Source organism: Pseudomonas sp. RHF3.3-3 (genome assembly GCF_048069595.1).
GTDB classification, from domain to species: Bacteria; Pseudomonadota; Gammaproteobacteria; order Pseudomonadales; family Pseudomonadaceae; genus Aquipseudomonas; species Aquipseudomonas fuscovaginae_B.
In genome coordinates this window covers 1,140,315-1,254,832 of sequence record NZ_CP182250.1, presented here as the reverse complement: position 1 = coordinate 1,254,832, position 114,518 = coordinate 1,140,315, and the positions used below count along the sequence as shown (strand labels likewise).

General features: G+C 59.8%; 106 protein-coding genes, 5 tRNA genes and 1 pseudogene (2 of these 112 cut by a window edge). 25 read left to right on the top strand and 87 right to left on the bottom strand.

What is annotated here, in order from left to right; all coding sequences use genetic code 11:
• From ACMGT0_RS05685 to ACMGT0_RS05665, 5 genes are all read left to right on the top strand, one after another.
• Nucleotides 1-145, top strand: partial view of an ABC transporter permease gene (locus ACMGT0_RS05685; RefSeq protein ID WP_192842710.1) — the end only. The gene continues 545 nt to the left of window position 1, outside the view; the window shows 145 of its 690 coding nt (coding positions 546-690); its start codon lies off the left edge, out of view; its stop codon occupies nucleotides 143-145.
• 14 nt (nucleotides 146-159) lie between these two features.
• Entirely contained in the window at nucleotides 160-1,053 is an 894-nt protein-coding gene (locus tag ACMGT0_RS05680; RefSeq protein ID WP_054064151.1) for a glycine betaine ABC transporter substrate-binding protein, read from the top strand.
• Nucleotides 1,054-1,062: 9 nt separating this feature from the next.
• On the top strand, nucleotides 1,063-1,716 hold the full coding sequence (locus ACMGT0_RS05675) for an ABC transporter permease (RefSeq protein ID WP_054058525.1): 654 nt from the start codon (nucleotides 1,063-1,065) through the stop codon (nucleotides 1,714-1,716).
• Nucleotides 1,713-2,870 (top strand): betaine/proline/choline family ABC transporter ATP-binding protein, encoded by a 1,158-nt coding sequence (locus ACMGT0_RS05670; protein ID WP_054064150.1) that lies wholly within the window; start codon nucleotides 1,713-1,715, stop codon nucleotides 2,868-2,870. Before ACMGT0_RS05675 ends, ACMGT0_RS05670 begins: the two co-directional genes overlap by 4 nt.
• Nucleotides 2,871-3,347: 477 nt before the next feature.
• On the top strand, nucleotides 3,348-4,511 hold the full coding sequence (locus ACMGT0_RS05665) for a type III PLP-dependent enzyme (protein WP_054058523.1): 1,164 nt from the start codon (nucleotides 3,348-3,350) through the stop codon (nucleotides 4,509-4,511).
• A gap of 191 nt (nucleotides 4,512-4,702) precedes the next feature.
• Here ACMGT0_RS05665 and ACMGT0_RS05660 read toward each other — a convergent pair whose 3' ends face one another.
• Together ACMGT0_RS05660 and ACMGT0_RS05655 are read right to left on the bottom strand one after the other, a co-directional pair.
• Nucleotides 4,703-5,491, bottom strand: a complete 789-nt coding sequence (locus tag ACMGT0_RS05660) for a tetratricopeptide repeat protein (protein ID WP_054058522.1) — start codon at nucleotides 5,489-5,491, stop codon at nucleotides 4,703-4,705.
• 3 nt (nucleotides 5,492-5,494) lie between these two features.
• Nucleotides 5,495-6,175 carry a Fe2+-dependent dioxygenase gene (locus ACMGT0_RS05655; protein ID WP_054058521.1) on the bottom strand — a complete coding sequence of 227 codons (681 nt, stop codon included), beginning with the start codon at nucleotides 6,173-6,175 and terminating at the stop codon, nucleotides 5,495-5,497.
• Between the two features lie 218 nt (nucleotides 6,176-6,393).
• Here ACMGT0_RS05655 and ACMGT0_RS05650 point away from each other — a divergent pair, with 218 nt between their 5' ends.
• The 3 genes from ACMGT0_RS05650 to ACMGT0_RS05640 all read left to right on the top strand — a co-directional run bounded on the left by ACMGT0_RS05650 (nucleotide 6,394) and on the right by ACMGT0_RS05640 (nucleotide 12,347).
• Nucleotides 6,394-8,673 carry a TonB-dependent receptor gene (locus tag ACMGT0_RS05650; protein WP_054058520.1) on the top strand — a complete coding sequence of 760 codons (2,280 nt, stop codon included), beginning with the start codon at nucleotides 6,394-6,396 and terminating at the stop codon, nucleotides 8,671-8,673.
• Nucleotides 8,674-8,853: 180 nt separating this feature from the next.
• Nucleotides 8,854-11,379 (top strand): PepSY domain-containing protein, encoded by a 2,526-nt coding sequence (locus ACMGT0_RS05645; protein WP_416771811.1) that lies wholly within the window; start codon nucleotides 8,854-8,856, stop codon nucleotides 11,377-11,379.
• A 224-nt stretch (nucleotides 11,380-11,603) separates the two neighbouring features.
• Complete coding sequence (locus tag ACMGT0_RS05640; protein ID WP_081009904.1) at nucleotides 11,604-12,347, top strand: hypothetical protein; 744 nt, start codon at nucleotides 11,604-11,606, stop codon at nucleotides 12,345-12,347.
• Nucleotides 12,348-12,408: 61 nt separating this feature from the next.
• Here the strand turns inward: ACMGT0_RS05640 and ACMGT0_RS05635 are convergent, their stop codons facing one another.
• From ACMGT0_RS05635 to ACMGT0_RS05615, 5 genes are all read right to left on the bottom strand, one after another.
• On the bottom strand, nucleotides 12,409-13,950 hold the full coding sequence (locus tag ACMGT0_RS05635; RefSeq protein ID WP_416771809.1) for an alkaline phosphatase D family protein: 1,542 nt from the start codon (nucleotides 13,948-13,950) through the stop codon (nucleotides 12,409-12,411).
• Between the two features lie 121 nt (nucleotides 13,951-14,071).
• A complete protein-coding gene (locus tag ACMGT0_RS05630; protein WP_273824750.1) occupies nucleotides 14,072-15,814 on the bottom strand; it encodes a PTS fructose-like transporter subunit IIB in 1,743 nt (580 codons plus the stop codon).
• 11 nt (nucleotides 15,815-15,825) lie between these two features.
• Nucleotides 15,826-16,767, bottom strand: a complete 942-nt coding sequence (pfkB, locus tag ACMGT0_RS05625) for a 1-phosphofructokinase (protein WP_416771806.1) — start codon at nucleotides 16,765-16,767, stop codon at nucleotides 15,826-15,828.
• Entirely contained in the window at nucleotides 16,767-19,631 is a 2,865-nt protein-coding gene (ptsP, locus tag ACMGT0_RS05620; protein ID WP_416771804.1) for a phosphoenolpyruvate--protein phosphotransferase, read from the bottom strand. Before ptsP ends, pfkB begins: the two co-directional genes overlap by 1 nt.
• A 705-nt stretch (nucleotides 19,632-20,336) precedes the next feature.
• Nucleotides 20,337-20,678: a hypothetical protein gene (locus ACMGT0_RS05615; protein ID WP_416771802.1), complete on the bottom strand. Its 342-nt coding sequence runs from the start codon at nucleotides 20,676-20,678 to the stop codon at nucleotides 20,337-20,339.
• 493 nt (nucleotides 20,679-21,171) lie between these two features.
• Here ACMGT0_RS05615 and cra point away from each other — a divergent pair, with 493 nt between their 5' ends.
• The gene (gene cra, locus ACMGT0_RS05610) at nucleotides 21,172-22,179 is read left to right on the top strand and encodes a catabolite repressor/activator (RefSeq protein WP_416771800.1); all 1,008 of its coding nucleotides are present in this window, start codon (nucleotides 21,172-21,174) and stop codon (nucleotides 22,177-22,179) included.
• The gene (locus ACMGT0_RS05605; RefSeq protein WP_054064121.1) at nucleotides 22,170-22,961 is read left to right on the top strand and encodes a TatD family hydrolase; all 792 of its coding nucleotides are present in this window, start codon (nucleotides 22,170-22,172) and stop codon (nucleotides 22,959-22,961) included. Before cra ends, ACMGT0_RS05605 begins: the two co-directional genes overlap by 10 nt.
• Here ACMGT0_RS05605 and ACMGT0_RS05600 read toward each other — a convergent pair.
• The 6 genes and pseudogenes from ACMGT0_RS05600 to ACMGT0_RS05575 all read right to left on the bottom strand — a co-directional run bounded on the left by ACMGT0_RS05600 (nucleotide 22,936) and on the right by ACMGT0_RS05575 (nucleotide 29,370).
• A complete protein-coding gene (locus ACMGT0_RS05600) occupies nucleotides 22,936-23,319 on the bottom strand; it encodes a hypothetical protein (protein ID WP_054058032.1) in 384 nt (127 codons plus the stop codon). The genes ACMGT0_RS05605 and ACMGT0_RS05600 overlap by 26 nt on opposite strands.
• Nucleotides 23,320-23,469: 150 nt before the next feature.
• On the bottom strand, nucleotides 23,470-24,174 hold the full coding sequence (locus tag ACMGT0_RS05595; protein WP_416773421.1) for a methyl-accepting chemotaxis protein: 705 nt from the start codon (nucleotides 24,172-24,174) through the stop codon (nucleotides 23,470-23,472).
• A 153-nt stretch (nucleotides 24,175-24,327) separates the two neighbouring features.
• Nucleotides 24,328-24,531 (bottom strand): annotated as a pseudogene (locus ACMGT0_RS05590) (HAMP domain-containing protein); the annotation flags it as partial.
• Between the two features lie 1,131 nt (nucleotides 24,532-25,662).
• A complete protein-coding gene (ampE, locus tag ACMGT0_RS05585; RefSeq protein ID WP_416771797.1) occupies nucleotides 25,663-26,505 on the bottom strand; it encodes a regulatory signaling modulator protein AmpE in 843 nt (280 codons plus the stop codon).
• Nucleotides 26,502-27,065, bottom strand: a complete 564-nt coding sequence (gene ampD, locus ACMGT0_RS05580) for a 1,6-anhydro-N-acetylmuramyl-L-alanine amidase AmpD (RefSeq protein WP_054058029.1) — start codon at nucleotides 27,063-27,065, stop codon at nucleotides 26,502-26,504. The genes ampE and ampD overlap by 4 nt, the downstream gene beginning before the upstream one ends.
• 82 nt (nucleotides 27,066-27,147) lie before the next feature.
• Nucleotides 27,148-29,370, bottom strand: coding sequence for a DUF1631 domain-containing protein (locus ACMGT0_RS05575; RefSeq protein WP_273824761.1), 2,223 nt, complete (start codon nucleotides 29,368-29,370; stop codon nucleotides 27,148-27,150).
• Nucleotides 29,371-29,739: 369 nt separating this feature from the next.
• Between ACMGT0_RS05575 and nadC the strand changes: the two genes are divergently transcribed.
• A complete protein-coding gene (gene nadC, locus ACMGT0_RS05570; RefSeq protein WP_054058027.1) occupies nucleotides 29,740-30,588 on the top strand; it encodes a carboxylating nicotinate-nucleotide diphosphorylase in 849 nt (282 codons plus the stop codon).
• A gap of 104 nt (nucleotides 30,589-30,692) precedes the next feature.
• Here the strand turns inward: nadC and ACMGT0_RS05565 are convergent, their stop codons facing one another.
• The 4 genes from ACMGT0_RS05565 to ACMGT0_RS05550 form a co-directional block, all read right to left on the bottom strand.
• Complete coding sequence (locus ACMGT0_RS05565; RefSeq protein WP_416771794.1) at nucleotides 30,693-31,190, bottom strand: methylated-DNA--[protein]-cysteine S-methyltransferase; 498 nt, start codon at nucleotides 31,188-31,190, stop codon at nucleotides 30,693-30,695.
• Nucleotides 31,187-32,683, bottom strand: a complete 1,497-nt coding sequence (locus ACMGT0_RS05560) for an AlkA N-terminal domain-containing protein (RefSeq protein WP_416771793.1) — start codon at nucleotides 32,681-32,683, stop codon at nucleotides 31,187-31,189. Before ACMGT0_RS05560 ends, ACMGT0_RS05565 begins: the two co-directional genes overlap by 4 nt.
• 331 nt (nucleotides 32,684-33,014) lie before the next feature.
• Nucleotides 33,015-33,206, bottom strand: coding sequence for a hypothetical protein (locus tag ACMGT0_RS05555; protein ID WP_416771791.1), 192 nt, complete (start codon nucleotides 33,204-33,206; stop codon nucleotides 33,015-33,017).
• 12 nt (nucleotides 33,207-33,218) lie between these two features.
• A complete protein-coding gene (locus ACMGT0_RS05550; RefSeq protein ID WP_416771789.1) occupies nucleotides 33,219-34,502 on the bottom strand; it encodes a hypothetical protein in 1,284 nt (427 codons plus the stop codon).
• A 715-nt stretch (nucleotides 34,503-35,217) separates the two neighbouring features.
• Here ACMGT0_RS05550 and ACMGT0_RS05545 point away from each other — a divergent pair.
• Nucleotides 35,218-36,363 (top strand): PIN domain-containing protein, encoded by a 1,146-nt coding sequence (locus ACMGT0_RS05545; protein ID WP_416771788.1) that lies wholly within the window; start codon nucleotides 35,218-35,220, stop codon nucleotides 36,361-36,363.
• 1,020 nt (nucleotides 36,364-37,383) lie between these two features.
• On the opposite strand, the gene ACMGT0_RS05540 is transcribed toward ACMGT0_RS05545, so the two are convergent.
• The 22 genes from ACMGT0_RS05540 to ACMGT0_RS05435 all read right to left on the bottom strand — a co-directional run bounded on the left by ACMGT0_RS05540 (nucleotide 37,384) and on the right by ACMGT0_RS05435 (nucleotide 54,670).
• The gene (locus ACMGT0_RS05540; RefSeq protein WP_416771786.1) at nucleotides 37,384-38,265 is read right to left on the bottom strand and encodes a hypothetical protein; all 882 of its coding nucleotides are present in this window, start codon (nucleotides 38,263-38,265) and stop codon (nucleotides 37,384-37,386) included.
• 903 nt (nucleotides 38,266-39,168) lie between these two features.
• The gene (locus tag ACMGT0_RS05535) at nucleotides 39,169-39,522 is read right to left on the bottom strand and encodes a hypothetical protein (protein ID WP_416771784.1); all 354 of its coding nucleotides are present in this window, start codon (nucleotides 39,520-39,522) and stop codon (nucleotides 39,169-39,171) included.
• Nucleotides 39,523-40,040: 518 nt separating this feature from the next.
• Nucleotides 40,041-40,643, bottom strand: coding sequence for a tail assembly protein (locus tag ACMGT0_RS05530; RefSeq protein ID WP_416771782.1), 603 nt, complete (start codon nucleotides 40,641-40,643; stop codon nucleotides 40,041-40,043).
• Nucleotides 40,644-40,714: 71 nt separating this feature from the next.
• Nucleotides 40,715-41,659 (bottom strand): hypothetical protein, encoded by a 945-nt coding sequence (locus tag ACMGT0_RS05525; protein ID WP_416771780.1) that lies wholly within the window; start codon nucleotides 41,657-41,659, stop codon nucleotides 40,715-40,717.
• 3 nt (nucleotides 41,660-41,662) lie between these two features.
• The gene (locus ACMGT0_RS05520) at nucleotides 41,663-42,262 is read right to left on the bottom strand and encodes a hypothetical protein (RefSeq protein ID WP_416771778.1); all 600 of its coding nucleotides are present in this window, start codon (nucleotides 42,260-42,262) and stop codon (nucleotides 41,663-41,665) included.
• A complete protein-coding gene (locus ACMGT0_RS05515) occupies nucleotides 42,259-42,561 on the bottom strand; it encodes a hypothetical protein (protein WP_416771777.1) in 303 nt (100 codons plus the stop codon). The genes ACMGT0_RS05520 and ACMGT0_RS05515 overlap by 4 nt, the downstream gene beginning before the upstream one ends.
• A 336-nt stretch (nucleotides 42,562-42,897) precedes the next feature.
• Nucleotides 42,898-44,697, bottom strand: a complete 1,800-nt coding sequence (locus tag ACMGT0_RS05510; protein WP_416771775.1) for a DUF927 domain-containing protein — start codon at nucleotides 44,695-44,697, stop codon at nucleotides 42,898-42,900.
• Nucleotides 44,684-45,574: a toprim domain-containing protein gene (locus tag ACMGT0_RS05505; RefSeq protein WP_416771773.1), complete on the bottom strand. Its 891-nt coding sequence runs from the start codon at nucleotides 45,572-45,574 to the stop codon at nucleotides 44,684-44,686. The genes ACMGT0_RS05510 and ACMGT0_RS05505 overlap by 14 nt, the downstream gene beginning before the upstream one ends.
• Nucleotides 45,571-45,798, bottom strand: a complete 228-nt coding sequence (locus tag ACMGT0_RS05500) for a hypothetical protein (RefSeq protein ID WP_416771771.1) — start codon at nucleotides 45,796-45,798, stop codon at nucleotides 45,571-45,573. The genes ACMGT0_RS05505 and ACMGT0_RS05500 overlap by 4 nt, the downstream gene beginning before the upstream one ends.
• Nucleotides 45,791-46,078, bottom strand: a complete 288-nt coding sequence (locus tag ACMGT0_RS05495) for a hypothetical protein (RefSeq protein ID WP_416771769.1) — start codon at nucleotides 46,076-46,078, stop codon at nucleotides 45,791-45,793. The genes ACMGT0_RS05500 and ACMGT0_RS05495 overlap by 8 nt, the downstream gene beginning before the upstream one ends.
• 3 nt (nucleotides 46,079-46,081) lie before the next feature.
• Nucleotides 46,082-46,426 (bottom strand): hypothetical protein, encoded by a 345-nt coding sequence (locus ACMGT0_RS05490; RefSeq protein ID WP_416771768.1) that lies wholly within the window; start codon nucleotides 46,424-46,426, stop codon nucleotides 46,082-46,084.
• Nucleotides 46,423-46,638, bottom strand: coding sequence for a hypothetical protein (locus tag ACMGT0_RS05485; protein ID WP_097156194.1), 216 nt, complete (start codon nucleotides 46,636-46,638; stop codon nucleotides 46,423-46,425). Before ACMGT0_RS05485 ends, ACMGT0_RS05490 begins: the two co-directional genes overlap by 4 nt.
• A complete protein-coding gene (locus ACMGT0_RS05480; protein WP_416771766.1) occupies nucleotides 46,635-46,928 on the bottom strand; it encodes a hypothetical protein in 294 nt (97 codons plus the stop codon). The genes ACMGT0_RS05485 and ACMGT0_RS05480 overlap by 4 nt, the downstream gene beginning before the upstream one ends.
• Before the next feature lie 145 nt (nucleotides 46,929-47,073).
• Nucleotides 47,074-47,301: a hypothetical protein gene (locus ACMGT0_RS05475; RefSeq protein ID WP_416771764.1), complete on the bottom strand. Its 228-nt coding sequence runs from the start codon at nucleotides 47,299-47,301 to the stop codon at nucleotides 47,074-47,076.
• A gap of 317 nt (nucleotides 47,302-47,618) precedes the next feature.
• On the bottom strand, nucleotides 47,619-47,921 hold the full coding sequence (locus tag ACMGT0_RS05470) for a helix-turn-helix domain-containing protein (protein ID WP_058603147.1): 303 nt from the start codon (nucleotides 47,919-47,921) through the stop codon (nucleotides 47,619-47,621).
• Nucleotides 47,921-48,181: a helix-turn-helix transcriptional regulator gene (locus ACMGT0_RS05465; protein ID WP_058603148.1), complete on the bottom strand. Its 261-nt coding sequence runs from the start codon at nucleotides 48,179-48,181 to the stop codon at nucleotides 47,921-47,923. Before ACMGT0_RS05465 ends, ACMGT0_RS05470 begins: the two co-directional genes overlap by 1 nt.
• A 92-nt stretch (nucleotides 48,182-48,273) precedes the next feature.
• Nucleotides 48,274-49,281, bottom strand: a complete 1,008-nt coding sequence (locus ACMGT0_RS05460) for a hypothetical protein (protein ID WP_416771762.1) — start codon at nucleotides 49,279-49,281, stop codon at nucleotides 48,274-48,276.
• 170 nt (nucleotides 49,282-49,451) lie between these two features.
• The gene (locus ACMGT0_RS05455; protein WP_404691491.1) at nucleotides 49,452-50,765 is read right to left on the bottom strand and encodes a tyrosine-type recombinase/integrase; all 1,314 of its coding nucleotides are present in this window, start codon (nucleotides 50,763-50,765) and stop codon (nucleotides 49,452-49,454) included.
• Between the two features lie 161 nt (nucleotides 50,766-50,926).
• A tRNA-Thr gene (locus ACMGT0_RS05450) sits at nucleotides 50,927-51,002 on the bottom strand.
• 39 nt (nucleotides 51,003-51,041) lie between these two features.
• Nucleotides 51,042-52,409: an O-antigen ligase family protein gene (locus ACMGT0_RS05445; protein ID WP_416773419.1), complete on the bottom strand. Its 1,368-nt coding sequence runs from the start codon at nucleotides 52,407-52,409 to the stop codon at nucleotides 51,042-51,044.
• A 95-nt stretch (nucleotides 52,410-52,504) separates the two neighbouring features.
• Entirely contained in the window at nucleotides 52,505-54,148 is a 1,644-nt protein-coding gene (locus tag ACMGT0_RS05440; RefSeq protein ID WP_416771759.1) for a hypothetical protein, read from the bottom strand.
• A gap of 123 nt (nucleotides 54,149-54,271) precedes the next feature.
• A complete protein-coding gene (locus ACMGT0_RS05435) occupies nucleotides 54,272-54,670 on the bottom strand; it encodes a pilin (protein WP_416771757.1) in 399 nt (132 codons plus the stop codon).
• A gap of 224 nt (nucleotides 54,671-54,894) precedes the next feature.
• Between ACMGT0_RS05435 and pilB the strand changes: the two genes are divergently transcribed.
• From pilB to yacG, 5 genes are read left to right on the top strand one after another with little or no spacing between them, the layout of a single operon-like run.
• Nucleotides 54,895-56,595: a type IV-A pilus assembly ATPase PilB gene (gene pilB, locus ACMGT0_RS05430; protein WP_054058987.1), complete on the top strand. Its 1,701-nt coding sequence runs from the start codon at nucleotides 54,895-54,897 to the stop codon at nucleotides 56,593-56,595.
• Nucleotides 56,596-56,598: 3 nt separating this feature from the next.
• Entirely contained in the window at nucleotides 56,599-57,816 is a 1,218-nt protein-coding gene (locus tag ACMGT0_RS05425) for a type II secretion system F family protein (RefSeq protein ID WP_416771755.1), read from the top strand.
• Between the two features lie 3 nt (nucleotides 57,817-57,819).
• A complete protein-coding gene (locus ACMGT0_RS05420; RefSeq protein ID WP_416771753.1) occupies nucleotides 57,820-58,692 on the top strand; it encodes a prepilin peptidase in 873 nt (290 codons plus the stop codon).
• On the top strand, nucleotides 58,689-59,312 hold the full coding sequence (gene coaE / locus ACMGT0_RS05415) for a dephospho-CoA kinase (RefSeq protein ID WP_054058990.1): 624 nt from the start codon (nucleotides 58,689-58,691) through the stop codon (nucleotides 59,310-59,312). Before ACMGT0_RS05420 ends, coaE begins: the two co-directional genes overlap by 4 nt.
• Entirely contained in the window at nucleotides 59,309-59,512 is a 204-nt protein-coding gene (gene yacG / locus ACMGT0_RS05410; protein ID WP_017905425.1) for a DNA gyrase inhibitor YacG, read from the top strand. Before coaE ends, yacG begins: the two co-directional genes overlap by 4 nt.
• A gap of 11 nt (nucleotides 59,513-59,523) precedes the next feature.
• Here yacG and ACMGT0_RS05405 read toward each other — a convergent pair whose 3' ends face one another.
• Together ACMGT0_RS05405 and ACMGT0_RS05400 are read right to left on the bottom strand one after the other, a co-directional pair.
• Nucleotides 59,524-59,739: a hypothetical protein gene (locus ACMGT0_RS05405; protein WP_416771750.1), complete on the bottom strand. Its 216-nt coding sequence runs from the start codon at nucleotides 59,737-59,739 to the stop codon at nucleotides 59,524-59,526.
• A gap of 67 nt (nucleotides 59,740-59,806) precedes the next feature.
• Nucleotides 59,807-60,505 (bottom strand): energy-coupling factor ABC transporter permease, encoded by a 699-nt coding sequence (locus ACMGT0_RS05400; protein WP_054058992.1) that lies wholly within the window; start codon nucleotides 60,503-60,505, stop codon nucleotides 59,807-59,809.
• 134 nt (nucleotides 60,506-60,639) lie between these two features.
• Between ACMGT0_RS05400 and ACMGT0_RS05395 the strand changes: the two genes are divergently transcribed.
• From ACMGT0_RS05395 to ACMGT0_RS05385, 3 genes are all read left to right on the top strand, one after another.
• Nucleotides 60,640-61,269 carry a DUF1780 domain-containing protein gene (locus tag ACMGT0_RS05395; RefSeq protein ID WP_054058993.1) on the top strand — a complete coding sequence of 210 codons (630 nt, stop codon included), beginning with the start codon at nucleotides 60,640-60,642 and terminating at the stop codon, nucleotides 61,267-61,269.
• Nucleotides 61,270-61,427: 158 nt separating this feature from the next.
• Nucleotides 61,428-61,601, top strand: coding sequence for a DUF3094 family protein (locus ACMGT0_RS05390; protein ID WP_054058994.1), 174 nt, complete (start codon nucleotides 61,428-61,430; stop codon nucleotides 61,599-61,601).
• A 63-nt stretch (nucleotides 61,602-61,664) separates the two neighbouring features.
• Nucleotides 61,665-62,972 carry an NAD(P)/FAD-dependent oxidoreductase gene (locus ACMGT0_RS05385; RefSeq protein WP_054058995.1) on the top strand — a complete coding sequence of 436 codons (1,308 nt, stop codon included), beginning with the start codon at nucleotides 61,665-61,667 and terminating at the stop codon, nucleotides 62,970-62,972.
• A 73-nt stretch (nucleotides 62,973-63,045) separates the two neighbouring features.
• On the opposite strand, the gene ACMGT0_RS05380 is transcribed toward ACMGT0_RS05385, so the two are convergent.
• The 33 genes from ACMGT0_RS05380 to rluD form a co-directional block, all read right to left on the bottom strand.
• Nucleotides 63,046-64,008, bottom strand: a complete 963-nt coding sequence (locus tag ACMGT0_RS05380) for a UDP-glucose 4-epimerase family protein (protein WP_054058996.1) — start codon at nucleotides 64,006-64,008, stop codon at nucleotides 63,046-63,048.
• A gap of 7 nt (nucleotides 64,009-64,015) precedes the next feature.
• On the bottom strand, nucleotides 64,016-65,143 hold the full coding sequence (gene wecB / locus ACMGT0_RS05375) for a non-hydrolyzing UDP-N-acetylglucosamine 2-epimerase (RefSeq protein WP_054058997.1): 1,128 nt from the start codon (nucleotides 65,141-65,143) through the stop codon (nucleotides 64,016-64,018).
• The gene (locus tag ACMGT0_RS05370; protein ID WP_054058998.1) at nucleotides 65,136-66,146 is read right to left on the bottom strand and encodes a polysaccharide biosynthesis protein; all 1,011 of its coding nucleotides are present in this window, start codon (nucleotides 66,144-66,146) and stop codon (nucleotides 65,136-65,138) included. Before ACMGT0_RS05370 ends, wecB begins: the two co-directional genes overlap by 8 nt.
• Nucleotides 66,147-66,164: 18 nt before the next feature.
• Nucleotides 66,165-67,022: a dTDP-4-dehydrorhamnose reductase family protein gene (locus ACMGT0_RS05365; RefSeq protein WP_054058999.1), complete on the bottom strand. Its 858-nt coding sequence runs from the start codon at nucleotides 67,020-67,022 to the stop codon at nucleotides 66,165-66,167.
• Between the two features lie 84 nt (nucleotides 67,023-67,106).
• Nucleotides 67,107-67,814, bottom strand: coding sequence for a cytidylyltransferase domain-containing protein (locus ACMGT0_RS05360; protein WP_054059000.1), 708 nt, complete (start codon nucleotides 67,812-67,814; stop codon nucleotides 67,107-67,109).
• Nucleotides 67,807-68,862, bottom strand: coding sequence for a nucleotidyltransferase family protein (locus ACMGT0_RS05355; protein ID WP_054059001.1), 1,056 nt, complete (start codon nucleotides 68,860-68,862; stop codon nucleotides 67,807-67,809). Before ACMGT0_RS05355 ends, ACMGT0_RS05360 begins: the two co-directional genes overlap by 8 nt.
• Before the next feature lie 9 nt (nucleotides 68,863-68,871).
• Complete coding sequence (locus ACMGT0_RS05350; RefSeq protein ID WP_416771745.1) at nucleotides 68,872-69,531, bottom strand: acetyltransferase; 660 nt, start codon at nucleotides 69,529-69,531, stop codon at nucleotides 68,872-68,874.
• The gene (neuB, locus tag ACMGT0_RS05345) at nucleotides 69,528-70,616 is read right to left on the bottom strand and encodes an N-acetylneuraminate synthase (protein ID WP_054059003.1); all 1,089 of its coding nucleotides are present in this window, start codon (nucleotides 70,614-70,616) and stop codon (nucleotides 69,528-69,530) included. The genes ACMGT0_RS05350 and neuB overlap by 4 nt, the downstream gene beginning before the upstream one ends.
• Nucleotides 70,617-70,619: 3 nt before the next feature.
• A complete protein-coding gene (gene neuC, locus ACMGT0_RS05340; RefSeq protein ID WP_416771743.1) occupies nucleotides 70,620-71,774 on the bottom strand; it encodes a UDP-N-acetylglucosamine 2-epimerase in 1,155 nt (384 codons plus the stop codon).
• 2 nt (nucleotides 71,775-71,776) lie between these two features.
• Nucleotides 71,777-72,922, bottom strand: coding sequence for a LegC family aminotransferase (locus ACMGT0_RS05335; protein WP_054059005.1), 1,146 nt, complete (start codon nucleotides 72,920-72,922; stop codon nucleotides 71,777-71,779).
• Nucleotides 72,923-72,930: 8 nt separating this feature from the next.
• The gene (locus ACMGT0_RS05330) at nucleotides 72,931-73,908 is read right to left on the bottom strand and encodes an NAD-dependent 4,6-dehydratase LegB (protein ID WP_416771740.1); all 978 of its coding nucleotides are present in this window, start codon (nucleotides 73,906-73,908) and stop codon (nucleotides 72,931-72,933) included.
• Nucleotides 73,909-73,933: 25 nt separating this feature from the next.
• Nucleotides 73,934-75,151 (bottom strand): N-acetyl sugar amidotransferase, encoded by a 1,218-nt coding sequence (locus ACMGT0_RS05325; RefSeq protein WP_054059007.1) that lies wholly within the window; start codon nucleotides 75,149-75,151, stop codon nucleotides 73,934-73,936.
• A gap of 7 nt (nucleotides 75,152-75,158) precedes the next feature.
• Nucleotides 75,159-75,767 (bottom strand): imidazole glycerol phosphate synthase subunit HisH, encoded by a 609-nt coding sequence (gene hisH / locus ACMGT0_RS05320; RefSeq protein WP_054059008.1) that lies wholly within the window; start codon nucleotides 75,765-75,767, stop codon nucleotides 75,159-75,161.
• Nucleotides 75,764-76,513: an imidazole glycerol phosphate synthase subunit HisF gene (gene hisF / locus ACMGT0_RS05315; protein WP_054059009.1), complete on the bottom strand. Its 750-nt coding sequence runs from the start codon at nucleotides 76,511-76,513 to the stop codon at nucleotides 75,764-75,766. Before hisF ends, hisH (ACMGT0_RS05320) begins: the two co-directional genes overlap by 4 nt.
• 621 nt (nucleotides 76,514-77,134) lie before the next feature.
• A complete protein-coding gene (locus ACMGT0_RS05310; protein WP_054059010.1) occupies nucleotides 77,135-78,355 on the bottom strand; it encodes a glycosyltransferase family 4 protein in 1,221 nt (406 codons plus the stop codon).
• 21 nt (nucleotides 78,356-78,376) lie between these two features.
• Complete coding sequence (locus ACMGT0_RS05305; protein ID WP_081005991.1) at nucleotides 78,377-79,501, bottom strand: glycosyltransferase; 1,125 nt, start codon at nucleotides 79,499-79,501, stop codon at nucleotides 78,377-78,379.
• A 24-nt stretch (nucleotides 79,502-79,525) separates the two neighbouring features.
• Nucleotides 79,526-80,629: a glycosyltransferase gene (locus ACMGT0_RS05300; RefSeq protein ID WP_081005992.1), complete on the bottom strand. Its 1,104-nt coding sequence runs from the start codon at nucleotides 80,627-80,629 to the stop codon at nucleotides 79,526-79,528.
• 46 nt (nucleotides 80,630-80,675) lie between these two features.
• Complete coding sequence (locus ACMGT0_RS05295) at nucleotides 80,676-81,791, bottom strand: N-acetyl sugar amidotransferase (protein WP_054059012.1); 1,116 nt, start codon at nucleotides 81,789-81,791, stop codon at nucleotides 80,676-80,678.
• A 3-nt stretch (nucleotides 81,792-81,794) separates the two neighbouring features.
• Entirely contained in the window at nucleotides 81,795-82,553 is a 759-nt protein-coding gene (locus ACMGT0_RS05290; protein ID WP_054059013.1) for an AglZ/HisF2 family acetamidino modification protein, read from the bottom strand.
• A 1-nt stretch (nucleotide 82,554) separates the two neighbouring features.
• The gene (hisH, locus tag ACMGT0_RS05285; protein WP_239687999.1) at nucleotides 82,555-83,175 is read right to left on the bottom strand and encodes an imidazole glycerol phosphate synthase subunit HisH; all 621 of its coding nucleotides are present in this window, start codon (nucleotides 83,173-83,175) and stop codon (nucleotides 82,555-82,557) included.
• Between the two features lie 280 nt (nucleotides 83,176-83,455).
• Complete coding sequence (locus tag ACMGT0_RS05280; protein WP_416771737.1) at nucleotides 83,456-84,862, bottom strand: hypothetical protein; 1,407 nt, start codon at nucleotides 84,860-84,862, stop codon at nucleotides 83,456-83,458.
• Between the two features lie 140 nt (nucleotides 84,863-85,002).
• Entirely contained in the window at nucleotides 85,003-86,274 is a 1,272-nt protein-coding gene (locus ACMGT0_RS05275) for a lipopolysaccharide biosynthesis protein (protein WP_416771736.1), read from the bottom strand.
• Complete coding sequence (locus ACMGT0_RS05270) at nucleotides 86,271-87,380, bottom strand: DegT/DnrJ/EryC1/StrS family aminotransferase (RefSeq protein WP_416771734.1); 1,110 nt, start codon at nucleotides 87,378-87,380, stop codon at nucleotides 86,271-86,273. Before ACMGT0_RS05270 ends, ACMGT0_RS05275 begins: the two co-directional genes overlap by 4 nt.
• A 183-nt stretch (nucleotides 87,381-87,563) precedes the next feature.
• The gene (locus tag ACMGT0_RS05265; protein ID WP_054059018.1) at nucleotides 87,564-88,139 is read right to left on the bottom strand and encodes an acyltransferase; all 576 of its coding nucleotides are present in this window, start codon (nucleotides 88,137-88,139) and stop codon (nucleotides 87,564-87,566) included.
• A 7-nt stretch (nucleotides 88,140-88,146) separates the two neighbouring features.
• Complete coding sequence (gene wbpB, locus ACMGT0_RS05260; protein ID WP_416771731.1) at nucleotides 88,147-89,097, bottom strand: UDP-N-acetyl-2-amino-2-deoxy-D-glucuronate oxidase; 951 nt, start codon at nucleotides 89,095-89,097, stop codon at nucleotides 88,147-88,149.
• 17 nt (nucleotides 89,098-89,114) lie between these two features.
• Complete coding sequence (gene wbpA / locus ACMGT0_RS05255) at nucleotides 89,115-90,428, bottom strand: UDP-N-acetyl-D-glucosamine 6-dehydrogenase (protein ID WP_054059020.1); 1,314 nt, start codon at nucleotides 90,426-90,428, stop codon at nucleotides 89,115-89,117.
• Nucleotides 90,429-90,847: 419 nt separating this feature from the next.
• Nucleotides 90,848-90,924 (bottom strand) — tRNA-Pro (locus tag ACMGT0_RS05250).
• A gap of 93 nt (nucleotides 90,925-91,017) precedes the next feature.
• Nucleotides 91,018-91,093 (bottom strand) — tRNA-Lys (locus tag ACMGT0_RS05245).
• 5 nt (nucleotides 91,094-91,098) lie between these two features.
• A tRNA-Pro gene (locus ACMGT0_RS05240) sits at nucleotides 91,099-91,175 on the bottom strand.
• A gap of 9 nt (nucleotides 91,176-91,184) precedes the next feature.
• Nucleotides 91,185-91,260: transfer RNA gene (locus ACMGT0_RS05235), tRNA-Asn, on the bottom strand.
• 311 nt (nucleotides 91,261-91,571) lie between these two features.
• Nucleotides 91,572-94,136 (bottom strand): ATP-dependent chaperone ClpB, encoded by a 2,565-nt coding sequence (gene clpB, locus ACMGT0_RS05230; RefSeq protein WP_054059021.1) that lies wholly within the window; start codon nucleotides 94,134-94,136, stop codon nucleotides 91,572-91,574.
• 130 nt (nucleotides 94,137-94,266) lie between these two features.
• A complete protein-coding gene (gene pgeF, locus ACMGT0_RS05225; RefSeq protein WP_054063786.1) occupies nucleotides 94,267-94,992 on the bottom strand; it encodes a peptidoglycan editing factor PgeF in 726 nt (241 codons plus the stop codon).
• Nucleotides 94,989-95,951, bottom strand: coding sequence for a 23S rRNA pseudouridine(1911/1915/1917) synthase RluD (gene rluD, locus ACMGT0_RS05220; RefSeq protein ID WP_026145391.1), 963 nt, complete (start codon nucleotides 95,949-95,951; stop codon nucleotides 94,989-94,991). The genes pgeF and rluD overlap by 4 nt, the downstream gene beginning before the upstream one ends.
• Nucleotides 95,952-96,101: 150 nt before the next feature.
• On the opposite strand from rluD, the gene ACMGT0_RS05215 reads away from it, so the two are divergent.
• The 4 genes from ACMGT0_RS05215 (at nucleotide 96,102) to ACMGT0_RS05200 (ending at nucleotide 100,412) form a co-directional block, all read left to right on the top strand.
• Nucleotides 96,102-97,118 (top strand): outer membrane protein assembly factor BamD, encoded by a 1,017-nt coding sequence (locus ACMGT0_RS05215; protein WP_054059023.1) that lies wholly within the window; start codon nucleotides 96,102-96,104, stop codon nucleotides 97,116-97,118.
• A 135-nt stretch (nucleotides 97,119-97,253) separates the two neighbouring features.
• Nucleotides 97,254-97,487, top strand: coding sequence for a PP0621 family protein (locus tag ACMGT0_RS05210; RefSeq protein ID WP_081005993.1), 234 nt, complete (start codon nucleotides 97,254-97,256; stop codon nucleotides 97,485-97,487).
• Nucleotides 97,477-99,066: a sensor histidine kinase gene (locus ACMGT0_RS05205; protein ID WP_054063784.1), complete on the top strand. Its 1,590-nt coding sequence runs from the start codon at nucleotides 97,477-97,479 to the stop codon at nucleotides 99,064-99,066. The genes ACMGT0_RS05210 and ACMGT0_RS05205 overlap by 11 nt, the downstream gene beginning before the upstream one ends.
• 2 nt (nucleotides 99,067-99,068) lie before the next feature.
• Complete coding sequence (locus tag ACMGT0_RS05200) at nucleotides 99,069-100,412, top strand: sigma-54-dependent transcriptional regulator (protein WP_416771728.1); 1,344 nt, start codon at nucleotides 99,069-99,071, stop codon at nucleotides 100,410-100,412.
• 37 nt (nucleotides 100,413-100,449) lie between these two features.
• Here ACMGT0_RS05200 and thiO read toward each other — a convergent pair whose 3' ends face one another.
• From thiO to ACMGT0_RS05165, 7 genes are read right to left on the bottom strand one after another with little or no spacing between them, the layout of a single operon-like run.
• Nucleotides 100,450-101,553: a glycine oxidase ThiO gene (gene thiO, locus ACMGT0_RS05195; RefSeq protein ID WP_416771726.1), complete on the bottom strand. Its 1,104-nt coding sequence runs from the start codon at nucleotides 101,551-101,553 to the stop codon at nucleotides 100,450-100,452.
• Nucleotides 101,554-101,604: 51 nt separating this feature from the next.
• Nucleotides 101,605-102,003, bottom strand: coding sequence for a type IV pilin protein (locus ACMGT0_RS05190; protein WP_273824792.1), 399 nt, complete (start codon nucleotides 102,001-102,003; stop codon nucleotides 101,605-101,607).
• 12 nt (nucleotides 102,004-102,015) lie between these two features.
• Nucleotides 102,016-105,147 carry a pilus assembly protein gene (locus tag ACMGT0_RS05185; protein ID WP_054063782.1) on the bottom strand — a complete coding sequence of 1,044 codons (3,132 nt, stop codon included), beginning with the start codon at nucleotides 105,145-105,147 and terminating at the stop codon, nucleotides 102,016-102,018.
• Nucleotides 105,134-105,628, bottom strand: coding sequence for a pilus assembly PilX family protein (locus ACMGT0_RS05180; RefSeq protein WP_241494411.1), 495 nt, complete (start codon nucleotides 105,626-105,628; stop codon nucleotides 105,134-105,136). Before ACMGT0_RS05180 ends, ACMGT0_RS05185 begins: the two co-directional genes overlap by 14 nt.
• Before the next feature lie 8 nt (nucleotides 105,629-105,636).
• Nucleotides 105,637-106,356, bottom strand: a complete 720-nt coding sequence (locus ACMGT0_RS05175; RefSeq protein WP_416771723.1) for a PilW family protein — start codon at nucleotides 106,354-106,356, stop codon at nucleotides 105,637-105,639.
• Nucleotides 106,353-106,823: a type IV pilus modification protein PilV gene (gene pilV / locus ACMGT0_RS05170; RefSeq protein WP_054063780.1), complete on the bottom strand. Its 471-nt coding sequence runs from the start codon at nucleotides 106,821-106,823 to the stop codon at nucleotides 106,353-106,355. Before pilV ends, ACMGT0_RS05175 begins: the two co-directional genes overlap by 4 nt.
• Nucleotides 106,823-107,290, bottom strand: coding sequence for a GspH/FimT family pseudopilin (locus tag ACMGT0_RS05165; RefSeq protein WP_273824795.1), 468 nt, complete (start codon nucleotides 107,288-107,290; stop codon nucleotides 106,823-106,825). The genes pilV and ACMGT0_RS05165 overlap by 1 nt, the downstream gene beginning before the upstream one ends.
• A 130-nt stretch (nucleotides 107,291-107,420) precedes the next feature.
• Here ACMGT0_RS05165 and ACMGT0_RS05160 point away from each other — a divergent pair, with 130 nt between their 5' ends.
• The gene (locus tag ACMGT0_RS05160) at nucleotides 107,421-107,960 is read left to right on the top strand and encodes a GspH/FimT family pseudopilin (RefSeq protein ID WP_416771721.1); all 540 of its coding nucleotides are present in this window, start codon (nucleotides 107,421-107,423) and stop codon (nucleotides 107,958-107,960) included.
• Here ACMGT0_RS05160 and ispH read toward each other — a convergent pair.
• From ispH to murJ, 6 genes are all read right to left on the bottom strand, one after another.
• The gene (gene ispH, locus ACMGT0_RS05155) at nucleotides 107,937-108,884 is read right to left on the bottom strand and encodes a 4-hydroxy-3-methylbut-2-enyl diphosphate reductase (protein WP_054059034.1); all 948 of its coding nucleotides are present in this window, start codon (nucleotides 108,882-108,884) and stop codon (nucleotides 107,937-107,939) included. The genes ACMGT0_RS05160 and ispH overlap by 24 nt on opposite strands.
• Nucleotides 108,885-108,975: 91 nt before the next feature.
• A complete protein-coding gene (gene fkpB, locus ACMGT0_RS05150; protein WP_192842728.1) occupies nucleotides 108,976-109,416 on the bottom strand; it encodes an FKBP-type peptidyl-prolyl cis-trans isomerase in 441 nt (146 codons plus the stop codon).
• 7 nt (nucleotides 109,417-109,423) lie between these two features.
• Nucleotides 109,424-109,939, bottom strand: a complete 516-nt coding sequence (gene lspA / locus ACMGT0_RS05145; RefSeq protein ID WP_054059036.1) for a signal peptidase II — start codon at nucleotides 109,937-109,939, stop codon at nucleotides 109,424-109,426.
• Nucleotides 109,932-112,763: an isoleucine--tRNA ligase gene (gene ileS / locus ACMGT0_RS05140; protein ID WP_416771718.1), complete on the bottom strand. Its 2,832-nt coding sequence runs from the start codon at nucleotides 112,761-112,763 to the stop codon at nucleotides 109,932-109,934. The genes lspA and ileS overlap by 8 nt, the downstream gene beginning before the upstream one ends.
• On the bottom strand, nucleotides 112,760-113,710 hold the full coding sequence (ribF, locus tag ACMGT0_RS05135; protein WP_054059038.1) for a bifunctional riboflavin kinase/FAD synthetase: 951 nt from the start codon (nucleotides 113,708-113,710) through the stop codon (nucleotides 112,760-112,762). The genes ileS and ribF overlap by 4 nt, the downstream gene beginning before the upstream one ends.
• An 87-nt stretch (nucleotides 113,711-113,797) precedes the next feature.
• Nucleotides 113,798-114,518, bottom strand: the final stretch of a protein-coding gene (gene murJ / locus ACMGT0_RS05130; protein ID WP_416771716.1) for a murein biosynthesis integral membrane protein MurJ. 818 nt of this gene lie beyond the right edge of the window; the window shows 721 of its 1,539 coding nt (coding positions 819-1,539); the start codon falls outside the window, past its right edge; its stop codon occupies nucleotides 113,798-113,800.

Genomic DNA, 114,518 nt, shown 5'->3' with positions numbered 1-114,518 from the left:
CCTGATCTTCCCCGGCATCGCCCTGAACAACCAGCCGCAACTGATCCTCGGTGCCGCCTGCACCGCCCTGCTGGCGCTGCTGCTCGACGCCCTGGTGACCCTGGCCAGCCGCCTCTGGCTGGAGCGCGGGCTGCGCCCGGCCTGAGCAAAGGAAACGACATGAAAAGACTCTGCATTCTCCTCGCCTGCGCCCTGCTGTTCGCGGGCACGGCCCAGGCCGCCGACAAACCGCTGATCCGTATCGGCGCCCGGGTGTTCACCGAGCAGACCCTGCTCGCCGAGATCACCTCGCAATACCTGCGCAGCAAGGGCTACGACACACAGGTCACCGGCGGCCTGGGCAGCAACCTGGCCCGCAGCGCCCACGAAAGCGGGCAACTGGATCTGCTCTGGGAATACACCGGCGTATCGCTGGTGGCCTACAACCATGTGACGGAAAAGCTCGACAGCGAACAGTCCTACGCCCGGGTCAAGGAACTCGACGCGAAAAAGGGCCTGGTCTGGCTCACTCCGTCGAAGTTCAGCAACACCTACGCCCTGGCCCTGCCGCAGAAAGTGGCGCAGCAGTATCCGCAGATCAACAGCATCAGCCAGTTGACCGAGGTGCTGCGCAATGAGGCCGACGCGCATCACCTGGTGGCTCTGGACACCGAGTTCGCCAACCGCTCCGACGGCCTGGCCGGCATGGTCAAGCTGTACGGCATGAACCTCGACCGCCGCACCATCCGCCAGATGGACGCCGGGCTGGTCTATACCGCCCTGCGCAACAGCCAGGTGTTCGCCGGCCTGGTCTACACCACCGACGGCCGGCTGAACGCCTTCAAGCTCAAGCTGCTGGAAGACGACAGGCATTATTTCCCGGACTACACCGCCGCACCGGTGGTACGCCAGGCCGTCCTCGACGCCAACCCGCAGTTGGCCGCCGACCTCAAGCCGCTGGCCGAGCTGTTCGACGACGAAACCATGCGCCAGCTCAACGCCCGGGTCGACGTCGGCCATGAGAGCCCCTCCGCCGTGGCCGCCGACTTCCTGCGCCAACACCCCATCCACTGAGGAGAAGACATGGACTTTCTCAACGCCTTTTCCCATCTGGACTGGTCACAGGTGCTGCACCTGACCGGGCAGCACATCACCCTGGTCGGCATCGCGGTGAGCCTGGCCATCGTCTTCGGCGTGCCGCTGGGCGTGCTGATGACCCGCTTCCCGACCCTGGCCGGCCCCCTGCAGGCCAGCGCCACGGTGCTGCTGACCATTCCGTCGATCGCGCTGTTCGGCCTGCTGCTGCCGTTCTATTCGAAATTCGGCCAGGGCCTCGGCCCACTGCCGGCGATCACCGCGGTGTTCCTCTATTCCCTGTTGCCGATCATGCGCAACACCTACCTGGCGCTGACCGGCGTCGAACCGGGTATCCGCGAGGCGGCCCGCGGCATCGGCATGACCTTCGGCCAGCGCCTGCGCATGGTCGAGCTGCCGATCGCCGTGCCGGTGATCCTCGCCGGCGTGCGCACCGCCGTGGTCATGAACATCGGCGTCATGACCATCGCCGCCACCATCGGCGCCGGCGGCCTCGGCGTACTCATCCTGGCGGCCATCAGCCGCAGCGACATGTCGATGCTGCTGGTCGGCGCGGTGCTGGTCAGCGTCCTGGCCATCGTCGCCGACCTGCTGCTGCAGCGCCTGCAACGCACATTGACTCCAAAAGGACTCCTGAAATGATCGAACTTCAAGACCTGAGCAAGACCTTTCAAAGCAATGGCAAGGCGGTCAAGGCCGTCGACTCCGTCAGCCTGACCGTCAACGAAGGCGAGATCTGCGTGTTTCTCGGCCCGTCCGGTTGCGGCAAGAGCACCACGCTGAAAATGATCAACCGGCTGATCGTGCCGACCTCGGGCAAGGTACTGATCAACGGCGAGGACACCACCGCCCTGGACGAAGTGACCTTGCGCCGCAACATCGGCTACGTGATCCAGCAGATCGGTCTGTTCCCGAACATGACCATCGAGGAAAACATCACCGTGGTCCCGCGCCTGCTCGGCTGGGACAAGCACAAATGCCACGAGCGGGCCCGCGAGCTGATGAACATGATCAAGCTCGAACCCAAGCAGTACCTGCATCGTTATCCACGGGAACTGTCCGGCGGCCAGCAGCAGCGCATCGGCGTGATCCGCGCGCTGGCGGCGGAGGCACCGCTGCTGCTGATGGACGAGCCGTTCGGCGCGGTCGACCCGATCAACCGGGAAATGATCCAGAACGAGTTCTTCGAAATGCAGCGGGCGCTGAACAAGACCGTGATCATGGTCAGCCACGACATCGACGAAGCCCTCAAGCTCGGCGACAAGATCGCCATCTTCCGTGGCGGCAAGCTGATTCAGATCGACCACCCCGACACCCTGCTGGCGCACCCGGCGGATGATTTCGTCAGCCACTTCGTTGGCCAGGACAGCACCCTCAAGCGCCTGCTGCTGGTCAAGGCCGAAGATGCCGCGGACAACGCGCCGTCGGTCAGCCCGCAAACGCCGGTGGCCGAGGCCCTGGACCTGATGGACGAGCATGACCGTCGCTACGTGGTGGTCACCGACGCCGACAACAAGGCCCTGGGCTACGTGCGCCGCCGCGACCTGCACCGCCAGAGTGGCGACTGCGGCCAGTTCCTGCGCGAGTTCAACGCCACCGCCGCCTACGACGAACACCTGCGTATCCTGCTGTCGCGCATGTACGAGTTCAACCGGGCGTGGCTGCCGGTACTGGATGCCGAGCGGGTATTCCTCGGCGAAGTGACCCAGGAATCGATCGCCGCCTACCTGAGTTCCGGGCGTTCGCGCGGGGCCAAGACCAGCATCGTCTCGCCGGCGGAACTGGTCGAGGCCTGAGCACGCCCCCTGCTTCACCGCCGCCCCCTGTAGGAGCCGGGCTTGCCCGCGAAGCCTTTGGCGATCTTGAGGGCCCATTCGCGGGCAAGCCCGGCTCCTACCTGACCTGCGTGGTGATACAGGCGGGGCTAGACGTAAACCATCGGTCACTGAAGGGGAACATCAGACTGTCATCCGGGTCGGTTAAATAGATGGCTGATCCGGGTCACGCGACGAACGCATGCAAAAACGCGACATTTTTAGTTGATCTAAAGCCCCTCAAGTCCTAAAGTTCGCGCCGAACGTCCATGCTGGAAACGATCCATCCGGCTCAAGTACTGACGACGAGACAGCGAGGCCAAGGGAAGCGGTTGATCCCATGGCCTTTTTGCTTTCGGCGGCAATGCCTTGGGAAGTAGGCGAACCAAAGTGGGGATACGGAGGACGTTCATTTGCACCCATTGATAACTCACGTTTGCCACTAGGAGTCCCCCACGTATGTCGATCCAGGTCGAAGACTATTTCGCGCGCGATACTTTCAAGAAAATGAAGGCATTCGCCGACAAGCAGGAAACCCCGTTCGTGGTCATCGATACCCAGATGATCGCCCAGGCCTATGATGACCTGCGGGCCGGTTTCGAATTCGCCAAGGTCTACTACGCGGTCAAGGCCAACCCGGCGGTCGAGATCATCGACCTCCTGAACCAGAAGGGTTCGAGCTTCGACATCGCCTCGATCTACGAACTGGACAAAGTGATGGGTCAGGGCGTCAGCGCCGACCGCATCAGCTACGGCAACACCATCAAAAAATCCAGGGACATCCGCTACTTCTACGAGAAGGGCGTGCGCCTGTACGCCACCGACTCGGAAGCCGACCTGCGCAACATCGCCAAGGCCGCTCCGGGCTCGAAAGTCTACGTGCGGATCCTCACCGAAGGCTCGACCACGGCCGACTGGCCGCTGTCGCGCAAGTTCGGCTGCCAGACCGACATGGCCATGGACCTGCTGATCCTCGCCCGCGACCTGGGCCTGGTGCCTTACGGCGTGTCCTTCCACGTCGGTTCGCAACAGCGCGACATCAGCGTGTGGGATGCGGCGATCGCCAAGGTCAAGGTGATCTTCGAACGCCTGAAGGAAGAAGACGGCATCGAACTCAAGCTGATCAACATGGGTGGCGGCTTCCCGGCCAACTACATCACCCGTACCAACAGCCTGGAAACCTATGCCGAGGAAATCATCCGTTTCCTCAAGGAAGACTTCGGTGACGACCTGCCGGAAATCATCCTGGAGCCGGGCCGTTCGCTGATCGCCAACGCCGGTATCCTGGTCAGTGAAGTGGTGCTGGTGGCGCGCAAGTCGCGTACTGCCGTGGAGCGTTGGGTCTACACCGACGTGGGCAAGTTCTCCGGCCTGATCGAAACCACCGACGAGTCGATCAAGTTCCCGATCTGGACCGAGAAGAACGGTGAAGTGGAAGAAGTGGTGATCGCCGGTCCGACCTGCGACAGCGCCGACATCATGTACGAGAACTACAAGTACGGCCTGCCCCTGAACCTGGCTGCCGGCGACCGCCTGTACTGGCTGTCCACCGGTGCCTACACCACCAGCTACAGCGCCGTCGAATTCAACGGTTTCCCACCGCTGAAATCGTTCTACGTGTAACTGCTCGCCCCTGCGAGACCCAAAGGCCCGTGCTCGTCACGGGCTTTTTTGTTTGTGGGCCTCCATGGCCATGTGCAAGGACCGACTGGCCTCTTCGCGGGCAAGCCCGCTCCTACAAGTTACACAACCTGTGGGAGCGGGCTTGCCCGCGAAGAGGCCCTCAAGCCTTGCTCGCAAACAGGGAAACAGTGCTATCCCTCAAAGGCCTGCAAGGCAGCGCGGTCGCTTTCATCACCCAGCTCAGCCGCCCTTTGGTGATAGGCCAGGGCCATCGCCCGAATCGTCGGATCACGGGCCGCCAGCAGCGCCTGGCGACTGACCCGGAGAAACTTCAGATTGCCCCCCTCCAATGCCCGCTCCAGCCACTGCCGGGCCGCCTCGACCTGGCCCTGATCGGCGAGCACCGCCCCATGGCTGAACTGCCCGCGAAAATCGCCCGCCTCGGCCGAACGCCGATACCACCCATGGGCCGCCGCCGGGTCGGCCGGACAGAACCGTCCATCCTCCAGATAACGCCCAAGCAGATTCATCGACTTGGCATGCCCCCTCTCGGCGGCACGCCGGTAACACGCCAGCGCCTGGACCTGATCCTCGGCCACCCCACGCCCGGTCGCCAGCAGGTTGGCATAGTTGTACAGGCCCCAATCCAGACCGGCCTGGGCAGCCATCCGATAATGCCGTGCCGCCTGCCGGGCGTCGGCCTCGCAACCCCAGCCATGCTCATGACAACGTCCAAGCATGTTGCGCGCCATCGCGTGACCGGCGTTGGCGGCGATGCCGAACCAGCGCACGGCCAGCGCCGGGTCCTGCTCGATGCCCTGCCCCTGCAGGAGAATCTGCCCCAGCAGCGCCTGGGCCTCGACGATCCCCTCGCCGGCCGCCAGCAGAATGGCCTGCGCGGCGCGGGCCGGATTCTCCTCCAGCATGGCCTTCAACGACTCGCCATCGAGCACTTCTTCGCGGCGCAACTGAAAGCCCATCGCCTACACCTCGACCCAGCGACGCAGCAGGTTGTGATAGGTACCGGTCAGCTGGATCAGGGCCGGGTGATCGGGCACGTCACGGGTCAGGCTCTGGATCGCATTGTCCATGTCAAACAGCAGGGTGCGCTGGCTGTCCTCGCGGACCAGGCTCTGGGTCCAGAAGAACGCCGCATACCGTGCCCCACGCGTTACCGCGTTGACCTTGTGCAGGCTGGTGCCCGGGTAGAGCACCAGGTCACCGGCCGGTAACTTGACCTGCCGCGTGCCGTAGGTGTCCTGGATCTCCAGCTCGCCACCGTCGTACTCGTCCGGGTCACTGAAGAACAGCGTGGACGACAGGTCGGTACGCACCCGCTCCGGATTGCCCCTGGGCTGGCGTACCGCGTTGTCGATATGAAAGTCGAAACTGCCGCCCGCCGTGTAGCAGTTCAGTAGTGGCGGGAACACCTTGTGCGGCAGCGCCGCGGACATGAACTGCGGGTTTTTCCACAGCCGTTCCAGCATCGCCGCACCGATCTCCTTGGCCAGCGGATGCCCTTCGGACAGTTGCAGGTTGTGCTTGGCCTTGGCCGACTGATACCCCGCGGTGACCTTGCCATCGGCCCAATCGGCCTGTTCCAGCGCCTCGCGAATGCGCAGCACCTCTTCGCGGGAGAACACGCCAGGGATGTGCAACAGCATGAGGGAGATACCTTAAAGAGAAATTATCGCAATGGTATTTGATTCTTATTGAACCTGTAAAACGCCGTTCGGCAACGCCGACGAACGAGAGCGTAAAAACCGTAAGGAAAATTTGTAAAGAATGTAAATTATCTGCGAATAGCAATTTATCGCAATTGATACAAATACTTGTTTACCCTATATTCCGCCGCCTCAAAACCCTGGGGAGGGCACTTCCGATGTCACGCCAACAACGACAAATACCGAACGGTTCACCACGTCTGCTCGCCTCGGCGATCGGCATGGCCATCACCGCCACCTCGGCTGCGCACCTGGCCCAGGCGGCCGAGGAAACCGACAGCAAGGCTCAGCGCAACGTGCTCTCGCTCGGTGCCACCAACGTGACAGGCGAAGCCCAGGAGTCAACCTCCTATCAGGTCGAAAAAGCTTCTTCGCAGAAGTACACCGCGCCCCTGGTCGACACCCCGCGCTCGGTCACCGTGGTGCCGCAGCAGGTGTTGAAGGACACCGCCGCCACCTCGCTGCAGGATGCCCTGCGCACCGTCCCGGGCATCACCTTCGGCGCCGGCGAAGGCGGCAACCCGCAGGGCGATCGGCCGTTCATCCGTGGCTTCGATGCCCAGGGTGATACCTACGTCGATGGCGTGCGCGACACCGGCGCACAATCGCGGGAAATCTTCGATATCGAATCGATCGAGGTGAGCAAGGGCCCCAACTCCTCCTTCGGTGGCCGCGGCTCCGCCGGCGGCAGCCTGAACCTGGTCAGCAAGCAGCCCAAGCAGGCCGATTTCACCAACGGCGGCTTCACCTACGGCTCCGATCAGACCCGCCGCTACGTCCTCGACGTCAACCGTCAGTTCCTCGACAGCGCCGCGTTCCGCCTGAACCTGATGAGCCACGAGCAGAACGTCGCCGGCCGCGACTCGATCAACTACGACCGCTGGGGCGTCGCCCCCTCGCTGAGCTTCGGCCTGGGCACCGACACCCGCGTGAACCTCAGCTACTACCACATGCAGAGCGACGACCTGCCGGACTCGGGCATTCCCTACGGCTACGGTTCGGCGACCGCCACCGCCCACGTCCACGACAAACCGAACGACGGCGGCGACAGCAGCAACTTCTACGGCCTGAAGGACCGCGACTTCCGCAAGACCCGCACCGACATCAGCACTTTCGCCTTCGAGCACGACCTGAACGATGCGATGACCCTCAAGAACACCCTGCGTCACGGCAACACCGGCCAGGACTACATCCTGACCCAGCCGGACGACAGCAAATTCAACGTGAACCGCTACGGCACCGTCTGGCGCCGCGCCAACACCATGGTGTCGAACACCGAGACCACCACCAACCAGACCGACCTGTTCGGCAACTTCCAACTGCTGGGCATGAAGCACAGCTACTCCACCGGTGTCGAATTCAGCCGCGAGGAAAGCCAGGTCAGCAGCTACAACGTGGCAGGCAACACCGCCAAGGTCTGCAACCCGGGCACGACACCGAGCTGTACTTCGCTGAGCAACCCGAATCCGAACGATGCCTGGACCGGCGCCATCACCCGCAACTACGCGGGCACCGACACCACCGGCGACACCCGCGCGGCCTACGCCTTCGACACCATCGAGCTGGACCCGAAATGGCAGCTCAACGTCGGCCTGCGCTATGACTCGTTCAAGACCGAGGCCAAAAACACCACGACCGGCAAGACCAGTAACGACAGCCATTTCTGGAACTGGCAGAGCGGCCTGGTGTGGAAACCGGTGGAAAACGGCAGCATCTATGTGTCCTACGCCACCTCGGCCACGCCACCAGGCGCAATGCTCGGCCAGGGCAGCGACGGCAACCCGCTGACCGCCGGCAACAACCTTGTGCTCAAAAGCGACCTGGAACCGGAAACCACCACCAACTACGAGCTGGGCACCAAGTGGGACGTGTTCCACGACCGCCTGTCCCTGACCGCGGCGATCTTCCGCACCGAGAAGGAAAACACCCGGATCCTGGTCGCCCAGAACATCTACCAGAACGCCGGCGAATCCCGGGTTGACGGCGTGGAGCTGTCGGCCAGCGGCAAGATCACCGACAAGTGGCAGGTGTTCGCCGGCTACAGCTACCTCAAGAGCGAACTGGTCGACGCCGGCCTGACCGGTCGCAACGGTGCGGTCACCGCCGGTGCCGCCCAGGCCAGCGGCAACCAGATGCCGAACACGCCGAAGAACAGCTTCAGCCTGTGGACCACCTACGAGGTCATGCCCAAGCTGACCCTCGGCGGCGGCGCCTTCTATGTCGACCAGGTCTACGGCGATGCCGGCAACACCGTCTACGTGCCGTCCTACACCCGTTACGACGCCATGGCCGCGTACAAGCTGACCCGGAACATCGACCTGCAACTCAACGTGCAGAACCTGACCAACGAGACCTATTACGACAAGGCCTTCTCGACCCACTTCGCCAACCAGGCGCCCGGTCGTACCGCCCTGTTGACCACCAGCTTCCACTTCTAGGTGGATGCGTAGCCGCAAGCCCCGCTCATGCCCGTGAGCGGGGCTTTCGTGCGTCAGGTCCGTTGTAGCGCTGTGTAGCGCAATATTTGTAAAAAGCTAACCAATATGAATTTGTCGCATTCGCACACACGGCATAATGCGCGCCGTGAAGAATCGGTTTGATTGAGCAAGGCGGTCATCGTGTTGAAAAAAACACTGTTCCAACTGCATTGGCTGTTCGGCATCACCGCCGGGCTGGTGCTGGCCTTCATGGGCATCACCGGTGCCGTGGTGTCCTTCCAGGACGAACTGCTGCGCCTGCTCAACCCCTCGGTGCTGCAGGTCGAGGTCCCCGATCATGAGGCCCTGCCCCCTGCCGAGCTGGTACGCAAGCTCGAGGCCACCGAGGGCAAGCGTGTTGCGATGCTGTGGGTCGAGCCCCATGGTGACGAGGCCGCCCGGGTGTTCTTCACCGCCCCGCCGGGGGAACGTCGCGGGCAACTGCGCTACTTCGACCCCTATACCGGCGACTACCTGGGCGACGCCGTCGGCCAGGACTTCTTCAACCTGATGCTGCAACTGCACCGGTTCCTCGCCATGGGCGATACCGGCCGCCAGATCACCGGGGCCTGCACCCTGATGCTGGTGTTCTTCTGCCTGTCCGGCCTGTACCTGCGCTGGCCGCGCCAGGCCCTCGACTGGCGCGCCTGGCTGACCCTCGACTGGGCGAAAAAGGGCCGTGCCTTCAATTGGGACCTGCACTCGGTGGCCGGCACCTGGTGCCTGGTGTTCTACCTGCTGTCGGCACTGACCGGCCTGTACTGGTCCTACGAGTGGTACGCCAACGGCCTGAACAAACTGATGTCCGACTCCCCGGCCCAGCAGCGCCGGGGCGGCCGTGGCCCGGCACCGGCAGGCCCGGCGCCCAGCGCCGACTACGACGCGATCTGGGCCAGCATCCGCCAGGCTGCCGGCCCCGGCCTCAGCGCCTACAACATCCGCATGCCACCGGTGGCCGGCCAGCCGGCCACCGTGTACTACATGCTGCAGGACTCGCCCCACGATCGCGCCCTCAACCAGATCAACCTGGATCCGGCCACCGGTACCATCCGCGAGCACTTCCGCTACGCCGACAAAAGCCTCAAGGCGCAACTGCTGACCAGCATCTACGCGCTGCATGTCGGCAGCTATTTCGGTGTCACCGGACGGATCCTGCTGACGGTATCCAGCCTGACCATGCCCCTGTTCTTCGTCACCGGCTGGCTGCTGTACCTGGATCGACGACGCAAGAAACAGGCGGTGAAAAAGGCCCGCGAAGGACTCGGCCAGAACGGCGACAACGCCTGCGACTGGCTGGTGGGTTTCGCCAGCCAGAGCGGTTTCGCCGAACAGTTGGCCTGGCAGACCGCCGGCCAGTTGCAGGGGGCCGGCCTGTCGGTACGGGTCCAGCCTCTGGCCGAAGTCGGCGAACGGCAACTGTGCGAGTCACGCCATGCCTTGTTCGTCGTCAGCACCTTTGGCGACGGCGAAGCGCCGGACAGCGCCCGCGGCTTCGAGCGCAAGGTGCTCGGCCAGGCCCTGGCCCTCGATGACCTGAACTATGCGGTCCTGGCACTCGGGGACCGCCAGTACCCGAACTTCTGCGGCTTCGCCCGGCGCCTGCACCGCTGGCTCGACGCCCGTGGCGGCCAGACGCTGTTCGCTCCGGTGGAAGTCGACAGCGGCGACCCGTACGCGCTGCGCTACTGGCAACAACAGCTCAGCCAGGTCACCGGTGCTGCGCCCGTGGCGGCCTGGCAGGCGCCGCGCTTCGACAACTGGACCCTCAGCCGGCGCGAACTGCTCAACCCGGGCAGCAGCGGCTCCGGGGTCTACCTGCTCAGCCTGACCGCGCCCACACCAAGCACCTGGCAAGCCGGTGACCTGGTGGAAGTCCTGCCACGCCAGAGCAGCGCCGCGGTCGCGCATTTCCTCGGCGGCCTGGGCCTCGATGCCGCCAGCCCGGTGCAGCTCGACGGCCTCTCGGAAACCCTCGCCCAGGCCCTGGCCAGCCGCCAGCTCCCGGACCATCGCGGGCACCTAGTCGGCCTGCATGCCCAGGCGCTGGTCGATGCGCTGGTGCCACTGGCGCAACGCGAGTATTCGATTGCCTCCATCGCCAGCGACGGCGAACTGCAACTGCTGGTACGCCAGGAGCGGCACGCCGATGGCAGCCTTGGCCTGGGTTCCGGCTGGCTGACCGAACATGCGGCCCTGGGCGCCGCCATCAGCCTGCGGCTGCGGCGCAACAGCGGCTTCCATCTGCCGGAGGCACCGTGCCCGCTGATCCTGCTGGGCAATGGCACCGGCCTGGCCGGACTGCGCAGCCTGCTCAAGGCACGCATCGCCGACGGTGAACAACGCAACTGGCTGCTGTTCGGCGAACGCAACCAGGCCCATGATTTCTACTGCCGGGAGGAGTTGCAGGGTTGGCTGGCCCGGGGGGATCTCGCTCGCCTGGACCTGGCGTTCTCCCGCGACCAGCAGGCCAAGGTCTACGTGCAGGATCGCCTGCGGGAGGCTGCGGACGAACTGCGCCGCTGGCTCGCCGAAGGCGCGGCGATCTACATCTGCGGCAGCCTGCAGGGAATGGCCTCCGGCGTCGACCAGACCCTGGTGGAGCTGCTCGGTGCCGAACAGGTCGAACGGCTGATCGAGCAGGGGCGCTATCGCCGGGATGTCTACTAAACGCTCGCCCTTCCTATCCGTGCCGTCAGAGACTCTGACGGCAGGCACTTCGATAACTGATGTGAGACCGACGGGACTCCGGTCGTAGCCGACGTCCCAACCTCCGAACAATGGACAGGATAGTTTCCCGCTTGAGCCTTTTTGATAAGCCCGACCTGATTGACATCCCTTAAATACACTTCCCTGTCGTGCGTTCGGCACGACAAAGATAAAGGTTAAGTAGGATGCTCGGTATAACAGCAACGGTTCGTTCGTCTGTGAACGATACCGGCAAGTTGGTAAAAGGTGGGGCCTGCAGAGTGGGAGATGGGGTGCAATCTGTATCCAACAAATCTGGCTCAATGCAACTTGGAACACTCACTCGCTCTGCTCCCGCCCCAAACGAAAGACCCTCGGAGGTATACTCATACCTGCTGTTACCGAGGCCCGACATCAACAAAATGGTCGATAGGGCGGTCGCCAATCTCAAAGATCAAATAGATCCGACAGACCCCAAAAATCGCGAGGAGTTGGTTGCGGGGTGCTTTACGCTGATCCATGACAACTGTGAAAAACTGGTCGACAAGCAAAAGATGCCATCCGACCAGGCGCTCAGTTTCAAGCAGCAACTAGGCCGTTTGGCCTGGAAAGTCGGCTTGCCGGGAGAAGCGAACAAGCAAGGTGTCTTTGTGCCCAGAGGGGCAGGCAGCGGCGCCAACCCCCTGTTAAACCCCTTGAAAGATTTAATACTCAGGGAGCACGCACATATCTTTAAGCATCCAGTCTTGCGCGAAAAGATTTTTGCGATGGCCGAGAAAAAGATAATTGCGTTTGTATCAGACCATATGAACCCCGAAGAGTCTAAGCGACTCGATTGTTTTCAACACGAGAGAGCCCTCCTTGAAAAGCAGTGGCGGAATGATCCCCCCCAACCCTTTGCCACGGTCAAGTCAGCTGAACTGCACCATATCCGCACTTTCCTCCAATAGAGGCACGCCAACCCAGCACTGTAAACCCGTGTTGATTTTTGTGCCCCCCGTGCAGCCGGCTTCAGACCGGCTGCAGCTTCTGCTCGAACACCGCCACCCCATCCAGATCCCGCAGCACCACACTCATCTCGCCGCTCTGGCCGTCGATATTCACCTCGCCGAAAAACTGGAAACCGGCGAACGGTGAACTGTTCTGCACCGCTGGCGCCTTCTGGAACACCACCCGTGGGCCGAAGGTCTTGTCCAGCACGTTGGGCCCGAAGCTGCCGGCGTTCAGCGGCCCGGCGACGAACTCCCAGAACGGCTCGAAATCCTGGAACGCGGCACGGTCCGGGTGGTAGTGGTGCGCGGCGCAATAGTGCACATCCGCGGTCAACCAGACCGTGTTGTGGACCTTTTGCGCACGCAGGTAGCCGAGCAGTTCGGCGACCTCCAGTTCACGCCCCTGGGCCGGGCCCGGGTCACCGTTGGCAATCGCCTCCCAGCGCGGCACCCCGGGGCTGACCTCGCCATCCGGCACGCCCAGGCCGATGGGCATGTCGGCGGCGATGACCTTCCACTGCGCCCGGGATCCCTTGAGTTCACGCTTGAGCCATTCCAGTTGTTCACGACCGAGAAAGGCCTTTTCCCCTCCGAGGTTGTCATCGTTCGGTCCACGGTAGCTGCGCATGTCGAGCACGAACACATCGAGCATCGGTCCATAGCCGAGCTTGCGGTAGATCCGCCCACCGCCGTCGGCCAGTTGCCGGCGCAGCGGCGCGTATTCCAGCCAGGCCTGGCGCGCGGGCCCGACCAGGCTGTGGATAGCCTTGTTCCTGTAGCGCTCGTCCAGTTGCTTGCTCGGCGACCAGTTGTTGGTCACCTCATGGTCGTCCCATTGCCAGATCTGCGGCACCTCGGCGTTGAACCGCCGCAGGTTGTCGTCCATCAGGTTATAGCGGTAGTTGCCGCGAAACTCGTCGAGGGTTTCGGCGACCTTGCTCTTGGCCTCGGTGGTGATGTTGCGCCAGATGCGTCCGCTTTCCGTGGTGATCTGCGCCGGGATCGGACCGTCGGCATAGATGGTGTCGCCGCTGTGGATAAAGAAGTCCGGCAGGCGCAGGCGCATGGCTTCATAGATGCGCATGCCGCCGATGTCGGGGTTGATGCCAAAGCCCTGGCCGACGGTGTCGCCACTCCAGACGAAACGGATGTCACGGCGTTGTTGCGGCACGCTGCGCAGGTGGCCGAACCACGGCTCGCTGGAGACGCCGGTCTGGGCGTCTTCGAAACGTACCCGGTAGAAGATCGCCTGGTCGACCGGCAAGCCGCTGAGCTCGACCCGGGCGGTGAAGTCGGTACGGGCGTCGGCCAGCGCCGAGACGAAGCGCCGCGGGTTGCTGAACACGCTGCGGGTGTCCCACTCCACCACCATCCGCGCCGGGCGGTCGGTGCGGCTCCAGACGATCGCCTTGTCGCCCTGCAGGTCGCCGGACTGCACGCCATCGGTCAGTTGCGGACGATCCTTGACCGAAGCGATCACCGCCGGGGCCAGGCCCGGCAGGAGAATGCCGGCACCCACGGCCTGCATGACACGACGGCGTCCGAGATTGAAATCGCTCATGGTGCACTCCCTGAAAAAAGCCAAACGCTGAACTTAGCTGCAGGGAATGAAAGAGGTGTGACAGCCGGCTCCTGATCGTTCCCACGCAGAGCGTGGGAACGATCGGTGATACCGATGTGGATCAGGCCTGCGCCGGCTCCGCGACCAGCTCCACCGCTTCCGGCCGCTTCAGCACGGCATAGACCACTGCTGTCAGCAGGCTGCCGGCAATGATCGCCAGCAGGTAGGGCAAGGCGTGGTTGATCGCATTCGGAATCAGCATCACGAACAGCCCGCCATGGGGCGCCATCAGCTTGCAGCCGAAGTACATCGACAGGGCACCGGTCAGTGCCCCACCGGCGATGCTCGCCGGAATCACCCGCAGCGGGTCCTTGGCGGCAAACGGGATCGCCCCCTCGGAGATGAAGCACAGGCCAAGCACGAACGCCGCCTTGCCCGCCTCGCGCTCGCTCTGGGCGAACTTGCGCCGGGCGATCAGCGTGGCGATGCCCAGGCCGATCGGCGGCACCATGCCGGCGGCCATGGTCGCGGCCATCGGTGCATAACTCTGCGATGCCAGCAACCCGACCGAGAACGCGTAGGCCGCCTTGTTGATCGGCCCGCCGAGGTCGACGCACATCATCCCGCCCAGCAGCACGCCGAGCAGAATGGCATTGGTGGTGCCCATGCTGTCGAGGAAATGCGTCAGCCCTTCGAGCATCCCGGCCACCGGCTTGCCGACCACATAGATCATCACCAGCCCGGTGAACAGGCTCGCCAGCAACGGAATGATCAGGATCGGCTTCAACGCCTCCAGGCTGACAGGCAGCCGGGCATAACGACTGATCGCCTTGGCGCTGTAGCCCGCCAGGAAACCGGCGACGATACCGCCAATGAAACCGGCTCCCAGGGTGCTCGCCAGCAGGCCGCCGATCATGCCCGGCGCCAGGCCCGGACGGTCGGCAATCGAGTAGGCGATGTAGCCCGCCAGCAGCGGCACCATCAGTTTGAACGCGCTCTCCCCGCCGATCTGCATCAGCGCCGCGGCGAGGGTGCCGGGCTCCTTGAAGGCGGTGATGCCGAATACGAACGACAGGGCGATCAGCAGGCCACCCGCCACCACCATCGGCAGCATGAACGAAACACCGGTCAGCAGGTGCTTGTAGACACCCGTCTTCTCCTGCTTGGCCGGCGCCTGGCTGGCACCCGCCGCCGCGGTCTCCGGCTTGCCTTCGGCCAGGGCCCGGTTCAGCGTGGCATCCGGCTGCTTGAGGGCGATACCGGTACCGCAGCGGTAGATCTTCTTGCCGGCGAAGCGCTCGGTGGCCACTTCGATATCGGCCGCCAGCAACACCACGTCGGCCTCGGCAATGGCCTGGGCACTCAGCGGGTTGCGCGCACCGACCGAGCCCTGGGTTTCCACCTGCAGTTCATAGCCCAGGCGCTTGGCCGACTGTTGCAGCGCTTCGGCCGCCATGAAGGTGTGGGCCACGCCGGTCGGGCAGGCGGTCACCGCCACCAGGCGCGCGGCCCGTTGGCCGGTCGCCGTGCTGTCCAGCGTCGGCTCGGGGGCGACATGCACCCTGGCCTCTTCGGCGCCGCGACTGAGAACACCGTCGACATCCTGCAGAGCCTGGGCTGGCGCGACCTGATAGACGCGCTTGCCGACGAACCGCGACATCTCCACCGGCACGCTGCTGACCAGCAGCACCCATTGCGCCGCCGCGAGGGTGGCCGCCGTCAACTGGCGCTCGGGGTGACGAGGATCGTGCACTTCGACGCTGGTGCTCCAACCCAGGCGCAAGGCCGCCGCTTCCAGCAGGCGGGCGCAGAGCACGCTGGTGACCATGCCATTCGGGCAGGCGGTAACAATGGCTACGTTCATCACAAACCCTCTTATTGTTCTGTCAGGGCGTGCACGCTGACGCCTCGTTCAAGCTGTACCAATTGCGCCCGGTCGCCGATACCGAAACCGATCTGGGTCACCGCCTGGGCGGCGACCGCGGTGGCGGTGCGCAGGGTCTGCCGGGCCGGGTGGCCGCTGAGCAGCCCGTGGAGCATGCCCGCCAGCAACGAATCGCCGGCACCGACAGTGCTCGCCACGTCGACCTTCGGTGGCTGGGCATGCCAGGCCTCGGCCGCATGGAACCAGTTGACCCCATCGGCCCCCTGGGACACCACCACATGTTCGATGCCCTGGGCCAGCAGGCTGGCAGCCGCCTCGGCCTGCGCCTGCGCCGTCTCCACCGGACGCTGCAGCACCTCGGCCAACTCCTCGGTGTTGGGCTTGACCAGCCACGGCGCCGCGGCCAGCCCGGCCTGCAAGGCCGCGCCACTGGTGTCCAGGGCGACTTTCAGCCCCAGTTGCTTCAAACGCAGCAACAGCGCCTGCAGCCATTGCGGGCTGAGGCCCCGGGGCAGGCTGCCGGCGACCACCACGGCGTCATGGCCGGGGGCGATCCGCTCCAGGGTGTCCAGCAAGGCCTGCTGGGATTGCCCGTCGACCTCCGGGCCCGGCCCGTTCAGATCGGTGATACGTCCGTCCTGCTCGGCCAGCTTGATATTGCTGCGGGTTTCCCCCGGCACACGAACGAATGCATCGACAAAGCCACGCCGGGCAAACAGCGCCTCGAACGCTTGCGGGTTGTCGACGCCGAGAAAGCCGCTCACGGTCAGTTGATGGCCGAGGTCCGCCAGCACCTGGGCGACGTTGACGCCCTTGCCGGCGGCGTGGGTCAGCAATGACAAGGTGCGATTGACCTCCCCGGGCTCCAGCCGTGCCAGTTGCACGGTCAGGTCCAGTGCCGGGTTCAGGGTCAGGGTCAGAATCCGCGCCATTACACCGCCTCCACGAGCGCACGCACTTCATCGGCGCTGCCTACTGCCAGGGCCGAGCGGGCCAGGGCCTGGGCCGCCGGCAGGGCCAGCTCGCGTACCCGCGCCTTGACCTCGGGAATGCTGCGCGCGGCCACACTCAATTCGTCGACGCCGAGCCCCACGAGCACCGGCACCGCCAGCGGGTCGGCCGCCAGCTCGCCGCACACACCGACCCACTTGCCGTGGGCATGGGCCGCACGCACGGTGATGTCGATCAGTTGCAGCACCGCCGGGTGCAGGCCATCAGCCTGGGCCGACAGCGTCGGGTGACCACGATCGATGGCCAGGGTGTACTGGGTCAGGTCGTTGGTACCGACGCTGAAGAAGTCCACCTCGGCTGCCAGCACCGGCGCCAGCAGCGCGGCCGATGGCACTTCGATCATGATCCCCAGTTGCAGGTCGGCCACCGGGATTTCCCGGCGCAGGCGCTCGGTCATGTCCCGGGCCTGGCGCCACTCGGCGACACTGCCGACCATCGGGAACATGATCCGCAGCGGCCGGTTGTCGGCGGCACGCAGCAGCGCGCGTAACTGGCTCTCCATGATCTGCGGCCGTTGCAGGGTCAGGCGGATGCCGCGCACGCCGAGGAACGGGTTTTCCTCCTTGGCGATCGGCCAGTAGGGCAGCGGCTTATCGCCGCCGACATCGAGGGTACGCACCACCAGTGGCCGCCCGCCCAGGCCGTCGAGCACGCGACGGTACTCGGCTTCCTGGGTAGCCTCGTCCGGTGCCTGTGGATGGGCCATGAAGATCAGTTCGGTGCGCAGCAGACCGATACCCTCGGCGCCCTGCTCCACCGCCCCGGCAACCCCGGCGCTCTCGCCGATATTGGCGAAGACTTCCACGGCATGACCGTCACCGGTCAGCGCCGGTTCGTGACGTTGTTCGGCGGCCAGGCGCAGGCGCTGCTCGCGGGTGTCGCGCTCCTGGAGGGCGCGTTGCAGGGCGGCTTCGTCCGGCGCGACATGCAGGCGGCCTCTCAGGGCATCGAGCAACAGCGTGGTGCCCGGTGCCAGCAGCAGGACCTGCGCCCCGGCACCGACCAGCGCCGGAATGCCCAGGGCCCGGGCAACGATCGCACTGTGGGCGGTGGCGCCGCCACGGGCGGTGAGAATGCCGGCGACCCGTGCCGGATCCAGGCGCGCCACGTCCGACGGGCCGACCTCCTCCATCACCAGCACATAGGGTTCGTCCGGCTCGGCCAGGGTTTGCACGCCGCACAACTGCGCCAGCACCCGTCGGCCGATATCCCGCAGGTCCGCCGCACGTTCGGCCAGCAAGGCATCCTGCAGCGACTCCTGTTGCCGGGCCGCCGCCTCGATCACCGCCATCCAGCCAGCCTCGGCGCTTTCACCGAGCTTGAGCCGGGAATCGACCTCGTCGGTCAGTTCCGGGTCGTCGAGCATTTCCTGGTGGGTCACGAAGATCTCGCGAATCGCCTTGGCCTTGCTGCGCTGGACGAGCCCTTCGATATCCTTGCGGACCTCGCCCAGGGCCTGCTGCAGACGCTGACGCTCGACGGCGGCGGACTGGCCGCGCAGCGGGTAGTCGAATGCCTGGGCGACCTGGACATGGGCCGGGCCGATGGCAATCCCCGGTGCGGCGGCAATCGCCGGGAGCTGGCTGTTGGCCGCCGGCGCCGTCACGACCACGGCCGGCTCGTCCTCCACCGGGGCGCTGACGACAGCCACCTCCGGCAGTGGCTCGACCTCTTCGCCCAGGCCCTCCTCCACCGCGGCCAGCAGGGCCGGCAGCGCATCGGCGGCAATGGTCGGCTCGGCAATGAATTCCAGCACCTGGCCACGCCGGGCACCGAGGCTGAGCAGCTTGCTCAGGCTTTTCACCGAGACGGCGCTGCCCGGCGCATCGACGATGCGCACGCGGATGTCGCCCTCGAAGCTCTTCGCCAGTTGCGCCAGGACTTTCGCCGGGCGGGCATGCAGGCCGTGGGCGTTGGCCAGGCCGATGCGCGCGCTCGGCCAGTCGGCCGGCAGTTCGCCGCCGAGCACTTCCAGTACCGCACGGCTGCTGGTGGCGCGGCCCAACTCATGACCGCGGCCTTCGATCAGCAGCGCGCAAAGCCGTTCGAGCAGGGCCTGGTGGGCTTCGCCGAGGCTGGCGAGGCAGAACAGGCCGTGCAACGGCTGGCCGAGGTAGCGGATCGGCTTTTCCGGGGTGACGAAAGCCAGGCCGGGGCGCTTGACCGTCTGCTCGCTGTGCAGCCACCACAGGCCATCGCCCAGCGGCAGGGCCTCGACCTGCTGCAGCACGGCGGCGAAGCCGTTGCTCACGCAGTCGGCCTGGCGCAGCAGACGGGCGCCGCGCCAGACCAGTTCCTCGAAGTCCTCCGCGACCACACCGAGGCCGATCATCTGCGCATCCAGCGCCAGCTCCTGGGGGGCGCCCTGCAGCAGCTTCAACAGCGCCTCGGCACTGCTGGCACGGCGCAGGGCCTGGCCCAGGTCGGTTTCGCCGAGGGCGCGGGTAAGCAGTTGCAGCAGGCGCAGGTGCTCGTCGGATTTTGCCGCGATACCGATGGCCAGGTAGACGATCTGCCCGTCGCCCCAGTCCACGCCCTCGGGGAATTGCAGCAGGCGCACGCCGGTGGTGTGCACCAGCTCGCGAGTTTGCGGCGTACCGTGGGGAATGGCGATGCCCTGGCCGAGAAAGGTCGAGCCTTGCGCTTCGCGGGCCTGCAGCCCGTAGAGATAGCCCTCGGCGACCAGGCCGTCGGCAACCAGTGAATCGGCGAGCAGTTGCAGGGCGGCAGATTTGTCCACGGCCGACTGGCCCATGGAAATCTGCTCTACGGTGAGCTCGAGCATGCCTTTCTCCTATTCAGCCCCCACGACTGGGCGCTAGGTATTGTTTTAGATAAATCAGCTTAGGCGGACGGGCCGGATAAAGGTGCAACAGTCTTTTGGCAGAACCGTGGCACGGACCGTCATCGCCTGGAAATACGCTTGCTGAATCGTTTAACCAGAATGTAGGACACGTTACTCGATTATTGTCCGACGTAGAAGCCCTGGCAGTGGGTGATGTTGTATGAGGGGATAGGGGGATGGGCGGGCGCCTTCGCGGCGGTGCGGCCACTAAACAGCTTCGTGGATAAATCCGGCTCCCACAGGATAGACGGCGCCCACAGGATTTGCGTTCAGCACGATCATTGTGGGAGACGGCGCATCGGTTCATCCGCGAAGAGGCCGGCACAGTCACCGCCGACCCCATGGGCCTGTTTGACCACTCATCGGCGGCGAGCTAAAGACAGTTGGCTCCCACAAGGTATCGCGGTAGCCACAAATCTTGTGAACGCCGCCTATCCTGTGGGAGCCGGATTTATCCGCAGAGCTTTTAGGCTATGTACGAAATCGCTTGAAACTTGGTTATGCGGCGTTAAAAACCGGCTCGGAATGCTCATTTACTCCAGTAAAGTCGGGCGCGACCCCGGCCGTTCCTCGCCGGTTTTTGCCTTGCCTAACCTGCGTTTCAAACAATTTCGTACACAGCCTAGGGCCGCAAGGGCTTAACCGCTAAGCCGCCCCCTCCAGCAACGCATCCACCACCGCCCTCGCCATTTCCACCGAGTGCAGCATGCCCCAGAACAGGGTACGTTCCACCGGGTTGGCATGCAGGCCGATTTCGTCACCGTTCAGTTCGGCAACCTCCAGCAATTTCGATACGTAGCTCAGCGCGTCGTGGGCCGTGACGCCGGGCTGAATGGCAAACAGCGTGGGTTTGAGCGGGTCGGCGGGGTCGACGGTTCTGGCCAGGGTCAACGCTAGGGTATCAAGCAAGCGGGCCGCATCGGGCCGCTGGGGTTCCACGGGATCGTCGAAAACGGGAGGCGGATCGGGGGTGATTTTCTTGGCCACGGTGAATCTCCTGACTGTTGTAGGGGATCTCCACGCTCGCTGCGACACAAGGGTGGCGAACTGTACGCAGGTTCGCAGACCGGTCAGTCAGGAAAAAACCGGCAGGCATAAGCCTCCTGCGCACAGCCCACCATAAAGCAGACATGAAAAAGCCGCATTACGCGGCGCTGTGCGCCCGACTGAAATACCGGGCTGCGAAACCCGTATCGCTGATTTGGCAGCGACACCGGGAATGTAGACACGGCACTGAGCGCACTCAATATTCTCCCACGCCAAAAACACGTAGGAAATATAAGTTCTTTTTGAAAGCTATTTCTTCGCATTACAAGCGGCCAGAACCCCTGCCCCAGCGGCCCCGCCCGGACGACGGCGACCCAGGTCCAATTCCCGAGCCGCCCCACAGCAGGCACCCTTCCCACTGCCACCTGCCGAAAATAGGATAGGATCAGCCAACATGCAGCCAGCGAGCTACAGCTAACAAGGAATCATCCGCTTGAAACTCAGTGATATTGCCCAACTGGCCGGGGTGTCGGTTACCACCGCCAGTTACGTCATCAACGGCAAGGCCGAGCAACAGCGCATCAGCAGCAGTACCGTGGAACGGGTACGGGCAGTGGTCGAGCAATATGGCTTCACCCCCAACCCCCAGGCTGCCGGGCTGCGCAGTCGCAAGACGCGCACCCTCGGCTTCATCCTGCCGGACCTGGAGAACCCCAGCTACGCGCGCATCGCCAAGCTGCTGGAGCAAGGTGCGCGGGCCCGCGGTTATCAACTGCTGATCGCCAGTTCCGACGATGACCCGCAGAGCGAACGCGAGCTGCTGCAACTGTTCCGCGCCCGGCGTTGCGATGGGCTGTTCGTCGCCAGTTGCCTGCCCGAGGAGGACGACAGCTATCGCCAGTTGCAGGAGCTGGGCCTGCCGATCATCGCCATCGACCGGGAAATGCAGCCGACGCATTTCTGCTCGGTCGTCAGCGATGACCATCAGGCCAGCCTGCAACTGACCCGCAGCCTGCTGCAACCCAAGCCCCGGCATATCGCCCTGATCGGTGCCCGCGCCGAATTGAGCATCAGCCAGCAGCGGGCCGCCGGCTTCCAGGACGCCCTGGGCGGTTTCGCCGGCGAGGTGCTGATCGAGCATGGCGAAGCCTTCAGCCGCGAGTGCGGCCGCGAGTTGATGCAGGCGCTGGTCGAGCGCCTCGGCCACCTGCCCGATGCGCTGGTCACCACCTCCTACGTACTGCTGCAGGGCGTGTTCGATGCCCTGCAAGCCCAGCCGCTCAACCCGCAACCGCTGCGCCTGGGGACCTTCGGTGACACGCAGTTGCTGGACTTCCTGCCGCTGCCGGTAAACGCCATGGCCCAGCAGCATCAACTGATCGCGGAAAAAGCCCTGCAACTGGCCCTGGCCGCCATCGAGGAGAAGAACTACCAACCCGGCGTCCAGGCCATCGCCCGGACCTTCAAGCAGCGCATCCGCGAGGCTTTAGCATGGAACTGATCGACACCCACACCCACCTTGATTTTCCGGACTTCGACGCCGACCGCGACGCGTTGCTCGAACGCAGCCGCGCCCTCGGCGTCGGGCGGATGGTGGTGCTGGGGGTCTACCGGGACAACTGGCAGCGGGTCTGGGAGCTGGTACAGGGTGACCGGCAACTGCATGCGGCGCTCGGCCTGCATCCGGTGTATCTGGACGATCATCGCCCGGATGACGTGAGCGCTCTGCGCGACTGGCTGGGCCGCCTGGCCGGTCACCCGCAACTGTGCGCAGTGGGTGAGTTCGGCCTGGACTACTTTCTCCCGCAGCTCGACCGCGAGCGCCAGCAGGCGCTGTTCGAGGCGCAACTGCAGCTGGCCGCGGAGTTCAACCTGCCGGCATTGCTGCATGTGCGGCGCAGCCACGCCGCGACCATCGCCACGCTCAAGCGCTTTCGCCTGGCCCGGGGCGGCATTATCCATGCCTTTGCCGGCAGCCGCGAGGAGGCCCGGGAATACCTCAGGCTGGGCTTCAGGCTCGGCCTCGGCGGTGCCGGAACCTGGCCGCAGGCGCGGCGCCTGGGCAAGGTCATCGCCGACCTGCCGCTGGAGGCCGTGGTGCTGGAAACCGATTCGCCGGACATGGCCCCGGTGATGTACCCCGGGCTGCGCAACAGCCCGGAACACCTGCCGGCCATTTGCGCCGCCCTCGCCGAACTCATGGGCATCAGCCCGCAGGCATTGGCGGCCGCCAGTACCGCCAATGCCTGCGCGGTATTCAACTGGTCGACGAATCCGGCCTGAGCGCAGGCTGCAGGATGAGGGTCATCCGTTGCCGGGCGTGGGCGTAGCGCAGGGTCGCGAAGTACAACAGCAGCGCCAGCAGGGAAAAGTTGAGCTGCTCCATCAGGCTGATCAGCCCGATCCACTCACAGACCAGAGCCACCAGCAGCGAAGCCCCGATCAGCACGACCATGCTGGCCTTGAGCACCGACAGGGCATCGAGCGCCTTGAAGCGCTTGAACTGTTGCGGGCAATCGAGTTGCAGCGGCCTGTTGCAGCAACGGCAGGCAAAGCTCTCCTTGATGGCAATTGCATTCAGGTGCCATGCACTGAGGGGGAAGGTGCCATTGCAGTGGGCACACACCCCGTTGATGCCCATGCGCGTCTCCTTCAAAGCGGTTCCTCCCGAGCGGTCGGTGAAACTGGATCAGCGAATTTTCGCTCATCCTGCGCAGAAAGGTCGGCCGCTAAAGAAAACAGGATTTTGCCTACACACCAAGCAATCAAGTACTACAACCTGTTCCAAGCCTCACACCCGGAAGGCACCGATCAGTTGCTTCAGCTCGACCACCTGGGCCGACAATTGCCGGCTGGCGCTTTCGGTCTGGTGGGCCCCCTCGGCAGTGCGCTCGCCGGCCCGGTTGATCTCGACGATGTTCTGGTCGATGTCGTGGGCCACGGCGGTCTGCTGCTCGACGGCGGCGGCGATCTGCTGGTTCTGGTCGACGATCATGCCGACGGCGCCAAGGATGTTTTCCAGGGCGAGCTGGACCTTTTCCGACTGTCCCACCGTGCCATCGGCCATCTGGTGGCTGACGCCCATGGCCTTGACCGCCGCGCCGACGCCGCCGTGCAGCTTGCCGATCATCTGCTCGATTTCCTCGGTGGATTGCTGGGTGCGCCTGGCCAAGGTGCGGACCTCATCGGCCACCACGGCAAAACCACGGCCCTGCTCGCCCGCGCGCGCGGCCTCGATGGCGGCGTTCAAGGCCAACAGGTTGGTCTGTTCGGCAATGCTCTTGATCACTTCCAGGATCTGGCTGATGGACTGGCTGTCGATCGCCAACTGGTTGATCACCTGCACCGACTGATCGATCTCGCCGGCCAACTGGGCGATGCAGCCCTGCTGGGATTCCACCAGCGCCCGACCGTTGAGGGTTTCGTCATTGACGCTATGGGCACTGCTGACCGCTGCCGCGGCGCTGCGCGCCACCTCCTGGGCGGTCGCCGACATCTGGTTCATGGCCGTAGCGACCTGTTCGATCTGGCTGCGCTGGCCGGCCACCGCCTGGTTGCTGCGGGCCGACACCGACTCCACCTGCCCGGCCTGGCGTTCGACCTCGCCGACGGTCTGCCCGACCCGCTCGATCAGGTCATGGATCTTCGCCACGGTACCGTTGAACACCGCGCCCAACTCCCCCAGTTCATCACGACTGTGGGCGACGAAATTGACCGTCATGTCCCCGGCCGCGACCTTGTCCATCATCTGGCCCAGGCGCCGCAGGGTCGTGCGGGTCGAGGCGTAGAAACCGCCGTAGAGGTAGACGATCGAGAGAAACACCACCGCCAGTGCCGCGACCAGCAGGAGCATCTGCAGGCGTTTGTGCTCCAGCCGTTGCTGCAGTTCCTGGGCGAAATACGCCAGTGTCGCGTCATTGAGCTGGTAGGTCCGGGCCATCAGCGTGCTGACCTGCTCGTAGAACGGCGGCCAGGGCGCTTCCAGGGTTTCGGCCATCACCACCTGCTCCTCGAACAGTTCGCTGGCCTTTTTCAGCGAGGCCTGGCTGGCGTTGGCCAATGCATCCAGAGCGGAGTGGGCGTTGCGGCTACCGCCCAGGGCATCCTGCAGCTTGAGCGCATATTCGGCCTGCAGCTTCTCGATCTGTTGCAGCAGTTCGTCGAAACGGGTGCTCGATGATGAATTGAGGAAGCCCTGGCCGAGGGAATAGGCCCCCATGGCGCGCCCCTCGCCGAGGGTCTGGGTGACTTGCGGGGTGACACCGGTGACCAGTTCGCTCAACTGGCGCAGGTCGCCCTGGGCATCGCGGCTGAGCCCGGACTGGCTGGCGACGATCTTGCTGAAGATCTGCGCCTTGCCCAGCAGCTTTTCGATCAGCGCACTTTTGCTCTGCAGGGAGGTTTCGCCTTGCTGGGCCTTGAACGCGGCGATCAGTTCGTCGCGCTTGGCGGTGAACAGCGCCAGTTGCTCCGGGTCGCCGGTCACCGCCGTCAGGCCTTGCAGGCGGCCGAGCACGCTCTGTTCGAGCTGGCTGATGCGCCCTTCCAGATCCCCGGCCTTGCCGGACTGGCCGAGCACGGCATTGATCTGCACCTGGTTGTTCAGGGTTTCCAGGTTGCGCAGCAGGGTAAGGCTGTTGCCAAGCAGGTCCAGGCTTTGCAGTTCGACCTGGGTGGCGGAGAACTCGCGGTAGGAATCGCGTACCAGATAGAAGTTGGTCACCAGCATCGGCACGAAGAACAGCACACTGATCAGGCTGAACTTCTTCCCGAAGCTCAGGCGGTTCATCAGGGCAACGGCGGGAAATAGCAGACTCTTCACTAGAACGCTCCCTTTCCTATTATTTTTATAGTGGCGGCAGCGGCACAGGCATATAGCCAGTATCCGCACCTACTGCCTGTATAACTTAATTTGAAAGGGAGTTTTGTAACTTAAGGTTAACCAGGCCGGGGAGGTGAGCCTTGGGGTGGACGACACCGACCGCTAGCGAATCAATACCGTCCACAGGGCAAACCCGGCATACCAGAGCACCGCCGCCCGCAGCAGCAATTCCCACAGGCTGTCCAGGCTGGAAACGCCATCCGGGCCCTCCGCCGAGGTCGGTACTTCCCCAGCGACCCGTCCGACCTTCTCGATCAGTTGCCGGGCGCTGATGTCCCAGTTGAGCAGTTCGTGCAACATGATCCGGCTGACCGCCACGAAGTTGCCGACCAGCGCCAGGCTCGCCGCCAGCAGGCGCACCGGCAGCCAGTCGAAGGCATGGCGCAGCAGGGTGGCACGTTCGGCCAGCGCCGGGTTCTGGCTGTGCTCCGCCGCCAGGGCCAGCAGGCGATAGCTCAGGGCGGCGACCGGCCCGAGCAGGAAGTACCAGAAGATCACCGCGAAGAAGCTCTGGTAGGCCTGCCACAGCAGATAGCCCTGGACCTTCTCCAGCAACTCTTCGCCGTTTTCGGCACAGGTAAGGTTCATGTCGCGGCGGGCCACATGCACCCCGGCCTGCAGGTCGCCGCGCCGCCAGGCATCGCGAAACGGTCCCAGCGCCGCCAGCAGGTCACCACGGCCCAGGCTGTAGACCACCACCAGCAGATGCACCGGCAGCGCCAGCAGACCATAGGCCACCGGCTGCAGCACCATCAGCAGCAGGCCGAGCAGGACCACCGGCAACAGCACCAGCAGGCTGAGGATCACCCAGGGTCGTTTCGCCCAGCGCGGGCTGGACTCGAGCCGGGCCAGTTCGGCCAGCCAGGCACCCTCACGCTGGACACGCTGGCGCAAGGCCGAGAACTTCTCGATCCACACCGCCAGCAGCAGCACCAGAAAACTCATTGCGACTCTCCTTTTTCCAGCAGGGCGGCGCGAAAACGCCCCCAGTCAAAGCCTTCGCCCGGATCGGTCTTGCGCCCCGGGGCAATGTCGCTGTGGCCGCAGATCCGTTGCGGCGTGATGGCCGGGTACGTCGCCATGAGCTGGCGAGTCAGGGCAATCAGCGAATGGTACTGCGCCTCGGTGAAAGGCAGATCATCGGTGCCCTCCAGCTCGATGCCCAGGGAAAAATCATTGCAGGTCTCGCGCCCCTCGAAACTCGACACACCGGCATGCCAGGCCCGTTCCAGACAGGAGACAAACTGCGTGACCTTGCCGTCACGTTCAATCAGAAAATGCGCAGACACCCGTAGGTGGGCGATACCGTCGAAGTAAGGGTGTTCCGTAATATCCAGGCGATTCTGAAAGAACTCCTGCACCTTGCCGGTACCGAACTGCCCCGGCGGCAGGCTGATGTTGTGGATCACCAACAGGGAAACCTCCCCTTCGGGACGCTCATTGAAGTTGGGCGACGGGCAGTGAACGACTGCCTGGCACCAACCCGTGGCGGGATCCAGCTGCATACAGATTCCTTCGAGGATGAAAGCGACCGCCTCAGTATGCCGTGAGAGCGGCCTCGATGGGCAGCGCCCGCGCAGAAAAACCTCAGCGCGTCTTCAGGCGCCGCAAATTGCCGATGACCGAGGCCAGGGCCCGGTCGAACAGCAGCGTGTCGTCCAGCAGGCGGACCGCACCGCGGCGGAACTCGACGGCCAGCCCCCGGGCCGTACGCTCCAGCACCTTCATGCCGGTACGGTTGACGAAAATGTACTTGCCGGTCGGCTCGACGATCGCCGCCAGCTTGCAACGCTGGCCATTCTCTTCGTCTTCGCGGAACTCGACCCAGTTGCCGATGCGCAATTGCCGCACCCACAGCAGGCCGGCATCGTCTTCCGGCAGCTCCATCGTACGCTCTTCACGATGACCACCATCGGCGGCACTGAGGACGATTTCCTCGAGCACCTCGACCATCGCCGGTTGCTCCGCCTCGTTCCTGGCCGGCTCGACGCTCTGCCTGGCCAGGCGCTGGAAAACCTGGACATGCAGGCTCTCCAGCTGGCTGAAGAATTCGCTGGTGGCGAAAGGATCGAACGCCGCACTGGCCAGGCCGTCCCGCAGCGCCTTGAGCAGGCCGGGCACCAGATCCAGCAGGCGTAGCCGCGCATCGGCCACCCCTTGCGGATCGGCGCTCCAGATCAGTTCATCCATGGTCTGCAGGCCGGCCCGCCACTCGACGGACTGCTCGCCGTGCTTGAGCCAGACCAGCAACAGCACCTTGCTCCAGGCTTCCTGCAGCAGGCGCACCACGACTTCGGGCAGGGTCTTGCCCAATAGTCGCTCGTTCAATACTTCCTGGACCCGTTGGCGCGCCAGTTCGGCCTTGGCCCGACCCTCCTCGGCATCACGGGTGCGCTGCTCGAGCAGTTCGCTGCGGCGGCGCTCGTCACTGGTGAAGGCGAGGAAGTCGGTCAGCAGCTCGGCGAAGATCGCCGGATCGTCGACGAAGTCGTTCAACAGCCGCTGCACGATCTGCTCGATGCGCAGGTACAGGGCATCACGCTGGTAGTCATCGCGGGCGCCCCAGCCCAGGGATGCCGAGGCGATTTCATTCAGCAGGCGGCGCGCCGGATGACTGCCGCGGCTGAAAAAGCTCTTGTCCAGCACCGCCACCTTCAGCATCGGGATCTGCAGGCGGCCGATCAGCGCCTTGAGGCAGTCCGGCAGGTTGCGGTCATCGAGGATGAATTCGAAGAGCATCGCGATCAGGTTGATCACGTCCTCGTCCATCCCGCCGACCACCCGCGACTTGCCGCTCTTGACGCTGACCCGGGTCAGCAGTTGCTCCAGCTGATTGCGCAGGTCGAAGTCATCCGTCGCGGCCTGGGCCGGCACGTACTGCTGCAGATGCGAAAGCAGCCGCAACAGGTCGCGGGTGGAAATCGGCTGGATCTCGGACCCCGCATCCAGTTTGGGCGCGACACTGCCGCGCACATGCTGCAACAGGTCCTGCAGGGCCGAGAACACTTCCTGGACGCTGGCGTCGAGGGACGAGGTACCCGGGCGGGCCGACTCGGCCTCGGCGTCGCGGGCCCGCGCATTCGCCGCCGGACGATCGGAGGCGCGCCGGGCCGGGGCGGCCTTGAGTTCGGGCAACACACCGGTGGCGATCAGCAGTTGGTTGGCGTCGGCATACAGGTGATCGGTGTCGCTGAGGACATATTTCTCGAACAGCTTGAGGATGATCAGCTTGACCTTGATCTCCACCCCCAGGTCGCGCCCGGCCTCGAGGAAATACTCGCAGAGCATCGCCGGCCCCATGGGGTTGCTCTGGTCGTCGAGACGCCGGGTGATCAGTACGTTCAGGCGCGCGGTCAACTGTCCGAGGGCCAGGCCGTCCCGACTGAGGACCTTGGCGACCATCGCATCCAGTGCGACGGTTTTCTCCAGTTCGTCATTCGGCACCAGCGCCAGCTTGTCGTAGGACATCGGCGCGGCCAGGGCCACCTCGTGGACGTCGTACTGGCCAAGGGCGGCGAAAGCGTCGGCAAAACGCTCGTGAAAGCCGCGCTCGATGTGCTTGCGCTTGAGCCGCAGGTCGCGCATGGCTTCGAAGAAGGTGTTCTGGTCAACGTTGTTCAGGGCCTTGTCGGCCATTTCGAACAGCGTGTCGTCGGCATTGTCGAACAGCGCCTGCAAGCCCTGCCGGAGTTGCTGGGCCGCCTTGTCGCGCACCTGGAGCAGAACCACGGGCAAACGGGCGAGCGGCGACGGCGTCGCTCGTTCGTCGGTAGCCTTGTGCAAAGGCACTACCTTCCCGTCGTTGTGCATCCAAGCCTCCCTCTGCGGTTCTTTGATCCAGCGTAAACAATCGTTGGGTACGCGGTCGCGGCGCTATCGCCGGCGACCCGCTCCGACACCAGCCCAAGGCCACTGTCGGCTATCGATAATCGGGGAATCACAGAGACGTCAAAGCTATGACGTCAATTACAAGTCATATTATCTTGCAAAAGATGTCACTTTTGCCAGCGAACTCTGCAACTCGTTTTTCACCCTGTCGCTGTGTAGACCGCCGGAGACGTAAAAACGCTCACGCAAAACGACAAAATGTCGGTTCAACGGGCGGCGTTCGATGGGCGCGCCTTGGGTTGGCCGGCGCCTGGGCCCTATAATCGGGAGACTTTGTTTGTGGAGCCCGTTATGCCGAATCTACGTCTCGCCGACCTGACCGCCGAAATCGAAGCCAACGTGCGCCGTGCGTTGCTCGAAGACATCGGCAGCGGCGACATCACCGCGCAACTGATCCCCGCCGAACGGCTGGCCAAGGCCACCATCATCACCCGTGACGAGGCGACCATCGCCGGAACCGCCTGGGTCGATGCCGTGTTTCGCCAGCTCGACCCACGGGTCGCGGTGCATTGGCAGGTACGCGACGGCGAGCGGGTCAAGCCGAACCAGGCACTGTTCCACCTCGAAGGGCCGGCGCGCTCGCTGCTCAGCGGTGAACGCAGCGCACTGAACTTCCTGCAGATGCTCTCGGGCGTCGCCAGCCATGCGCGCTACTACGCCGACCTGGTGGCCGACACGTCGGTGAAACTGCTCGACACCCGCAAGACCCTGCCCGGCCTGCGCCTGGCGCAGAAGTATGCGGTGACCTGCGGCGGCTGCCACAACCACCGCATCGGCCTCTACGATGCGTTCTTGATCAAGGAAAACCACATTGCCGCCTGTGGTGGCATCGCCCAGGCCATCAGCGCGGCGCACAAGATCGCTCCGGGCAAGCCGGTGGAGGTCGAGGTGGAGAGCCTGGACGAACTGAAGGAAGCCCTGGCGGCCGGTGCCGATATCATCATGCTCGACGAACTGAGCCTGGACGACATGCGCGAGGCCGTGCGCCTGAACGCCGGCAAGGCCAAGCTGGAGGCCAGCGGCGGCATCAACGAAAGCACCCTGCGGCCGATCGCCGAGACCGGCGTGGACTACATCTCGATCGGCGCGATGACCAAGGATGTGAAGGCGGTGGACCTGTCGATGCGCTTGAGTCTCTGAGCCGATCCAGCCTTGGGAGCCGCCCATCCCTGTAGGAGCGCGGCTTGCCCGCGAATAGGGCCCCAAGCCTCGCTCAGGACCACAGGCACAGAACCCATCGGCCCTCAATGCAACTGAAAGTGCCGTGCCTCATGCTCCAGCAGCCACTGCTTGGCCGCCAGCCCGCCGCCAAAGCCGGTGAGCGTACCGTTGCTGCCGATCACCCGATGACAGGGCACGATCACCGGCACCGGATTGCGCCCATTGGCCGCGCCCACCGCCCGTGAGGCCCTGGGCCGGTTGATCTGCTGGCAGATCTGCCCATAGCTGGTGACGCCACCGTAGGGAATCGTCACCAACGCGTCCCACACCTCGCGCTGGAACTCGGTGCCGAGCATGTTGAGCTTGAGATCGAACGCCAGGCGCTCACCGGCGAAATACTCATCCAGTTGCCGGCGTACCGGCGCCAGCTTCTGCGGCGAATGCAGCCAGCCTTCCAGCGGCGTCTGCGGCCGGTAGTCCAGCTCGAAGCGCAGTTCGCGCAACCCGTCGTCATCGGCAACCAGCATCATCGGCCCGATGGGCGAAGCAATCACGTCGTAGTAGATCCGGCTTGTGGTCATTTTCGGCTCCTGCGTACCAATTCCGACTCCACGGCCTGGCGCCACAGGTACATGACCGAATAGGCGCGCCAGGGGCGCCAGTCCTCGGCCAGGGCTTCCAGGGCCCGGGTACTCAGCGGCGGGCCGTCCGTCACCACTTCCCGACGCAGGATCAGGTCCGCGGCGGGAAACGCATCCGGGTGGTGGAGCACCCGCATGGCAATGTAATGGGCCGTCCATTCACCGATCCCCGGCAAGGCGACCCAGCGCCTGACGAAATCCTCCAGGCGCTGCTCGGTGCGAAAATCCACCCGCCCCTCGAGCAGGGCTCGGGCGATGCCCTGGATGGTCGCGGTACGGGCGCGAATGACGCCGATCGCGCCCAGGTCGGCGTCTAACAATTGCTCCGGCGTCGGGAACAGCCGGTCCAGCCCGGGCGCCGGTGGTGCTTCAAGGACGCTGCCAAAACGGCTCAGCAGGCGCGCGGCCAACGTGCGTGCCGCCGCGACGCTGACCTGCTGCCCCAGGACCGCCCGCACCGACACCTCGAAACCCTCCCAGCCGCCAGGCAGGCGTTGCCCGGGGAAACGCTCGACCAGCGGCGCCAGTACCGGACTGGCGCCCAGGGTGGCGGCAATCGCCTGCGGGTCGGCATCCAGGTCGAACATCCGCCGAATCCGCATCACCACCGGCAGCATCTGCGCCGGCGGTACGTTGAACAACTCCAGCTTCAAGGCATGCGCGTCACCGGCCCAGGGGCTGACCTGCAACCAACTGGGCGATTCAACGCTGCCGAATACCCGGCGATAACGGTCGCCCTCGACCACCTCGATACCCGGCAAGGCGCGGCCGGCGAGAAAGGCGAGCAGCGCCTGGAAGTCGTACGGCGGCCGATAGCCGAGGCGCAGGACCAGCGCGTTGCCGGCGGCGACTGGCGGCTTGCGTCGCAACTCCCGTGGTGCCACATGGTTGGCCTCGGCAAACGCCGAATTGAATCGACGCAGACTCTGGAAGCCCGAAGCCAACGCCACCTCGGTGATCGGCAGGGCGGTTTCGGTCAGCAGTTGCTTGGCGAACAGCAGACGCTGGGTCGCATGCACCGCCATCGGCGAAGCGCCGAGGTGCTGGACGAACAGCCGACGCAATTGCCGACCACCGACGTCCAGGCGCGCGGCCAGTTCGTCGAGGGAATGCTCGGCGAGAAAGCCTTCGTTGATCAGCTTGAGCGCCCGCGCCACGCGGTGCTCGCCGTGCAGCCAGACGCTGTTGCCCGGCGCCAGCTCCGGCCGGCAGCGCAGGCAGGGCCTGAAGCCCAGGGCCTCGGCAGCCGCCGCGCTGGGATAGTACTGCACGTTCTCGACCTTGGGCGGTCGCGCCGGACAGACCGGCCGGCAATAGATCCGGGTACTGAGCACGGCGGTGAAAAACACCCCGTCGAACCGCGCATCGCGGCTCAGGCGAGCCTTCTCGCAGATATCGGCAGTGGGAAATGGCGCAGCGGTTGTCCTGTTCATGGGCGCAGGTTAGCACCGGGCATGGGGGCATACTCGCCATTTTCGGACAGCAATGAGCGCAGGTGTCGCGAAATATGCCGGGCAATAAAAAACCGGCCTGATGGCCGGTTTGGAGAGGCTGGTGCGGAGACAGGAGTCGAATCAGGATGGTCGAAGCCAATGAATTCGGAGTTCTGCCCTTCCGTTGCACGGCACCGTATACCTATATGTATACCTAAAAACAAATCTACTACGGGCAGCCGAGGCCGACGCCGATACGAGGTTTGCAGCTAATGCGCTTCTATAAAACAAAACCCCCGCAAAAGCGGGGGCTACCCAAGAAATCAAGCGATCAGCTGTGAGAGTACGAAAGGACGATTTCCCTTACGCTTGGCTTGTCGCTGAGTTTCTTGACCATTTGCTCGTAAACGTCTCCCCCGCTGTTGGGCCGTACCGGCTGCACACGCTGGTTGGTCGAGTTAAACGCCTCGCGCACCGATGAACGCGGGGCAGTGAGCTGAAGGCTTGCAAAGGGTGTGGTCATTTCAGCGCTCCATCATTCTGAACGGGTGAAAAAACGGTGATTCAATTCTGGACGGAAGTAGTGCTTACGATCAATCCAAATGAACCCATCGTGCTTACTGATCACCGCGACGTCTATAGGTCCAGATACAGATTCTGAAGGTCGCGTAACTCGCTCCTTCAGCGACTCCAGCTCGATAAGGCTCCGGGCCAGCGCCGCCATTTCTGGTAGGGGCAGCGAATGTACAACGGAGGACAACGGAAAGATATGTTGATTTCGGATCTGCGTATGCCATCTGTCAGAATGACCCGCATTCACCTCCTCAATGATCTCCTTGATCCTCTCTTTAGGCACGCTCGCCCCCGCCCCTACCTCAGCCTGGAGCTTAGCTGCCAATTCGTCAAAAGCTAACGAGGTCGACCCGTCGACCGTGTAGAGGACGTCGGGTGAAATACCCATACGAAACGTGTTGATCATGTACGTAGTCGCAAACGGCTGGATCACGGCTGGAGAGCTAGCATCCATTACACTGGGGGCATTGCGCTGCAGTATCAACCTGTCACCTAGGAATCCATAGCAATCATAGCTCTCCAATACAGGGAAAAACTCCTCCTTCCCGTATCCAGCTACGACCACCCCTGTCTTGTCGGCGTACATGATGAACTCTTTCACCGCAAGCTTGGCCAATACCTCAAGGAACCTGGGGATCAGGTATGCCCTGGTGTCGGACTGCATGAAGACGTAAAACGATGTGGCAGCGATCGCTTCAAGTTCCGGCGCCGTAGTCGCATGAGCATGAGCAATATCTGCTTCTCTCAGCAGAGGATTGAGCTCCATTGCCTCGATCTCGCTTTCGCACAGCGCCAAGGCACTTTCGATTTCCTGGTCACTTTTGCCGGCTAGGTCCTCAATGGTAGCCACCCCCGCCTGTTGGGCAATACGGAGCTGAAGCCGGTAGGTCGCGGCCGCGACGACATCAAACAATGCAGAGCCGCGTGCCGCATCGGAAAATAGCTTCTCTTCTCGCTCAACAAAATCAAAGAAACGCTCAGGGTAGGTCTCTAGCTTGTCGTACTGGTCCTGACCTAATTGCTCACGAAATGCCTTGATAGGAAGCTCCCAAGGAACTCCATGTAAATCCGCAGAGCCATAGATCATGAGGCCCACAGGGGCCACCCTGCTCAACTCAAATAGCTTGTTGGCGCCTTTGAAATACCGACGTTCCTGCTCCCCATCCTTCCAAGACGTCACGGTGGTGGCGCTATCAGCAGCCAAAACCACAGCGGTGCGGCTCATTATCGCAATTTCGGCAGTCATGACTTCCTTCCTGGTGGCATTTTGCATCACACATCAGAAATATGACCTTAGCCAACCTCCACGATGCGTGCCACAACGCCCCTGCCAAAGCTGCATCTGAGAGTCGTATGGCTTCTGAAGCAAATAATCGCTTCATCCGAATCGACAAAGTCATCAACATCACAACCCTGCGCTGCTTTCTAGGGGCTTTGATTCCAGAGGTCAAAATTTCAGCTCGATAGGCCCTATCGCGCATTCCGCATGCCGCTCTAGGAACAAGAAGGACCGAAAAATCAATAGCGTAGCCGCTGATCTGGACCAGCAAATTCATCGATGCCCGGGGGGCGTGTATAGCCATTGTTTAAGCGATGGCCAGGGGGTGGTGTATAGCCGGGCACCACTACCCAGCAATGGCGAGTTGGCGCTTCACCATTCAACGACCGTCGCTGGTCGCCGGCGGGTGTTGCGACCTGACAGCAACCCCTTGCTCAAGCAGATACCGGAGAGTTTTCCGGGATCTACAGCCCCATCTGCCTGATGATCCTGCGCGGCTCCATTCCATCGCGTTGCGCCATGCTGACGAACATGGTCATCTGATCGAGCGCCTGGTCCGAGTGCTTGGGAACGGCTTGCTGCCCCTTGACGTTGCCAGTGGCATATCGCCATGCTTATTCCCTTTTTTGGCGCACAGATTTTGCGCTTGCGCACCTGGCTCTGAACAGACAAGGATAGCTGTATGCCTAAAGGTAATCCCACAGCAGCACAACTTTGGCAAGGTGATGTCTCTTTCTTCTCCCTTGACACAGACTTGATCCAATCAGCTGGTTACAATTTCGAAAGCGGACCGCTGAAACACTTACCGAAACAGCTTCCGGACACTATGAGTCTTCAATTGTCAGAGGTTGTCGCACAAGAAATTGTCGCACACCGCATGACAGGGGTAACCAAAGCGATTGACAGCTTTAAAAGCTCCTCAAGTGAATTGAAACGACTAGCTGGCATTACCATGGACGACATAAACAGAAGCTTTGCAGCATTGCAAGCTGGAGCTAGTGCATGGGCTTTCTTCTACCAACAGATCAAAGATTACACCACCACTTGCCAAGGTGGAATTCTTCCGATAGAGGGACATCTTCTCGCCCAAAGAATCTTCGAACTTTACTTCGATACTGAACCACCATTCGATACTCGTAAAGACAAGAAGTCCGAATTCCCCGACGCTGCGTCCTTATTGATTCTTGAAGATTTTGCATCAAAAAATAAAACGATGGGCTTGATTGCATCAGGGGATGAAGGGTGGAGTCGCTTCGCGGAAACATCTGACTACTTGTATTGTGTGCGTTCCATTGATGAACTGGCCGCTCTCTTTGCAGCTACTGACGCATACGCTAAGGCGGTCGAGGGCAAGGTGATTGAGGCAGTTCAGAATGACGAGTCGCCCCTCAGAGATAACTTATATGACGCGCTCGCAGATCACGTAGCTAATTCATCATGGTATGCTTCAGACGTAGTTACTCACACCGTCACCAGAGTCGAGGCTGAGGTCTACGACACCAAGTTTAAAGGTTACGAGATAGAGTCGGCGGAAGTCTGGTCGATCAGTCCAGACAAGAAGACTTGGGTCATCGAGCTAAATATTACGGCGACAGTAGACCTGTCTATAAATGCTGAATTTTTTGCATGGGATTCTATCGACCGAGAGGAAGTTTCTCTGGGCTCGGATGTTTTCCCGTCTGAGAAGCTAATCGAAGTTCAAGTGTATTTCACTTGCTCAGGAGTAGAGGAAGACACCCAGCCGGAAGAATGGGACATCGAGATTGAAATAGCGAAAGAAGACTATGAATGCGATCCAATGGATGTCGAGCCGGACTTCTATGACTAGGATTGGTAATTTTTGGGGGAAGAATTGCTGATTGACAAACGCTCCCCAAAAACTCTTGACGGCCTCCGTGCACAAAATTGCTGAGATTCAGCGCCAGCCCTTGTACTGCAAGGCTTACAGCCGATCCTGCTCAAGCGCCAGCGGCTGAATCCGTCAGGGGTCTGTCAAGGATTTCGTCAAGGCCTGTCAAGATTTTCGCCACTCTCCGGCCATTCTGGACGGGGGTTCGCCGGTCGATGGTGACCAGCCTCCCGCGCCCCAGGTAAATCAGCGCCCCACGTCATTCCACCTGCTGGTGCTGGCGCAAATCCGTCCAGAGCCTGTCAAGAATTTGGTCCTCGGCACTAGACGGCAGCGGGCCGTCCCAGCATCGCCTGCAAAGGCCCAGGCCTGGCCCAGCGGACGCCTCAAGGGATCGCCGACCTGGCTATCTGTCTATTGTGGTCTAGTGCTGGTCTAGCATCTCCCTGATGGCTTTGGACGAGGGTATGGCCAGCGCCTGCCGGCACCAGACCGGCAGCTCAGCATTCACGCGCCGCAGCGCCGGACCAGTCACGCAACAACCGCACTGATCCGTCCAGAGCAGTCCAAAATCCGAGCTTGCAGATTCTTGACGATGTGACGGTCTAATTTCACTCGCAGGCGGCGTGCTGTTTGGGCTGCGGCCCTCCCGATGCTCCCGATCCGTCAAGCGCCTGTCTAGAATCCGTCTTAGGCCTGTCAGGGGTTCAACATGACCAAGGCCTCTGCTTTGACGGCCTTCAGTACCGGAAGACCTCGGACGCCCAACACCCGGCGCCACCGCGCTCTGCCTTACCCCTGATCCGTCAAAGCGTGGTCAAAGTAGCGTCCAGCAGCACCAGCAATGTGAGACGGAGCCGACCACCAGCTTTTACTGTCACTGCCTGGCACCTGGCCTCGAGCGCCCAGGCCATGCTAGCTCCGTCTCATGCCTGTCTCATATTCGGTAAAGGCTGGGTAAAGCTTTATCGCCGATACAAATTGCCGACCACACCACCTTCATGGCGATACTCCTCCGGCACCTTCCTCGCGATGGTGAAAATTGACCATCACGCCATATGCTGGAAAGAAGGCGGCAAAATATCCTTTGGGCAGCTTCAGCGTTGCATCAACCTCCTCAGTTCCTTGATAGCCTCTGAGCCTAAGATGGGGCTCAATGAGCTGCGCAATATCGACAAGTGCTAGCTCAAGCCTTTCCAGAAAATCATGGAATTTGTCCATTTCGACAATCGCCATTATGTTCTGTCCGGTAAAGGTAACACCGCCACCCAATGGTCCATATGTCGTGCCGTCTCGGGTGGTGAAGAATGCGTTGAGATTTTTCTTTCTCAACGAGCCCCGCTGGTCTGGGGTAAGGGAATCACCTTTCGTACCATTCATGTTCCACTGTGAAATGGAATCTGGCCAGTTGCGGTGGAGCGCTTCGACAATTGTGTCATCCACCCAATCTCCATGCTCATACAGCCCCACTACGTAAACCGCGTCCTGCGTAACCCTAGCGAAAAGCAACTCCCCAGTGCGCTCAACCCAACCTTGCTTCACTTCTTCCCCTAAATGGAAATGATGAATGCCCCAGTCGTTGAGCATCTGGTCAGTGCGTCTTGTCTTGACGACTAGCTTGCTGAGATGGGCCGTCAGGTCTTCTCCTGCCTCGAACTTCTTTTTGAGCTTATCCCAGCCTCTCATAAGTTTTTCTGGACAGCTGAAGGTGTCGGACAGGTACACAATCCTCGGTCGTGGGGCAACACGGCGTTGAACTGCGTTGAAGAATAGAACCGGCGCGTCAGGCCCAACGGCAGCCACATCCATGCCAAACGAGCTAGCCATTTCAGCTTTCAATATGGCATGCCAGTCAGCTTTAAAATCCATTCGTAGCTTCATCAACATTCTCCAGGTTCAGCGTGTTATCGCAGATGAGACCACTATCAAATTTTTAGCGACAGCACTGGAGAATACGAAATATGGCACCAGCAGGCAGCTTTGGCCCTAAGGTGGTTGCGAACCATTTGTGCGAACCAGATGCGCACGCTGGCCGCTCCGACACGGTGGAACCTAAGAAAACCTGAGATCGGATCGGCTGGTGCTGGGCGGCGAGCATTGTGGTTTTCATGTGGTCGTTCGCGATCAGCGCCAAGGCATGGTTGCCAGTGGAAGCGCTGCAATTCCGTGGAAACCTCAGTGGAAACCAACGACCGGCAACCTCAACATTTCTCAACAGGCCGCCAGCCCAGGTTCGCGCATAGGGGTTGCGAACCTATAGTGCGAACCACCGGTGCGAACTGGTCCAGCACCAGCGCCAGAGTGCGTACCAGCAGCGCGGACCTGGCTGCGTATCTTGGCCGAATCACGCACTCCGACTGCGTGACGATCGTGCGTGAAGCGCTGCGCGTAGTAGGCCCAGTACTGCCTGCTAGAACTGCCCATTCCGTGGATACCAGCCTGGATACCGGGCGATCTGTTCCGCGCCAGCGGCCCGGCTAGACGTTGACAAATGTTGACATCGGAACGGCCCAGCACCGCCCTCCAGGCGCCTGCCCTGTTAGCAAATGCTAGTGCCTGGCCGGGGCTGGCCGGCCCTCCAGCGTGTTATCAAATGTTATGGTTTCAGGCTGGCACTAGGAGTATCGGGCACCACGGCAAGATTGGTTACCAAGAGCGGTTACCACCGTTGGTGACCACTACGTATGGTGAGCTCAACGAGACAGACGATATGGTCCGACTGAGACGTTTTGGCCTGTTTCGCGCCACGATTTCGTGAGGTCACATTTCGTGGCGCGGCAACAGTCACAGGCAGTTCTTTGTCGACTCCAGCGCCGTCGCCTTCCCTGCCCCAAAGTCGAGATATGAGCGCTGGTAGAACTTCACATCGCTCCCGTCGGCTGTTTTGCTGACCTGCAGAATTTCATTGGTGTTCATGTCGTTTCCGCTCAGCAACCTGTAGCCATTTTCAGTCTCGCTCAAGGTCGCATCCGGCCTTGATTCCTGCCATTGAGGGAAAACACACAAGGCATATTGCTTAGGAGATTTGTGGGTCTGAGCAGCATAGGTGGGGCCCATCTGGATCAGTTCGCCGGGCGAATAACACCCGGCAATCGAAAGGGTAACGGCTGCGATTACAGCGAGGCTGCTAAAGCGCATGGGACAGTCATCCATTACGAAGAAAACTGGAACCTACCATGCGCTTGAGCAAAGCCCAATCAGTGATGCTTCTCGCCCAGCACCTCCCCACTTGCAGCAACAGCGAACGCTTGCCGCCAGTGCCCCACCAAATCCGCCTGTGGTTCTGGAGATATGCCGATCATATACGCCACAGCAGGATGATGGCCGCCAACTGTTCCAAGCAGGTCATCAACGCACACACTGAAATCATTGCAAAACTCGGTGAAGGCCTGATGTGCTGCGGCGATCTGGTCGAGGCAATCGGTGATCCCCCCCAGCGCTACCCCGTGTATCTGTACTGGCTAAGTTCAGCGCTAACCCGCGCATGTCGCACTCGAACAGCTGGGCTACACGACACAGCATTCTCGTCGTATTGAGAAACTCCAGGCTTGCGACTTCCACATGCTCAGTGGGGCAGCTGTCTATCAACTGACGGACCTGGGCGTAATCTTTGTGAGCGATAGCCTTGATCGTGAGACCGATCCTTTCACGCACGTTCATACCTTGTCCTCCGCCACAATCGAGGCCGAAATGATCGCTCCGCCCCACCGGCGCTCGCCGATGCAGATCGGTACGGGGTTGCCACTCGCCACAGTATTCTTAGCGCCGCCGAACGCATAACTAGGAAGGTTCTCTGGTGCGCCGCTCTGAGAAAGGCCACCAGCCTGCGGGCTAAGCATCTGGATTACGCCTCCAGCGGTATTTGCAATACCGGCCCCCATGACTGCCGTTGCGGCAGCCCCTGCGGTCATAAACGAAGCCACGACAATCAACGCTACACCTATCACTGTCTGTAGAAGACCTGCCCGTTTGCTGCCATGGATCACGGGTACGAACCACAGCTCCCGAGCACCGCCCAGGTCTAGTTCGTCCTGTCCGATGTTTTTGCCGTTCTTGAAAATCGCGAACCGTAGTCCTCGGCTTTCCGCCTCGGCCACGTCTTTGGCGAAGCCTGGATAATTCACGTCGATCGCTTTCACGGCCTCCTTCGTGTCGCCTCGATCCAGCAGAAAACTCTGTGTTTTGAAGTATTTCTTCCGAAGGAAGCCGAGTAGGCGCACTTTCGTCCGAGGGGTGTAGTGAGCTGCTGTAGCTGCCATGAGTAAACTCCTTGATGCGCCGCTGGCGCCTGTAAATGGGCTAAGCCCGGTGGTGTGATTGATCGGGCCGGTCACCCGATCAGGTTGCCAAGAATTGCCTCTGACTCCGCCATGTCGTCGCGCTGGCTGGCGACCAGGTAGCGGAACACCGCCAGCGCCTCGGGCTTGTCGCGGGGCCTGATGTGCGCCAGCAGGCCGAACACGAACCAGTCCCGCGCTGTCGCCTCCGGTGGCCCGTCGCTGGCGTCCCGGTCTACGGCGTGGCGCAGCCGGTAGAGCTGGTCCCAGTACCCCAGCTCGTACAGGCAGTCGGTGAGGGTGTGGGGCAGCAGCTCAGGCTGGGCGTTGAACCGGGCGGCCACCTGGCCCTTGTCGAAGTCACCGAGATGGCCGGAAGCCTCCAGCCCGCTCAGCGCTGCGATACAGAACGATTCCGCCTCGGTGTCGGCCAGCAGGGCATCACCAAAGCGAGCGGCGCCTTCCAGACGTAGCCGGTGCTGCTCGATGGCCCGCGTGGCCAGCGCATCCAGGTCAGCGAAGCCGAACGACGACATGGCGGCGAATGGGTGGCCAGGGTTTGTGGCCACCAGGTAATCCCGGTACCGCTTCTCCAGCGCATCGAGCGGCGTCCTGATCTTCTTGGCGGCCTCCATGGCCCGTTCAATCAGGGCGCTCTGCCCGGTGCTGATGATCGAGCGCAGCCAGAGCACCGCATCCACCTCCTTATCCCCGGTCACCACCTCCTGCGGCGGCAGCTCGGGCACACTCGGCAGCGTCTCGGTGCTGGCGCTGATTGGCGGCAGGGTGAACATGGCGCGGTGCCGCTCGTTGTCGCGGAACGCCCCGGAGCGTGAAACCAGGGTCTTCACAGTCCCCAGCGGCAAGCCGGTGATCTCGGCCACCTCTCGTAGTGAGTGGCGGCGCCGTAGCTCCAGCACCTGCTGGCGCTGATCGTTTGAAACCCGCTGTTTCGTCTTGGCAGTTGAATCTGCCTGTTTCATTGCTTGCGCGGTCATGGCTTACACCACGCTCAGCTTGGGCGGCAGCTTCGGCCCGAATACCGCCCCAGGTGCGAACGGGTCAGGCAATACGCCATCCGGACAATCCCTGATGAAGTCCGCCATGGCCGCGTGGCAGGCGTTGAACAGCGGCGCGTCATTCCAGTCTTGCCCTCGGCGCTCTGCGCTGTCCTCCAGCGCATGAGTGAACACCAGGCCTTCCAGACTGGTGACGCCCTCCCGCCTGGCCTGTTCGCGCTCCACCATGTTCACGCTCAGGAGGTCGCACAGGCGCTCGAACCCCAGGGCCTGGGCCAGCCCGTCATGGTCGAACAGCAGCGATTGGCCGAACCCAGCCAGCGCCACCAGCGCCTTGGCGCGCTCAACCGATCGGTGCGTCTGCGCCTGCTCTTCCAGATCGGCAATGGCCTGTCGGGTGAACGGCAGAAACGCTTTCAGCTTGCCCGCCTGACGGCGCATGGCACGTCGCTCGGCCTCGATCGCATCGAGGTTGCGACTGATGTTGCGGCAGATGCGCCGGGTGGTGATGAGCTGCGTACTGGCGCTGATCCCTGGCTTCAAGGCGATATCGCACAAGCGCATGGTCGGTGTGGGCATCATGGGTGCGCCTCCATGGGCGTGGTGTCGTAGGCGGTGCGCAACTCGGCGCCGACCAGGCAGTGGCGACCACCAGGCGCATAGCAACCCCGGCAGGTCATGACGTGGCTGATGTACTGGTCGCGGGCGTGGCGCCATTCAGGCGTGGCGTTGGCGGCGTTGGCGTAGGGGCTGGACGGCAATGGCGCAGGCCCGACCAGCACCAGGCGCGGACGATCCGGGGCGCGTTTCGCTATGGGCGGTTTGCCAGCGCCAGCAACGTTCGGCGGCATGTGATTGAGCAGGTCGGCAAGGAGGCTCATGGCGTCACCTCGCCCGGATTCCCATAACGCCCAAATGTGTCTGTGAAAAAAAATCGGGGGAACGGGGGAACGCGGGGAACACCCAGTGTTTCCGCGGCCTCCAGCGGGGGTACGTGTTCCCCACCCGAAAAACGGGGGAACAGTGATAACCAAACATCTGGAAAGGCACAGGCGCTTATATTCAAAAACATGGTTGTGTTCCCCCTGTTCCCCAACACTTCAATAAGGGGGAACGGCTACAGGCCGCGTATTTGCTGGCTGTTCCCCCGTTCCCCCTGTTCCCCACGTTTTTAGGTTCCTGTGGATTCGGGCATTGGCGTTGGATGGTGATGACGGTCATAGGCCACCGCCTTCGCTATCCATGGCGTCGGGATCAATCACATACAGGCGGGCAGACCCACCAGCAGGTAGGCGGTACTTCTTGGTCCTGCGGCTGTCCCGGTCGGTATCGTGCTTGGCGAGAGCACCAGCGCCTTCCAGCGCCTTCACGACACGCGCCAGCCCGTGCCCATGGGCGGCCTCGGTCAGCGCGGACTTGTTGAACAGATACAGTCGCTTGGTGCCAACCACCTCCCAGTACCCGGCGCGGTTGAACACCTTGGTGTCCGACGTCTGGTCTTCTACGTCCGAAAACCGGCTGCTGCCGTGCTTGTCGATGAAGTCGAGAATGCCGGCCAAGATCTGGCGGTCCTCGGCGTTGCCACCGCCCACCCGGCTCAACCACTCGCCGTACAGCAACTGGCAGTCGGCCAGCGCGGTGCCCGGCGTCCAGGGCAGCAGGCCGTAGGCAATGGCCATTTCGCCCGCCAGCGCGATCACCGCGAAGCGATCGGCCACCCGCCCGGCCTGGGCGTTGTCCTCGACGAACTGGGCGCGGATACCGGCGAAGTCCTCAAGCAGCCCGGGACGGTCATCGCTGGCCAGCAGCTTCTCCACGAATGCCGGCCCGATGTGTCCATGGTTCGCTCCTACGGCCACCGTGAGCTGGCGGTGGAAGTCGGCGCCTTCCAGGCCGTGCAATTCATCGAAGGCGCGGTGCGTGCGGGTACCGGCGTTCACGTCGACCATGCGCAGCTCAGCGCCAGCGTGGGCGGCATTCCCACTGATGGCCGCGTGCTCGGACAGGGAGCGCTCGCCGCTGGAAAGTGCCAGCAGGCGCCAGCTCAGTTTGCCGCGTGCCTCCCGGTCACGGGTCATGGTGCCCTTGCCCTGGCCGTTGGCGAGCGAGTAGGCCATCTCCTGTACGCGCTTGGGGTCGGCCCGCTTGATCTCGTCTAGGGGCAGCATGGTGTCGTTACGGCTGGACGCCTCGATCTCCAAGCCGCCCTTGGTCATGTCCCACGATGCGGCGAAGATGCCCGGGTCGCCCCACACAGACGAGCCGATCAACTGCGCCAGCGACTTGCCGCTGGAGCTGTCGCCCACCAGATGAACACCACCACCCAGCACACCCACCAGGCTCAGCAGCGGGCCGGCGAGGGCGCAGCTGATCGCCAGAGTCAGAACCGGGTTGCCCTCGCATTTGGCCGCCACCTCGGCCTTCCAGCCCTCCAGACTGCCCCGCACGCTGAACAGGTTCTGCCCTTTGCCGCTGGCCTGATAGCGCACCTTGTCGCTGCCGATGGTGCGCCCAGGCAGCACAAAGGCGCCTGACTCATGCCAGCCGGGGCGGCAGGTGGTGGCGAACACCTCAGCAGGCCGCTGCTCCAGCAGATACTCCATGAACTGGCCGCGCTTCTTCAGGGCGATGATGACGCCCATGCCGAACAGCGTCCGCCTGGCGTCTTCGCCACTCCCGCCGAACACCTCCATGGGAATGATCCAGTCCTTGGGGCCGCTATCGGTGAGCAGCCGCAGATATCGGCCTTCGCTGCCGTCGTCGCTGTTGGTGGTGCGAGCGGCGACGGTCACGGGCGTGGCGATCCACTCGTCAGTGATGGGGCGGTCGGCCTTGTCGTCGTCTCCGTCATCGTCACCTGCGCTGCGCTTGAAGCCATGCCAGTACACGCCGGGCTTGAGCCTGCGACCTTTCTCATTGGTCACCCAGTGCTCGTACACGCCCCAGCACGGGCGATCAGGCTCGACCTTGGGCGCTTCGGGGCGCAGGTTGATGACGTTGGTATCAGGCGGGCGCATGGCGGCACCTCCAGGCGGCGAGGTCGTTGAAGTCGGAAAGGGTCAGCGGTGAGTCGGCTGGCCACTCGGGGAAGGTCACCAGGCCGCCACATGCGGCTGCGGCGTCATGAGCAGCTGTGCGCCCCGGGTTGCCCTTGCCTTCGGCCTCGGTTTCGCGGTCGTCGTCGCCGGCGATGATGATTTCGGTGCCGGGGTGGTCGACCCGTAGCGCCAGCGCCACCGGTTTCAGGTTCCCGGCATTCATCGCGCAGGCGACCGTGTAGCCGCTTTCGTGAAGCGTTGCGCCCGTCGCCCAGCCTTCGCAGATGCACAGCGGCCTGCCCGGCGTAATGCGCCCCAGTGGCGAATAGGCGCCTTTGATCCGGCCGCCATACAGAAAGCGCTTGGCGCCGTCCGGGGCGATCCGTTGCAGGTTCACCAGCACAGCACCGGCATACAGTGGGATCAGCAGGTCTTCACCACGCTGGCGCAAGCCGTGGGCACGAAGGCCCTTGGCGACCAGGTAGGGGTGGGCCGGGTCAGCACGGCGAGCGTCACGCCACCAGCGCTGAGCCAGGCCGGCCGCTCTGAGCTGGCGCCGCTGCCGTTCGGCCTCCCGCTGGCGCCGGGCTTGCTCAATGCGCTGGCGCACCTGCTCAGCTTCGCGGGCGTCCACCGGTTCACGGCTACACCAGGTGTTGGTGCCGCCCGTCTTCCAGCTCCCGAACGCGCCCGAGGCAATGCCATCAGCAAACAGGCAGTACCAGCCATTGAGCGTGCCGGGCTTGTCGCCGGGGACGTGGAAGCGGTGAATGTCGCCATCGTCCATCGGCAGCCAGTCGAGCGGCCCATAGGCCGACTGGAGCGCGTCACGGAACAAGATCACAGGATCAGTCATGCGGCCCCCTGCGGTGGCGTGAAGCGCTTGGCCAGCCGTTCCAGTTGATCGGTCAGACGCTCCAGCTCGGGGCAGTGGCGGCCCGCGTAACCCTCGGCAATGCGCAGTTCCAGGAAGCCCACCAGGGTTTCCACCAGCAGCGTGTAGCTGGCGCTGTCGATGTAGGCGCCAGCAGTCGGCGGGCCACCGGTACCCTTGCGGCGAATCGGCGTGACCTTACTCATGGCCACACCCTTGGCGATCAGCGCCAGCAAAGGACCGGCAGACCTGTCCGTTGTTCACCGCGTGCCAGTAGGTCAGCTCGTCCAGCGAGTCGACGAGGCAGGCCGTCACTACGGCCTCAGCACTACGCAAAACTACGCGCCCGCACTCGGCGTCGGCCTGGCTCAAGAACGGCCCCAGCAACGCCCGCTCGGCCTTCGGACGGCTGACGTAAAACAGCTCGATAGCTTTCTTCGGGCAAGCCGATCCCGTCAGCGCTTGCGCACTGTTTTGATTTTGCATGGGTTAATCCCCGTCGAAGTCGATAGGCGCGAAGCGCTCGGCGCCGTTGCGCATTGCTCGCAGGCCCAGGGTGGCGGCCTTGGCCACGGCGTCTGCAAAGCCCAGCTCTAGATTGGTGGTACGACCGCCCATGTCGGTGATGGCGAACCTGATGGCCTCATACGCCGCGGTTTCATCATTGGCCGACAGTTCGGCAATCTCACTATCGAAAAAGGCGATGCCCTTTCCCCAGTCAGCCGCCACGCCAGGGTTATTGCGTGGCCAGTTGACCATCCGCCCACAATAGTCGCGGCTAGTGAAAGTGAGATCGTCCCGGCAAGTAATGGGCGCTTTGTTTACGGCACTCATAGCTCACCCCCTTGCTCAGCAATCACGCCGTCCAGCATTTCAGCCCAGGCCATGGCGGTGTGCTGCGCCATCACGGCGGTGACACGGGCGACGATGACTGGCGTGGTCGGTGCGGCAATCACCGCCAGGGCCATGCTCAGAAGCACCAGCACGCTTTGTACGTCGCGCAGATCGTCTTGGGTGTCGTCAGGCATGTGGATGATGGAGGTCATACGATCACCTCATCATCCATTCCGGCACGCTCGCCTACAACGCCATACGAGGCTCCCAGGTGGCGATGAGCCCAGCAGAAATTACGGCTGAAAATTCGGACCTGCTCCAGGTGCCGTGCAATGTCGCACATCGGCCCTTCCGTGTGGCTCGAACACATGGGGTAGAGCAGCTCGTAAAGCTTGTTGAATTCATCCCTGGCAAAGTTCATCGAGCACATGGCGCGTGCGTCGAGCACCGCTTCTGATAGCACCTCGCCTTCAAAGGTCGCAACGCTTGGCAAGTGGTTCATTGGTCACCGCCTTGCGCTTCCAGAGCGCGGGCTTTCGCCATGGCAGCGTTGTAGCGTTTGAGGCGCGTGGCAAGGCTGGAATCGGCGCGAAGTGCGGCCAGGGCCAGGCGGCGGTGGGCGTATGCGCGAAGGCTTAAGTTCCTCATCACTGGGCACCACCCTTCAGCCAGAAGCTGCGGAATACCTCGTAGCTCGCATCATTGAGACCAGGAACGAAGCGAGTCGCCAAGGTCTTCGCGACCTCCCCTTCCAGGGTGGCGGTGATGCGGGAAAGCTCAGATGGGGTGGAGTAGCGCGTAAGCGTTTTCAGCAACTTTGAGCAGTAGGCACGCTGATGCTCGCGGGAAATTTCGGACGGATTGAGGGCGTGCATGGGTCGAGCTCCTTGATTTGAGGAGCTGCCACTGATCGTCGCCAAACGATTTAGGGTGGCAGCTGTACGCAGGTTGGCGAACCGGGAATCAAGGAACCCGGCAGACCCGAAGGTCTCCCGCGCACAGCCGCCATAACACGGGACTGCGGGCACAAAAAAAGCGCCAGCAATCGTGATAGGGGCGCTTATGCGCCTTGATTTAGTCGGGTCGCCAAACCCGGCCGCTGAATTTGCAGCGACCGGCGAACCATACCGAGCATCACGATTGCCTGCAACCAGAAATATCGACCGTTCATCGCGGTTCTTTAGCGCCGGCGTCATGCGGCCACCTTCTGCGCCGGGCCGGTGCTCAAATAGTAGGTAGCTACCTTCGGGTGCTCGCGGCCTTGGTCATCCTTCAACGTGCCCAGGTGAGTGGCGATGTTATGGCCCAGCCCCCGCAGTTCAGAGATGCGCGCACCAGGGCGTAGTATGTTCAGCAGCGTGATGGCCTGGAAGGTATTGATCGAACCGTGCTGGCGCAGATACGCAAGAAGGCGGGTGCGCTGCGCGCTGCCGCTGGTATCATTGACGTGCATATCTTTGGGGCTGGCCTGTTGGTCGGCCTTTCTTTTGCTCATTAGGCAGCCACCTCGCGCAATGCGATGCGCTGGCGCACCCACGCCTGAATCTCAGCCAGAACGAACCCCACGGGCGAGCCCCGCGACTTGCTGTTGCTCAGCGATACGGGCTTGGGGAAAGTAGGATCATCCTTGAGGCGCTTGTAGACAGTGGCGCGGGCCAGACCGGTGATGGCCTCGACCTCGGGGAAGCGGATGATGGTGTTGGCAGGGTCGAACTGAGGAGTGGTAGCTCTTGGAATGTGGCTGATCTTGCTCATGTCTGTATCCCGTTGTTGATGACGACGGGATACAGGATGCTTATTGCACCATGTCTTGTGCCCTAATGGGGTCGAGCAAAACCCCAATGGGGTTAGCGCTTAGACAGGTGGGGAGCAGCCAGCTTGAGGTACTTCACAACAGTTTCCGGGCTACCCGGTAATTCAATGCCGTGTGTGGCGGCCAGCGCTCTAAGTGTTTCGTCAGCGGCGTATGGCGCCGACAAGTCGAGGCCTGATGCTGCGGCAAGAGCCGCGATGATCTGCGACACGCTTCTCCGCTCTGTTGGGTGCATTGGCTTTTCTGGTTCAGCATCGGGTTCAAGAAGCTTACGCTCGAGCTCCCTTAAAGCAGCGCTTCGCACTACAAGTGCATGCCCCTTCGGTAACCCCGCGGCTGGATACCATACCGTCTCATAGTCCCAATCGAACTCGCGCTCTGGGCTGGCCTCACCGGATGAGGGACCGAGGATCTGATTCATTCGGTTGATCGCTTCCCTGCCCTCCTTCGATAGAGCGGGCCTACCCGTGCCTGCATTTTTGCTAGGGCGCACATCGCGTTTGTAGCTGTCCAGAAGCTGAAAGCAATGACTCTTGTCTGGACTTGCCACCAGTGGGCCACCCAAGCAAACCAATTCAACTGGGACGCCGCCAGTCAAATGCTGATAAGCGTGCTCAACATCCAGTGCTTCGGCTCCAAGCATTAACAGATCCCAAACACCTTCCAATGTAACCGGACGCTGCCCATCACCCTCGTATATCAGCACCCTCTCGCCGTCAGGCAGCAGATCACCGCGGTACAGCCTGACAAAATTCTGGAAATCAGCCAGCTCTTCTTCCGAACTCTTGAATTGCGGATTCTCACTGAGGAAGTCCTGCAAGTGTTCGTTGATTTGGGAGCTGCTTGCCTCGCTGTTGAGAGGTTCGATTTTTACGGGTCGACCTCTCGCGTGGTTCACAAAATGAACTGATAACGTCAGATGACCATCCAGGGCAAGTCTCAGCAAATCCGCTTCCGACACGTCCTCACGGCAGCTGATCGACAAGCGTCTTGCCGCCTCCTCGACGGTCAGCCACTCTCTGAGCTTCAGAATTTTGCTCACGCTTCGCCCTCCCAGGCTCTCCAATTCTAGATAGGCAGGCCAGCCAAGCAGGTGCGGTCCGCTGTTCGCTCTGCCCCGTTAGATAGAGAGGCCGCTTGCTGGACACTGGCTATCCGAACAGTAATAGCATTCAGTCTATATCTGTCTCCACGCCCAATGGAAGGCCCGCTTCAGGCCCTCTTGATAGGCACCACATTGGCATTCTGCTCAGCACGATGCGCATAGTCGTATGGGGTGACGTGCTTCTCGCGGTTAGCATCAAGGTAGTCCGCCCACCACTGAACCATCAGCCGGCGCTCCTCGATGTACTCGGCCTTGTGGATGTAGGCCGCTCGCACGCTGTTGCGCTCCTGGTGGCTCATCTGCCGCTCTACCGCGTCCTTGCTCCACAGCCCCGACTCGACCAGGGCGGAACAGGCCATGGCCCTGAACCCGTGCCCACACACCTCGGTTTTGGTGTCGTAGCCCATGCGCCGAAGCGCCTTGTTCACCGTGTTCTCGCTCATCGGCTTCCAGTGGTTGCTGTCGCCGGCGAACACCAGGTCGAAGCGTCCGGTGAGTTGGCGCACCTGCTCGAGCGTGGCCAGGGCTTGACGACTCAGCGGCACCAAGTGAGGCGTGCTCATCTTGGAGCCGCGGTGCGAGTTCTTCACGCCTTCGATCTGCTGGCGCTCTCCGGGGATTTCCCACATGGAGCGGCCAGTGTCGATCTCTGGCCAGCGAGCAAACCGCAACTCACTGGACCGGATGAAGACCAGCAGGGTGAGCTGGGTGGCCAGCCGGGTCAGCGGCCGGCCAGTGTCGCTGTCGATTCTTTGCAGCAGCTCGGGCAACCGATCCAGCGCCAGCGCAGGTCGGTGGACGGTCTTGCGTGTTGCAGTTGCGCCCTGAAGGTCGACTGCAGGGTTCGTGTCGATGTGCCCGTGCTGGACAGCCATGCGCATGATCCCAGTCATGTACTGACGTAGCCGGCCGGCAGTGTCCAGAACTTCGCGCTTCTCCACAGCCTTGAGCGGCGCCAGCAGGTCGCGGGTCTTGAGGCCGGCCACCGGGCGCTGGCCCAGGGCCGGGAGCAGGTAAGTTTCGATTCGCCGCCACACCGTCGCGGCATGACCTGTAGACCACTTCTTAGAGCAAGCGTCATGCCAGTCCTTGGCCAGCACGGCGAAGGTGTTGGCCCTGGCATTCGCTGCCTCGACCTTCTCCTGCCTGGCGTTCTCAATCGGGTCTTTGCCGTGCGCCAACAGCTCCAGCGCTTCGGCCCGCCTCTCTCGGGCAGCCTTCAGAGACAACGCGGGGTAGTTGCCGAAGGTGGCCAGCCCCTCCCTGCCATCCGGCCGCTTGAACTTCATGCGCCAGATCTTGCTGCCGTTCTTCTTGACCAGGAGGAACAGGCCCTGGCCGTCGAACAGGGTGTAGTCCTTGTCCCGCGGCTTGGCGGCCTCGCATTTGGGGTCTGACAGGGGCGTAACGGTGCGTGCCATAGGTATACGTTTTCTCGTCGAACCGGCGTATACCCTAGCGTATACCTAAAATCGGTATATACCTAGAGACAGAGCGAGACAGCTAGAAACAAGAAAGCCCGCACTTGGCGGGCTTTTCAGGGGGTTCCGTGTACAAGGAGAGACGTATCGGAACAGCTGGATGGTGCCGGAGACAGGAATCGAACCTGCGACCTTCGCGTTACGAGTGCGCTGCTCTACCGACTGAGCTACACCGGCGTGGCGCTAACGCTAGCATCGGGCGACGAACGGAGCAAGCTAATCGGGCTTGATCGCGATCACGCCCTGGACCCAGAAGCGCGGCTGGAAGTGCCCGCCGTATTGCTGTTGATAGAGCTCGTTGCGCGCGTCCTGATGCGGCAGGTCGCGGATCACGACGAAGACCAGGAACAGCACGGCGGCCGTGCTGATGCCCATCCATGACCAATGAATGAAGGCGTTCGGTTTGGCAGGCTCACCTTTCCAGACGTGAATGCCCATCAGCCAGCCGACCACCAGGGACAGCCACAACTGGGAGTACGGCATGACGATCACGCCATCGACCATCGATTGGGTCAGGGCACCGATAAGACTGGCGAACAGGCAGACACGCAGCAGGTCGACCGGGTCGTTGGAATCGGCGCGTTCGCGGACCAGGCGGAAGGTGGCCCAGAGTCCGCGGCCGACCAGCCACATCACCAGCAGGGTGGAGGGGATGCCCCACTCACAGGCCCATTGCAGGATGGCCTGGTGCGGGTGCGCGGCGATGGGGTTGTGGATATCGGCGAAGTGCATGGGGCCGAAGCCGAGCCAGGGGCGTTCGCGGATCATGTCCCAGGCTTGTTGCCAGATCACGTCACGGGCCGAGAGCGAGGTGGTCAGACGGTCGCCGGCGAAGTTACTGACGCCTATACCGAGATAACTGGTGAGAACGCTGAACAGAAGCCAGTAAAGCGTTATACCAACTGCGGCCGCAGAGAGCTGCCAGGTAATCCAGCGCTTGCCGGAGTGGCCGATGACAAACAACACGCCGGCGGCTACCCCCATTCCAAGCCAGGTGCCACGTGTACCCCCGGTTATCGCGATAAGCCACCAGAGGCTCAAGAGGGAGAACGTGCAGATTTGGCTGGACCGTTTGCTCGTAACCCATAGCAACGGGAGGGTTAACAGCGGCAAGGTGAATGTCTGGAATTGACCGTAGAAGCGCTTGTTGGAAAAACCACTCAGAAATACGTCTGTGTCCAGCAAAGCCATGCCGCCGGAGAACGAGCGAAACATCACTGCCAGAAAATCGAAGCTCTTGAACGCACAGATCCAAACGATAAACAGGATCAACACTCGGTCAAGAGACAACCCGTTTGAACGTCGTGCGTGGGCAAAGACTGTGGCGCAAAGACAGCATGCCGTAATCAGTGCAACTTCCGTAAGGGCCCATGCCGGCTGACGTGCGCCTAGGGAAGAGACTATACCCGCCAGCAAGATCAACCCACAGGTCAGAACCGCAGGCTGATCAACCAGACTGGGTGGTGCCGATGATTTACGACAACACAGAAGGAAAACAAGCGCGGTACTGGCAATGACAACCTGTCCGAGACGCTGAACGATATGCCCCCCCAGACCATGCCCCAGAACCATAACGGCCGCCATAAGCAGCGTGAATAGCAACCAGGCCTTTGCCCGCCCACTCCAGGCACTGTCCATCACGTCCTCGAAATATCTGTTTCAGGCAACCAGCAATAGGCTCAGGCTTTTGGAGCCAGCATCAACGGGGCCTTGGGATAAGCTCGGGAGCAGGCCAATGGGCTGCCTTTGTCGCATCCCAATTCAAGGTAACGCTGCGACTCGTCCAACTGCCCCAAGCTCTTCAGGGCATCAGCCATGCCGACATAAGGCCTTGCATAGTCAGGGCTGAGGCTTATAGCGTGTTCAAACTCCAACTTGGCCGCTTCTGCCTCTCCACGCATTAGATAAATTTTGCCGCGCTGATAATAGGCATACTCATACTTGGGTTTAAGTGTTATCGCCTTGTCGATATTTTTCAACGCCAAATCAACAAAGCCAGCATCCAGGTATGTCACCCCAAGATTGTAATAAACCCGATAGCCACCAAAAAGACCTTGTTTGTCGTCCTGCGCCTCATAATATTGAACGGCTTCATCCCACACGAGCACAGGGGTAGACAGGGTCATCAGCCGATCATAGGAAAGCCCAAGCAGGTAAAGTGCAAAAACGGGAACCAGGGTAACCAGATAAATTCTCTTGAGCCGCAGCAGCGCCAATGCCAGGGCAATGAACAATCCCGGCATCCACAGATAACTGCGATACAGCACGAAAGGTTCCTGCAAACGGACTGCTGCCAGTTCCGTCGCGAACATCACCCACGGGAACAGCAACGCAAAACCCAGGAGACCGTTACGAGCCCCACGCAACAGCAATGTGAAGGCTGCCAGACCATAGGCAACAAAGGCCACGAGACCGGCCCAGGCCCACCAGACACCGTAACCCAGAGGAAAGGGCACACGAAGATCAAGCCCCATCGTTTTGCCTTGGGGCAAGATCAGGACCGAGAGGTATTTGAAGAACAGGCCCGTCTGGTTCAGCACGCTCAACACATACAGCGAACCATTCGGCTGGAATGCTTCATCACTGAGCACCTCCCCACTCTTGAGCTCATAGGTATTACCGATCAACCCCTTGGCCCAAAATACAACTGATAGGGCAAAAATGCCCTGTACCGCCAGCACTGCAAAAATTTCCTTGGTACCGAACGAAACGGAGAGTCGGCTACGGCGGTGCAATATCCATAACAGGAAACACAATGCCGGCAACATCACGGCATGCTCCTTGGCATACAGCGAAAGCAAAATGCACAGGCAGGACACCCAAAGCGCCCAGCGCTTTCCACACAGCCCCTGCCAGAACGCCCATAGTCCCAGCAGGCCAAAAAGAGTGGCACATACTATAGTGCGCTGGACCAAGTAACCCTGAGTCTGAATGGCCAACGGATGTACGGCGAATAGAAAAGCGACAATAAAGGCCGCGGTATCTGTACTCAGAAAAAAAGAGGCTCGTCTCTCCAGGCTGTTGAGAAGCTGACGAATAAATCCGAAAACCACTAAGGCCGTGCAGCCATGAAGAATCAGATTCTCCACTCGCAACCAGATGATCCTGTCACTGAGATAGACGAAGCTGGCGGCCATGGAATGGTACACCCATAACCGTGGAGCAAGGCTAAAGCCCATGGATAGCATGGAACGAGGAGTACCTTCCCCGAAAAAGGCCTCATCATCAAAAACCAAGGGATTATTCAAGAAGGGAAAGCAAAGTATCAGCAACAGGCCAGCAGAAAAAACGACAAGCAGCAGAAAAAACAATCGACGCGACACCATAGCGTTCCTAATTATTTAGCTGTTCAAACGCTTAGCGCTCATGAAACTGGTACTCTTTAACGGGAGTACCAGTTTCATTTCACTACGTTGGATTATTAGGCCCCACGTAGGTATTCAATATCATTTACAGGTGTTAGCCGCGGCACAGGTACCAGTCTGAGCCCAAGTGATATTACCAGCGTTGAGAGTAGGTGCGAGGATAGTTGTCCAGCCACCCGCAGCTTGAGTCCCCGTCAAACTGATTGTGCCGTCAGTCACAGAACCAGACAAGAAGTTAGGAGTGGCAGCAGGAATGGCAGGGATACCATTGGAGCCTGCCGTACAGTTGGTTTTGGTACCTAGATCATTAATGCAGACCGCCACGGCCGTCTTATAGGCGTCAGCCATAGTATTCACTTCGGCAAAACGGGCCTTCTGCGTGTAGCTGTTATACGCCGGCAACGCAATCGCCGCCAGAATACCGATGATCGCCACAACGATCATCAGTTCGATCAAGGTGAAACCCTTTTGAGCATTCATATTTCGTCTCCAAACGTGAAAAGGCCGTATGGCTCGTGTACGTCAAAGCACGCGCCGTGCCATCCCTTATGAGACTGCCGCACGCCAGTGGTTGAACCCTTACCACTTGCAAAGACTGCTTCAGAACAACAAAACCTGACATTTTTTGTCACCTCCCCATCCCCGATTTGGCACCACCGCCCGACTACGCTATAAAACTCGCAATGTCCGTGTCTGGTACCTACATGAACGATATCGCCCTCTCCGGCCTGGCCAAGCAATTGGTGGCGGCCGAGCTGATTACCGACAAGAACGCTCAGCAGGCGTATCAGCAAGCCCAACGCAATCGGATGTCCCTGGTCAGCTACCTGGTGCAGAACAAGCTGGTGAAAAGCCGCGAGGTCGCGGAGATTGCCTCCGAGCACTTCGGCGTCGCCCTGCTCGACCTGAACGGCCTCGACAAGGAAAGCCAGCCCAAGGGCCTGGTCAGCGAGAAGCTGATCCGCCAGCACCATGTCCTGCCGCTATGGCGGCGCGGCAACAAGCTGTTCGTCGGCATCTCCGACCCGAGCAACCACCAGGCGATCACCGATATCCAGTTCAGCACCGGCCTCAATACCGAGGCGATCCTGGTGGAGGACGACAAGCTCACCGACGCCATCGACAAGTTTTTCGACAGCGGCGCCACCGGTCTCGAAGACATGGCCGATGTCGACCTCGATGGCCTGGACATCGAGTCGATCGATGACAAGAAGAACGACCCGATCGCCGGCCAGGATGCCGATGACGCCCCGGTGGTGCGCTTCGTCAACAAGATGTTGCTGGATGCGATCAAGGGTGGCTCTTCGGACCTGCACTTCGAACCCTACGAAAAGGTCTACCGCGTGCGCCTGCGCACCGATGGCATGCTCCGGGAAGTCGCCCGGCCGCCGATTCACCTGGCCGGGCGAATCGCCGCGCGCCTGAAGGTCATGGCCAACCTGGATATCTCCGAGCGTCGCAAACCCCAGGACGGCCGGATCAAGATGCGCATCTCCAAGACCAAGGCCATCGATTTCCGGGTCAACACCCTGCCGACCCTGTGGGGCGAGAAGATCGTCATGCGGATCCTCGATCCGTCCAGCGCCCAGATGGGCATCGATGCCCTGGGCTACGAACCGGATCAGAAAGACCTGTACATGACGGCCCTCAAGCAACCGCAGGGCATGATCCTGGTCACCGGCCCCACCGGCTCGGGCAAGACCGTCTCGCTCTATACTGGCCTGAATATCCTCAACACCGTGGATATCAACATTTCCACTGCCGAAGACCCGGTGGAGATCAACATGGAAGGCATCAACCAGGTCAACGTCAACCCGAAACAGGGCCTGGACTTCGCCCAGGCCCTGCGCTCGTTCCTGCGCCAGGATCCGGACGTGATCATGGTCGGCGAGATCCGCGACCTGGAAACCGCCGAAATCGCGATCAAGGCGGCCCAGACCGGCCACATGGTGCTGTCGACCCTGCACACCAACAGCGCCGCGGAAACCCTGACCCGCCTGCAGAACATGGGTATCCCCGGGTTCAACATCGCCACCTCGGTCAGCCTGATCATCGCCCAGCGCCTGGCACGCAAACTGTGCCCGCACTGCAAGAGGGAAATCGATATTCCCCAGGAAACACTCCTTAAGGAAGGTTTCCCTGCGGATCAGATCGGCAGGTTCAAGGTCTATGAACCTGTGGGCTGCGACCAGTGCAATGGCGGCTACAAGGGGCGCGTGGGTATCTACGAGGTGGTGAAGAACACCCCCGACCTGCAACGACTGATCATGGCCGAAGGCAACTCGATCGAGATCGCCGAACAGATGCGCAAGGAAGGCTTCAACGACCTGCGGACCTCGGGCCTGCGCAAGGCCATGCAGGGGCTGACCAGCCTGGAAGAAGTCAACCGGGTCACCAAGGACTGATTCATGGCGACGAAAGCGGTAAAAATAAGCACCTACGCCTGGGAAGGCACCGACAAGAAAGGTACCAAGGTCTCCGGCGAACTTACCGGCCACAACCCGGCGCTGGTCAAGGCGCAGTTGCGCAAGCAGGGGATCAACCCGGGCCGGGTTCGCAAGAAAGGCTCGTCGCTGTTCAGCAAGGGCAAACGCATCAAGCCGCTGGATATCGCCCTGTTCACCCGCCAGATGGCCACCATGATGAAAGCCGGCGTGCCGTTGCTGCAGTCCTTCGACATCATCGCCGAAGGCTTCGAAAACCCGAACATGCGCAAGCTGGTGGACGACATCAAGCAGGAAGTCGCCGCAGGCAACAGCTTCGCGACCTCCCTGCGCAAGAAACCGGAATATTTCGATGACCTTTACTGCAACCTCGTCGATGCAGGCGAACAGGCTGGCGCCCTGGAAAGCCTGCTTTCACGGGTAGCGACCTACAAGGAAAAGACCGAGGCGCTCAAGGCCAAGATCAGGAAGGCCATGAACTACCCGATCGCGGTCATTCTGGTGGCGATCGTTGTCTCCGGGATCCTGCTGATCAAGGTGGTGCCACAGTTCCAGGCGATCTTTGCCGGCTTCGGCGCGGAACTGCCGGCGTTCACGCTGATGGTGATCGGTCTTTCACAGATCCTGCAGGACTGGTGGTGGGTGGTGATCCTCGGTCTGGGCGGCGGCATCTATGCACTGATACGCGCGCACAAGACGTCCGAGCGCTTTCGCAACTGGATGGACCGCACGCTGCTGAAAATCCCGATCGTCGGGCCGATCATCTACAAATCGGCCGTGGCCCGCTTTGCCCGTACCCTGTCAACCACCTTCGCCGCCGGCGTGCCGCTGGTCGAAGCCCTGGACTCGGTCTCGGGCGCGACCGGCAACGTGGTGTTCAGAAATGCCGTCAACCGCGTCAAGCAGGATGTTTCCACCGGCATGCAACTGAACTTCTCCATGCGCACCACGGGGGTTTTCCCCAGCATGGCGCTGCAGATGACAGCCATCGGCGAAGAGTCCGGCGCCCTCGACGACATGCTCGACAAGGTCGCGAGCTACTACGAAACCGAAGTCGACAACAGCGTCGACAGCCTCACCAGCCTGATGGAGCCGTTGATCATGGCCGTGCTCGGCGTCATTGTCGGGGGCCTGGTGATCGCCATGTACCTGCCCATCTTCAAGCTTGGCCAAGTGGTCTAAACGATGCCCCTACCCGATTTCCTGGCCAGCCACCCGCTGGCCTTTGTTTTTTGCGCACTCATCCTCGGCCTGATCGTCGGCAGTTTCATCAACGTCGTCGTCTGGCGCCTGCCGAAAATGCTCGAGCGCGACTGGCGCGCCCAGGCCCATGATGTACTGGGCCTGCCGCAGGCCAAGCCCGGCACGACCTACAATCTGCTGCTGCCCCACTCCCACTGCCCACACTGCCGCCATCGCATCCGCGCCTGGGAAAACCTGCCCCTGCTGAGCTATGCCCTGCTGCGCGGCAAATGCTCCAACTGCAAGGCGCCGATCAGCAAGCGCTACCCTCTGACCGAACTGGTCTGTGGCCTGCTGTCGGCGTTCATCGCCTGGCATTTCGGCTTCGGCTGGCCTGCCGGCTTGCTGCTGGTGCTGACCTGGGGCCTGCTGGCCATGAGCCTGATCGACGCCGACCACCAGATACTGCCCGATGTGTTGGTATTGCCCCTGCTCTGGATGGGGCTGATCGCCAACCACTTCGCGATGTTCACGTCCTTGGGCGACGCGCTCTGGGGCGCGGTCGCCGGCTACCTGAGCCTGTGGTCGGTGTATTGGCTATTCAAGCTGCTGACCGGCAAGGAAGGCATGGGTCATGGTGACTTCAAGCTGCTGGCGATGCTCGGGGCCTGGGGCGGCTGGCAGATCCTGCCGCTGACGATCCTGCTGTCATCGCTGGTGGGCGCGGTACTGGGGCTGATGCTGTTGCGCCTGCGCAACGCCCAGACCTCGACGCCAATCCCCTTTGGCCCCTATCTGGCGATTGCCGGCTGGATTGCATTGCTCTGGGGTGGTCAAATAACCACTTCCTATCTGCACTTTGCCGGCTTCCAATGACCACACCCGCGACAAAACCCTGGATCCTCGGCCTGACCGGCGGCATCGGCAGCGGCAAGAGCGCCGCCGCCCAGCACTTCATAGACCTGGGCATCCACGCCGTGGATGCCGACCACGCCGCCCGCTGGGTGGTGGAGCCGGGGCGTCCGGCGCTGCTGAAGATCGCCGAGCACTTCGGCCCCGGCGTGCTGCAGGCCGACGGCCAGCTGGACCGGAGCGCCCTGCGCCGGCTGATTTTCGCGGACGCCGAACAGCGGCGCTGGCTCGAAGCGCTGCTGCATCCGCTGATTGCCGCGGAGATCGCCAGCCACCTGGCCAAGGCACAGTCTCCCTACGCGATCCTGGTCTCACCGCTGCTGATCGAGTCTGGCCAATACGCCACCACCCAGCGCGTGCTGGTGATCGATGCGCCGCAAGCGCTGCAGGTCGAGCGCACCCTGCTGCGCGACCAGACCAGCGAGGAGCAGGTTCAGGCCATTCTCAAGGCCCAGGCCAGCCGCGAGGAGCGCCTGAAATACGCCGATGATGTCCTGGTCAACGACCGCGACCTCGCCTGGCTGCACAGCGAAGTCGAGCGCCTGCACAACTTCTACCTGACCTTACAAGGAGGCCGAACATGAGCCAGCCCCTGACCGTCGAATGCCCAACCTGCGGAGCCCCCGTGGAATGGAAGGCGACCAATACCAACCGGCCGTTCTGCTCAGACCGCTGCAAGCTGATCGACCTGGGCGCCTGGGCGGCCGAAGAGCACAAGATCCCGGTCGCCCCGGATGCCGAGGACGAGCTGTTCTCCGAAGAACTGTCGCCGCGCACTCACTGATCGCAACGGGATCAGGGCCGCATGAAGCCATAATCCTGATCGTCATCGAGGTTTTCGGCGAGAAACTGCAGCTCGTCGGCCAGATCCTCGGCACTGCGCACCGCCTTGCTCTGCTGCACCACCGCACTGAGCAGGGCGCGCAGCCCCAACCCCGGCTCTAAGCCTGCCGCCTGTGCCGCATCCAGACTGGCCCGCACTTCCTGACGCGCCCATTCGTACACACTCATCACTGCGCCCCTCCCCGGGTGTTTTTCCCAGCATGAGCGCCTGGCGAAGCGGGTCATTTGATGCAGATCAACGGGAGTTTCCGGGCGGCTCGTTGTCCTTCCACGGCGCCGACAGATAGCGCGTGCGGTTGAAGGTCTCCAGCCACTCCGGGCAGAACACCACCAATGCACTGACCACCATGCCGTTGATAAAGGCCTCGGGAAAGATGATCAGCCAGAGGTAGCCGATGAAATCCTCCAGCCACTCCGGCATCGCGAAACGCTCGTCGAACCATAGCAGGGCCAGGCTCGACAGCAGGCACAGCAAGGCCGCCAGAGCCGCGGCGAAGAACCCCGAGCAGAAGATGTAGACGAAGGGATTTCGTGGTTGCGCGCGTTCCACCACGATCGCGCAGACTTCGGTGACCAGCACCGGCAGTACGATCAGCAAGCTGCCGTTGACGCCCAGCGCCGCCAGATCCTGGCGCCCCAGCAGCACCAGCCCGAGCTGCGCCACCAGCGCGCCGACGATCGCCAGGGGCCAGTCGAGCAGCAGCGTGACCGCGGTCAGGCCGATGAAGTGATAGGACACGCCACTGTCGAAATCGCGGCGCAACAGCCAGAGCAGGAACAGGGCAAATACGGTGCCGAACAGCAGATGCTGGCGACGGCTGTCGGTGAACAGTTCAACCCAGGGCGAACGCCAGATCGCCCACAGCACCACCGGCACGTAGATCAGCCAGCCGATGACCAGGCTCCCGGGCGCCAGCAATTGCGCGCCGATCACAAGCACCTCTGCGTCATACCCGCCACTCCTTGTCTACCTGGTTCCCACAGTCTACACCGGGCGAAATGACGGGAGCCCGGAGAAAGTCCGCAGAGCACTTCCTGCTGTCACGATTTCAACGCTAAGCTTGGGCCATGGATGACTCGGATTTCTTACGCTTGCTGACCATCCAGGCCGAGCAAGCCAACACGTTTCTTTCCAATGCCCGCAAATGGGAGCGTGAGCGTTGGGTCTGCCAGCGCCTGCTGCAGGGGCTGAACGTGCCCTACCGTAACGAGGACTTCCATCCCGCCGGCCAGGAGCCGCCGGATGTGCTGTTTCGCGATGCCCGCTTCGAGGTGTTCTTCGTTCTCGACGAAGGCCGTCGCCTCAATGACGAATGGCGCGAGGAGCTGCAACGCCGCCGCAGCGCCTTCTCCCTGAGCCAGCTGGTGCGCCGCGAGGCAAAGCCGCGGCGTATCCCCGCCTCCGAGCTGCTGTTGCGCCTGGCACCGACCCTGCGCAAGAAATCCCACAACTACAAGGAGCGCGGCCTGGACCTCAGCGAGCTGGACATCATCGCCTTCGCCAGCCTGAAGCGCGAGGTCCTCGACCTCAACAGCCACTTCCCCCCGCCCACCGAATACCTGCGCCAGGGCTGGCGCTCGCTGTCACTGGTGGGACCGACCTTCGCCCGGGTGCTGTTCGCCCACCCGGATGCGCCCGACTTCCTGCGTGGCAACCTGGGGCGCAGCATCGTCTTCGATGTGGGTATCAGCCTGTAGGTTTGTGACGAAATTGCCCGCCTGAATGATACAAAGCGTTATCATTCAGCCAATACGACGAACCTGCCCAGCAGGTGGCTATGCTCAGGTAAACGCTGCGGGATTACCCCTGTAGCGTTTACACACTCGGTAACGTCTACCTGAGGAGACCTTCTTTTATGAGCAGCCGCCTGAACCCGGAAGACCAGAAGCATGTCGAAGAGTACCTGCAACTTTCCCAACATCAGGTCGAGCGCCGGCCCTTTCGGCCGTGGATGCTCCTGGTGGTGGTGCTCGTCGCGGTGATCGGCCTGGGCCTGTTGAGCCGCCTCCTGAGTTATCTGGCGCTATGAGCTGCCTCGCGCTCGCCCGGATAACGCAAGCACAGATTTCCTTTAGCCTTGCGAGATATCCCCATGACCCATCGTATCGTGATCGTTGGCGGCGGCGCCGGCGGCCTGGAGTTGGCGACCCGCCTGGGTAAGACTCTGGGTAAACGCGGCACGGCCAGCATCGTGCTGGTCGACGCGAACCTGACCCACATCTGGAAGCCCCTGCTGCACGAAGTGGCCGCCGGCTCCCTGAACTCTTCGGAAGACGAACTCAACTATGTCGCCCAGGCGAAATGGAACCACTTCGAGTTCCAGCTGGGCCGCATGAGCGGGCTCGATCGCACCGGGAAAAAGATCCAGCTGGCGGCGACCTACGACGAAAACGGCGTGGAACTGCTGCCGGCCCGCGAGCTGGCCTATGACACCCTGGTGATCGCCGTCGGCAGCACCACCAACGACTTCGGCACCCAGGGCGCGGCGCAGCACTGCCTGTTCCTCGACACCCGCAAGCAGGCCGAGCGCTTCCACCAGCAATTGCTCAACCACTACCTGCGCGCCCATGCCGGGCAGAACGACGCACCGGAGCAGATGATCAGCGTCGCCATCGTCGGTGCCGGCGCCACCGGCGTCGAGCTGGCCGCCGAACTGCACAACGCCGCCCATGAACTGGCGGCCTATGGCCTGGACCGGATCAAGCCGGAAAACATGCATATCACCTTGATCGAAGCCGGTCCACGGGTGTTGCCGGCCCTGCCGGAGCGGATCAGCGGGCCGGTGCACAAGACCCTGGAGAAACTCGGGGTACGGGTCATGACCAACGCGGCGGTCAGCGAGGTGACCAACGAAAGCCTGATCACCGCCGATGGCCAGGTGATTCCGGCCAGCCTGAAAGTCTGGGCGGCCGGTATCCGCGCGCCCGGCTTCCTCAAGGAGATCGACGGGCTGGAGACCAACCGGATCAACCAGCTCCAGGTCCTGCCGACCCTGCAGACCACCCGTGACGAGAACATCTTCGCCTTTGGCGACTGCGCGGCCTGCCCACAGCCTGGCAGCGACCGCAATGTACCGCCGCGCGCGCAAGCGGCCCACCAGCAGGCATCGCTGCTGGCCAAGTCATTGAAACAACGGGTCGAGGGCAAGGTCGGAGCGCTTCCGGAGTATCGCTACACCGACTATGGCTCGCTGATTTCGCTGTCGCGCTTCTCGGCCGTAGGCAACCTGATGGGCAACCTGACCGGTAGCGTGATGCTGGAAGGCTGGCTGGCGCGGATGTTCTATGTGTCGCTGTACCGCATGCACCAGATGGCGCTGTATGGCACCTTCCGCACGCTGATGCTGATGCTCGGCAGCCGAATCGGACGCGGGACCGATCCGCGGTTGAAGCTGCACTGATGAAGTGTGCGCCCCTACGGCTTCGTAGGGGCGCCATGGTATTGATCAACGAGCATTCGAAGCTCGCCAGCGACTAACCTCGAGACGCCAGGAAATCCTTCGCCGTTCTTGCCAATGCGGCATCCACGGACAGCGGCGGCTGCCATCCAAGCAGCTTCCTGGTCTTCTCGATATCAACCGCCAGCGATCCACAGAGACGCTGGGATAAGGCCGTTCTGCCCAACACGCCGGCGACACCAGTCAACAGCCCCATCGGAACCGGCAGGAGCCGCGCCGGACGACCCAACGCCTGCGCCATGCGTCTTAGCAACTGGCTGGTGGACAAGTCTTCATCGTCACTCACCAGAAAGATCTGGTCGGCGGCAGCCGGATGCCGAATACAGGTCACGATCAGATCAACGAGGTTATCCAGGGCTACCAGACTGCGCTTGTTGGTAATAGCCCCGAACGGCAGAGGAACGCCCTTGCTCAACCAGCCCATCATGCTGCGAAAGTTGGCTTTTACCCCCGGCCCATAGACCAGTACCGGCCGAATGATCACCACCTCCATACCGGTGCGTAGCGCCAGCGCTTGCAGTGCCTGCTCCGCCTCCCATTTGGAAACGCCATAAGGATCCTGTGGCGCAGGCTCGTCATTCGCCGTATAGGGGCGTCCTGGTAACGTCCCCTCACCGTTGACCTTGATCGAACTCAGGTAGATGAAGCGCCGAACGCCAGCACTCGCCGATTGCTCCGCCAGACGTAAGGTGCCCTCCACGTTCGCTCGCCGGAAGGCGGCAAGAGGGTCCGCCTCAAGCTCGGTCATGACATGCACGCGCGCGGCACAATGGATGACAATCTCGACCCCATCCAGGGCGGCCTGCCAATCGGTATCGGGAGCCAAGTCCCCTACCTGGAAAGCCTCCAGCCCCGATAGCGGCCGCTGCGGCAGTTGCCGGTAGGCAGAGTGCAATGCAAAGCCCTCGTCATTCAGGAGACGCGCCTGAACCGCAGCGCCCACGAAACCGCTGGCGCCCGTCAAAAGGATTCGTGTCATGGCGTGTTCAGGCTTTATTCCAGACCGTACGATTGATGTAATCGGTGTAGCTCAAGACCACTCGCACCACCTGCAGGGAAACCGGCCCGCCCTGATAGTCAGGCACCAGCGGAACCCGACGTTCGTCCCGGGAATGCTGAGAGGTGACCACACGCACGGCATCCAGCACCGAATCCCGTTTCAGACCACTCATGACCAGCGTGCCTTCATCCATCCCTTCGGGGCGCTCATGGGCATTGCGCAATGTCACCGCCGGCAGGTTCAGCAACGACGCCTCTTCGGTGATCGTGCCACTGTCGGAGAGCACACAGAATGCCGACATCTGCAACTTGATGTAGTCCAGCAAACCGAAAGGTTTGACGAAGCGGATCAATGGGTGGTCAAGCGACTCGCCCAGGGCTTCCAGACGCTTGCGCGTACGCGGGTGCGTCGAGACGATCAGTGGGAAACCGTACTGGTCCGCCAGGGCACGCAGGGTATCCAGCAGATCGCGCAGGTTGTCCGGAGTGTCGACGTTCTCCTCGCGATGGGTGCTGACAATGAAGAACTTGTCCTGCTCCAGCCCACTGCGCTGCAGCACATCGGATTGCTCGATCCGCGGCATGTAGTAGTCGAGGACTTCGTGCATGTGCGAGCCGGTCTTGATGATCGTTTCCGGGCGGATACCTTCGGCGATCAGATAACGGCGGGCATGCTCGGTCAGCACCATGTTGATGTCGCTGAGGTGATCCAGCACCTTGCGGTTCAACTCTTCGGGCACGCGCTGGTCGAAACAGCGATTGCCTGCCTCCATGTGGAACACCGGAATCTTTCGGCGCTTGGCGGCAATTACGGCCAGGCAGGTATTGGTGTCACCGTACAACAGCAGGGCATCCGGTTTCTCCAGTTCGAAGATTTCATCGGACTTGGCGATGACCTCGGCAATGGTCTTGGCCGCCGTGTCGCCCGCTGCCCCCAGGAAATGATCCGGCTTGCGAATCTCCAGGTCATCGAAAAAGACCTGGTTGAGTTCGTAGTCGTAGTTCTGCCCGGAATGCACCAGCACGTGGCTGACCTGGCGATCCAGCTCGGCGATGACCCGGCTCATCTTGATCAGCTCGGGACGCGTACCGACCAGCGTCATGACCTTAAGCATCGAGTTGCTCCTTGATGTAGTCGAGTTTCAACAACAACTGCTTGATACCCGCGACATCCAGGCGATCCGTATTGTGCGAGGTGTAATCATCCAGTTCGGAAATGCGCTGCTCGCCCTCTACGAAGTACTTCTTGTAGTTCAAGTCGCGATTATCCGCCGGGATCCGATAGTAACGCCCCATGTCTTCGGCCTTGGCCATTTCCTCGCGGGAAACCAGCGACTCGTAGAGTTTCTCGCCATGACGGGTACCGATCACCTTGACCTCATTGGCCTTGCCAAACAGCTGCTTCAGCGCTTCAGCCAGGTCACCGACGGTAGACGCAGGTGCCTTCTGGACGAACAGATCACCTTGCTGACCGTGCTCGAAAGCATGCAGGACCAGGTCCACCGAGTCTTCGAGCGACATGAGGAAACGGGTCATCTCGGGGTCGGTGACTGTCAGCACCTCGCCCGAACGGAGTTGGTCGACGAACAGCGGGATCACCGAACCACGCGAAGCCATGACGTTGCCGTAACGAGTGGCGCAGATGATCGGCCCGTTGGCCGGGATCATCCGGGACTTGGCCACCATCAGCTTCTCGGCCATCGCCTTGGAAATCCCCATGGCGTTGATCGGGTAGACCGCCTTGTCGGTGCTCAGCACGACGACTCGCTGCACACCGCTGGCGACGGCTGCATTCAGGACATTCTCGGTCCCCAGCACGTTGGTGCGCACGGCCTCCATCGGGTAGAACTCGCAGGACGGAACCTGCTTGAGGGCCGCGGCGTGGAAAATGTAGTCCACTCCGACCATCGCCTGGGCGAGACTGTTGTAATCGCGGACATCGCCGATGTAGAACTTGACCTTGTCATTGGCCAAGGCGATACGCATGTCCTCCTGCTTCTTTTCGTCCCGGCTGAAGATGCGAATCTCGCGCACTGCGGTATTGAGAAAACGCTTGAGAACCGTATGACCGAATGAACCGGTACCACCGGTGATCATCAATACCTTGTCGTCGAACATGTAAACCTTCCGAATTCGTTAGCGAGTGGCGTGCATCAGCTCGATGAGCTGGGGCCAGGTTGGGGCTTTATATCCAGTAGCTCGGGTAAAACGTTCGCTGTCGAGCGAGCGATCAATCACCAAGGTAGCATCCGGGAGGATCTCAATAGATTTACCATACTGGCGAGCGATGAGAGACAGGAGATCCAGTTTGGTTATAGGCTCTGCAGAGACATGATACAGGCCATTGAGCTCCGGATGTGGCAGAACGAAATCTTTGATGACCCGTGCCAGCTCGGCAGTGGGCAAGCCAGAGAAAACGGCCCGTGAGAATCCTGGCACGCTGCCCTCTTGAGCCAGGAACCAGTCGACCAGGGAATAGTTGGAACTCAACTCGTGCCCAATGATCGAAGTCCGCAGGGTGACCGCACCTTGAACGTCATGCAGTTCACCAATGTATTTGGACTTACCGTAAAGATCTTCGGCATCCGACGGGTCGCTTTCCCGGTAGCTACCTTTACGGCCCGAAAAAACGCAATCCGTACTGATATGGATGAGACGAGTTCCGCTCAAGGCGCAGAGCCGTGCAAGCCGGTGGGGCAGCATCGCATTGATAGGTAGTGCTGTCAGTGGATCGTTGGCATAGGCCAACTGCTTGATCAATCCAACGCAGTTGATCACAACATCCGGCCTTACCTGAACGAATGCTGCAGTCAGCGCGTCCTGGTCAAGTGCATCTACACCACAAACCAGCTTATCCTGAGTCACGTCGGGAAAATATTTCAATCCCGTGGAGTTGCGTAGCGTCCCCCAGGTCTCATGCTCAAGATCGGAGTTGAATGCCCTGAACACGGCGCCACCCAACATACCCGTTATGCCAAGCACTAAAACTCTCATGCCGACTCTCTATAATAATTCCACGAACAGAAAATATCGACTCAAATAAAAATAGAGTCGACGCCAACATAAAATTAGATATCACTACTTCAGGAATTCGATAAAAAACTCGCACTGTTTGAAATCAAAATAGTTATCTACATCCAGAGACTTTTCAGGCGTCATGAGATATGACTGGCTATTCGGCATGAAAAAACCCTGCTCCGCCAGAAACCTGTCCGTTCTTGCCAGATAGATCGCACCATTCAAACGGTAGTAGGCCGGCAGATCCTGGCTACGCTGATTCAGCAGTTCCGGGCGCAAAAAAGCATCCATACTGCCCTCTGCCCCCAATGTGTTGCTCCATAGCGGAGAATGCTCACATGGACACACGCTGATCACGCTCGAAGCGCCTGTATCATCCATATGTTGCACTGCTTCGCGGATTTCCTGCGCGCCACGCAATGGTGAAGTTGGCTGTAGCAGCATCAAGCGCGCAGGGTTGATTCCCTCTTGCGCCAGGGAGTTCAGCGCATGAATCAACACATCAGAAGTCTTTGCTGTATCACTAGCCAGGTAGGCCGGACGTCGAACAGTGCGAAGGCCAAGTAGCCTCCCCTCGGCGAGTATCGCTTCATCATCGCTGCTGACAACCAACATATCAATGACCTGACTGTCAAGAGCCGCCTCAAGTGTCCAGCGAATCAGCGGCTTTCCCTTCAGATTCAAAAGGTTCTTTCCGGGTAGCCGCTTGCTTCCCCCTCGCGCAGGGACAATGGCAAGAATATCCAGGTTGTGACCAATATCACCCATTGAAGAGCCCCAACACATCAGTCTGAGCACGCTGAAAATCTTCCACCCGACCTATGTCCAGCCAGTATTCATGTATTGGGAACATGTTCACATCCTGACCGTTCGCAATCTGCTGACCGAGCAAGGTCGGCATATCGATATGGGTTCCAGGCGTTACACTTTTCACTAGATCGGGCGAGAGCAGATAAATTCCGGCATTAATAAAGAAACGATGGATTGGTTTCTCCACCATGGAGCGAATCCGATGCCCATCGCTCTGGATCACGCCATAAGGAACGCAGTGCTCATACTCACGTACGCACATGGTCGCTACACCAGGGTGCGTCTGATAAAACTCCAGCAGGTTCTGAAAATTAAGGGTAGTGAGCAGATCTCCATTCATCATGAACATCGGCAGATCAATTTCAGAATGAGGTAGCAACCCCAATGCACCTCCGGTACCCAGCGGTTTATCCTCATGAACATAACGAATGCTCACACCCCAGCGACTGCCGTCACCAAAGTACTCTCGAATCAATTCCGGCATGTAGTGCGTAGAAACAAAAAACCGATGAAACCCGGCATTTATGAAGCTTTCGAGTATTAACTCGAGAATTGGCTTGTCACCAACTTTCAGCAATGGTTTGGGGCAGTTTTGGGTCAAGGGGCGCAGACGGGAGCCAAACCCCCCGGCCATCAGGAACACCGGGTTATCATGCCGTTTCTTGTGTATGAGTCCATGGAGAGTTTCAAGCCCTACTACACGACCCTGCACGTCAATCACCGGCAACTGCAGCAACTGGTGCTTCTCCATGACCGACAGGATACGCTCCTTGCTCCAGCCTCGTTCGACCGTTTGCGGCGAAGTACACATAACTTCCGTCACCTTGACGTCCAACGGCAGGTGCTTGAGCAAGCTGCGCCGCACATCCCCATCAGTCAAGGTTCCCAGCAGGCGACGCTCAGCATCTACGACCAGAACTATGCGCAAAGCAACGCGATCAAGTGTCGCCACCGCCTCTTCCAGAGAAGTTTCCGGACCTATGAGTACTGATTCCCACTGCAGCATAAAAAACTCCTACTCGTCACGCGAAGCGATTTTTTCTCGCGCCGCGGGACCTAACAAAACCTGTCGAGCCAAAAGATTACGGACCAAAACAGACCCCGCTCCGACAACAGCGCCCTCTCCGACCACCAGTCCCTGAATGACGGTTGCACCGCTGGCAATGAACGCTTGATCGCCGACCTGAACACCGCCACAGAGAGTGGCACCTGGGGCAACATGGACATCCGCGCCCAAGCAACAGTCGTGGTCTATGGAAGATCTGGTATTGACGATCGAATTCGCGCCAATGGACACATCGGCCTGGATGACCGCGCCAGCCATGACTTGCACACCCTCGTGCAAAACCGCAGTGCTGTCGACCCAAGCGGCTGGGTGAACCAGGGGAGGGAAGTAAAAGCCCTTCTCCTTCAGCCCTATGAAAATCGAGCGCCGCCCAGTACTACCCACAACTTGTCCGACGCCATTCACCAGCCCCACGGATAGAGGATCTATAACACCGAGGGCATCGTCTCCACCCAACACCTTGACTCCCCGCCAAAGAGCCCCCCCCTGACGGGACAGGGCCGGATCACAGACACCAAGTAGCTCCAGGCCCAGCGCCTGGATCAGTGACAATAGCACTTTCGCGTGCCCACCCGCTCCCAGCAGTACCAGCGGCTTGTACGTGTTCACAGTTCGATGTTCTCGCCGGCCCTGTAGGCTCGCTTGGAAGGGGAACCAACCAAGCCCCACAGGGAAGCGGGCGGCAAGCCTTTCCCACTCCGCGCAGTTGTCAGTTGGTGGCGCTCAAGAATCGTACCTTCGGCAATATCGCAAGCTGCGACAACTTGCTGACGAGCAGCGTTGCGAGTATCCCACTCGCTGGCCTGAGGTGCCTTCATTCCGTCTCCCAGTGCTTTTTGCAAGGCTCGGATATCGGCCACCATCGTCTTGAGCTCATCAGGTTCAAGCGAGGACGAATGATCGGGGCCAGGCAACGAACGGTCCAAGGTGAAATGTTTTTCAATGACCCGGGCTCCACGGGCAACCGCCGCAAGCGAGATCAATGCACCTTCGGTGTGATCGGAATAGCCGACATCAAGACCAAAGGCAGACGAGAGAGTATCCATGGCCCTGAGATTCACCTCATCCCAAGGAGTCGGGTATTGGGAAGTACAGTGCAGCAACACCACATGTCCCAACAGACTCTGGCGCGACTCGGTCCGCCCCCAGCAGCGCCAGACATCATCCATGCATGCTGGCTCCTCTTCATGTGCCAGTGCATGCGCCACGATGGCGAGCGCCTGCTCGACTTCTGCAAGCGTTGCCATGCCAGTGGATAGAATCAATTTCTTGCCAGTTCGCGCAAACTTCCACAGTAGAGGTGCGTTGGTCAACTCACCCGAGGGTACCTTGAACAACGGCAGTTCCAGATTGCAAAGAAAGTCTAGACTATCGCTATCAAACGCAGTGGATAGAAATTCGATCCCCCTTTGCCGAGCGTGGCACTGCAGCTCAATATGCCAGTCATAAGGCAGCTCCAGCTTCTTGAGCATAGCCTGCTGACTCTCGAACTCATCAGTACTTTTTTTTTGGTAAGCCGCCTTGGAAACATTTTTTGAAGCAAGACGGGAGGCATTGAATGTCTGAAATTTCACGGCATCGGCCCCTGCAGCTGCCGCAGCATCGACAAGAGCGAAAGCCAGCTCCCGATCACCGTTATGATTTACACCTGCCTCGGCGATAATATACACTGAATCTCTATCAGACTGCTTCATGGCTCAGCTCAGATCATGGAATGTTTTATTTAGCGCTCCGTCATAACCTTCCAGAGCCTTCACAATTTTTTCAGCAGCACTACCCTGCCCATAGGGATTGGTTATTTCCTTGCAGGAATTTGAAAAATCGGTAGATAGCGCCTTGCTAATAGCCTTTTCAATCGACTCACTATCCGGTTTGCAATGGATAACAGAGTCTGCAGCCAGACGCCCCTTCTGACGCACGCCGATATTGACAGTTGGAATACCAAATGACGGAACTTCAATAATCCCACTAGATGAGTTCCCAACAACGGCAGAGGCTGTAGAGATCGCACTAAGGTAGCGCCTGAACCCAAGCGAGCTTATTGCCAGTACACGCTTCGGCTGCCGCTGTGCATAAGCCTCGAGCAGAGGAATGATAGACCGACCACCATTATCCGCATTTGGATAAGTAAGAATAATCTGTTGTTCTGGAAACTTGTCCAGCGCCTCAAGCAGAGCATTGAAGCTTTCCTGAGGATCTTCATCCAGAAGTGTCACAGGATGATAGGTTACCACCATATAGGGTGCCTGGAGTGCAAAGCCAAGGCTGTCCCGCAAGCTATCCAGGCTCATCTTAGGACTACGGCGAAGGTGATCATTCCCCACAGCACCTACGTTGAAGACACGATCAGGAGATTCGCCCATCTGGATAACACGGCGCCGATAGGGTTCAGCCGCTACAAAATGAAGGTTGGACATCTTGGTGACAGCATGTCGAATTGCATCATCATAGGCTCCCTCGGTGATCTCGCCGCCATGCAGGTGGGCAATCGGAATCCCCAGGATCAGAGCAGCCTGAACAACCGCCAATACCTCAAAGCGATCACCTAGCACCACCAGCATGTCAGGACACAGGCGAGCCAAGGCGTCGGCAAACCCCAAGGTACCTACCCCCATCGATTTTACCACTCCCACCGGAGTATCCGAGGAGAGCAGCATCTCGACTTTCGCATCAATATTAAAACCATCCGCTTCAAGTTGCGTCCAGGTATCTCCGAATTCGGGAGAAAGATGCATGCCACTTACAATGACCTGCAATTGAAGGCACAAGCTCGACTGGATATCCTTCATCAACCAGTAAAGCAGCCCGTACTCCGCCCTCGAGCCAGTGAAAACCGCAACTTTTCGCTTCACTATCAACTCTCCAGGACAACACTGCTGGGCAGATTCACGATACGGTCTGCCAACCACTCGGCGTTAGTCAAATCACCATGCCGGCAACGCGCATAGAGAGGAAGATGGTTCATCAACTTCCAGATTGGTCTGGTCATTACGCCGTTGTCATTGGTTGCCTTGAGCAATGCATCACGCTGCTCACGATTTTCACAAATAACGGCGTTTAACCAGTAATTGGAGCGACAACCCTCGGGTTCGCTGAAAAACTGCAGATCACTGCCTTCCAGTTCTTGCGCATAACGAGAAGCAAGCTCACGCTTGGACTTGATGAAGCCCTCTAGTTGCTCCAACTGAGCACAACCAAGAGCCGCATTGAGATTAGGCAACCTGTAGTTATAGCCAAGTTGGTCATGCATATACTCGTAGGGATGAGGTTTTTTTGCTGTAGTGGTCAGGTGCTTGGCAAGCGCCCCGACCTCTTCATCGGCAAGAATCATCCCCCCCCCACCAGTGGTGATAATCTTGTTACCGTTGAAGCTCAAGGTACCCAAACGGCCAAAGCAACCTGTATGTCGTCCTTTGTACAGGCTGCCCAGAGACTCGGCCGCATCTTCGACCAATACCAACCCCCATCGGGCACAGAGCTCGACGAGTTCATCAAGTGCAACTGGGTGACCGAAGGTATGCATCGGTAAACAAGCCCTTATCGTCTGGCCTGTGCTACGGAGCAGGCAAACACCGTCGATGCCGAGTTCAGCGTTCTCCTCCAACCACGCCTCCAGGGCTTTGGGTGAAAGCCCCAGCGTGTTTCGATCAACATCAACAAAAACCGGCTCGGCGCCACAGTATGCTATGGCATTGCAAGTTGCCACGAAGGTCAAGGACTGAGTCACGACCAATTCGCCGGGCTTTACGCCGGCAAGCAGCAATGCAGCGTGCAGTGCCGCAGTCCCATTGACAGTAGCAACGGCTCGCGGACTGCCGGTATAAGAGGCCATATCACGCTCAAAACGATCGACGAAAGCCCCTACGCTTGAAACAAACGTCGACTCGATAGTTTCCACTACATAGTCACGCTCCGGCCCCTGAAAGACAGGCGCATGAAGTGGAATAAAATCATTCGTGCGGTACTGACTCCGTACAAACTTAATTAATGAGTCGAACATAAAGAGCCTCAGACGTTGTAGATGTCAGCTTTGTATTTCGCCAAGTTTTCAGGGAGAGTCAGCCAATCGATGGTTTTTTGCAGCCCCTGACGGATATCATATTGTGGCTGAAAACCGGTAAGTGCACGAATTTTTGTGTTATCGCACCACAGACGAAACACCTCCGACTTCCCAGGGCGAAAACGCTGCTCATCCGAAATAAACTCGACATCGCTCTCCATCAGCTCACGAATGAGATTCAAGGTATCCCCGACCGAGATTTCGTAATTTGAGCCAATATTCACGGTTTCGCCTATTGCCTCAGCACAGCAAGCCAGCTCCAGAAAACCACGACAGGTATCAGCGACATAGTTGAAGTCGCGAGTCGGAGTCGTATCGCCTAACTTGATCTGCTTCTTGCCACTGGCAATTTGGGTGATAATCGTTGGAATTACCGCCCTCGCCGACTGACGGGGGCCATAGGTATTAAATGGCCTGGCGATAGTAAGGGGCAAATCGAAAGCGTTGTAGAAACTCATGGCCATCGCATCCGCACCTATCTTTGAAGCGCTATAAGGCGATTGCGCCTGCAACGGATGCTTCTCGTCAATCGGCACATACCTTGCCGTGCCATAAACTTCGCTGGTCGACGTGTGAATTATCCGCTTTACGCCATTTTCCAAGGCCGCCTGACAGATATTCAGAGTACCCTTGATATTTGTATCAACATAGCTATCAGGGGCAACATAGGAATACGGGATAGCAATCAGTGCCGCCAGATTGAAAACCAGATCGACACCTTTGGTAATATGCTTGCAATAGTGCGGATCACGCACATCACCATTAAGCACCTCAACACTCGACAGGCACTCGATATCCTCCAACCACCCCCAATAATTGAAGGAATTATATTGGGAGAGCGCCTTAACCTCATACCCCTCACGCACAAGAAGCTCAGTTAGATGAGAACCAATAAAACCATCAGCACCTGTAATCAAAGCTTTCACAACAAACCCTCCGCTTCAAAATTATTCAAGCTTTCCAGATAGGCTTTTTCAGCACCCAGCCAGAAGCAGTATTTTCCCAAAGGTGAGGTGTTCTGAATTCCTCAATAACCTCAGCAAAACGCTCCTCAGTAATCCCCATATACTCAAGGCACTGTTTCTGAAAAATCTCTGGAAACTCCCCATCAAAGCGCTTGATCAGAGAGATACCCTCTTCCCGCGTAATATCACCATTACGAATCTCTTGCGCCGCATCGTATGTCGCACGACCAATACCAAACTTCGTATAAGTCGTGTAATAATGAAGCCAATCGATCATATCATCCAGAGAGCTGTACTTACTGAAGCTACCTTCAGTCCTGAAATCATTCGGCATGAAGTCCGAGTTCTCAACAGAGAAATAATATGTCTCTTGCGGATGCCACTTCACATAGTACCCAAGATAATGAACCTGGGTTCCGACAGATTGGATCTTGTATGGATCCACAGGCAAATACGCCTCGAGATCAGCCATGGTGAACTTATGCTCCTCCATCAGCTGCTTGGCACTTACACCGCCAAGATAAAGATCACTCAGTTGATTTTCCGCAGTATAATATTTTGGATCGCGCGTAGGCTTGTCATTATCTACAATTGCATTTCCGTACTCCGCCTCGTTTTCCCCAAAAATAACTAGCGGAATGTCAAGCAGGACAGACATCTTGGGAGCCAGGTTCTTCTGCCCCAGAATGAAAGGCTGAAAAGGATGGCAAAGCTTCTCAAAGGCCAACCGAGTCAATGTCCGGTGAACTTTCTTATTCTGATTATAAGTATAGTTTGCAAACCCAGCATTGATCCAGGCATCAAAATTACGACGACCAATATCAGTGTAAATGGCAGGCGGCCACGTTACCAGGATCGGGTTCATGTTATATTTGAACTTTAGGATATGCGCCGCCATCACACTATCCTTCCCACCACTACCAGGCACCACCACATCGTAGCGACCGTCATTGCGGCGATAGCGATCGCAAAGTTCGCGCAGCTCTCTCTCGCGCTCTACCCAATCAATCTGCTTCTTTTTCTCAGCAAAATTGCAGGCATCACAAACGCCGTGCTCATCAAAAAAAATCGCCTTCTTGATCTCACCAGGCTTATTCTTGAACTCAACGGTCGACGACGGCCGCTGGTTATTCATCGCACATTTCTTACAGAACTGGATGTCTAACGGAAGACCGTAGCGTCCAAACGACTCTTGATTATTCATTCCAGGCTCACAGTGCTAAGAAGTTTTCAAAAATACGGATACCGGCTTGACGACTCTTTTCCGGGTGAAACTGCAAACCAAAAATACTATCATGCTGAACTGCAGAGACAATCTGATGCTCCGCATAGGAAGTCAGCGCAATGATATCCGTATAGTTCTGCATCTCGTAAGAGTGCATGAAATAAAACAAATCAGTAGCACTCACCCCCTTCAACAGAGGAGACTCTTTAACAAGTGACAACGTATTGAAGCCCATATGAGGCACAACACCCTTGCACTGTACCGGCCTGACCTCGCCAAGAATAAGTCCAAGCCCCGCAGTTTCACCGTATTCGAAACCTACCTTGCTCAGCACCTGCATCCCCAGACATATACCCAATAGAGGTCGCTTGGTAGCTGCATACTCAAGAACAGCTTCAGACATACCGGAAGCATTCAATTCCCGCATCCCATCTACAAAGCTGCCAACCCCAGGCATGACCAGCTTATCCACTCCCAAGATATCCTGAGGACGCTTCACCACCTTTATCTTGGCACCGGCGTACTCAAGCGCTCTGGAAATGCTGAACACGTTACCTGCTGCACCGTAGTCAACCACTCCAATCTGCTGACTCATACAGCCACCTCCACACCACGCTCACTCAAGAATTTTTTGATATCGCTGATAGTGGTTTTCCCATAGTGGAGCATCGAAGCCAGCGCAATCCCGCTCGGCTTAGCCACCGTCGCCACTTTCAATATGTCTTCAAGAGTTCCGGCACCGCTGGCCGCGACCACCGGAATGTTTACAGCATCCACGACGGCCTTGATCAAATCGATATCAAAACCACGCTGCCGGCCGTCGCAATCAACCGATTGCAGGAGGATTTCGCCTGCCCCACGTGACTCGGCCTCCTTGGCCCAATCGATGACGTCTCGCCCAGACGGGATACGTCCACAGTCGGTATAACAATCCCAGCCTTTTTCCGTCAGGCGTTTGGCCTCAATATTGACCACAACCGACTGCCCACCGAAAACCCTTGCAGCTGCATCGATTATCGATGGAGATTCGTGGGCCCCGGTATTAATTGCGACCTTGTCGGCACCATGGTGAAAAAGCTTCGAAAAGTCCTCGACACTACGCACCCCACCACCAACCGCAAAAGGCACTAGAATCCGCTTTGCCGTTTCGGATACGAAATCAAAGAGTATTTCTCGCCGATAAAGACTAGAAACTATATCAATATAGAATATTTCGTCTGCGCCTTGCTCATAGTACTTGAAAGCCAGGTCGCCAGGATCTCCGATTTTGCGCAGCCCTTCAAAGTGCACCGGCTTTACAACCTGAGGCGGCTTGACATCCAGCTTTGCAATTATTCTCATATCTCATCCATCAAAAAAAACCGAAAATAAATATTATTGAAAATCAAAAGACACACACTTCAAATATTATTTTCTAAATTTTAGCGAAATCCGGCTATCATGAAAATCGTCGTTTCACACCCCATGATGCGTGGGAAAACATCCCCCATCCAGCGAGCTGACGCACCTACCACCTAGATCCGGGAGAGACCATCGCCGGCTGCTGCTGAAGCCCGTCAGCATGCACGCTCTACCGCCTCGGCGCGGGATCGCGGACACCTCCGGACCATCAGCCTTTCTTGCATCGCGCTGCATACCCTTCAGGAAAACGACCTATCCAGACATGCTGAACAGCTCACAGATACGCATTATGCCTGCTATTGCCGAGGATGGCTTTCAGATAATCGTGGACTTGGACGATATTTCCCGAACAAAAATCAAGGCTATTGGTCCACGATAAATATCCACATTCGGCGCCAGAGGAGCAGGACGCCTAAACACAGTGCATAGACAAATGAGAGCCTGGCACAACAGGAGCGGCTGGCAGGTCGGCCGCCACCAGCCAAATATGGGCATGACATTGCGTTGCGGGCCATAAAACGACTTAACGCTTACAAATGCATCTCGCTGGCAAAACCAATATCACGTCACTGCCGGCTGCAACAGCTCCACCAGACGACGAACCTGCATCTGCATCTCGAAGTGCCTTCCAAAGTAATCTCTCCCCGAGCGCCCCATAGCTTCCCGCTCCTCCGGGCTCATGCCAGCCATATGCCGGATGGCATCGACCAAAGGCAAAACCTCCTCGGCAGGGCATGCCAGCCCGGCCCGAGCCTCAAGAACAATACGCGCGCCCTCGCCGTTAAGACAGGCAATCACAGGGCGACCAGCAGCCAGGTAAGCTTGAATCTTGCTCGGTATGGTCTGGGCGAATGCCTCTTCATTGTTCAGGGAAACCAGCAGGGCCGATGACCGCGCGAACACCTGCGGCATTGACTGACTCGGGAAACGGCCAGGCAAAACCAGGTTGCTCAATTGGTGCTCTTGTTGTTGCTCCTTCAACCAGGCAAGGCGACTACCACTACCGATCAGGACGATACGAATCCGGGAGTCGTCGCGCAGATGAACGGCAGCCTGCACCAGAGTATCCAGGGCCTGGGCCGTCCCCAGATTGCCAGCGAACACTACACAAAAATGATTTGCCAGCAACTCGGTCAACTCCAGGGGAATGGGCTCGACCTCATTAGGCGCCCGAACATCCATGGAGTTAGGGTAGTACTCGATCTTTTCCCGCGAGGCAAAGGCCGCCACCGGATCAATAAAGGCATGCGATTGCACGAGCAGAGAGTCACAACAACGATAAATCACCTTGACCACTCCTCCCACAGCCTTGAGTACGCAAGGATTTTTGACAAACCCCGTGGCGGAAAGGCTCTGCGGCCAGAGATCTTGCACCCAGAGGGACAATCGTGCCTTCTTGAGCCATTTGAGCAGAATCGCAGGAATGGCCTGTAGAACAGGAGACGGCGCAAAAACAAGGATCGCGTCGAAGTCGCGCTTCCTTAACATGAATGGCAGATAGAGCAGTCCCGCCAGAACAAATGAAAGATAATTGAAAACCAGGTTCCTGGCCCCACCCTTCCCTCGTGGCCAGAGAGGAACGCGCAATACCTCGATTTTATCCAGATAGCTCTCACGAAGACTCCCGATGGCACGGTACCCGTCGAACACCTTGCCCTCCGGGTAATTAGGCTTGCCGGTAGCCACCACCACCTCATGCCCCTGCTCATGAAGCACACGGACAATATCATTTATTATAAAACTTTCCGGCCAAAAATATTGAGAAAGGACAAGGATTTTCATACAGAATAAGCCAAATAATTATCAACGCCCACGCAGTGCTCTCTCGATAATATCAAGATAACTAAGCGCCCGTCCTTTTGCAGAGGAAAAACCAGCCGAATACTTCTGAGCCGCCTGCAACTTAATGCAGCGCGCGCGCTCTTCGGTAGAAAAATATAAATTTATAGTTTTAGCGATATCTTCCGCATCAAGTGGGTCAAAGTAGTTCGCCCACTCTCCGCAGACGTCCCTAACAAACCCCCGATCTGAAGCAAACAAGGGCTTACCCATCACCATGGCTTCCAGTGGCGTGGCTGAAAAGCATTCAATAAGGCTTGGAAATATCACCGCATCCATCTGCTGATAAAAAGAAGGGCACTGCGATACGGAAAGAACTCCAACATTTTTTACCGCAGCTTTAAAAGAATCAGATCGAGCCGCCCATTCACTATCACTAAGAGTGACACAGAACTCAACATCAACACCGTAAACCTCGCGTAACGTCCTGCTTACGTCAGGAAGCACATCGAGATTTTTGTGCGGGTAATCACGCCCAACATAACCAATCCTTAAAACATCCGCAGCCGGCAGGGAAAAACCCAAAGGTTCCCACTTGGCAGGATCAAAATACAAGGAGGATATACAGTTAGGCACAACATCAATTGCTTCGGCGGCAAAAATACCACGGCCAGCCAAACCAGATCTGACATGCTCAGCCTCGACAACCAAGCGGTCGGCTCGACGGAAAAAAAGTGATTGTAGCCAGTAACGTAAACGTGCCTTATAACGGCTGAGCTTTGGGGTATTCGCGTAGGAGTCGTTATCCGGATAAATAATCCACGCCTGTGCAAACCCTACTATACTGACGAAATTCTGAGAGAGAAAATAGGCCGGGCCGAATATGGTGAAGACAAGATCATATCCTTTGAAACGCCCAGATAAAGAAGCCCAAAGGCACGACAAACCATGGGTATCAAAGACCTCATAATCAACAAAGCCAGAGGTTTTGCAATCGATACGCACCAGATTGTCATGCACTTCAGTGGACACGAGCACGGAAAATTGCTCGGCTCTATCACCCAACCGAGATAATTCATCAATGAACGAGGCGGCGACCTGTACCCCACCCCCAAAATGCAAATTACTTGCATTCACCAAGAGTTTCAAAAAAAGCTCCTAGACAACAAATGGTTATAAGGCACGCTCCAGGAAACCGGAAAAATAAGTAGAGAAACGCTCCACCGTATGTTCCCTGCGAACCATTTCGGCAGCCCCTTGCCAATCGAATTGATTCATACGCAAACGGGTCAACGCTACCACGATCTTGTCAGCCAGCCTGGCGGCATCAGCAGGAACACGATAGCCAACTTCATCAGAAACGATCCGATGGGTTTCTCCCACATCGGTTGCAATAACCAAGGCCCCACACGAAATTGCCTCGAGCAATGATTGTGAAGGGTAATTTTCCTTATCCTGCAAGGACATAAATATCTTTGCCCTTGACAATACCTCAAATGGATTCGAAGCAAAACCTAGTTCAATATGAAAAGACGGAAGCCCGGCAATTCGAGACTCTACATAATCATGTAACGGCCCCGCGCCAAAAATACCGATATTTCCAACAGAGAAATCGCTATAGCTTTTCTTTATCTCGGTCAAGGCGTCAAAAAAAATCGACAAACCCTTTCCCTCACAGAGACGACTCATCAAGACAATATCATAGTCTTTTTTCTCAGCCACAAAAGAACGACTATAGTCAGTAAAGGAACATGGTGAAATTTCAATTGGCGGCCGTACACCAAAAAGTCTTTCGACGCTTTTTGCTATCCCCCCCGAAAGACAGTCCAGCCTGGTTGCAAAGCCAATACTTCGCCGCCATAAAAACCAGCTATATCGACTAAAGTTACTTCTATCCGGGCGAGACGAATCCACAACGGACAGAGAGTAACGCACTCTCAGCGCCCGCCCCACAAAAGAATGAAACAGAGTCAAGTAAGAAGGGTCAACGGGATAGTGTAGATGGCGGAGGCGCTGCGACAGTACGTACCACCAAAGCTGAAAGACAAATGCGACTTTGCTCACAGCTCCCAGCCGTCCAAACAAACGCAAGTCGTTCAGCACCACGACTCCATTCAAATCCAGTGGCACCCCTACCGACTCAAGAGCGGTCTTACCATGTGAGTTAATGATGAGTCTATGCCCGCCATACAGCTCCTGCATTTTTCTGAACGTCCTGACAAAACGCCGTTCAGCGCCACCGGGAGCGCCATAGAAGCTCATCACCAATACCGACATGCACGTACCTTTACTAACGATAGACTGCTCTAATCTCTACGCCATTTTATTTAAAAACAGCACGATAAACCTTCATGCAAAATTTCCAGAATTCTATTTCCGAGCCAAACTCGGCATGACTTCGCTGCTGCCGAGAGAGATAACTGGTCAGATCCGAATCAGCCCATCTCATCTTTTTCAAGAAATAATTGCGATCCTCGACCAAATCCTTTTCAGATGGATATGGGATTTTTTCCAAGTCGATCAGTGCCGCATCCCGGGTCATTTGCCCAGACATAATCAGGGTGGAAAAATGAACCCTACGCTTATCGACCGAAAACTTCCTTGGAAGAAGAAACCCCTGATAGAACCTGGTGAATATTGACTCATAGTGCTTATAGGGATACGGTTTATAGCCAAAATCTTCCTTCAAGGCCTGCATGGCAGCAACTTTACTGTAGGGCATCATATCGAGCATCGATTGCCACTTAATCTTCTTTACATAAGTATAATAGATATATCCCAGCGTCCCCAACATGGGGAAAGTCTTTATCCTTACAGCTGATCGCCGAGCAAGACAGACGATATTTCTCTTATCGTACTTAAACCAATTCCAGCCGACCGGAATGGACATCCCCTCGGAGCTCTGATTACTTCCGGAAAGAATATGAGAAACCCCATATTTTGCAGCCATCTTATAATTGACCGCCAGCATGGCATTGTCATACAACAATTCCACATCGATCACATCGCTATCGAAGAAGGCCTGCATCAGCGCCTTGTATTCACCCCAATCAACAACATGAGTATACAAATCGACATTTAGCTTTTTGATCAGATTAGCGATATTATTTTGAGCAAGCTCGGAATTCCAACCATTGTCCATGTGCACGGCCAAGGGGCGCAATCCAAGCTCGACAGCCTTGACTAAAACCCAGGAACTATCGACACCGCCGGACACACCAACAATGCAGTCATAGGTTTTTCCTGCACCATCTGCCTTAACCTTTTCAACAAACTCAGAGAGCCGCTCATTTCGTCTTTCATCGCTTTCTTCGAGAAGGTGGCCTGAGCGAATCAGAAACTCCGAACAATAATTACATACCCCATGCGCATCAAACGAAATATCCAATGCACTGGTGTCCATCACGCAACGAGTGCATATCTGGTAAGACTTACTCATCAATCACCCCAAATGTTTTTCAAGATCCGCATATTCTGGATAGGTAATCAACACAGCTCTATGCGCCCCTTGTAAAACAAAGAAACTACCTGCAGCCACCGCGGATGCGCCGGCGCCGATGGCGAGAGCAAAGTCCGAGACACCCGCAGCCCCTCCTAAAGCGATGAGCGGAACATCGACAGTTTCAGCTGCCATCTGGATAAGACGTAAATCATAGCCCTCTTGCATTCCATCACGATCAACCGCATTGAGCAGGACTTCACCCGCCCCTGCTGCAACCAACTCTTTCAACACCGAGAGCCAGTCGCTCGATGCTATGCCGCCTTTCGCTATTGAGCGCAGCCGATAACGCCCCAGCCAGTTACGCTTAACATCAATGGAAACTACGATACTCTGACTACCGAATCGCTCCGCCAAATCCCGAATCAAGTCAGGATTTTCAAGTGCGGCTGTCTGCAAGATTACTTTTTCAACCCCGATGGAAAATATCCGCCGGACCTGTTCAACACTTGTTATTCCGCCGCCATAACCAAGCGGCATAAAGCACTCGGCAGCAACACTTTCTATAAATTCATAGTCCGGCTCACGCCCCTGCCGGGTGGCATCAATGTCCAGTAAAACAAGTTCATCAACTTCTTTTTCATTGAAAATACGAATGGCATTGAGCGGATCGCCAATATACTTGTGTTTACCAAACTTCTGGGTCTTGACAAGACCTCCTTCACGCAGCAACAACGCAGGAATCACACGATGCTTGAGCAAACTACACCTCTAGAAAATGCCGGAAGAGTTCCATGCCGAATCTGTGACTTTTCTCGGGATGGAACTGGAATCCCCATATATTTTCTCGGCTGAAAGCCGCGACAAATGTCTCGCCATAGTCACACTCAAGCAGGACATCCTCAGGGTTCACACACTCAACACGATAGGAATGTACAAAGTAGAATCGACGCTTGGCTTCAAGTTGCGGCATCAATGCGTCATCACGAACCTGCCGCACTTCGTTCCACCCCATGTGAGGGACCTTGAGCTTGACATCGGTTGGTCGGAAACGCCTCGCCTGGGCATTGATCCACCCAAGACCGGGCTCTGCCCCCTCCTCGCTTCCACAGGTCAGCAATTGCATACCCAGGCAGATCCCCATGATAGGAGCCTTGCGCTCAAAGACGACCTGCTCCAGAGGCGCAACCCAGCCATTCTGGCGCAGACATGACATTGCATGGTCAAAGGCACCCACGCCAGGGAGAATCAGTTTTTCAGCACCAACAAGCTGCTCAGGTGTGCTGATGATCTGGGCCTCGCCCCCCTCATGGCGGATCATGTTGACGACTGAAGCCAGATTGCCGCTACCATAGTCGATCACAGATATTTTTTTTTCAGCCACAGAAACGCACCGTTCAGTCACTTCGCTGATTACAGACTAGAGCACGAGACCTCAACCTATCGCCCCCCCCTGCAACCAACGTCTCCGGAAAGCCAACCTTCTCCCGTTACACAACGGTAACGCTTAAAAGCCCTCATGGATCCATTATCCATGAGTCCCGCAGATAAAGCGACACACAAGAATAATACCGTCGCACCTCATCGAGATAAGGCACGCCAATCACATACGTCTTCACCGCTCGATGAGAAGCGACAATCGAAACAGATACACGTTTCTGTTTTCAAACTAAAACATGCTCCAGATAGCTTTGAAAATTCCCCTTCCAATCGGTCGCCCAAATATCTTCCTGGGTAACGCTTAGGCGCCCCTCTTCAGGAGAAAGAATAGCACTTGCGAACTCCTGTGCATTAGAGAATGCAAAGAAAGGATGAACCGGGTAAGCAAATCTTGCCTTCTCGGTATCCCATAGAAACACCTTTTCCACAATACCCATTGCTTCAAATAAGCCAGTCGACACTTCACCCGCAACAGCATAAGAGCTGGCAAATGACTCATATATATCTTGATGGCGATCAATTACCACATTCCCGGCCAAGCCACCGGGAAACCGCTCATGCACCTGAAGTCGCTCCAATGGGTGTGGCCGCAAGACAACCGTATAGCGCCCCAGCAGAAGAGAGCTAAGCTCCTCAGCCAACCTCAAATACAAAGAAAATTCGATACCATCGCTGAGAATCAGGATGTTTTTATTGCCTGCCCCTCTTTTTAAGGAACGAACCTGCGCACTATAATGAGGATTACCTATAACCCACTTCTCAACAGGAACATTTATCTGATCATTCCACCAACGACCATAGCCAAGAAAGTCATGCGGAAGGTATTCTCGATACTGCTCACTATTACACAGCAACGAAGAGTAATTATAAGCATCATGTCCTGCAGAAATCATCCCATGCTGAGGCTCGGCTACACGGACCCCCATCTCCCGAGCCACACTATTAAGTACCCCATGATCACTATAGCAACCTTCTTCAAGGATAAGTAAACGAGGCTTGACCCTGCCAAGAACACGTCGATATGCAGACTGCATAATTGATAGACGCGCAATCTTTCGCGACATAACTCCTACCAGCATTTCCACGCACTGATCGGATATGGATAGTCCACACAAACTAAAAGCCCTAGCCCTGGCGTACTCCAACACCTCACGAGCCTGCCGCGCATGCTCCATTCGCGAACACATGCGACCAGACAACAGTATCAGCATGTTCCGGGGCAACCAATAGTTAACTTTTTTATTCCAGCGAGGCTCTGGAAATTTCCAATCTACAATTCCTTCGACGGTCGCAACATCTCTGAATGAAGCTTCAACCAGATAATCAGTAATACGATTAAACCAAACACCTTGGCGCTTGAACTGACCAGCACCGGTTGCAAACACCAATATTTCACTTTGACCATGCTGCCGACAGGTGTTGTGAAAAACGCTTTTTGTCAGAACACTCAGAATACTCTTATAAGGAACAACCGAAACAGGAGCCAGCAAAGAAGCATGTTTGTAAAAAAGGTCAGAGATCAACTGCCTAAAAAACTGAATCCGTATCAGCGGCCAAAGCAAATATGCGGTTTTGGCACAGCGAAACTCCAGAAATGCCGGATCATTCTCGATCTGCAGCAATTCCTTCAACGTCGGACTCCCCTTCATCTGATCGCTACCAAACACATTAACATCCATTCTGCGCCCATATTCTGCCCGCCTGGCTACTTTACGTAAAAACTATTTGGCAGCTAAAAAATCAACACACTAACCAATTGCCGCTCACAAAATCATGGGGATTTATTCTCCAAGAAAGCAGAAAACCATGGCAGCGGCAATATTTTTTGAGCAATATACCAAGCTCCAAAAAAGAATGCCATTTGTACAAGAACGTAACTCCATGCAGCCCCTATCACCCCCAGCCGATTAACTAGAAAAACGGTTAGGATCACGTTAAAAACCCCAATACAAAAAGTTAATTTAGCGAGATAGGCCGTTCTTTCGGCAAAAAACACAAACCCCACGACCACATAATACATACCCATAAAAGCGTTACCAAAGCCTATCAGCTGGGCAACCTTCAGAGAATCACCATACTCCCGCCCAACAATCCAGGGATAAACATAAGGAAGAAGGCTCACATAAGATATGGCCAGAATCAGGAAAAATAGAAATGACACCCAGCACTGTCGTACAATACGGATCCCCGAATCACGATCTCTTCCCTGCAACTCACTTAGCAGATGAGGACCAAAAGCCTTTACAATTGCATCAACCAATATCCCTACAACCATGCCCATCTGCGCACCGACCGCATAACTACCCGTCGCAGTAACCCCCAGGACCGAGGTTATGATGAACCTGTCACTCATGGCTATCATCATTCCACCAATCGCATGGGGGATCAGCGGCCCACCAAAACGTAACGCCGCCTTGGCATACTCAATATCAAACCGCCAGTCGATCCCCCCTGCACGTTGCAAGCTATACAACGCCAACAAACCAAACAGGAAAACAGCGCTTACCAGACCGAGCCCCCGGCCCTCCCAGCCCATCCCCAGAACAAGAACCAACCCGAGGGAAAGGGACAGATTGAATAAGGTTTGGGAGATCTGGAATATTCCATATCGTAAAACCTGATTCTTGACCTGCCAAACTACCAACCTGATTTGCATGATTGTTTGAGCAGCAGAGGCCAAAACGGCCACAAGCAGCCATTCGACAGGAAGGTTCACCCAACGAGACAGAGGGGAAGACACAAAAAAAACGACTAATAAAGTTAATAGCGTGCTCCCGCTCAGGACAGCGAGAGAGGTTCCGAGAAAACGCGGGTGATTGGTTTCCCGATCAAAATAACGAACGCTGACCGCCCCATGGAGACTAAGACCAGTAAAAGCCGAAAGCACACTCATGACAGTAGTGAGCATTGCAACTATGCCGTACTCCCCTGGCGATAGAACCCTCGTCAAGACGGGCAATAAGAAAAATGGAATCGCACTATTGATAACGTTCGCCGATGCATAGCTTACGACGGAGCCAAACAGCTTCCTGAAAGGACTCATGAAACTCTCTGAAGTGCTTTCTGCAACGATTCGACGACGAAGCTCTGCTGCTCATCGGTGATGTCAGGCCCCATGGGTAGACTCAAAACCTCCTGACTGCAAAGCTCGGCCGCAGGAAAACTACCCTTTTTGAGCCCAAGATGGGCAAAGGCAGGCTGCAAATGCAAGGGAGTCGGATAATGCACGGAAGTCGGCACGCCAAGGGCATTCAATTCCCGGGATAAGTCGTCGCGCGCCTTTACCCGAAGGGTGTACTGCGCATAGACACTGCTGGTCTGGGGAAGAATATAAGGAGTCACGACAGCAGGACATGCACTCGATATCAATTGATCATAACGAGCTGCAACCCTTGATCTCTGCTCCACCTCCCAATCAAAGCGCTCCAACTTGGCAAGCAGGACGGCAGCCTGCAGCGTATCCAGACGACCATTGAGGCCCACGCGAGGGTGATGGTAGCGCCTATCCTGCCCATGGATACGAATCTCGCGCATGCTCTTGGCCAAGTCGTCATCGTCGGTGAACAGGGCTCCACCATCACCATAAGCCCCCAGCGGCTTGGACGGGAAAAAACTGGTTGAACCGATACCACTAAGAGCACAAGAGCGACGCCCCTTGTATGTCGCACCAAACGACTGGGCGGCATCCTCAATGACTGTCAGTCCGTGCTTTTGAGCGATGGCATTAATGGCATCGAAATCAGCACACTGCCCGTACAGGCTGACAGGCATGATTGCCTTGGTACGAGGCGTAATTGCAGATTCGATTTTTTCCGGGTCGATGTTGCAGGTATTAGGGTCAACATCGACAAAAACAGGTGTTGCACCCAGTAAAGCGATCATCTCGCCTGTCGAAATAAAGGTGAACGGTGTAGTAATGACCTCATCTCCACGACCGATCCCAAGCGCCATCATCGCGATCAGAAGCGTACAGGTACCACTGCTCGCACTGATACAGTGCTTGACCCCGGCATATTCGGCCAGCTTCACTTCAAGCTCTACAACCTCTGGGCCCATGATGTATTTACCGTGATCGAGTACACGCTCGATACGTTCGTTGATTGATGCTTTGAGCTCGTGGTACTGGGTCTTGAGATCTATAAATTCCATGACAGGCTTCAATAGCGGTGCTGTACACCGTGGTGGTTCATGTTGACAAATGCTCGATAGGCGTGAGACACGACACGGCATCCACTGGAGAACATCCCCCTCATATGCGGAGGCAGATGAAGGGCGAAAGATATCTGCTAAGTTAGCGGGCGAATCGCGACCACAAATGAATTTCCTCCACGCTCACACCACGACAAGCCGCCGCCCTTCAAGACGATAGACAGTACCAGTTTGCCCACAGGTAGTTTCAGCCTCTCCCGCAATAGGCAGATCCAGGCGCTCGCCAAACTCACTCATCCAACCAACCTGGCGAGCCGGGACCCCTACCATCAGGGCATAGGCAGGCACATCCCTATTGATCACAGCCCCTGCCCCTACGAAAGCATACTCACCAATAGTGACGCCACAGACAATCGTGCAATTGGCGCCCAGGGTCGCCCCCTTTCGGACTAATGTGTCGCGATACTCATTCTTGCGCTCGATCAGCGAACGAGGGTTATAGACATTGGTGAACACCATGCTTGGCCCACAGAAAACGCCCTCCTCCAGGATCACGTTGTCATAGACCGAGACGTTGTTCTGAATCTTGCAATTATCCCCAATGATCACCTTGTTACCGACAAAGACATTCTGCCCAAGGGATACACCCTTGCCGATACGGGCACCACCGCAGACATGCACAAAGTGCCATATCCGCGAACCATCCCCGATTTGCGCACCTTCATCGACAATGGCAGAAGGGTGGACCTGATAGTTCATACCAGCCTCAGCGATCCAGGGATGCCAGGAAAGGGTGCCCCTCATCACTCTGCGGCGCAACGACAGCCGACGAGCGAATGGTATTCACGGTTTCCACACAATGGCGCGCATCTTCGATGCCATAACCACGCCCAGCGAGAATTTCCCGGTAACTGGTGGTATGCAGATCGGTAAAGCCCTCGGAGAACTCCATTTCCTCGCCATCGACCGTAATGGAGCGATAGGTCGGCTTCTTGCCCTTGACCGAATCGGGCAAGTCCTGGGCATCGATGGAGAGGAACCAGCGCACGCGCGCCTTCTCATACTCCAGATAGCCAGCAGCCTTGTAGTCATTGGCAAAGTGCACGACGTTGCGTTGCAACTTGCCGAAGATGAAATGCAGCATGTCGTAGAAGTGCACACCAATATTGGTGGCGACCCCATAGGACTTGCGCGGATCCCCCTTCCAGCTCTCCATGTACCACTTGCCCCGCGACGTGATGTAGGTAAGTTCTACATCGTACTTGCCATCACGAGTCGCGCCGGCAACCTTCTCCTTGAGGTCAAGGATGGCCTGGTGATGACGCAACTGCAGGATGTTGTAAACCCGCTTGCCGGTCTCACGCTCGACTTGGGCCAACTCGTCCAGCACTTGCGGAGTAGGTACCAGCGGTTTCTCGCAAATGACATCGCAGCCAAGGCGCAATCCGGCCGCAATGTGCGCATGATGCAGGTAGTTGGGTGAACAGACCGAGACATAATCCAGAGCCGTTTCCGCACTACGCTTGAGTTGCCAGGCGTGCTCGATGAAACGTTCAAATTCGGTAAAGAACTCGCTCTGCGGCGATAGGCTATCAATGATTCCTACCGAATCGTTGATGTCATAGGCGGATACCAGTTCGTTAGCCGTGTCTTTGATTGCGCGCATGTGCCGTGGAGCGATATAGCCAGCAGCGCCGATAAGGGCAAAACGTTTCAAGGGGAGCACTCCAGCAATCAGGCTTTGATGATATGAGCTTCAGGGGTACGGTATTTACCGCGACTATCGATCACCAACCGGGCATGCTGGCGAATCAGCTCATAGTCGAATCTGTCGTGATCGGTGGCCAGCACGACAGCATCGAAACCCGCCAGGCTTTCGGCCGTCAGAGCCTCGCTGGACAGATCGAAATGATGCTCGCGCATTTTCGGGAAGACCGGAACATGCGGATCGCTGTAGGCCACGACACACCCCTTGGCCACCAGTAGTTCCATGATTTCGACGGAGGGCGACTCACGCATATCATCCACGTTTTTCTTGTAGGCGATACCGAGCACCAGCACCCTGCTGCCTTTCAGTGCCTTGCCATCGTTGTTCAGGCCATCCATCAATTTGCTGACCACATATTCGGGCATGGCCTGATTGACCTCCCCGGACAACTCGATGAAACGCGTGTGCAGGCCATACTCGCGAGCCTTCCAAGTCAGATAGAACGGGTCGATCGGGATGCAGTGCCCACCCAGCCCCGGTCCCGGATAGTAGGGAGTGAAACCGAACGGTTTGGTCGCGGCCGCGTCGACCACCTCGAAAATATCGATGCCCATTCGGTCGGCAACCACTTTCATCTCATTGACCAGGCCGATATTCACCGCACGGTGGATGTTCTCCAACAGCTTGGTCATTTCAGCTGCCTTGGTTGAACTGACCGGAACAACGCGATCAATCGCCTGCTCGTACAGCGCAATACCGACCTCCAGGCAAGCCGGGGTATGCCCACCGATCACCTTGGGGATGGTACGGGTTTCAAAGTCGGGATTACCTGGATCCTCACGCTCGGGCGAATAGACCAGGAAGATGTTCTCACCTACTTTCAAACCGACTTCCTGAACCCGCGGGAGCAACTCTTCCTCCGTGGTACCCGGATAGGTCGTGCTCTCCAGGGACACCACCTGCCCCTCACGCAAATAGGGCTTGATCGCTTCGGTGGTATTGATCACGAAGCTCATGTCCGGTTCGCGGTACTTGTTCAGGGGCGTTGGCACGCACAGGATCAAGGCATCGCACTCACTGGCCCGACGGAAATCAGTGGTGCCTTCAAAACCACTCTGGCGGGCAGCGAGTATTTTCTCTGCCGGGATGTGCTCAATATAACTTTGCCCGGCATTCAATCGGGAGACCTTTACCTCATCGATATCGATACCGAGCACACGAAACCCGATGGCGTTGTAGCGCAGCATCAAGGGCAGCCCGACATAACCCAGCCCGACGATACCGATCAGAGCTTCTCTGCTTTTGAACTTGCCAACACTCGCCCGCTTGATGCCCGACATCAGGTTAAATTCCCATTTGATTCTTGAACAATTGACACTTCAACCAGTCGGGGGGAGGTCACCCGAGGCTGATATTTTCCTTTGCATACCTGCCTGGCATTTCCAGACGAGTGCCCATACACCCGACGCCCGCCAGACACCCAACGCACCCTATGGTGACCATTCTCGCATGCACACGATAGAGTTCCCGCCTGATGGGTCGCGGACCGCGCTACAGCGCCGGAGTGAACGCCGCCAGTCTGGAGGCGATTCAGATCCACCTAAAGAAGGCCGCACCTGGCTCTGTAACCCAAAAGACTCATTATGCCACTTCTCTTCCTGTATGGCTTTAATGATCAACCCAGGCGCCTTGATGCATCCTGATGATTTCGGAAGGCATAAAAAAATCCCCGTATCTTTCGATACGGGGATTTCAGATATGGTCGGGGTAAGGGGATTCGAACTCCTGACATCCTGCTCCCAAAGCAGGCGCGCTACCGGACTGCGCTATACCCCGGTAAAAAAAAGGCACCTTCAGGAGGCGCCTTCTGCGATCAGCGCTTTTGGCTTCCGATCTTAAGATTTGATTCCAGCGAACTGGTTTCAAAAATGGTGGGTCGTGTAGGATTCGAACCTACGACCAATTGGTTAAAAGCCAACTGCTCTACCAACTGAGCTAACGACCCGAATATGGTCGGGGTAAGGGGATTCGAACTCCTGACATCCTGCTCCCAAAGCAGGCGCGCTACCGGACTGCGCTATACCCCGGTTTGAAATTGGCTCCGTGACCAGGACTCGAACCTGGGACCCAATGATTAACAGTCATTTGCTCTACCGACTGAGCTATCACGGAACAGCACATTTCAAGCTACAACTCTAACGCTTTACTCCCATCGCTGGAAGCCTACTCTTCGCCGCTTTCGCATTTCTGCGTTTGCGTCTCTGAGGCGCGTCATTTTACAACCTTTCAACTCTCTGTCAACCCCTAAATTGCTTTCAAGACACTGAATTTGCAATCTTTTTTCTGGAATTCCCTTTGCAGGGAGATCCGGGGATGACCGTGTTGCGGGGCGCACTTTACAAGCCTTTTTCATTGAATTCAACGCCTTGGCGAAAAAAAAGGCCTCGCGATGCGAGGCCCTTCCCTTTCGGCGCTGCCACCAATCAGGCAAAGACGATCTCGTCGTTCTCCACCTGGCCCGTGATGCTGCTCCCCGGTACGAAGCGTCCCGACAGGATCAACTGGGCCAGCGGGTTTTCGATCCAGCGCTGGATCGCCCGCTTCAGCGGCCGCGCACCATACACCGGGTCGTACCCCACGGCGATAAGCTTGTCCAACGCCTCGTCACTCAACGTCAGCGTCAGCTCGCGCTCGGCCAGGCGACCCCGCAGGCGGCCCAACTGGATCTCGGTAATACCGGCGATCTGATCCCGCGCCAGCGGCTCGAAGATCACCACTTCGTCGACCCGGTTGATGAACTCCGGCCGGAAATGGCTGCCCAGTGCATCCATGACCGCCGCCCGCTGGGCCTCTCGATCACCAACCAGTTCCTGGATCTGCGTCGAGCCGAGGTTGGAGGTCATCACCACCACGGTATTGCGGAAGTCCACGGTACGGCCGTGACTGTCGGTCAGGCGACCATCCTCCAGCACCTGCAGCAGGATATTGAACACATCCGGATGCGCCTTCTCGACCTCGTCCAGCAGGATCACCGAATACGGCTTGCGGCGCACCGCCTCGGTCAGGTAACCACCCTCTTCATAACCGACATACCCCGGAGGCGCACCGATCAGGCGAGCCACGGAGTGTTTCTCCATGAACTCGGACATGTCGATCCGCACCATGGCTTCCTCGGTGTCGAACAGGAATTCGGCCAGGGCCTTGCACAGCTCGGTCTTGCCGACCCCGGTCGGGCCGAGGAACATGAACGAACCGCTCGGGCGATTCGGGTCGGCCAAGCCGGCACGGGAACGCCGTACCGCGTTGGCCACCGCCACCACGGCCTCGCTCTGGCCGATGACGCGCTGATGCAGCAGGCTCTCCATCTTCAGCAGCTTCTCACGCTCGCCCTCGAGCATTTTCGACACCGGGATGCCGGTCCACTTCGATACCACCTCGGCGATCTCTTCCTCGGTGACCTTGCTGCGCAGCAACTGATTCTCGCTGTGACCATGCTGGTCGACCATCTGCAGGCTGCGCTCCAGGTCCGGGATCACCCCGTACTGCAATTCGGCCATGCGATTGAGGTCGCCCTTGCGGCGCGCTGCCTCCAATTCCTGGCGCGACTGCTCGATTTTCTGCTGGATCTGCGCCGAACCCTGCACCTCGGCCTTCTCCGAGGCCCAGACGTCTTCCAGGTCGGAGTACTCGCGCTCCAGCCGGGCGATGTCCTCCTGGAGTTTTTCCAGGCGCTTGATCGCCGCCTCATCGTCCTCTTTCTTCAGGGCCTGAGCTTCGACCTTGAGCTGGATCAGACGTCGCTCCAGGCGATCGAGCACTTCCGGCTTGGAGTCGATCTCCATGCGGATACGGCTGGCCGCTTCGTCGATCAGGTCGATGGCCTTGTCCGGCAACTGACGATCAGTGATGTAGCGATGGCTGAGCCTGGCCGCCGCGATGATCGCACCGTCGGTGATCGCCACCTTGTGGTGCACTTCATAGCGCTCTTTCAGGCCGCGCAGGATGGCAATGGTGTCCTCCTCGCTCGGCTCGTCCACCAGCACCTTCTGGAAGCGTCGCTCGAGCGCCGCATCCTTCTCTATATATTGACGGTACTCGTTGAGGGTGGTCGCACCGACGCAATGCAGCTCACCGCGGGCCAGGGCCGGCTTGAGCATGTTGCCCGCATCCATCGAGCCCTCGCCCTTGCCGGCGCCGACCATGGTGTGCAGTTCGTCGATGAACAGGATGATCTGCCCTTCCTGCTTCGACAGTTCATTGAGCAGTGCCTTGAGGCGCTCCTCGAACTCACCGCGGTACTTGGCCCCGGCGATCAGCGCGCCCATGTCCAGCGACAGCAGGCGCTTGCCCTTGAGGCCGTCGGGCACTTCACCATTGATGATGCGCTGGGCCAGGCCCTCGGCGATGGCGGTCTTGCCCACACCAGGCTCGCCGATCAGCACCGGGTTGTTCTTGGTCCGCCGTTGCAGCACCTGGATGGTACGGCGAATCTCGTCGTCGCGACCGATCACCGGGTCGAGCTTGCCGTCCTCGGCACGCTTGGTCAGGTCGACGGTGTACTTGTCCAGGGCCTGGCGCGACTCCTCGACGTTGGCGTCATTGACGGCCGCGCCGCCGCGCAGGTTGTTGATCGCGTTCTCCAGGGCCTTCTTGCTGACGCCCTGGCCGAGCAGCAACTTGCCCAGCTTGCTGTTCTCGTCCATGGCGGCGAGCAACACCAGTTCGCTGGAGATGAATTGGTCGCCCTTCTGCTGGGCCAGGCGGTCGGCCTGGTTCAACAGGCGCGCCAGATCCTGCGACATGTTGACGTCGCCGGTGGGATTCTGGATTTTCGGCAGCTTGTCGAGTTCCTTGCTCAATTCCTTGCGCAGGCTGTTGACCTCGAAGCCAACCTGCATCAGCAGGGGTTTGATCGAACCACCCTGCTGTTCCAGCAATGCCTGCAACAGGTGGGTCGGTTCGATGGCCGGATGATCGAGGCCAACGGCCAGGGATTGGGCATCGGACAAAGCCAACTGCAATTTGCTGGTTAATCGGTCTATACGCATTAGTCACCTTCCTTTTGAGCAGGCCGGAGCGATGGACACACCTGAATGGAGAAGCCTGCCAGATGCATTTATAGATACGGGCGATTCTGGGAGTTTCAAGCGCCGAACGATTGACGCAGGTCAGGACAGTCTAGTCGGCGAGCCAGACCAGGGAGGCGAAACGGCCGGTGCGAGGGCTGCGCCGGTAGGAATAGAAGCGTGGATCGGAGACGGTACAGAAGCCGCCACCGTAAACGGCGGTGACCCCACGTGCCGCCAGACGCAGGCGGGCCAGGGCATAGATGTCGGCCATGAAGCGGCCGGCGTTGCAGCTGGGGACGAAGGCTTCGATGGTTTCCGGATGAGTGGCGATGAAGGCTTCGCGCACTTCCGCCCCCACTTCGAACGCCCGGGGACCGATGGCCGGTCCGAGCCAGACCAGGATCTCCGAGGACGCCACGTCGAGGCGGTCGACTGTCGCCTCCAGCACGCCCGCCGCCAGGCCACGCCAACCGGCATGGGCCGCCGCCACCCGGGTGCCGGCACGATCACAGAACAACGCCGGCAGACAGTCGGCGGTCATCGCCGTGCAGGCCACCCCGGGCGTCATCGTCCAACTGCCATCGGCCTCGGCGGTCACCTGCGGATCAGCCTCGACCACCCCCACGCCGTGCACCTGGCGCAGCCAGGCCGGGCGGATGGAGAAGGCGCTATTGAGGCGTCGGCGGTTTTCCGCGACCGCGGCCGGGTCATCCTCGACATGATCGCCCAGGTTCAGGCTGTCGAACGGTGCCTGGCTGACACCACCGGCCCGAGTGGTAACGCAGGACCTGACCCGCGCCGGCGCAGGCCAGTCCGGGATCAGGAAATCGCTCACCCGACGAATGCCTCGCGGTCCTGCTTGAGCAGCGACAGCAGCCAGACGAAATCGTCCGGCAACGGCGACTCCCAGCTCATGCGCTTGCCGGTGGTCGGATGCTCCAGCTCCAGGAACCGCGCGTGCAGTGCCTGGCGCGGGAAGTTCTTCAGCGAGTCGACCATGGTCGGGCTGGCTGCCGGTGGAATCCGGAAACGTCCACCGTAGACAGGGTCACCCACCAACGGGAAATTGATGTGCGCCATGTGCACGCGGATCTGGTGGGTCCGACCGGTTTCCAGCTTCACCCGCACATGGGTATGGGAGCGGAAGCGCTCGAGCACACGGTAATGGCTGACCGCCGGCTTGCCGCCTTCCATCACCGCCATGCGCTGGCGCTGCTGGCCGTGCCGGCCGATCGGGGCATTGATCTTGCCGCCCGCGGTGACCACGCCGATCACGATGCATTCATAGATGCGGCTGACGGTACGGCTCTGCAACTGGGCCACCAGTTGCGTCTGCGCCTGGATGGTCTTGGCCACCACCATCAGCCCGGTGGTGTCCTTGTCGAGCCGGTGCACGATACCGGCACGGGGCACGTTGACGATGTCCGGCACGTGGTGCAGCAGGGCGTTGAGCAGGGTACCGCTGGCATGCCCGGCAGCCGGGTGCACCACCAGGCCCGCCGGCTTGTTGATCACCAGGATATCGTCATCTTCGTAGACGATATCGAGCTCGATGTCCTGGGCCACCCACTCGCCCTGGGCTTCCTGTTCGGCGGTCAGTTCGAGAACGGAGCCGCCGTGGACGATATCGCGCGGGCGGATCACCGCACCATCCACCGTCAGGCGGCCGTCCTTGATCCAGGTGGAAAGGCGCGAGCGCGAATGCTCGGAAAACAGTTGGGCGGCGACTTGATCGAGGCGTTGACCGCCCAGCTCGGACGGCACCTCTGCGCGAAGTTCAATTTTATCGGACATGCTCGGACTGGGCGTCGGCACAGCCTTTGGTTTCGGCTGCGCGCTTGTGGTTAAATACGGCGTCTTTTGCCCCGAGGCTTTCAACGGGGCGTTCATCATAACAGGACGGCTCCGCCCAAGACAGCGGCCGTCATAGGGACGCAAGCCGCCATGCAAGTGAAACACCTGCTGCTGATCGCCATCCTCGCACTGACCGCTGCTTGCTCATCGAAGGAAGTCGTCGACGAAAACCTGAGCGAAGTCGAGCTGTACCAGCAGGCACAGGCCGACCTGGACAACAACAGCTACACCGCCGCCACCGCCAAGCTCAAGGCCCTGGAGTCGCGTTATCCGTTCGGGCGCTATGCCGACCAGGCACAGCTCGAACTGATCTACGCCAACTACAAGAACTCCGAGCCGGAAGCCGCCAAGTCCGCCGCCGAGCGTTTCATCCGCCTGCACCCGCAGCACCCGAACGTGGATTACGCCTACTACCTCAAGGGCCTGACCTCGTTCGACCAGGACGTCGGCCTGCTGGCACGCTTCCTGCCGCTGGACATGACCAAGCGTGACCCGGGTGCCGCCCGCGACTCCTACAACGAGTTCGCCCAACTGACCAGCCGCTACCCCAACAGTCGCTACGCGCCGGACGCCAAGCAGCGCATGATCTACCTGCGCAACCTGCTGGCGGCCTACGAAATCCACGTGGCCGACTACTACCTGACCCGTCAGGCCTACGTCGCCGCCGCCAACCGCGGTCGCTATGTGGTGGAAAATTTCCAGGAAACCCCTTCGGTCGGCGACGGCCTGGCGGTGATGGTCGAGGCCTACCAGCGCCTGCACCTGGACGAACTGGCGGCCAGCAGCCTGGAAGTGCTGAAGGCCAACTACCCGAACCACCCGAGCCTGGTCGACGGCCAGTTCGTGCCAAGCGTTGCCGAGGCGGACAACCGCTCCTGGCTGAGCAAGGCCACCCTCGGTCTGATCGAGTCGCGTCCTCCGCTGCCTCCGGGAGAAACCCGCGCCAACCAGGACGTGATGAAACAGTTCCAGGACGCCAAGGACGCGATCCCGGCCGACCTGAAGCCGACCGAAAGCGATGCCGCCCAGGAAGAGCAGCATGAGGCCGAAGGCAACAACAGCGACCGTTCGTGGTTCAGCTACATGACCTTCGGCCTGTTCGACTGAGCCAGGGTTGCCTGCCGGAAAAAGAGCCTTTCGAGGCTCTTTTTTTTGCCTTCAGCCCGGGCAGCCGCGATTGCACTGGGCTCATGCCATGAGCTTGGCTAAACTGCCGGATCATTCGCCGAAAAGCTGGTTGCCATGGTTCGTCTACTGTTCTGGATCGCTCTGATCGCTGCTGCCGTATGGTTCTGGCGCAAATTCAAACGGGCCGCAACCGCCAGCCGCCCCGCCGACGAACCCAACGCTGCACCCATGGTGCGCTGTGCCCATTGTGGCGTGCACCTGCCCCGCGACCACGCTCTGAGCCAGCAGCAACAGTGGTATTGCAGCCAGGCTCACCTCGAGCAAGGTCCGGGCCCTCGTGACCGCTGAGACCTTCAGTCTCGGCGGAGCCCAGGCGCAGCGCCTGCTCAGGCTCTACAACCTCTACCGCTTGAGCATCGGCATCGCCCTGGTCCTGCTGATTTCCAGCAGGATGGACGACAAGCTGCTGGAACTGACCGACGGCGAACTGTTTCGCACCGGCAGTTGGATCTACCTGATCCTGAACATCCTGGTGGTGGTGCTGCTGGAAAACCCCAGGCGCCAGGCCCAGGTCTTCAGCCTGGCACTGGCCGACGCGGTGATGCTGTCGGGCCTGTTCTATGCCGCAGGTGGCCCGCCGAGTGGTCTGGGCAACCTGCTGATCGCCTCGGTCGCCATCAGCAACGTGCTGCTGCGCGGCCGCATAGGGTTGCTGATCGCGGCCATTTCAGCCAGCGGCATCATCTACCTGACCTTCTACCTGAGCTTCAGCCTCCCGGCGGCGGCCAACTACTATGTGCAGGCCGGGCTGCTGGGCGTGCTGTGCTTCGCCGCGTCCTTCCTCGTCCAGGGGCTGACCCGCCTGCTGAACGTCAGCGAAACCCTGGCCGAACAACGTGCCAGCGACGTGACCAAGCTCGAAGAGCTCAACGCCCTGATCCTGCAACGCATGCACACCGGCATCCTGGTGCTCGACGCCGAACATCGCGTGCAACTGGTCAACCAGAGCGGGCTGGCGCTGCTGGGCCAGGAGCATCTGCTCGGGCGAGTGATCGACCCCTACTCGCCGGAGCTGATCGCCCGCCTGCGCCTGTGGCAAAGCAACCCGACATTGCGCCCGCAAAGCCTCAAGGTCGAGGGCAGTGACGTGGTCCTGCAGCCCAGCTTCATCGCCCTGCAGCGGGGCGAGCAGCGCCAGACGCTGATCTTCCTCGAAGACCTGTCGAAAATCGCCCAACAGGCCCAACAGCTCAAACTCGCCGCCCTGGGCCGACTGACCGCCGGGATCGCCCACGAAATCCGCAACCCACTGGGCGCCATCAGCCACGCGGCCCAGTTGCTGCAGGAATCGGAGGAACTGCAAGGTCCCGACCGGCGTCTCACGCAAATAATCCAGGACCAGTCCAAGCGCATGAATCTGGTGATCGAGAACGTCCTGCAACTGTCGCGGCGACGCCAGGCCGAGCCACAACTGCTCGACCTGAGCCCCTGGCTGCAGGCCTTTGTCAGCGACTGGCGCGAAAGAGCCGGCCCGGGCCAGCAACTGCACCTGCGGATCGAGAACGATTGGCTGAAGACCCACGCCGACCCACAGCAAATGACCCAGGTGCTGAACAACCTGCTGGAGAACGGCCTGCGCTACAGCGCCCAGTTGCATGACCAGGCCGAAGTCTGGCTGACCCTGTCGCGCGAGCGCAGGAACGACCTGCCGACGCTCGAGGTCCGCGACAACGGCCCCGGTGTCGCTCCGGAGCAGTTGCAGCACCTGTTCGAACCCTTCTTCACCACCGAAAGCCAGGGCACGGGCCTGGGCCTGTACCTGTCCCGCGAGTTATGCGAAAGCAACCAGGCCCGCCTAGACTATTCAAGGCACGAAGGCGGCAGTTGCTTTCGCATCACCTTCGCACACGTACTTAAACAGAGTTGAGCATGAGCCCACGGCAAAAGGTCCTGATCGTCGATGATGAGCCGGATATCCGCGAACTCCTGGAAATCACTCTGGGCCGGATGAAACTCGACACCCAGAGCGCCCGCAATGTCGGCGAAGCCCGGGAAAAACTCGCCCGGGACCACTTCGACCTGTGCCTGACGGACATGCGCCTGCCGGATGGCACCGGCCTGGAACTGGTACAGCACATCCAGCAGCGCCATCCCCAGGTGCCGGTGGCGATGATCACCGCCTACGGCAACCTCGATACCGCCATCAACGCACTCAAGTCCGGCGCCTTCGACTTCCTCACCAAGCCGGTGGACCTGGCCCGCCTGCGGGAACTGGTGGCCAGTGCCCTGCGGCTGCCGGTGGCCGGGCAAAAGCCGACGACCATCGACACCCGTCTTCTGGGCGACTCGCTGCCCATGCGTGCCCTGCGCAAGCAGATCGACAAGCTGGCCCGCAGCCAGGCGCCGGTGTACATCAGCGGCGAATCAGGCAGCGGCAAGGAACTGGTGGCGCGCCTGATCCACGAGCAGGGCCCGCGTGCCGAACGACCGTTCGTGCCGGTCAACTGCGGGGCGATTCCGTCGGAACTGATGGAAAGCGAATTCTTCGGTCACCGCAAGGGCAGCTTCAGCGGTGCGGTCGAGGACAAACCCGGACTGTTCCAGGCGGCCAACGGCGGCACGCTGTTCCTCGACGAGGTGGCGGACCTGCCGTTGGCCATGCAGGTCAAGCTGCTGCGGGCGATCCAGGAGAAGGCCGTACGCAGCATCGGCGGGCAGCAGGAGGAAGTGGTTGATGTGCGCATCCTCTGCGCCACCCACAAGGACCTGAACGCCGAAGTCGCTGCCGAGCGCTTTCGCCAGGATCTGTACTACCGACTGAATGTCATCGAACTGCGCGTCCCGGCCCTGCGTGAGCGCCGGGACGATATCGAGCCACTGGCGGCCAATGTGCTCCAGCGCCTGGCCTCCGGCAGCGGCCAGCCGGCCGCCAGGCTGCACCCGCAGGCGCTGGAAACGCTCAAGGGCTACCGCTTCCCCGGCAACGTGCGGGAACTGGAGAACATGCTCGAACGGGCCTACACCCTCTGCGAAAACGACCAGATCGAAGCCAGCGACCTGCGCCTGGCGGAATCCCCAGGCAACACGGCCGAGGCCGGCGAACCGAGCCTGGCGCAGATCGACAACCTTGAGGACTACCTGGAGAGCGTCGAACGCAAGCTGATCCTCCAGGCCCTGGAGGAGACCCGCTGGAACCGCACGGCGGCGGCCCAGCGCCTGAGCCTGTCATTTCGTTCGATGCGCTATCGCCTGAAGAAACTGGGGCTGGACTGACGCCTCGCCCATTCGCGGCGGGCCGGCGTCCCGATCCCTACAGAAGGCGCTCCGCAGGGGCATATGGCGCCGGATCAATGATCGGCTCGCGCCCCAGCAGCAGGTCGGCAAACAGTTGACAGGACGCCGGCGCCAACACCAGGCCATTGCGATAGTGCCCACAGTTGAGCCAGAGCCCCTCGAAACCGGGCACCGGCCCGATAAAGGGAATGCCCTCCGGCGACCCTGGCCGCAACCCGGCCCAGTGGGCAACCGGCTCCATACCCGCCAGCGCCGGAATCAACTCCACCGCCGACGCCTTCAGGCTGTCCAGCGCGGACAAGGTCGGCGTCTTGTCGAACCCTTCGTGCTCCAGGGTGCTGCCGATCAGAATATGCCCGTCACGCCGCGGGATCGCATAACGCCCCTTGGCCAGGATCATGCTGGGCAGGAAGTCCGCGGCACACTTGTAGAGGATCATCTGGCCCTTGACCGGCTCGACCGGCAGTTCCAGCCCCAGGTTCTTCAACAGCTCGCCACTCCAGGCACCGGCGGCCAGGACCACCTGCTCGGCATGCAGCTCACCCAGCGACGTGTGCACGCCGATCACTTTCTCGCTGTCGCGAATGAAGTCGCGGGCTTCGCAATGCTCATGGATCGTGACGTTGGGCAACGCCTGCAAGGCCGCCTTGAGCGACTTCACCAGCCGCGGGTTACGCACGTTGGCGACATGGGCCATATGGATCGCCCGGGAGTAGCCCTCCCCCATCACCGGTACCGCATCGCGAACCGCCGAGATGTCGACGCGGCTCAATGGACGTTGCTCACGCTCGGCCCAGGCCAGGGCTTCGGCCTCATCATCGAGGTCCAGCCAGTAAAGGCCGGTGACATGGACCTGCGGGTCGACCCCGGTACTGGCGAACAACCGCTCGCCCAGCTGTGGATAAAAATCCTGCGACCAATGGGCCAGGGCCGTGACGGCCGCACTGTAGCGCCACGGGTACAACGGCGAGACGATCCCACCGCCGGCCCAGGAAGACTCATGGCCCAGGCCTGCGCGATCGAGTAGCACCACCCGATCGACACTCGCCGCCAGATTGAAGGCGGTCAACAAGCCGATCACCCCGCCCCCCACGATTATCACTTGCTGCTGCCTGCTCATCTCTTGATCCAAACCTGTGGGGAGCGCGCCCAGTCGCCCCCTGAAAAACAATCAGCGCCCCCAACAGTCCTTTGTCGTCACACCTGAGCTGGCGCCCGGGTTGCTACGTGCCCCCGTCTGGGTAATCGTGAAGCCGCCACACTTGTCACCCACCATCATCGAACCTGTCGACGCCGTCGCCGTCAGGGTGAAGTCCTGGGCGTTCAAGGTAGACGCAATCGAGTAGTAGCTGTTCCCGGTGGAGACTACGGCATTCGTATAAAAACCGTTCCTCGAATAGTAACGCTCCAGATTCTGCGCCTGCTCCGAGAGCAGTCCGGCAATCTCCGTACGGTGGGTACGCTTGGAGTACTCGATGTAACTGGGATACGCCACCGCCGCAAGGATACCGACAATGGCCACGACAATCATGAGTTCGATCAAGGTGAAGCCTTTGGCTGCCTGCTTCATACACGCTCTTCCCTATTGGATTTGTCGCCACATGATCCGTCGACTGCCGCCACCGCCCTTTTCCGCCATGGAGGTGGTGCCGCCGCTGGAGTCACTGAAGATTTTGGTCTGGGCCCCACTGCCCCCCATGATGCCGGTCAGATTCGGGATGGAGGAAAAGTTGAACCCGCTCGAACGCAGGTCGCTGCTGTTGACGACCCCGTCGCCATTGGTGTCGAGCACCGCGTAGCTGAGCATTTTCCCGGTGAACGCATCGAGCTCCACCACCCGACCGGTACCGAAGCTGGCACAGGGATCGGTGGTATCGACGGCGGCGGTGGTGAAGACGACTCGCCCCAGGGTCGTACGCGCCGGATAGATCACCCGCTCGCCGGTGGCCACATTGTTGTAGATCAGCGGCAGGTACCAGCCGCTCTGTGCCGGATAAACCACCGGGTTCTCGCTGGTGGTGATGAACTGGGTGCCATTGGAGGTGAATACCCCGGTAATCGACTGGGCCACCAGGCTGCTGACGGTAATCCTGCCCGCCCCGCCATCGGCATCCCATATCCCGTAGAAAGCCTGCAGGTCCTTGCTCAACTTGTCTGCGGTCTCATTGAACTTCCCGGTACCGAAAAACACCATCTTGCCGTTGAGCGGATGGTCGACCAGCAGCGGCTGCGCGGTGATCGGCTGGGTGGCGCCACCGGGCGCGGTAAACAGCGGCGAGCCAGCAAAGGCCAGCCCCCAGCTATTGATCGCGGTGGAACTCAGGTCGAACTTCCACATACGCCCCTTGAGATCACCGCCATACGCGGCCTGGACCACATTCTGGGCATTCACTTTCAGCTTCACCGAGGACAGGCCATTGGTGGTTTCGCTGCTGTCGACCACGATTTTCCTGATCAGCGAACCGTCGCGGATATCGACGATGTACAACGCCGCGACACCGGAGTTGCTGCCATAGCCGTTGGCGATGAACGCCGCCCAGCGGCCATCGGGCAATCGGGCGACTTCGGGCTTGGCGTAGGCGTATCCGATATCGTTCAACGGGTTGCTGGTATCCGCCGTATCGGGGGCGCGCAATTCCCAAAGGGCGTTGTAGGCGTTGCCCAGCGTGGCATCGAACAACTGCACGGCAAAGAATGCCTTGCCACCTGCCCCCACCCCACCCAGCGCCACGGTCTTCCAGGCGTTGTTGTTGAACTGCGCATCGAATACGCCGACCTGACCGTCATTGAGGAATTTGTGGCTGGTGCCGTTGATGTAGGCCGGGTCGGCAATGAAATGCAGCGATGGCAGCACACTGCTGGGCATGTAGGCGTACACCCGGGCACCGCTGCTCGAATTGATCACGCTCATGAAGCCATCGTTGCCATTGACCACCAGGTTGCTGTTCATCCCGCTGGCCTTGGTGCTCAGGTAGGCGCTGTAGCTGCTGTCGCCCACCAGGTCGGAAGCGGTCTGCTCCGTGGGCGAGGCCACCACCAGGGGCGAGTTGATGATATCGCCGAGCAGCCTCGTACGTGTCTTCAGCCCGGTCTTGTTGGTGCCCTTGCTCCATTCCACCAGGTCGTTGCCGACGATCCCGGTCGGCAGGCCCTGGTTGAGCGCAGCGCGTTGCGTCGTGGAAAAGTTGTTGAACGCCAGGGCAACCACCGCATTGCTCGTGGTATTCCATGACTGATACAGGGGCGCGGTGGAGCTGGTCCTGATGGTGGTGTCGGTGCTCCAGTTCAGCAAGGCGGTATTGACCGTGCCATTGCTGTTGAAACCGTACGACTTGATCGTACCGCGCCAATCCGCCGGGTCGTAGCCGGTCTGGAAGTAACTGGCGCTCGTGGAAGCGGTACCGGCAATGGCCGAACCACCACCGCCGGAGCCGGCCTTGGAGGTGATGTCGCTGAAGGCTGCGGACAGCGCGGTGCTCAAACCGGCGCTGTCGATCGCCTGGTAGTACCTGCCCTGCCCATAGTTGGCGGCATCGGAGAGCATCTGGTTGGACGCCGTGAATCCTACCGTGTAGGTGCTCATGTTCTGTTTCGGAAAATCGGCGCTGTCCCAGCTCTTGCCCGCGGCATCGGTTCCGGATGAACGCATGTCGATGTCATAGGCAAACTTGGCAATATCATCGAGGTACAGGCTGTCGCCCTCGCCATCCCCGCCCGTGGGGTTGTCACCATCGTTGTTTTTCCCGTCCCAGTTGGGCAACCTGTTCGTCCCCTGGGCCAGGGGATCATTCGACGGAAACGTCCGGTCGTAGGTCGGCAACCCGTCGGTTATCACCACGCCGTAGTTCTTCTGGCAGCGGTACTGGATAGGGCTGGTGTAGGTGCTCGGCGAGGCGTTGTAGTAAGGCGCCATGCCACGAAAGTAGCGAGTGATCTCGTAGTAGGTTTCCGCCAGCGGCGTGTTGGCAATCGCGCTCAGGCCATTGATGGAGCTGATCAACGAGTTGTAGTTGGTGTTCGCCTGGGTCTGGGTCACCGAGCCACTGACGGGTGACAGATCAGCGACCGAACGGACGATATAGCCGCCAGGACCGGGATCGCCGAAGGACGGTGGATTGAAGGTCGCCAGGCCGATGCGCAGCGAACGGTTCTGCGTCACCAGGGTCTTGGAGACCTCCCGCGCGACGTTGATGCGATAGTCGTTGGGTACCAGCGTACCGGTGGTGAAGTCGGTGTTCACCCCGTTGGCCTTCCTCAGCAGATAGGCCAGGTAGGCCGTCGAATAGCGGGTATTGCCGCCCCCCACAGGATCAGGCAGGCGCAGGCAGATGGGCGACTGCAGCAGCCCCCTGTAGAAGCCATACCAGTTGCCGCTCAGGGAGCAGCCGCCCCGATAGAGGTTGCCAACGAAGATATTGGTATCGTCAGCGTCCAGCGTTTGCGCGCCAAGACACAGGAAGTCCGAGTTGCAGTTCGCGACACTCCCCCAGTTCGCATTGGGGTCGAAGTCGGTCGCCCAGATGATGCTGTTCATACTGCCGGAGTCGTCGACCAGCAACATGACGTTGGGAGCAACGGCTGCCGCGCTCAGCAGAGGAGCGTCCGCGGGGGTAAAGGCGTAGGCCGGCGCACCGAGATACAGCCCCAGCAAGGCCCCCGCCGCCACTCTCAGGCAACGCCGGGCCCAACTGTCGCGAGGCCTAGTACTTGGCATAGATGCTCTCCAGAACCGTACGCGAATTGCCCGAAATGGCGACTGCGGTGATGCGATACAGGGTCGCGGAAGTGTTGCTCGGCAGGCCGACCGCCGTCATCGAGGTTCCGATGTTCTGTACCCCATAGAAGCCGCTGCCCGCCGCCACCCAGATCACCCCCGATGTGGGGTCCGTCTGCGCCGCCACCAGGGTCGCGGACTCGGGGGGTGGCGCACAGCGGACGACCGTGGTGCAGACCGCCAGCGAGTAATTGCTCTGCTGAACCGCATTCTCGCCCATCCGCAGGACGGCCTCGGCGGTCTGGAAGGAGGTGTTGCGCAGAGTCACGCTACCGGCCATTTTTTCCTGCAACGTCGCACTTTGCATGGAGGAAATGCCGATCAGGGTCAACAGCAGGAGAAACACCAGGCTGACCAGCAACGCCATGCCGCCCTGCTGTCCGCGGCATCTATGGGTTGGGTCTTGCCGTGAGAGATTCATGCTCGCACCTACTGAAGCCGGTTTCGCAAGGCGGCCACCGCCGTGAAGGTCTGGTTTCTGACCCGATTGCTCGGGTCGGAGAGGGTGATGCTCAGCCGAACGCTGCGGATGGTGGCCGGATCGCTGGGGTTGCTGTTGTAATTGAGCACGGCGGTGTCGGTGGCATTGGCGGCCACACCGAACTTCACGTCGAAGGCCGCGACATTGTTGACCAACGCCGCCCCCGTGCCGGTCCCCGTCCCTGCCAGCAGCAATAACTGGTTGCCGGCATAGGTGTAGGTCAGCTTACGAATGGGGAACGCCTGCTGCCCACTGGGTGCCACCGCTGCTCCGGTGTAGGCCGTGGCGGTGGTGCGACAATCGGACGTGATCGTCCAGGTGGGTACGCCGCCCCCGGTGCCAATATCAGCCGTTACCAGAACCAGCGACTTGTTGGCATTGTTCCAGGAGATCGGGGTAGCGGCATTCGTGGCAAAGGTGGCGGGGTTGCTCCCATCGACGATCGCCGCGGTGGTGAGGCAGCCGAACATCCCGACCATGCGGATTTCCTGAATCATCTTGCTCAGGATGAAACGCGCATCCTCCTGCATCCCGGCTGCCGCGTTCTGGCTGGCGTAGGTGTTCCTGGCGGAGAGGAATATCTGGGTGATACCTGCCACGATCACCAGGCCGAGAACGAGGGCGATCATCAGCTCGACCAGGCCAAAGCCCCTGGGCAACCTTTTCATGGCGTCACCACGGGGTCGGTGGCCACCCGGCTGGTCAGGACAAAGGTGCGGGTCGGCGCATTCGCCGTCGTCGCGTCATCGGCGCGCTTGTCGCCCCAGCCAATGGTGATGGTCACTACCCGGTTGTTGACCGCAATGCTGCCACTGCCATCCGTCGCGGCAAAGTTATTGATGTTGTTCTTGAAATCGTAGAGGTCGGCATCCCGGGCTGCGGTGGAACCCGCCGTTGCCGTGATGCCCTGCAGGTTGCTCACGGCGTAGTTCGCGTCGGGATTCGCGCGGATACGATCGAGCATGTCATAGGCGATGAAACTGGCCTGGCTGGTCATCATCGAGCTGTCGGTGTACTTCAGCGCGTTGAGCTGGATGGCCGCCGCGCCCAGCAGGCCGACAGCGAGAATCAGCAGCGACACCATGACCTCGATCAGGGTCAGGCCAGCCTGCCTTGCACCAATGGTTCCTGGCATCAGCAACTCCCCAGGACAATCTTGCCGTTCAGGCAGACATTCACGGTTCGGGTCTGTGCGCCGAGGGTGTAGACAAAGGTCGCGGCTGCGGACACCCCGCCCAGGTTGTTGAAATCCAGGCTGTTGACCCCGGCCGTCACGTTCAGCGTAGCCCCACTGCTCATCAGCGGAATCACCTGGTAGTAGTTGGTACGGCCTGCCGCATCATCAGCCACCGACATCACCACCAGTTCGCTGGTCCACGCGCTGTTGAGTACCCTGGGGCGGATACGCGTGCTGATCCCCCGGTCGATCGCCTCCAGGCGCGCGTAACTGAGCCCCCGCATCAGATCGTTGACCTCGGTATCGGCCTTGGATCGGTCGACGGAGCTCTTATAGGATGGCAACGCAATCGCCGCGAGAATCGCGAAGACCACAACAGCTACCATCAGCTCGACCAGCGTAAATCCCTTGTTACCACTGTCCATGGCGCACCTCTCGAGTACCTGGACTATAACTGGCTCTACAACCTGGAACATTCGTCGCCGGGACGTACGGTTGTTTTCTCGGGATCAACGCGAAGTCTGTCACCCCGGCCTCTCCAAGGAGGGAGAGTTCATGCATCAACGAGGCTTGAGCCTGGTGGAGCTATTGGCCGTACTGGTGGTTATCGCCGTCCTGGCAAGGCTGGCGGGGCCGTCATTCGGCGAATGGCTCGCCTCACAACGTCGTCAACTGTCCGCCGAACAGCTCGCCCTCGGCCTGCAAACGGCCCGCACCGAGGCGATCCTGCGCAACCAGGCCGTGATCATCCACGCACTGAACGATGACTGGAGCCAGGGTTGGCGCATCATTCTCGACCTGAGCGGCCAGGGGCCTGAAGACGGGAGCAATCCAACCCTGATCGAACGACAGGACAGCAGCGCCGGACCGATTGTCGGCAATCAGCACGTAAGAAGTTTCGTTCGGTTCTCATCGATCGGTGCGCCGACCAACGACGGCGTGGCAGGCGGCACCCTGCACATCTGCGCCAGGGACAAGCCCCTGAGCCAGCACCGCGTGGTGCTCGCCAGGACAGGTCGGGTCAGGCTCGAAACAGGTGAGAAGCAGGAGGCGCTCTGCGGCGCCTCCGACTCAGGGGAGCGTGCGAACGCGTAGTTCCTTGGGCATGGAGAAGGTGATGTTCTCCTCGCGGCCGGCCAGCTCATCGGCACCGGTCGCGCCCCAGGCCTGAAGCTGCTGGATCACGCCGCGTACCAGCACTTCGGGGGCCGACGCGCCGGCGGTGATGCCGATCCGCTCGACACCGTCGAACCAGCTGCGCTGCATGTCCTCGGCACCGTCGATCAGGTAGGCCGGGGTGGACATGCGCTCGGCCAGCTCACGCAGGCGATTGGAGTTGGAACTGTTCGGGCTGCCCACCACCAGCACCACATCGCACTCGTCGGCCAATTGCTTGACCGCATCCTGGCGGTTCTGCGTGGCGTAGCAGATGTCGTCCTTGCGTGGCCCGCCGATGGCCGGAAAACGCGTGCGCAGGGCATCGATGACCCGACTGGTGTCGTCCATCGACAGGGTGGTCTGGGTCACGAAGGCCAGTTTGTCGGGATTGCGGACCTGCAGCGCGGCGACGTCCTTCTCGTCCTCCACCAGGTAGATCGCACCACCGTTGCTGGCGTCGTACTGGCCCATGGTGCCTTCCACTTCCGGGTGCCCGGCATGGCCGATGAGGATGCATTCACGACCGTCGCGGCTGTAGCGCGCCACCTCGATATGCACCTTGGTCACCAGCGGACAGGTGGCATCGAAGACCTTCAGGCCACGCCCGGCCGCTTCGCTGCGCACGGCCTGGGAAACGCCATGGGCACTGAAGATGACGATGACGTCGTCCGGCACCTGGTCCAGCTCTTCGACGAAGATGGCACCACGGGCGCGCAGGTCTTCGACGACGAATTTGTTATGCACCACTTCGTGACGCACATAGATCGGCGGACCGAAGACCTCCAGGGCCCGGTTGACGATTTCGATCGCCCGGTCCACACCGGCGCAGAAGCCACGGGGGTTGGCGAGTTTGATTTGCATGCTGTGCCTCGTGTCTTGCGCGCAAGGGTTGGATCATTCCGACCGGTTGCACGGTCGGTCGCCGGCAAGCCGGCCTTTACAGGATAGTGCTTCAGGACAGCGCCTTGACCTCGATGATCTCCACCTCGAAGGTCAGCACCTTGCCGGCCAGCGGGTGGTTGAAGTCGACGGTGACCTGGGCGTCATCGAACGCCTTCACCACGCCCGGCAGCTCGGTATTGGCGGCATCGTTGAAGATCACCAGCAGGCCTTCCGACAGTTCCATATCCTGGAACTGCGAGCGTGGCATGATCTGCACGTTCTGTGGGTTGGGCTGACCAAAGGCATTTTCCACCGGGATGGTCAGGCTGCGCTTGTCGCCAGCCTTGAAGCCGAACAGCGCGGCTTCGAAACCGGGCAACAGGCTGCCATCACCGACCTTGAAGGTCGCCGGCGCCTTGTCGAAGGTGCTGTCGACCGTGTCGCCGTTCTCCAGGCGCAAGGCGAAATGCAGGGTGACCTGGGTGTTCTGACCGATCCGTTGCTCAGCCACTGCGTGTTCAGTCATGAACGGGTTCTCCGGACTTTTTGCTCTTGAACATGTCCAGCGCCAGCATCACCGCGCCCACGGTAATGGCGCTGTCGGCAAAGTTGAACGCCGGGAAGTACCAGCGGTTCTGCCAGTGCACGAGAATGAAGTCGATGACATGGCCCAGTGCCATGCGATCGTAGAGGTTGCCCAGCGCCCCACCCAGCACCAGCGACAAGGCGATGGCCAGCCAGGTCTCGTTGCGCCCCAGGCGCTTGAGCCAGACCACCAGCACCGCACTGACCACCACCGCGATCAGGGCGAACAGCCAGCGCTGCCAGCCGGAACTCTCGGCCAGGAAGCTGAAGGCCGCGCCGGTGTTGTACGCCAGGGTCCAGCTGAAGTAGTCGGGAATGATCACGATCTGCTGGTACAGGGTCAGCGAGCTTTCGAAGTGGAACTTGCTGGCCTGGTCGATGACCAGCACCAGCAGGCTCAACCACAGCCAGCCCAGGCGGCCGAAACGGCCGGCACTGGCATTAGGCATAGTGACGCACCTCGCCTTCGCCACTGATGTTGTCGACGCAACGGCCGCAGATTTCCGGATGCTCCGGGTTCACCCCGACATCCTCGCGGCAGTGCCAGCAACGGGCGCACTTGGCGTGGCCGGACTTGACCACCTTGAGCTTCAGGCCCGGCACCTCGGTGACCACCGCATCCGCCGGGGCCAGCGCCAGGGGCGCGACCGTCGCGGTGGAGGTGATCAGCACGAAGCGCAGTTCGTTGCTCAGCTTGTCCAGGTCGGCGACCAGTGCCTCTTCGGCGAACAGGGTCACTTCGGCCTGCAGGTTGCCGCCCACCGCCTTCGCGGCGCGCTGCACTTCCAGTTCCTTGTTGACCGCGACCTTGACCGCCATGATCCGCTCCCAGTAGTCGCGACCCAGCTCGAAGCCTTCCGGCAGTTCGCTGAGGCCTTCGTACCAGGTGTTGAGCATGACCGATTCGTTGCGCTCGCCCGGCAGGTACTGCCACAGCTCGTCGGCGGTGAACGCCAGGATCGGCGCGATCCAGCGCACCAGCGCCTCGGAGATGTGGAACAGCGCGGTCTGGCAGGAGCGCCGGGCCTTGCTGTTGGCGCCGGTGGTGTACTGGCGGTCCTTGATGATGTCGAGGTAGAAACCGCCCAGCTCCTGCACACAGAAGTTGTGCACCTTGGAGTAGACGTTCCAGAAGCGGTACTCACCGTAGTGCACTTCCAGCTCGCGCTGCAGCAGCAGGGTGCGGTCCACGGCCCAGCGATCCAGGGCGAGCATTTCCTCGGCCGGGACGATATCGGTGGCCGGGTTGAAGCCGCTCAGGTTGGAGAGCAGGAACCGTGCGGTGTTGCGGATACGCCGGTAGGCGTCGGCGCTGCGCTGCAGGATCTGGTCGGAGACGGCCATCTCGCCCGAATAGTCGGTCGAGGCGACCCACAGGCGCATGATGTCGGCCCCCAGGGTGTCGTTGACCTTCTGCGGCGCGATCACGTTGCCCAGGGACTTGGACATCTTGCGGCCGGCCTCGTCGACGGTAAAGCCGTGGGTCAGCAGCTCGCGGTACGGCGCATGGTTGTCAATGGCGCAGCCGGTCAGCAGGGACGAGTGGAACCAGCCACGGTGCTGGTCCGAACCTTCCAGGTAGAGGTCGGCACGCGGGCCCTTCTCGTGGCCGACCGGATGCGAACCGCGCAGTACGTGCCAGTGGGTGGTGCCCGAGTCGAACCAGACGTCGAGGGTGTCGCTGATCTTGTCGTATTGCGCAGCCTCGTCACCGAGCAGCTCGGCGGCATCCAGCTTGAACCAGGCCTCGATACCCTCTTTCTCGACGCGCTGGGCCACCTGCTCCATCAGTTCGACGGTGCGCGGGTGCAGCTCGCCGCTTTCCTTGTTCAGGAAGAACGGGATCGGTACGCCCCAGTTGCGCTGGCGGGAGATGCACCAGTCCGGACGGTTGGCGATCATCGAGTGCAGGCGCGCCTGGCCCCAGGCCGGAACGAACTGGGTGTCCTCGATGGCCTTGAGCGAACGCTCGCGCAGGGTGTCGCCAGAGGCCGGCGCCTTGTCCATGCCAATGAACCACTGCGCGGTGGCGCGGTAGATCAGCGGGGTCTTGTGGCGCCAGCAGTGCATGTAGCTGTGGCTGATGGTCTCGGTGTGCAGCAGCGCACCGACTTCGGCGAGTTTTTCGACGATGGCCGGGTTGGCCTTGAAGATGAACTGGCCGCCGAAGAACTCCAGGGACTCGACATACACACCGTTGCTCTGCACCGGGGTGAGGATGTCATCGTTGGACATCCCGTAATGCTTGCAGCTCTTGAAGTCGTCCTCGCCATAGGCCGGGGCGGAGTGAACCACGCCGGTACCGGCACCCAGCTCGACATACTCGGCCAGATACAGAGGCGACAGGCGATCATAGAACGGATGACGGAAGTTGATCAGTTCCAGGGCCTGGCCCTTGGCAACCGCCACTACCGAACCTTCCAGCTTGTAACGCGCCAGGCAGGACTCGACCAGTTCCTCGGCCAGCACCAACAGGCGGTCACCGACATCCACCAGCGCGTAGTTGAACTCCGGATGAACGTTCAGCGCCTGGTTGGCCGGGATGGTCCACGGGGTGGTGGTCCAGATCACGATCGAAGTCGGCTTGCCCAGCGATGGCAGGCCGAACGCGGCGGCCAGCTTGTCCTGGTCGGCGATCGGGAAGGCCACGTCGATGGTCTGGGATTTCTTGTCCTGGTATTCGACTTCGGCTTCGGCCAGGGCCGAACCGCAATCGAAGCACCAGTTCACCGGCTTGAGGCCCTTGAACACGAAGCCGCCCTTGACGATTTCGGCCAGGGCGCGGATTTCACCGGCCTCGTTCTTGAAGTCCATGGTCTTGTAGGGGTTGGCGAAGTCGCCCAGCACGCCCAGGCGGATGAACTCGGACTTCTGCCCCTCGATCTGCTCGCTGGCATAGGCGCGGCACAGTTCGCGGGTCTTGTCCGCGCCCAGGTTCTTGCCGTGGGTCACTTCGACCTTGTGTTCGATCGGCAGGCCATGGCAGTCCCAACCCGGCACATAGGGGGCATCGAAGCCGGCCAGGGTCTTGGAGCGGACGATCATGTCCTTGAGAATCTTGTTCAGCGCGTGACCGATGTGAATCGTGCCATTGGCGTAGGGAGGACCGTCGTGAAGGATGAACTTCGGACGATCCTTGCCAATCTCGCGCAACTTCCCGTACAGGCCAATGCTGTCCCAGCGCTGCAGAATCTGAGGTTCGCGCTGTGGCAGGCCGGCCTTCATCGGGAAGGCGGTGTCCGGGAGGTTAAGCGTGGCTTTGTAGTCGGTCATTTCAGGCTCTTTGTAAGCGGTGAACCCTGCCAGTGGGCACGGGCGGCGGCGACGTCCGCATTGATCGCCGTCTTGAGCGCCTCCAGGGAGGCGAATCGCTGCTCATCGCGCAGCTTGTGGTGGAAAACCACCGTCAAACGCCGGTTATACAGATCACCGGCAAAATCCAGCAGATGCACTTCCAGGTGGGCATTGCCATCACCTGCTACCGTAGGCCGCACGCCGATATTGGCGACACCCGGCCACGGCTGGCCGTCGATCTCGACACTGGCCAGGTAGACCCCGGTCAATGGCACGCGACGGCGCTTGAGCTGTACGTTGGCCGTTGGCGTGCCCAGTTGGCGCGCCAGTTTCTGCCCATGCAGCACCCGCCCGGCGATCCGGAACGGACGCCCCAGCAGGCGCTCGGCCAAGGGGAAATCGGCCGCCGCCAGGGCATTACGCACCTGGGTGCTGCTGACCCGCAGGCCATCGAGTTCGACGGTCTGTGCCGCCTCGACGGTAAAGCCACTGGCCTTGCCGGCCTGCAGCAGGAAATCGAAATCACCGGCACGGTCGCAGCCGAAACGGAAGTCGTCACCGACTTCCAGGTGCTGTACGCCCAGGCCTTCGACCAGGATGGTGTCGACGAACTCGGCGGCGCTGAGCTTGCTCAGGCGCTGGTTGAACGCCAGGCACAGTACCCGGTCGACGCCTTCGGCAGCCAGCAGCTGCAGCTTGTCGCGCAAGCGCGCCAGGCGCGCCGGCGCCGTCTGCGGGGCAAAAAACTCGCGCGGTTGCGGTTCGAAAATCACCACGCAGCTGGGCACCCCCAGCTCCCGCGCACGCTCGCGCAGCCGGGCCAGGATAGCCTGGTGACCACGATGAACACCGTCAAAGTTGCCAATGGTGGCGACACAGCCCCGGTGCCGGGGACGCAGGTTGTGGAGGCCTCGAACCAGCTGCATAACGCGCTTCTTGCTCATAAAGTGGCCGATTATAACCATACCCGGCCGAGCTTAGTACCCGTCATGCGTCGACATCCGTTGCGCCGGTTACATCAACGATTTGCGGTTGAAGTGGCGCAGGCGCAGCCCCATCAGCAGCAGCATGCCGAAGTAGGCCACCACACCCGCCACCACCAACGCCCCCAGGCGCAGGAAGCGCTCGAGCATATGCCCCTGGTCCCACGCCGGCATGACATGCATCAGCCCCAACAGCACCGCCGACATCACGCCAACGGCAACCACCAGTTTCAACAGGTACAGCCCCCAGCCCGCCTGGGCGACGAACAGTTTCTGCCGGCGCAACTGCCAGAACAGCAGACCGGCATTGAGGCAGGCGCCACCACTGATGGCCAGCGCCAGCCCGGCATGGGCCAACGGGCCGACCAGGGCCAGGTTGAGCAATTGGGTGACCGCCAGGGTAAAGATCGCGATCTTCACCGGCGTGCGAATGTTCTGCTGGGCATAAAAGCCGGGCGCCAGCACCTTGATCATGATGATCCCCAGCAGGCCGACCGAGTAGGCGATCAGCGCCCGCTGGGTCATGGACGCATCGAAGGCACTGAACTGGCCGTACTGGAACAGCGACACCGTCAGCGGCTCGGAAAGGATCGCCAGCGCCAGCGAGCACGGCAGCACCAGCACGAAACACAGGCGCAGGCCCCAGTCGAGAATCCGCGAGTACTCGTGACGATCCTTGTTGGCGTAGGTCTTGGACAGGATCGGCAACAGGATGGTGCCCAGCGCCACGCCCAGCACACCGGAGGGCAGT

Excerpts from the sequence above, each read along its gene's own strand:
- ACMGT0_RS05680 (WP_054064151.1), top strand. The coding sequence starts at position 160 with ATGAAAAGACTCTGCATTCTCCTCGCCTGCGCCCTGCTGTTCGCGGGC.
- ACMGT0_RS05675 (WP_054058525.1), top strand. The coding sequence starts at position 1,063 with ATGGACTTTCTCAACGCCTTTTCCCATCTGGACTGGTCACAGGTGCTG.
- ACMGT0_RS05670 (WP_054064150.1), top strand. The coding sequence starts at position 1,713 with ATGATCGAACTTCAAGACCTGAGCAAGACCTTTCAAAGCAATGGCAAG.
- ACMGT0_RS05665 (WP_054058523.1), top strand. The coding sequence starts at position 3,348 with ATGTCGATCCAGGTCGAAGACTATTTCGCGCGCGATACTTTCAAGAAA.
- ACMGT0_RS05660 (WP_054058522.1), bottom strand. The coding sequence starts at position 5,491 with ATGGGCTTTCAGTTGCGCCGCGAAGAAGTGCTCGATGGCGAGTCGTTG.
- ACMGT0_RS05655 (WP_054058521.1), bottom strand. The coding sequence starts at position 6,175 with ATGCTGTTGCACATCCCTGGCGTGTTCTCCCGCGAAGAGGTGCTGCGC.
- ACMGT0_RS05650 (WP_054058520.1), top strand. The coding sequence starts at position 6,394 with ATGTCACGCCAACAACGACAAATACCGAACGGTTCACCACGTCTGCTC.
- ACMGT0_RS05640 (WP_081009904.1), top strand. The coding sequence starts at position 11,604 with ATGCTCGGTATAACAGCAACGGTTCGTTCGTCTGTGAACGATACCGGC.
- ACMGT0_RS05635 (WP_416771809.1), bottom strand. The coding sequence starts at position 13,950 with ATGAGCGATTTCAATCTCGGACGCCGTCGTGTCATGCAGGCCGTGGGT.
- ACMGT0_RS05630 (WP_273824750.1), bottom strand. The coding sequence starts at position 15,814 with ATGAACGTAGCCATTGTTACCGCCTGCCCGAATGGCATGGTCACCAGC.
- pfkB (WP_416771806.1), bottom strand. The coding sequence starts at position 16,767 with ATGGCGCGGATTCTGACCCTGACCCTGAACCCGGCACTGGACCTGACC.
- ptsP (WP_416771804.1), bottom strand. The coding sequence starts at position 19,631 with ATGCTCGAGCTCACCGTAGAGCAGATTTCCATGGGCCAGTCGGCCGTG.
- ACMGT0_RS05605 (WP_054064121.1), top strand. The coding sequence starts at position 22,170 with ATGGAACTGATCGACACCCACACCCACCTTGATTTTCCGGACTTCGAC.
- ACMGT0_RS05600 (WP_054058032.1), bottom strand. The coding sequence starts at position 23,319 with ATGGGCATCAACGGGGTGTGTGCCCACTGCAATGGCACCTTCCCCCTC.
- ACMGT0_RS05595 (WP_416773421.1), bottom strand. The coding sequence starts at position 24,174 with ATGTCGGCGACCGCCCAGGAGGTGGCGCGCAGCGCCGCGGCAGCGGTC.
- ampE (WP_416771797.1), bottom strand. The coding sequence starts at position 26,505 with ATGAGTTTTCTGGTGCTGCTGCTGGCGGTGTGGATCGAGAAGTTCTCG.
- ampD (WP_054058029.1), bottom strand. The coding sequence starts at position 27,065 with ATGCAGCTGGATCCCGCCACGGGTTGGTGCCAGGCAGTCGTTCACTGC.
- ACMGT0_RS05575 (WP_273824761.1), bottom strand. The coding sequence starts at position 29,370 with ATGCACAACGACGGGAAGGTAGTGCCTTTGCACAAGGCTACCGACGAA.
- nadC (WP_054058027.1), top strand. The coding sequence starts at position 29,740 with ATGCCGAATCTACGTCTCGCCGACCTGACCGCCGAAATCGAAGCCAAC.
- ACMGT0_RS05565 (WP_416771794.1), bottom strand. The coding sequence starts at position 31,190 with ATGACCACAAGCCGGATCTACTACGACGTGATTGCTTCGCCCATCGGG.
- ACMGT0_RS05560 (WP_416771793.1), bottom strand. The coding sequence starts at position 32,683 with ATGAACAGGACAACCGCTGCGCCATTTCCCACTGCCGATATCTGCGAG.
- ACMGT0_RS05555 (WP_416771791.1), bottom strand. The coding sequence starts at position 33,206 with ATGACCACACCCTTTGCAAGCCTTCAGCTCACTGCCCCGCGTTCATCG.
- ACMGT0_RS05550 (WP_416771789.1), bottom strand. The coding sequence starts at position 34,502 with ATGACTGCCGAAATTGCGATAATGAGCCGCACCGCTGTGGTTTTGGCT.
- ACMGT0_RS05545 (WP_416771788.1), top strand. The coding sequence starts at position 35,218 with ATGCCTAAAGGTAATCCCACAGCAGCACAACTTTGGCAAGGTGATGTC.
- ACMGT0_RS05540 (WP_416771786.1), bottom strand. The coding sequence starts at position 38,265 with ATGAAGCTACGAATGGATTTTAAAGCTGACTGGCATGCCATATTGAAA.
- ACMGT0_RS05535 (WP_416771784.1), bottom strand. The coding sequence starts at position 39,522 with ATGCGCTTTAGCAGCCTCGCTGTAATCGCAGCCGTTACCCTTTCGATT.
- ACMGT0_RS05530 (WP_416771782.1), bottom strand. The coding sequence starts at position 40,643 with ATGGCAGCTACAGCAGCTCACTACACCCCTCGGACGAAAGTGCGCCTA.
- ACMGT0_RS05525 (WP_416771780.1), bottom strand. The coding sequence starts at position 41,659 with ATGACCGCGCAAGCAATGAAACAGGCAGATTCAACTGCCAAGACGAAA.
- ACMGT0_RS05520 (WP_416771778.1), bottom strand. The coding sequence starts at position 42,262 with ATGATGCCCACACCGACCATGCGCTTGTGCGATATCGCCTTGAAGCCA.
- ACMGT0_RS05515 (WP_416771777.1), bottom strand. The coding sequence starts at position 42,561 with ATGAGCCTCCTTGCCGACCTGCTCAATCACATGCCGCCGAACGTTGCT.
- ACMGT0_RS05510 (WP_416771775.1), bottom strand. The coding sequence starts at position 44,697 with ATGCGCCCGCCTGATACCAACGTCATCAACCTGCGCCCCGAAGCGCCC.
- ACMGT0_RS05505 (WP_416771773.1), bottom strand. The coding sequence starts at position 45,574 with ATGACTGATCCTGTGATCTTGTTCCGTGACGCGCTCCAGTCGGCCTAT.
- ACMGT0_RS05500 (WP_416771771.1), bottom strand. The coding sequence starts at position 45,798 with ATGAGTAAGGTCACGCCGATTCGCCGCAAGGGTACCGGTGGCCCGCCG.
- ACMGT0_RS05495 (WP_416771769.1), bottom strand. The coding sequence starts at position 46,078 with ATGCAAAATCAAAACAGTGCGCAAGCGCTGACGGGATCGGCTTGCCCG.
- ACMGT0_RS05490 (WP_416771768.1), bottom strand. The coding sequence starts at position 46,426 with ATGAGTGCCGTAAACAAAGCGCCCATTACTTGCCGGGACGATCTCACT.
- ACMGT0_RS05485 (WP_097156194.1), bottom strand. The coding sequence starts at position 46,638 with ATGACCTCCATCATCCACATGCCTGACGACACCCAAGACGATCTGCGC.
- ACMGT0_RS05480 (WP_416771766.1), bottom strand. The coding sequence starts at position 46,928 with ATGAACCACTTGCCAAGCGTTGCGACCTTTGAAGGCGAGGTGCTATCA.
- ACMGT0_RS05475 (WP_416771764.1), bottom strand. The coding sequence starts at position 47,301 with ATGCACGCCCTCAATCCGTCCGAAATTTCCCGCGAGCATCAGCGTGCC.
- ACMGT0_RS05470 (WP_058603147.1), bottom strand. The coding sequence starts at position 47,921 with ATGAGCAAAAGAAAGGCCGACCAACAGGCCAGCCCCAAAGATATGCAC.
- ACMGT0_RS05465 (WP_058603148.1), bottom strand. The coding sequence starts at position 48,181 with ATGAGCAAGATCAGCCACATTCCAAGAGCTACCACTCCTCAGTTCGAC.
- ACMGT0_RS05455 (WP_404691491.1), bottom strand. The coding sequence starts at position 50,765 with ATGGCACGCACCGTTACGCCCCTGTCAGACCCCAAATGCGAGGCCGCC.
- ACMGT0_RS05445 (WP_416773419.1), bottom strand. The coding sequence starts at position 52,409 with ATGGCGGCCGTTATGGTTCTGGGGCATGGTCTGGGGGGGCATATCGTT.
- ACMGT0_RS05435 (WP_416771757.1), bottom strand. The coding sequence starts at position 54,670 with ATGAATGCTCAAAAGGGTTTCACCTTGATCGAACTGATGATCGTTGTG.
- pilB (WP_054058987.1), top strand. The coding sequence starts at position 54,895 with ATGAACGATATCGCCCTCTCCGGCCTGGCCAAGCAATTGGTGGCGGCC.
- ACMGT0_RS05425 (WP_416771755.1), top strand. The coding sequence starts at position 56,599 with ATGGCGACGAAAGCGGTAAAAATAAGCACCTACGCCTGGGAAGGCACC.
- ACMGT0_RS05420 (WP_416771753.1), top strand. The coding sequence starts at position 57,820 with ATGCCCCTACCCGATTTCCTGGCCAGCCACCCGCTGGCCTTTGTTTTT.
- coaE (WP_054058990.1), top strand. The coding sequence starts at position 58,689 with ATGACCACACCCGCGACAAAACCCTGGATCCTCGGCCTGACCGGCGGC.
- yacG (WP_017905425.1), top strand. The coding sequence starts at position 59,309 with ATGAGCCAGCCCCTGACCGTCGAATGCCCAACCTGCGGAGCCCCCGTG.
- ACMGT0_RS05405 (WP_416771750.1), bottom strand. The coding sequence starts at position 59,739 with ATGAGTGTGTACGAATGGGCGCGTCAGGAAGTGCGGGCCAGTCTGGAT.
- ACMGT0_RS05395 (WP_054058993.1), top strand. The coding sequence starts at position 60,640 with ATGGATGACTCGGATTTCTTACGCTTGCTGACCATCCAGGCCGAGCAA.
- ACMGT0_RS05390 (WP_054058994.1), top strand. The coding sequence starts at position 61,428 with ATGAGCAGCCGCCTGAACCCGGAAGACCAGAAGCATGTCGAAGAGTAC.
- ACMGT0_RS05385 (WP_054058995.1), top strand. The coding sequence starts at position 61,665 with ATGACCCATCGTATCGTGATCGTTGGCGGCGGCGCCGGCGGCCTGGAG.
- ACMGT0_RS05380 (WP_054058996.1), bottom strand. The coding sequence starts at position 64,008 with ATGACACGAATCCTTTTGACGGGCGCCAGCGGTTTCGTGGGCGCTGCG.
- wecB (WP_054058997.1), bottom strand. The coding sequence starts at position 65,143 with ATGCTTAAGGTCATGACGCTGGTCGGTACGCGTCCCGAGCTGATCAAG.
- ACMGT0_RS05370 (WP_054058998.1), bottom strand. The coding sequence starts at position 66,146 with ATGTTCGACGACAAGGTATTGATGATCACCGGTGGTACCGGTTCATTC.
- ACMGT0_RS05365 (WP_054058999.1), bottom strand. The coding sequence starts at position 67,022 with ATGAGAGTTTTAGTGCTTGGCATAACGGGTATGTTGGGTGGCGCCGTG.
- ACMGT0_RS05360 (WP_054059000.1), bottom strand. The coding sequence starts at position 67,814 with ATGGGTGATATTGGTCACAACCTGGATATTCTTGCCATTGTCCCTGCG.
- ACMGT0_RS05355 (WP_054059001.1), bottom strand. The coding sequence starts at position 68,862 with ATGCTGCAGTGGGAATCAGTACTCATAGGTCCGGAAACTTCTCTGGAA.
- neuB (WP_054059003.1), bottom strand. The coding sequence starts at position 70,616 with ATGAAGCAGTCTGATAGAGATTCAGTGTATATTATCGCCGAGGCAGGT.
- ACMGT0_RS05335 (WP_054059005.1), bottom strand. The coding sequence starts at position 72,922 with ATGTTCGACTCATTAATTAAGTTTGTACGGAGTCAGTACCGCACGAAT.
- ACMGT0_RS05325 (WP_054059007.1), bottom strand. The coding sequence starts at position 75,151 with ATGAATAATCAAGAGTCGTTTGGACGCTACGGTCTTCCGTTAGACATC.
- hisH (WP_054059008.1), bottom strand. The coding sequence starts at position 75,767 with ATGAGTCAGCAGATTGGAGTGGTTGACTACGGTGCAGCAGGTAACGTG.
- hisF (WP_054059009.1), bottom strand. The coding sequence starts at position 76,513 with ATGAGAATAATTGCAAAGCTGGATGTCAAGCCGCCTCAGGTTGTAAAG.
- ACMGT0_RS05310 (WP_054059010.1), bottom strand. The coding sequence starts at position 78,355 with ATGAAAATCCTTGTCCTTTCTCAATATTTTTGGCCGGAAAGTTTTATA.
- ACMGT0_RS05300 (WP_081005992.1), bottom strand. The coding sequence starts at position 80,629 with ATGTCGGTATTGGTGATGAGCTTCTATGGCGCTCCCGGTGGCGCTGAA.
- ACMGT0_RS05295 (WP_054059012.1), bottom strand. The coding sequence starts at position 81,791 with ATGAGTAAGTCTTACCAGATATGCACTCGTTGCGTGATGGACACCAGT.
- ACMGT0_RS05275 (WP_416771736.1), bottom strand. The coding sequence starts at position 86,274 with ATGAGTCCTTTCAGGAAGCTGTTTGGCTCCGTCGTAAGCTATGCATCG.
- ACMGT0_RS05270 (WP_416771734.1), bottom strand. The coding sequence starts at position 87,380 with ATGGAATTTATAGATCTCAAGACCCAGTACCACGAGCTCAAAGCATCA.
- ACMGT0_RS05265 (WP_054059018.1), bottom strand. The coding sequence starts at position 88,139 with ATGAACTATCAGGTCCACCCTTCTGCCATTGTCGATGAAGGTGCGCAA.
- wbpA (WP_054059020.1), bottom strand. The coding sequence starts at position 90,428 with ATGTCGGGCATCAAGCGGGCGAGTGTTGGCAAGTTCAAAAGCAGAGAA.
- clpB (WP_054059021.1), bottom strand. The coding sequence starts at position 94,136 with ATGCGTATAGACCGATTAACCAGCAAATTGCAGTTGGCTTTGTCCGAT.
- rluD (WP_026145391.1), bottom strand. The coding sequence starts at position 95,951 with ATGTCCGATAAAATTGAACTTCGCGCAGAGGTGCCGTCCGAGCTGGGC.
- ACMGT0_RS05215 (WP_054059023.1), top strand. The coding sequence starts at position 96,102 with ATGCAAGTGAAACACCTGCTGCTGATCGCCATCCTCGCACTGACCGCT.
- ACMGT0_RS05210 (WP_081005993.1), top strand. The coding sequence starts at position 97,254 with ATGGTTCGTCTACTGTTCTGGATCGCTCTGATCGCTGCTGCCGTATGG.
- ACMGT0_RS05200 (WP_416771728.1), top strand. The coding sequence starts at position 99,069 with ATGAGCCCACGGCAAAAGGTCCTGATCGTCGATGATGAGCCGGATATC.
- thiO (WP_416771726.1), bottom strand. The coding sequence starts at position 101,553 with ATGAGCAGGCAGCAGCAAGTGATAATCGTGGGGGGCGGGGTGATCGGC.
- ACMGT0_RS05190 (WP_273824792.1), bottom strand. The coding sequence starts at position 102,003 with ATGAAGCAGGCAGCCAAAGGCTTCACCTTGATCGAACTCATGATTGTC.
- ACMGT0_RS05185 (WP_054063782.1), bottom strand. The coding sequence starts at position 105,147 with ATGCCAAGTACTAGGCCTCGCGACAGTTGGGCCCGGCGTTGCCTGAGA.
- ACMGT0_RS05180 (WP_241494411.1), bottom strand. The coding sequence starts at position 105,628 with ATGAATCTCTCACGGCAAGACCCAACCCATAGATGCCGCGGACAGCAG.
- ACMGT0_RS05175 (WP_416771723.1), bottom strand. The coding sequence starts at position 106,356 with ATGAAAAGGTTGCCCAGGGGCTTTGGCCTGGTCGAGCTGATGATCGCC.
- pilV (WP_054063780.1), bottom strand. The coding sequence starts at position 106,823 with ATGCCAGGAACCATTGGTGCAAGGCAGGCTGGCCTGACCCTGATCGAG.
- ACMGT0_RS05165 (WP_273824795.1), bottom strand. The coding sequence starts at position 107,290 with ATGGACAGTGGTAACAAGGGATTTACGCTGGTCGAGCTGATGGTAGCT.
- ACMGT0_RS05160 (WP_416771721.1), top strand. The coding sequence starts at position 107,421 with ATGCATCAACGAGGCTTGAGCCTGGTGGAGCTATTGGCCGTACTGGTG.
- ispH (WP_054059034.1), bottom strand. The coding sequence starts at position 108,884 with ATGCAAATCAAACTCGCCAACCCCCGTGGCTTCTGCGCCGGTGTGGAC.
- lspA (WP_054059036.1), bottom strand. The coding sequence starts at position 109,939 with ATGCCTAATGCCAGTGCCGGCCGTTTCGGCCGCCTGGGCTGGCTGTGG.
- ileS (WP_416771718.1), bottom strand. The coding sequence starts at position 112,763 with ATGACCGACTACAAAGCCACGCTTAACCTCCCGGACACCGCCTTCCCG.
- ribF (WP_054059038.1), bottom strand. The coding sequence starts at position 113,710 with ATGCAGCTGGTTCGAGGCCTCCACAACCTGCGTCCCCGGCACCGGGGC.